The following is a 100,321-nucleotide window of genomic DNA, read 5'->3' as shown; positions in this document are numbered from 1 at the left end:
TCTTCGGGGGTGTTTCGGCGAAGGTGAGGATCAGGGCGGCGTGGTCGACGGACATGACGCCGGTGTTGACGGCGTCGGCGATGTCGGGGAAGTTCTTCATGCCGCGGGCGAGGGCGACGATCTTGGTGGCTTTGGACGGTGAGAGAAGGGTGGTGGAGGTCAGCCAGCCGGCGGGTCCGGGGAACCCGAGTTTCTCTCGGCTCACGCGGGTGTCGATGTCGGCGACGAGGGCGATCCGCCGGGCCTCGAGCAGTTGGATCCGGTGGGAGACATCAGCAGCGTCGGCGAGGAGTTCGCTCTCGCTCAGTTGCCAGATCTCCGTTGTCATGAACCAAGTGTATCGAACGGGTGTTCGATACGAAATGATGGTGCAATCGAAAACTATTGCTGTGCACAAGGATTCGGGAAGCGGAAGGTGTCGGTGGTCCGTGATATCGCTCGGAGAGTACATTTCGAATCTGTGACGACGCCGATCTTGAAGAAATTGCGTGTTCCCGTTGTCGGTGCGCCCATGGCGGGCGGTCCGAGTACTCCCGAGCTCGCCCGGGCTGTGTCCGAGGCCGGCGGACTCGGAATGATCGCCGGCGCGTTGTTGACGCCGGATGCCTTTGCCGCGCAGGTGGATTCGATGCGGGGTCTGGTGTTCGGGGTCAATCTTTTCCTACCCGAGGAGCCGTCGGGCGCGGATGTCGACTCCTACGCCCAGCATCTGGCATCGTGGTTCGAGCGATTCGACGCCGAACCCGGCGTGCTCAAACGCCGCGATGATTACTACCCGGAGAAATTCGCCTGGCTGCTTGCCCATCCGGTGCCGGTGGTGTCGAGTACTTTCGCCACCTTCGATGCCGACGAGGTTGCCCAGCTGCATTCGGTGGGAACCGAAGTGTGGGCAACGGTAGCAACCGCCTCCGACGCGTCCATCGCCACCGCGAACGGTGTGGACGCGCTGGTGGTGCAGGGTCCCGAGGCGGGCGGACACCGAGGCACGTTCGACGGATCGGCCCCGGAAGAGCCGTTGACGGAGTTACTGGTCGCCGTACGTGAAATTTCGGATTTGCCCCGAATCGCGGCCGGCGGGCTCATGGACGGCAACGACATTGCGCCGCTGCTGGATTCGGGTGCCGCGCATGCAGCCCAGCTGGGTACCGCGTTTCTGAACACTCCCGAGGCAGGAACGAAGCCCGTGCACCGCGAGCAGCTGTCCAGTGCGTCGGGTACCGCCGTGACGAAGGCGTTTTCGGGCCGTCCTGCGCGGGGCTTGGTGAACGAGTTCATGCGCGAGAACTCCGACGCCGCTCCGCTGGCGTATCCCGATCTGCACTATCTGACCGCGCCGATGCGCGCGAAGGCCGCAGCTGCGGGTGACCCGTCGGGACTGTCGATGTGGGCCGGGACCGGCTATCGCCGCGCTCAGGCGAAACCGGCGGCCGAGCTGGTCGCCGAATGGGCGAGACAACTCGGCCGCTGAACCAGACCGCTCAGGGGTTGGCGTGGGCGGGCTGGAAGTGTCCCGATGCCTGCGCTTCCTCTGCTCGGATGACGTGCACCACGGCGTTGATCAACGCCAAGTGCGTGAATGCTTGCGGAAAGTTGCCGAGGTGACGGCCGGTGCGATGGTCGATCTCTTCGGCGTAGAGCTTGAGCGGGCTCGCGTAGGCAAGCAGTCGTTCGCACAGGTGCTTGGCGCGCGGGAGTTCGCCGATCTCCACCAGAGCGGACACGAGCCAGAACGAGCAGATCGTGAACGTGCCTTCCTCGCCGGACAAACCGTCGTCGGTGGTGTCGGTTCGATAGCGCAGAACCAAGCCGTCCTCGGTCAACTCGTCGGCGATGGCGAGCACGGTTGCACGAATGCGCTCGTCGTCGGCCGGCAGAAATCGCAGGAGGGGTGCGAGTAGCAACGACGCGTCCAGAGAGGGATCTCCGTACCGCTGCGTCAGTACGCCGCGCGAGTCCACGCCGTTGTCGAGGATGTCGGCCTTGATCTCGTCGGCGATTTCGTTCCACTTGGTCGAGTAGTCCTTCTCGCCGTGGATATCGGCGAGCTTCGCACCGCGATCGAGCGCAACCCAACACATCAGCTTCGAGGACGTGAAGTGCTGGGGCTCACCGCGTACCTCCCAGATGCCACGGTCGGGTTTGCGCCAGTTCGCGATCGCTTCCTCGACCTGCCGCTTGAGCAGAGGCCACAGGAACTCCGGGACGTGTTCACGCGACTTGACGTGCAAGTACACCGAGTCGAGCATGGTGCCCCAGATGTCGTGCTGCTCTTGGTCGTAGGCACCGTTGCCGATACGTACCGGCCGGGCGCCGTCGTACCCGGACAAGTGCGGCAGCTCGGCCTCGTCGAGGGTCTTCTCACCGCCGATGCCGTACATCACCTGGAGCGGGTTGACCTCCCCGTCTGCACTGGTGGCTACATCGGACATGAAGGCGAAGAAGTCGTTGGCCTCACGGTCGAGCCCGAGCGTGTACAGACCCCACAGAGCGAATGTGGAGTCGCGGACCCAGGTGTAGCGATAGTCCCAATTGCGTTCCCCACCAGGTGTTTCGGGTAGCGACGTGGTCGACGCGGCGAGCAGTGCTCCCGTGGGTGCGTAGGTCAGTCCTTTGAGGGTCAGAGCGCTGCGCTGGAGGTAGCCGCGCCACGGATGATCGGGGAATCGGCCGATCGTGATCCACTGCCGCCAGCATTCGGAGGTCTGCCACATCTTGCTGGCCGCTTCCTCGAACGTTTGCGGTGCGGGAAGATCGGACCACGACAGCGCGACGAAGATGTTGTCGCCCTCCGTCATTCGGGTTCGCGCGCGTGCTTCGCGGCCCTCGATGCCTATCCGAAGATTGGTGGTCAATTTGAGGGTGGGCTGGTCGCCGTCGGCGCTCGCCTCGCAGGTCGCGGTGGTCTCCTCGTACACCTTGCCGGTGTACTCCCATGTCGCGGGTGCCCGATGGTAGTCGAAGGCGGGCTCGCAGCTCATCTCCAATTCGACTGTGCCGCTGACACATTTGATGGTCCGAAGCAAGATGTGCTCGGCATCCCAGTCGCTCGGTGCGCGCTTGTGAGTTCGAGAACGCTGGTCGGTGTTGTGCCAGGGGCCCATCACCAACGCGTCACGCACGATGAGCCACCCGGTCTCGGTCTGCCAGGTCGTCTCCACGATGAGGCCGCCGGGCAGGTATCGACGAGCGGCGGGTACCGACTGTCCGTACGGCCCGACGCGGAAGTGGCCCGCGCTTCGATCGAGGACGGCACCGAAAATACTGGGGGAGTCCGGCCGCGGTACACACATCCATTCGACGGAGCCGTTTCGGGCGATGAGGCACGTCGTCTCGCAGTCCGAGAGAAATGCGTAGTCGTCGATGGGCGGAAACGCGCTGCGGGAGGAGACCAACGTGGACACCGGCGCATCGGTGCTGCCCAACGCACCTTGGACTTCCGTTCCGCCCAGGCCTGGATGTCCTGAGCCCATGGCCGGCTCCTCGGCGACCGGGGGCACGGGCGAAACCTCATCGAATGCCGTCATGGCGTAATCATCGACCGATCCGTGGCAGCCGTCCACTGAGAGGCCGTACTCGGCGTGGCGCGGCTCAGGTGGAGCCCTGGTTTAAGCTGCGAGGATGGAATCGTTCGCGCGGTGGTGGGACGGCGTCGAGCTGTGGGTGACGGGCCTTCCGTTCGTTCCGCAGTCGGTGGTCGTCCTCGCAGCGCTCGTTCCGGTTGCGTTCGTCTCGGCTCGGGTGTTCGATCGCGTGCTGGCAGTGATCCTGCGCGTGTTGGGCCGTGACGCCAGCGCAGCACGCGAGGCCGAGCTCTCGGCCTCGACGTCTACGACGAAGGATGGACTGTAATGCCGCGGTCTCGGGTGACATGGGCTCTGATCGCGCTGCTGGCGTTGGTCGTCATCGCGTGGTTGATTACTCGCTGACACGCGCCCGTCGTGCACATGCACGACTCCTCTGATTAGAGTCGGTCCGGAACCTCTGCTAGATTCCTGACCGTGTCTTCTGCCGCCGAGTACCGCGTCCGCCACCAGTTGGCGTTGATTGCTGTCGGCATGCTGGCAGTCGCCGATATCGACTGTTGTTGATTCTTTCCTTCGCGAATCGGTTTCGTCGATCCACTGTCGCCGCGTAGCGCAGTGTGTCCGCACGACGGACCGGAGTCCGTGCCGCCAGTTCGCTGCTTCGCCGGCCGGGTCCTGACTGCTACGGCGCTCAGCGCGAATCTCCTTGCGTGTCTTGTGTTCTTTCCTCATCGTCACACCACCATGAAAGGCCTTTCGCAATGAGGCATCGTTCTCGTTATCTGCTCACCACGTTCGCAGCTGTGGGAACTCTTCTGCTCACCGCCTGCGGCGGCGGTTCCAGCGATGTCGTCGGGGGCGGGTCGGACACTGCCAGTGGCCCGGCACTGACACTCGTCGGCTACGCAGTGCCGAAGAACGGCTGGGACGCAATCGGTCCGGCGTTCGCAGCCACCGAGGATGGAGAGGGTACGGCGATCAACGCCGACTACGGCGCATCGGGAAACCAGTCGCGCAAGGTCGCCGACGGCGCGCCTGCGGACATCGTCAACTTCTCCGTCGAGCCGGATGTCACTCGACTTGTCAAGGCGGGCAAGGTCGACGAGGACTGGAACCAGAACGCGTACGGCGGGGTGCCGTTCGGCTCGGTGGTGACCATCGTCGTCCGCGAGGGCAATCCGAAGAACATCCAGACGTGGGACGACCTGATCAAGCCCGACGTTCAGGTCATCAGCCCGAGCCCCCTCAGCTCCGGATCGGCGAAGTGGAACCTGCTCGCGCCGTACGCCGCCAAGAGCAACGGTGGCCAGGACAAGCAGGCCGGTCTCGACTTCGTCCGTACGCTCGTCGCCGATCACTTCCCTGTGCAGCCCGAATCCGGCCGCGCCGCAACCGAAGCGTTCCTGCAGGGGCAGGGCGACGCGTTACTGAGCTACGAGAACGAGGCACTGCTCATCGAAGAGCAGGGACAGAAGGTGGAGCACGTGGATGTTCCCGTCACCTTCCGCATCGACAACCCGGTGGCAGTGATCAACAGCAGTGCGAACCTCGAGCGTGCGAATGCTCTGAACGATTTCGTCTACTCCGACGAAGGCCAGAAGATCTGGGCCGAGGCGGGTTTCCGGCCGACCAACCCGGAGATCGCCTCCGAGTACTCGGACAAGTTCTTCACGCCCGAAAAGCTCTACACCATCGATGATCTCGGCGGCTGGACTCAGGTCGACGCCGACCTGTTCGGAGACAACGGCGCAATTGCGACGATCTACCAGGAAAGTACTCGGTAGATGTCGTCGTCGACCGGTGAACCCGCGGCCCCGGGTTCGATCGTCCCGCCCAGTGCGACACCTCGGTTTCGTGCTGGGCGGGAAGGCCGCAAGTTCCGGGGCCCCGGTTCGGTGGGTCCGCTGGGCCTCGGTGTCGCCGTTCTGTGGCTCAGTGTCATCGTGCTGCTGCCGTTGGCGGCGTTGACGGTTCAGTCGTTCGACGGCGGCCTCGGTGGTTTCTGGGATGCGGTCACCGAGACACGTGCCATCGCCACGTTCAAGGTGACTCTGCTGGTGTCCGTGGCCGCCGCCGTGATCAACCTCTTTCTCGGCACTCTGATCGCGTGGGTTCTGGTACGCGACGAGTTTCCCGGCAAGCGTTTCGTCAATGCCCTGATCGACCTGCCGTTCGCACTACCGACCATCGTGGCGAGCTTGGTGTTGCTGTCGCTGTACGGGCCGTCGAGTCCGATCGGCATCGTCTTCAACGCCACCAAGCCTGCGGTCATCGTGGCGCTGCTGTTCGTCACGCTCCCGTTCGTGGTGCGTGCGGTGCAGCCGGTGCTGATAGAACTCGACAAGGACGTCGAAGAGGCGGCCGCATCGCTGGGTGCGAACAACTGGACCATCTTTCGGCGCATCGTGTTGCCGGTACTGCTTCCGGCTGTGCTCTCGGGCGGTGGGCTCGCGTTCGCCCGTGCCATCGGCGAATTCGGGTCGGTGGTGTTGATCGGCGGCAACATCCCCGACGACACGCAGGTCGCTTCGCAGTACATCCGTGAACTCATCGAGTACGACCGGCCGATCGACGCAGCCGCAATCTCCGTGGTGCTGTTGGCAATCGCCTTCGCTGTGCTGTTCGTGCTCCGCATCATCGGCAACAGGTTGGCCAGACGGGAAGAGCAGATCTCGTGAAAATCGGTCTCCCGATCAAACTGTCCCTGCGTGCCGTCGCACTGATCTATCTCGCTGTGCTCGTGCTGTTCCCCCTCGGTGCCATCCTGTTTCGCACGTTCGAGGACGGGGTGGTGGCGTTCTGGGAGCAGATCACCACTCCCGCCGCGCAATCCGCTCTCCAACTCTCCCTGTTGATCGTGGCGATCGTCGTTCCCATCAACGTCGTGTTCGGAATCGTCACAGCGTTGGCATTGGTACGCGGACGGTTCCGCGGCAAGGGGATACTCGAAGCGATCGTGGACCTGCCGTTCGCGGTGTCGCCGATCATCACCGGCGTCGCGCTCATCCTGCTGTGGGGTGCCAACGGATGGTTCGGTGGCATCGAAAGCCTCGGTTTCAAGGTCATCTTCGCGCTACCCGGCATGGTCATCGCGACGATATTCGTCACTTTGCCGTTCGTCGTTCGCGAAGTGGAACCGGTCCTGTACGAGATCGGTGAAGAGCAGGAAGAGGCTGCCTCGACCCTGGGTGCGAGTACCTGGCAGACGTTCTGGCGAATCACGTTGCCTGCCATCCGATGGGGACTGACCTACGGCGTGGTGCTCACCGTCGCACGTTCGCTCGGAGAATTCGGCGCCGTCATCATGGTCTCCACCAACCTGCCCGGCATTTCCCAGACGCTCACACTGCTGGTCAATTCACGGTACGAGGACTTCAATCAGCAGGGCGCATATGCGGCGTCCACGTTGCTCATGGCGATCGCCGTCATCGTGCTGCTGCTGATGACGGTTCTCGACAAGAAGAGGACGAAGTAATGACCGAGACATCTTCCGAGATCGAGATCTCCGTGGTCGGCGCAAACAAGCGCTACGGCGATTTCGCCGCCCTCGACGACGTCAGCATCGACATCCCGAAGGGCTCGTTGACGGCGCTGCTCGGACCCAGTGGCTCGGGCAAGTCCACGCTGCTTCGATCCATCGCAGGCCTCGAGCAGCTCGATACGGGCCGAGTGGTGCTGGCGGGCCAGGACGTCACCTGGGTGAGCCCGCAGCGTCGCGAGATCGGGTTCGTGTTTCAGCACTACGCCGCGTTCAAACACCTGACGGTGCGCGACAACGTGGCGTTCGGCTTACAGATCCGCAAGCGGCCCAAGGCCGAAATTGCCAAGAAGGTCGACGAACTGCTCGAGATCGTCGGTCTGGCGGGTTTCCAAGGCCGCTACCCGGCGCAGCTCTCCGGAGGACAGCGTCAACGCATGGCGCTGGCACGTGCACTCGCCGTCGACCCGCAGGTTCTCCTCCTCGACGAGCCCTTCGGTGCCCTCGATGCCAAGGTGCGCGCAGATCTACGGACGTGGCTGCGCCGATTGCACGACGAGGTGCACGTCACCACTGTGTTGGTGACCCACGACCAGGAAGAAGCGCTCGACGTCGCCGACCGAATCGCGGTGCTGAACAAGGGCAGAATCGAACAGGTCGGCACCCCGGAGGATCTCTACGATCGCCCTGCAAACAACTTCGTGATGTCGTTCCTCGGTCAGGTGGCCAGGCTGAACGGACTTCTGGTGCGCCCGCACGACATTCGTGTCGGACGCGACCCGTCGTTGGCACAGGCGCAGGCGAGTGGCACGGCAGAATCTGCCGGGGTGACGCGGGCCGTCGTCGAACGGGTCGTACGCCTCGGCTTCGAGGTGAAGGTCGAGCTGAAGAACGCGGCCACCGGCGAGTTGTTCGCGGCGCAGATCACGCGCGGCGACAGCGAGGCGCTGGGGCTGCACGAGGGCGAAACCGTGTACGTCCGTGCGACTCGGGTTCCGACGATTACGGATACGACGGAATCGGCTCCGGTGCACTGATCGGACGAGCGGGGCTGTTCGTGCTACGCGATCGAGCGATCGTGCGCGAGAGCTGCGTCGTACCGCCGGGAGGCGAGCTCGGCCACTGCCGGATGAGGGCCCAGAACATCGGCGTACGTCACGTTCGGGACGCCGTCCAGCACCTGTGAGATGCGATCGGTGAGCCTCCCGGGTGCCAGGAACCAGGGAGCCACCACGATCCGGGTGGCTCCCAGCGCGTGCAACTGCGCGACCGCGTCCAGTGGAGACGGATCGACGGACGTGGCGAAACAGGTGACGACTCCCGCCCAGCCGGTGCCGGACACCAGATCGTTCGCCACTCGACGGCTACGGTCGTTCGCCGAGGAATCGCTCGATCCGACGGCAGCCAAGGCGACTCCGACGGTCGAATCGCCGAGCGCCGCACCGGTGTCGAGGACACGGTCACGAACGGCGTCGACGAGAAGTCGATCGTCGCCCAGCACCTCGGACTGACCGATCGATACGTGCGGATGCCGCACCCGCGCTGCACCCAACAGCGCGGGCAGGTCCACTTTCGCGTGAAAAGCTTTGCCCAACAACAGTGGAACCGCGACGATGCGGGCATGCCCGGCATCGGCCAAATCGTCGAGTACCTGCTCGACACTGGGCTCACTCAGGTCGAGAAACGCGACGCGCACATCGAGATCCGGACGCCGTCGACGCAGGACGTCGACGGCGCGGTGGATCGTCTCGCTCGAGCGGGGATCGCGGCTGCCGTGCGCTACCGCGAGCAGAGCCGTCACGCCGGAACTGCCGACCCCAGCTCAACGGCGGCCAGTGCGTTGCCCACCAGACCGGCTGCCAGTGTGTTGCCACCGGCCGGATCGATCAGCAAGAAGCTGCCGGTGTGCCTGTTGACGGCGTAGTCGTCGGCCACGATCGGCTCGGCAACGCGAACAGAGATGCGTCCGATTTCGTTGAGCTCCAACGATTCCGGGCCCTCGTGTGCAGTGAGGTCCTGTTCGTCGAAACGCTCGACGAGAGCCCCGACGATGGCCTGGGTGGTACGAGTACCGTGCTTGAGCAGCAGACGAGCGCCCGGGCGAAGCGGCTTCTCGGCGAGCCAGCACACCGTGGCCTCGAAGTCGCCGATCGGTTCCGGTGCGTCCTGCGGGGAGGCGACGGTGTCGCCGCGCGAGACGTCGACATCGTCGGTGAGGACGAGGGTGACGCTACGGCCGGCATGCGCGGTACGCAGCTCGCCGTCTGCGGTGTCGATGCGCTCGACGGTCGTTCGGGTGCCCGACGGCAGAATGACGACCTCGTCGCCGACGTCGACGGAGCCTGCTGCGACCTGGCCGGCATATCCGCGATAGTCCGGGAATTCCGCTGTGCGCGGCCGGATCACGTACTGCACGGGGAAGCGCAGACCGACCCGGTGCGGTTCGGCGTCCACCGGGACCGACTCGAGGTGCTCGATGAGGGTGGGCCCGTCGTAGTACGGGGTCTTGTCGGACTTGACCGCGACGTTGTCGCCGTGCAGTGCGGACACCGGAATTTCGATGACGTCCTCGGTGGACCAGCCGAGCGAGGAAGTCAGCGAATTGAACTCTGCCGAGATCTCGGCGAAGACGGTCGCAGGGTCCTCGACCAGGTCGATCTTGTTGACGGCGAGCACCAGACGCGGAACGCCGAGGAGGGCCAGAACCGCTGCATGCCTTCGGGTCTGAGTGATCACGCCTTTGCGGGCGTCGACGAGCAGGATGACCAACTGCGCCGTCGACGCGCCCGAGACGGTGTTGCGGGTGTACTGCACGTGGCCGGGGGTGTCGGCCAAAACGAAGGAGCGATTGGGCGTCGCGAAGTACCGGTAGGCAACGTCGATCGTGATGCCCTGTTCGCGTTCCGCGCGTAGGCCGTCGACGAGGAGTGACAGGTCGGGAGTAGCCAGACCCTTGTCCACGGACGCGCGCGTGACGGCGTCGATCTGGTCTGCGAGAACAGATTTGGTGTCGTACAACAGGCGTCCGACAAGAGTGGACTTGCCGTCGTCGACGCTGCCGGCGGTGGCGAGGCGAAGAAGCTGGGTGCCGCGAGTGGAGCCTGCGGAATGACCATTGGATATGCCCGTGCTGCTCATCAGAAGTATCCTTCTCGTTTGCGATCTTCCATGGCAGCCTCGGACACGCGGTCGTCGCCGCGAGTGGCTCCGCGCTCGGTCAGCCTGGACGCCGCGACCTCGGCGAGGATCGCTTGATTGTCGGCAGCCTCGGACAGGACGGCACCGGTCGTGGATCCGTCACCGACGGTGCGGTAGCGCACCGACAGTGTCTGCAACTCTTCACCTTCGGCCGGTCCGCCCCAGACGCCCGGCGTCATCCACATGCCGTCGCGCTGATACACCGGGCGCTGGTGGGCGTAGTAGATGCTGGCCAACTCCACGTCGTCGCGAGCGATGTAGCGCCAGATGTCGAGTTCGGTGAAGTTGCTGAGCGGGAACACGCGCACCTGCTCGCCGGGGGAGTGCTTGCCGTTGTACAGATTCCACAGTTCCGGACGCTGCTTCTTCGGCTCCCACTGCCCGAATGCGTTGCGCAGTGAGAAGATTCGCTCCTTGGCGCGGGCGCGTTCCTCGTCGCGTCGGGCACCGCCGAACACGGCGTCGAACCGGTTCTCGGAGATCGCGTCGAGGAGAGGAACGGTCTGCAGAGGGTTGCGGATGCCGTCGGGGCGCTCGGTGAGACGTCCGTCGGCGAGGTACTCCTCGACGCTGGCCACGTGCAGGCGCAGGTTGTACTTCGCAACCACGTGGTCGCGGAAATCCAGCACCTCCTGCAGGTTGTGCCCGGTGTCTACGTGCAGCAGTGCGAACGGCAGGGGAGCGGGCCAGAAGGCCTTGATGGCCAGGTGCAGCAGAACCGTCGAGTCCTTGCCGCCCGAGAACAGGATGACGGGGCGCTCGAATTCGCCGGCCACCTCTCGGAAGATGTGGATGGCTTCGGATTCGAGTGCGTCGAGGGTGTCGAAGCGATCTGCATCGAGATGGGTGCGTCCGACGGTCGCCGTCGTGAGGTCGAGTGTCATGAGGCGTGCAACCCACATTCGGTCTTGGCCTTGCCGGCCCAACGACCGCTGCGCGGGTCGGCTCCGGGGGCAGGTTTGACGGTGCACGGTGCGCACCCGATGGACGGATATCCCTCGTCGACGAGAGGGTTGACCAGGATCGAATGTTCGTCGATGTAGGCCTGCATCTCCTCGTCCGACCACGGTGCGATCGGGTTGATCTTCACGAGGCCGAAGGCGTCGTCGAACGAGATCAACGGAGCGTTGGCGCGTGTCGGGGCCTCGACTCGCCGGATGCCGGTGACCCACGCGCTGTAGTTCGCCAGTTCCTTCTTCAGCGGCGCCACTTTGCGCATCGCGCAGCAGCGGTTCGGTTCGCGGGCGAACAGGTCCTTGCCGTCGATCGCATCCTGTTCTGCGACAGTCTTCTCGGCGCGGGCGTTGACGACGTGCACGCCGTAGACGGCCTCGACGGCATCGCGCGTTCCGATGGTCTCGGCAAAGTGGTAGCCGGTGTCGAGGAACAGGACGTCCACTCCGGGGTGAACCTGTGCGGCGAGGTGAACGAGAACCCCGTCCTGCATGTTGGAGGCGACGATGAAATCGCTACCGAAGGTGTCCTCGGTCCATTGCAACAACTCGAGCGGGCTTGCGCCGTCGAGTTCGCGGGCACCGCGCTCGGCGATGTCCTTCAGTTGGTCGACCGTCAAATTCAGTCTGGTACTCATCGCAAATCCGCCTCGTCTGCTCGCACGGCCCATTGAGCGAACCGTTCGCCGTCTTCGCGGTGCTTGTCGAAATTGCGCACCACTCTGTCGATGTAATCTCCCAGCTCGGAGCTGTTGACCTTGTGCTGACGCAACTTTCGGCCGAACGCACTGTCCAGGCCGAGGCTGCCTCCGAGGTGAACCTGGAAACCCTCGATCTGATTCCCGTCCCCGTCGTCGACCAACTGTCCCTTGAACCCGATGTCGGCGATCTGCGACCGCGCGCACGAGTTGGGGCAACCGTTGATGTTGATCGTAATCGGAACGTCGAGTCGACTGTTGATGTCGGACAAGCGCTCTTCGAGCTCGGGGACGAGAACCTGTGAGCGCTTGCGGGTTTCGGCGAACGAGAGCTTGCAGAACTCGATGCCACTGCACGCCATCAGATTCTTGCGCCAGTGCGAGGGCCGGGCAGGGAGGCCCAGCGCATCGAGGTCCGAGATCAGCTGCTCGAGCGTCTCGTCCGGAACATCGAGGACGATCAGCTTCTGATACGGCGTGAATCGGACGCGATCCGACCCGGCCTTCTCGGCGGCGTCGGCGACGGCCGCGAGGATGGTGCCGGACACGCGACCCGCGATGGGCGCGACACCGACGGCGTTGAGCCCGTTCTTGAGCTTCTGGATCCCGACATGATCACGGGGCCGAGCGGGCTTCTCGGGAGCCGGTCCGTCGATGAGCTTGCGGTGCAGGTACTCGTCCTCGAGGACCTGGCGGAACTTCTCGATGCCCCAGTCCTTGATGAGGAACTTCAGGCGCGCCTTGGTGCGAAGCCGGCGGTAGCCGTAGTCACGGAAGATCGAGACGACGCCTTCCCACACATCGGGAACGTCCGCGAGCGGAACCCAGACTCCGACGCGCTGTGCGAGCATCGGGTTGGTGGACAGGCCGCCGCCGACCCACAGGTCGAGTCCTGGTCCGTACTCGGGGTGGTTCACGCCGATGAAGGCGACGTCGTTGATCTCGTGCACTACGTCCTGCAGACCCGAGATTGCGGTCTTGAACTTGCGTGGCAGGTTCGAGTACTCGGGCTTGCCGATGTACCGCTCGACGATCTCGTCGATGGCTGACGTCGGGTCCAGAATCTCGTCGACCGCTTCGCCCGCGAGTGGGGAACCGAGCACCACACGCGGGCAGTCTCCGCATGCCTCGGTCGTCTTCAGGCCGACTGCCTCGATTCGACGCCAGATCTCGGGGACGTTCTCGACCTCGATCCAGTGGAACTGGACGTTCTCGCGATCGGAGAGGTCCGCGGTGTCGCGGCCGAACTCCTTCGAGATCTGAGCCAGAGTGCGCAGCTGCTCCAGATTCAATGCACCGGCATCGCACCGGATGCGCATCATGAAGTACTTCGCCTCGAGCAGGTCGATGTTGTCGTCACCGGTGAAGGTGCCGTCGTAGCCCTGTTCACGCTGGGTGTAGAGACCCCACCAGCGGAACCGGCCGCGCAGATCGCCCTTGTCGATGCTGTCGAAACCCTGCTTCGAGTAGATGTTCTCGATGCGGGCGCGCACGTTGAGCGGGTTGTCGTCCTTCTTGGACTGCTCGTTGGCGTTGAGCGGCTCTCGATAGCCCAGAGCCCACTGGCCTTCGGCGCGACGCTTGGTCGGCCGCGGCGCTCGCTCTCGCGGTGTGGCGGAGGCAGCGTCGGTGGTCGCGTCGCTGGTCGACGACATGCAATGCTCCTGCATCTTCGGTGCGGGCCGGCTCCGATCGTTGCGCAGAAGAGCGCTCACGAGATGGTGCGGAACCGGTGGATCGAATGGACGTGCTCCAAGGAGGGCTGGGTCAGCAGCCGGTCGTGTGTCGACACGACGCGCTGCAGACGCGGCCGAGATCGACGTGGCGGCGCGCCACGAGTCGAATTCCTGAGTCGGTCACGGGTGCCATTGTGCCACGTCATCGACCGGGTGCCGACCGCGGCGGCCTATTTACCCCGAAATTCCGGTAAATAGGCTGGCAGGGTGCGAGTCGTGCGTGCACAGCGCCCTGGGCGGCGCGTGGATCGGGCCGCCGGTGAACTCTGGGACACTGGAGTCCGTGAATACCGTCGTCGATACCTCCTCAGTCTTCGAGCTGCCGTCCGGCGCATTCGACGGAGTGGGGGAACGTGCGTTCGGGATCTACGTGCATGTGCCCTTCTGCGCCACGCGATGCGGGTACTGCGACTTCAATACGTACACGGCCGGGGAGCTGGGCACATCGGCATCGCCGCAGTCCTGGTTGGAGGGCCTGCGCAGAGAACTCGACGCTGCGGCGAACCTGATCGGAACGGGCGCGGGTCGAGTACCGACGGCCGACACAGTCTTCGTCGGAGGTGGGACGCCGTCGTTGCTCGGGGGCGACGGCCTCGCGGACGTATTGGGCGCGGTCCGGTCGAGCTTCGGGCTGTCCGACGGGGCGGAAGTGACCACGGAGTCGAACCCGGAATCGACGTCGCCTGCATTCTTCGACCGGCTGCGCGACGCCGGGTTCACGCGGGTGTCTTTGGGCATGCAGTCCGCGGCGCCGCACGTTCTGGCGGTTCTGGATCGCACCCACACTCCGGGGCGAGCGGTGGCCGCAGCGAAGGAAGCGTCCGCAGCCGGCTTCGAGCACGTGAACCTCGACCTCATCTACGGAACGCCGGGCGAGCGAGACAGCGATCTCGACCAGTCCCTCGCTGCGGTGCTCGACGCGGGTGTCGACCATGTCTCCGCGTACGCACTGATCGTCGAGGACGGCACCGCCATGGCGCGAAAGGTGCGCCGAGGTGAGTTGCCCGCACCCGACGACGACGTGTTGGCGAGCCGATACGAGCGCATCGACACGGCCATGAACGCAGCAGGCCTGTCCTGGTACGAGGTATCGAACTGGGCCGCCGATTCCGATGCGCGTTGCCGGCACAACATCGGCTACTGGGACGGCGGCGATTGGTGGGGTGCCGGGCCGGGAGCGCACAGCCACATCGGCGGCACGCGATTCTGGAACGTCAAACACCCGGCCACCTACGCCGATCGGCTCGCCGCGGGCGATCTGCCGGTGCAGGGCAGTGAGCTGCTCACCGCGCAGGACCGTCATCTCGAAGAACTGATGCTGACCGTGCGTCTGCGCTCAGGAGTGCCGATGAGTCTGCTGGGGCCGACCGAGCTCGCAGCCGCCGAGCAGACCGTGGCGGACGGGTTGATGGTGCAGCGAGGCGATCACCTCGTGCTGACCGACCGCGGCCGGTTGCTCGCCGACGCCGTGGTGCGCACCATCGCCGCGGCCTGAGCGATCTGTTTCAGGCTGCAGTGTTCTCGGGCCTTCGAACCCTCAGGCTCCCAGGGCGTCGTAGTCGAACACTCTGGCGTGCAACACCGTTCGACTGCGCAGCGCCGCCCGGACAGCGCGGTGCAGGCCGTCCTCGAGGTAGATGACGCCTCGGAACTGCACAGCATGGGGGAACAGGTCGCCGTAGAAGGTGGAGTCCTCGGACAACAACCGGTCGAGTTCGAGCACCTTGGTGGTGGTGACGATCTCGTCCAAACGCAGTTGGCGTGGAGGAATTCTCGACCAGTCCCTGATGGACAGGCCGTGCTCCGGGTAGGGCTTTCCGTCTCGTACACCCTTGAAGATCATCGCGAGCCTCGAACCGCTGGACCGAATCGAAAGACAGTTTCCACTCGGACCACAGTAAGGCCTTGCACGAGCATGCGTTCCTCGGCTACTAGACTCGAGCGACGATTGGCAACGAGAACGGAGGTGGGCACCGATGTCGAGCACCGACGACAGGCGGTTCGAGGTTCTGCGAGCGATCGTGGCGGACTACGTGTCCACTCAGGAGCCCGTCGGATCGCGTGCTCTTGTCGAGCGTCACAACTTGGGTGTGTCGAGTGCGACCGTGCGCAACGACATGGCGGTCCTCGAGGCCGAGGGCTACATCGCCCAACCGCACACCAGCTCCGGGCGGGTGCCGACCGACAAGGGCTACCGCCAGTTCGTGGACCGGATCGCCGACGTCAAACCGTTGTCAGCGGCCGAGCGCCGCGCCATTCTGGAGTTTCTCGAGAACGGCGTCGACCTGGACGATGTGCTGCGCCGCGGGGTTCGACTGCTCGCTCAGCTGACCCGGCAGGTAGCCGTGGTTCAGTACCCGACGCTGTCGGCGTCCTCGGTTCGACATCTGGAGGTCGTCGCTCTCACACCGGCTCGGCTGCTGTTGGTGCTCATCACCGACTCCGGCCGGGTCGATCAACGCATCGTCGAACTCGGCGACGTCATCGACGACGAGAACTTGGCCCAGTTGCGGCGGTTGCTCGGCGGCGCACTGGAAGGCAAGCGGCTGGCGGCGGCGTCCGCAGCCGTGGCCGAGCTGGCCGAGAATGCACCTCCCGCCCTGCGTGACGCGATGATTCGTTCGGCCACGGTGCTGGTGGAATCGCTCGTCGAACATCCCGAGGAGCGGCTGGTTCTCGGCGGAACGGCCAATCTGACGCGCAACGCGGCGGACTTCGCGGGAGACGCAGGGTTTCCGGGATCGCTCCGAGCGGTACTCGAAGCGCTGGAAGAGCAAGTGGTGGTACTCAAGCTGCTCGCCGTGACGCAGGACACCCGCACCGTCACCGTGCGTATCGGCGAGGAGACGCAGGTCGAGGAGATGCGCGGAACATCGGTGATTTCCACCGGATACGGCTCTGCTGGCATGGTCCTGGGAGGGATGGGCGTTCTCGGCCCCACCCGAATGGACTATCCAGGAACAATCGCGTCGGTCGCGGCGGTTGCCAGGTACATCGGCGAGGTCCTGGCCGAGCGCTGACGCGAGCCGACGATCCATCGTCGGCCGCGGGGGCACAGCGGCCGTGACACAGCATCAACGAACGAGATCCATCTTCTAGGACGAAAGAGACGACGTGGCACGGGATTATTACGGGACTTTGGGCGTCGGCCAGCAGGCGACGGACCAGGAGATCAAACGCGCGTACCGCAAATTGGCGCGAGAGTTGCACCCGGACGTGAACCCGGACGAGGCCGCACAGGCCAGGTTCAAGGACATTTCCACCGCATACGAGGTGCTCTCCGATCCGGAGAAGCGTCGAATCGTCGACCTCGGCGGCGATCCTCTGCAGCAGGGCGGCGGTGGTGGAGGCGGCGGATTCGGTGGTGCCGGATTCGGCGGTGGCCTCGGCGACGTCTTCGAAGCGTTCTTCGGCGGCGGCGCAGGCGGTGGACAGCGCGGACCCAAGGGACGCGTACAACCCGGAGCCGATTCGCTGCTGCGAACCAAACTCACCCTCGACGAATGCGCCACCGGCGTCACCAAGCACATCACCGTCGACACGGCGATCCTGTGCGACCTGTGCACCGGCTCGGGCACCAACGGCGATTCCAAGCCCGTTCGGTGCGAGACCTGTGGCGGTGCCGGCGAAGTGCAGTCGGTGCAGCGCTCGTTCCTCGGCCAGGTCATGACCAGCCGTCCGTGCCCCACCTGCCGCGGTGCAGGCGAGACCATCCCGGACCCCTGCCGCAAGTGCGGCGGCGACGGCCGGGTGCGTTCGCGTCGGGACATCTCGGTGAAGGTGCCGGTCGGCGTCAGCAACGGCATGCGCATCAGGTTGGCCTCGCAGGGCGAGGTCGGGCCGGGTGGCGGCCCCGCAGGCGATCTCTACGTGGAAATCGTGGAGCAGCAGCACGAGGTGTTCGTCCGTGACGGCGACGATCTGCACTGCACCGTTCGCGTCCCGATGGTCGACGCGGCACTCGGTACGTCGGTGACGGTCGACGCCATCATCGACGGCCCGACCGAGATCTCGATCGAGCAAGGGACACAACCGAACTCGACGACGGTGCTGCGCGGGCACGGGATGCCCAAGCTCCGTTCGGGTATCCGCGGTGACCTGCACGCCCACCTCGAGGTCATCGTGCCGACTAAGCTGGACAGCAAGCAGACCCACCTGCTCGAACAGCTCAAGACCATGCGCGACCGCGATTCGGCGGAGGTCGTCACCACCGGTTCGGCACACAGCGGTGGCCTGTTCTCGCGGTTGCGGGAAGCCTTCAGCGGGCGCTGATTCATGGCCCCCACGGTCTTCTATCTCACGCCGCTGCCGGCCGTGGGAGAGCTCGCCGTGCTCGACGGCAAAGAAGGTCATCACGCCGCGACCGTGCGGCGGATCCGAGTCGGCGAGCGGCTGCTGCTCAGTGACGGTGCCGGCGGTCTGGCCGACACGGTCGTCGTCGGTGCCGAGAAGAACCGACTCGAACTGACGGTGCAGTCGCGCACGGACATGCCGCGAGCCACTCCCACGGTGACGCTGGTTCAGGCACTGCCGAAGGCGGACCGCTCCGAACTGGCGATCGAGCTGGCCACCGAGGCCGGGATCGACGCAGTGGTGCCATGGCAGTCGGCGCGATGCGTCGCTCGCTGGGAAGGGCCCAAGGCGACCAAGGGGGTCGCGCGCTGGCGCAGCACCGCCGCCGAGGCGGCCAAGCAATCGCGTCGCGCATACATCCCCGAGGTCTCCGAGTTGCACGATTCACGCTCGGTGTACGCACTCGTGCACCGGATCGTGGCGGGCGGCGGCATCGTCGCCGTCCTGCACGAAGCGGCCACCTCGGCATTCCGCGACCTGCCGTTCGATTCGGTGCCCGAGGTCGCGATCGTCGTCGGACCCGAGGGTGGCCTCGACGACAGAGAGATCGCGGCTCTGACCGAGGCAGGCGCGACCCCGGTGGTGCTGGGGCCGACGGTGCTGCGAACCTCGACGGCCGGAGCTGTTGCGTTGGGAGCTCTCGGCGTTCTGACGACGCGGTGGGCGCAACTTCCGCCCGATTTCCCGAACGCATGAGCGTTCGCATCAAGATCGCGTACGGCGCGCATCCGGAACAGTTCGGTCACCTCTATCTGCCGTCCGCGCCGATCACGCCCGCGACACCGGTGGTCGTGATCGTGCACGGTGGATTCTGGAGTGGGCAGTACGCGTCGAATCTGGGCACCCAGTTCGCCCGAGCTGTCGCCGGAGCCGGTGCGGTGGCTTGGAACATCGAGTACCGACGCGTCGGTGCGGGCGGGCACTGGCCGGAGATGCAGGCCGACGTGCGCGCCGCACTCGACGCCGTGGCCGGGGTGGTACAGCACCACGCCCCGGTCGGTGTCGACGATGTCCGCGTCATCGGGCACTCGGCGGGCGGCCACCTCGCAGTGTGGCTCGGCGGCGAAACCGACACGACGGTCCGGCCGTCGCGCATCGTCTCGCAGGCGGGTGTCCTCGATCTGGAGCCGCGCGGGGCGTCGGGACGTACCAATCCGGCGGTCGAGGCCCTGGTGCAGGCCCGCTACGAAGACGAGCCCGAGCTGTACCGGTCGGCCTCACCTCTGGCCCGACTACCCATCGGAATCCCGACGATCTGTCTGCACGGATCCGATGACCTTCAGGTCCCGGCTTCGCAGAGCTCGAGGTACGTCGAGGCCGCACGAGCCGCGGGCGACGACGCGGAGCCGGCGATCGTGCCGGGCGAGGACCACTTCGCCTTCCTGAACCCGGATTCGCGGTGCTGGGCGCTCTCGCTCGAGGCCGTCCTGGGCGAGCGCCGTGGGTAATAGGAATGCGCATCGATCCTGCGGCGTTAAACTTGGTCCGAGCGCGACCTGACGGACGCGTTCGAAAACATCAGCGTCACCGGTCGAAACAAGAGAGCAGGCCATAGCCACCACGTGAGTGAACACAGCGAATTTCCCGCCGAGCGCGACGTTCGGTCCACCTTGGAGCTCGCCCCCGAAGCAGTGATGCCGCTGCTGGGACAGTCCGACGAGAACCTCCGGGCGCTCGAGCAGATGCTGACGGCCGACATCCACGTACGAGGAAACGCCGTGACGCTCACCGGGAAGGTGCCCGATGTGGCGTTGGCCGAGCGGGTGATCACCGAATTGGCGGCATTGGCCAAACGTGCTCAGCCACTGACTCCCGACGCAGTGCGCCGGTCGATCGCCATGCTCACCGAGGGGGTGTCGGATTCTCCCGCCGAGGTGCTGAGCCTGGACATTCTGTCGCGTCGAGGCAAGACCATTCGGCCCAAGACGTTGAACCAGAAGCGCTACGTCGACGCGATCGATTCCAACACGATCGTGTTCGGAATCGGTCCTGCCGGAACGGGCAAGACCTACCTGGCCATGGCCAAGGCAGTGCAGGCATTGCAGACCAAGCAGGTCAGCCGCATCATCCTGACGCGGCCTGCGGTGGAGGCGGGTGAGCGTCTGGGCTTTCTGCCCGGAACCTTGCACGAGAAGATCGACCCGTATCTGCGTCCACTGCACGACGCCTTGCACGACATGATGGACGACGAGGCTATTCCCAAGCTGATGCAGGCCGGAGTCATCGAGGTCGCGCCGCTCGCCTACATGCGTGGCCGTACGCTCAACGACGCGTTCATCATTCTCGACGAGGCGCAGAACACCACGGCCGAACAGATGAAGATGTTCCTCACGCGTCTCGGATTCGGATCGAAGATCGTCGTCACCGGAGACGTGACGCAGGTCGACCTACCCGGCGGTGCCCGCTCGGGCCTTCGTGCGGCGTCGGAGATTCTCACCGATGTGGACGACATCCACTTCGCGCAACTGACCAGTAGTGACGTGGTGCGGCACCGGCTCGTTTCGGAAATCGTCGACGCCTACGAGCGCTTCGAGTCCGCATCGGAAGGCGTCATCGCGAACCGCGCGCAACGCCGTGCCGGTGGGCCGCGTTCGGCGAGAAGATGATTCAGGCGTACGGAAACGGTAATGCAGGCAACGAGAGCGTGGGTAGTGGCTAGATGAGTATCGAAGTGTCCAACGAGTCGGGGATGGACATCTCCGAGCCCGAACTGGTCTCGGTCGCACGGTTCGCGATCGCAGGCATGGACGTGCACCCCGCTGCGGAACTGTCCATGGTGCTGGTGGATTCGGCAACCATGGCAGATCTGCACATGCGCTGGATGGATCTGCCCGGCCCCACCGACGTGATGTCGTTTCCTATGGACGAGCTCGAACCGGGCGGTCGTCCCGATGCTCCCGAGCCCGGACCGGCGATGCTGGGAGACATCGTGCTGTGCCCGTCCTTCGCGGCGGATCAGGCCGCGGCAGCAGGACATTCGCTCGAACACGAGCTCGCGCTGCTCACCGTGCACGGCGTGCTGCACCTGCTCGGCTACGACCACGCCGAGCCGGACGAAGAGAAGGAAATGTTCGAGCTGCAGAACCGTCTGCTGGCCGAATGGTACGAGGACGCCAGGCGGGCGGAGCAGGCAGCCGAACAGGCCGTTCGAGACGCTCGGCTGCTCGGCAAGGCCGGCTTCGTCGACGGTCTCGACCGATGATGTGCGTGTTCGGACCAGCGGGAGTGCGGGGTCCTAGCGCGTGAGCAGTGCTGCCGCACTCATCGTCTTCGCCGTTCTGCTGGTTCCTCTCGGCGGCTTGTTCGCCGCAGTCGATTCGGCCCTGAACACCGTCTCGCGGGCGCGAATCGAAGACATGGTCAAGGACGAGCGACCGGGTGCCACCGGCCTCGTCGTCGTGGTTGCCGACCGCCCGCGGTACGTCAATCTCATGGTGCTGCTTCGTATTCTGTGCGAAATCGGCGGCACGGTGCTGCTCGCAGGCGGCCTGACCCAATTGATCGACTCGACCACCGCGCTCGTGATCACCGCTGTGGCAATGGTTTTGGTCAGTTACGTCGTGATCGGCGTCGGTCCGAGAACGCTGGGTAGGCAGAACGCGTACTCGATCGCGCTCGCCGCAGCGTTGCCGTTGCGCGCCCTTGGCTGGCTCCTCGGGCCGATCAGCAGGCTGCTCATCCTCATCGGTAACGCGATCACCCCGGGCAAGGGATTTCGCAACGGCCCGTTCGCATCCGAGATCGAGCTACGTGAGCTGGTCGACATGGCTCGCGAGCGCGGAGTCGTGGCCGACGACGAACGCCGAATGATTCAATCGGTGTTCGAGCTGGGCGATACCTCGGCCCGCGAGGTCATGGTGCCGCGGCCTGAGATGGTGTGGATCGAATCCGACAAGTCGGCGGGGCAGGCGACGTCGCTGGCCGTGCGCAGTGGGCACTCTCGCATCCCGGTGATCGGCGAGAACGTGGACGATATCGTCGGCGTGGTGTACCTCAAAGACCTTGTGCAGCAGACGTATTACTCCACCGACGGTGGGCGAGGCGTCCAGGTCTCCGAACTGATGCGTCCGGCGGTGTTCGTACCGGACTCCAAGCCGCTCGACAGTCTTCTCGCCGAGATGCAGCGAGACCGAAACCATATGGCGTTGTTGGTCGACGAGTACGGCGGCATCGCGGGCCTGGTGACCATCGAGGACGTCATCGAGGAGATCGTCGGCGAGATCGCCGACGAATACGACTCGGACGAGGTAGCACCCATCGAGCAACTCGAAGACGGACGGTTCCGGGTGTCCTCGCGGGTACCGCTCGAGGATCTGGGTGAAATCTTCGGTATCGACATCGAATCCGAGGAGGTCGATACCGTCGGCGGACTCCTCGGCTACGAGCTCGGCCGCGTGCCGCTGCCCGGTTCCGAAGTAACCACTCACGGGCTGTTGCTGCGCGGCGAGGGCGGAGCCGACCCGAAGGGCCGCGTCCGCATCACCACCGTGCTGGTCGAAAAGCTCGAACCCGACGAAGAATCCACCGAGGACGACGACTCGTCGGACGTCACTCACCAACACTGAAATCTGGAGGTGCTCGATGTCCGAGCAACACACCGAAGAGTTCCGATCCGGATTCGTCTGTTTCGTAGGCCGGCCCAACACCGGCAAGTCCACCCTGACCAATGCACTGGTGGGGTCGAAGATCGCCATCACGTCCTCGCGACCCCAAACCACGCGCCACACGATCCGCGGCATCGTGCACCGCGACCACGCGCAACTGATCCTCGTCGACACCCCGGGGCTGCACCGACCGAGAACGCTTCTGGGCCAACGCCTCAACGACCTGGTGCAGGACACCTACTCCGAGGTCGACGTCATCGGACTGTGCATCCCCGCCGACGAGAAGATCGGACCGGGCGACCGATGGATCCTCGAACAAGTGCGGCACATCGCGCCGAAGACCACCCTGATCGGCATCGTGACCAAGATCGACAAGGTCAAGAAGGAACGCGTCGTACATCAGTTGATGTCGTTGTCGAAGCTGCTGGGCGAGAATTCGCACGTCATCCCGGTATCGGCCGAATCCGGTGAGCAGATCGAGAAGCTCGTCGACCTCCTGGCCTCCGAATTGCCGTCGGGTCCCGCCTTCTATCCCGACGGGGAACTGACGGACGAGCCGGAGGAAATCCTCATGGCCGAGCTGATCCGCGAGGCAGCGCTCGAAGGTGTCCGCGACGAGCTCCCGCACTCGCTGGCAGTGGTCATCGAGGAGGTCGTGCCGCGCGAGGGCCACGACAACATGCTCGATGTGCACGCGATCCTGTACGTCGAACGGTCCAGCCAGAAGGCCATCATCATCGGCAAGGGCGGTTCGCGACTCAAAGAGGTCGGCACCGCGTCGCGACTGCAGATCGAGAAATTGCTCGGTACCCGCATCTACCTGGATCTGCACGTCAAGATCGCCAAGGACTGGCAGACCGACCCCAAGCAGATGGGCAAGCTCGGTTTCTGACGTGCCCTGACGAGCAGGCTACGAGGTGTCGCTCACCCGGTTCCACCACGGCTCGGGGCGTCGGCGATGCCACTGCAGTACGTTCTCGAGTTGAGCGGCCACCGAGACCAGCAGAGGCTCTGTGGATTCGTGGCCCATCAGCTGCAGACCGATCGGTAGACCGGCTTTCGTCAGTCCCGCGGGGACGTTGACGCTGGGCCAACCGAGGACGTTCCACGGCCACGTGTACGGGCAGTGTTCGGTGATCACACGGTCGGTGTCGGCGTTGGAGATGCCGTCGATGGCGTCGACCCGCGGAGGCGGCGTGGCCGTCGTCGGGGCGAGCACGATGTCGTAGTCGTCGAAGAACTGGCCGATGCGGCGGGCTATCCGTGGCTCCGCCGCGCGGGCCGCCCGCAGTGGTGCGCCGGCGAGGGCTCGTCCGCTCCTCGCGTTGGCTCGGGTCCGGGGGTCGGCCAGAGACGGGTCGGGCAGGCGGTCGAGCCAGGCCGCGACTCCGGCCAACGACCGCGGTAAGAAGTTGAGCCCCAACAACATTCCGTACGCCGGATCGTCGACGACCACGCGGTGACCGAGCAACCGCAGCACGGCCGCCATCTCGTACGCCGCAGCCGTGATCTCGGGATCCAGTGCCGCGGGTGTCGGAATGAACGGCTTACGCAGACTCAACGCGATGCGCAGGGAACCGGGGTCGCGGCCGACGGCGTCCGAGACGGTCAGCGGAGTGGGCCGGTGCAGATCGCCGTCGTGCCCACCGGAGACCACATCGAGAAGCAGGGCTGCGTCGGCCACCGTTCGGGCGAGTGGTCCGATGACGGTGATGCCGTTGAACGCCTCGGCATCGGGCCAGGTGGAAATTCGGCCGCGCTGCGGCTTGATGCCGACGAGGTTGGTCCACGACGCCGGGATGCGCACTGAGCCGGCGCCGTCGGAACCCAGAGCGGCGGAGACCAATTCGGCTGCGACCGCGGCAGAACTGCCACCGGAGGAACCGCCCGGAGTTCGGTCTCGGTGCCACGGATTCCTCGTGTGGCCGAACGATCCGCCCGTGAACGGCCATTGCCCGAGTTCGGGACTGTTGGTCTTTCCCACGATGATCGCCCCTGCCGCACGCAGTCGGCGGACCACCTCGGAGTCCTCGGTGGCCAGAGGAAACCGGCCCGCGCAGCCGAATGCGGTCGGTTCGCCGACGATGTCGACGTCGTCCTTGACTGCGATCGGAACGCCGAGCAGGGGAGCGGACGAGCCCGCAGCGATCAGCCGATCGGCCTCGGCGGCTTCGGTGAGGGCGGCATCGCGTCGCACGATCCGGAACGCGTTGAGGGTGGGTTGACTGCGTTCTATGCGATCCAGTGCAGCGGTGACCACCTCGACCGAGGTGACGCTTCTCGACGCGAGTTCGGCAGCCTGAGCAACGAGTGTCGACCGATGGAAATCCACGTGTGCACAGTATCGACTCACCGTCAGCGCGGGAACGATCTTCGTCGACGCCCACGTGGGACACTGGAGTGCGTGAGGCCATACCGTGACAACGCAGTCGTCCTGCGCCAGCACAAGCTGGGTGAGGCCGATCGCATCGTCACGTTGCTGACCAGGGAAAACGGTATCGTCCGTGCGGTGGCCAAGGGGGTGCGCCGCACCAAGTCCAAGTTCGGCGCACGGCTGGAGCCGTTTGCGCACATCGACGTCCTGCTCTATCCCGGACGCAACCTCGACATCGTCACTCAGGTGCACACGGTGGACGCGTTCGGCGGGGACATCGTTGCCGATTACGGCCGGTACACCACCGGCTGCGCAGTCCTCGAAACCGCCGAGCGTCTGGCCGGCGAAGAACACGCCCCCGCGCAGCGCCTGCATCAGCTGACCGTCGGCGCGCTGCGTGCCCTTGCGCAGCACGTGCGGCCGCCCGAGTTGGTACTCGACGCGTATCTGCTGCGTGCGATGGGTTTCGCCGGATGGGCTCCCGCACTGACGGACTGCGCTCGATGCGCTGCGGTGGGGCCGCATCGTGCGTTCCACGTCGCCGCGGGTGGCGCTGTGTGCGTGCATTGCCGACCGCCGGGATCTGCGACGCCATCGACCGGTGTTCTGGATTTGATGGTGGCCCTCGAACGAGGGGAGTGGGACTACACCGTCACCACCTCCGATGCGGTCCGAAAGCAGGCCAGTGGCCTGGTGGCGGCTCATCTGCAGTGGCACCTCGAACGCCAGCTCCGCACACTTCCGCTCATCGAGCGCTCGCATCCACACCAGGTGCCGCTGGCCCAACCTGACTCCGTGTTCGCCGACACCGTCGGGCAGGATGGGGACCGTGATTCGACGACGCGAGCCGCAACACCGGCCTGACGAACGGCCGGCGGTTCGCCCGCCGGACCCGCACCCCTCGGGTGCGCGGCCGCCGATCTTGCAGCCGGAGCTGATTCCTCGTCACGTCGCTCTGGTCATGGACGGTAACGGCCGGTGGGCTCAGGATCGTGGATTGCCGCGAACCGCAGGGCACGAGCAGGGCGAAGCAGTACTGATGGATGCCGTCTGTGGCTGCATCGAAATCGGTGTGCAGTGGTTGTCTGCGTACGCTTTCTCGACGGAGAACTGGAAGCGCAGTCCCGACGAGGTCAAGTTCTTGATGGGCTTCAATCGCGACGTGATCCGGCGTCGACGAGACGAGATGAACGAGATGGGTGTGCGGGTGCGCTGGGCAGGTCGGCGACCGCGACTGTGGGGCAGCGTCATCAAAGAACTCGAAGTGGCCGAGGAGCTGACGAAGCACAACACGGTGATGACGCTGACCATGTGTGTCAACTACGGCGGGCGAGCCGAAATTGCCGACGCCACAAGGGAAATCGCGCGTCAGGTTGCCGCCGGAAAGATCAACCCGGAAAAGATCACCGAGGCGACCGTCGCGAAGTACCTCGACGAGGCGGACATGCCCGACGTCGACCTGTTCCTGCGTCCCTCGGGGGAGCAGAGAACCTCCAATTTCCTGCTGTGGCAGTCGGCCTACGCGGAGTTCGTGTTCCAGAAGAAACTGTTCCCCGATTTCGATCGTCGAGATCTGTGGGAGGCCTGCATCGAATTCGCGTCGCGGGACCGACGATTCGGTGGAGTGAAATATGAGTGACGATGTATCTGGCCTGACCTTGCAGACGCGGGCTCAGTTGGCGCTGGCGCAGTTCGCCACGGTGACGGTGGGTGAGGAAGGGTCTCTGGGGTTCGACTATGCGGGTGCGCTGTGTTCGCTTCGGGCGGTCCAGCTCTCACCGGAACTGGAGGTGCTCTCGCTGACCGCGGTGCTGGCGTGGGATCGACCGCTCAAGCCCGCGCTGCACAAGAAGGTAGCCGACCGCAACGCCGATTCGCAGTTCGGCGCGATTTCGGTCAACACCCACGACAAGCTCGCAGATGTGTTGTTGCGCTACACCTTTCCGGCCAACGGGTTGGACGACGAAGCGATGTTGACGATGTTGATTCTGGTGCTCGCCGGGGTCGAGAAGGCCCGCGAGGGTTTGTTGCCCTGAACGGTCGTCTAAGGTAAGCCTTTACTTACTCACGTGAAGGCGGTTGCAATGGCGATTCGAGTGTCCAGAATGCTGACGGCAGTGGTGGCGGTGATGGCCATCGGCGCGTCCGCAACTGCCTGCTCCACAGCAGAACCCGACGACAGCGCGGCCCAGTCTGCGGACGGTGTTTTCCCGGTGGTCATCGACCACATCTACGGCAGCACGACCGTTCCGGAGAAGCCCACCCGCATAGTCACGCTCGGGGTGTCCGACGCCGATGCCGTCATCGCGCTCGGAACCGTCCCGGTCGGAAACACCGGATACACCTTCTACGAGACCGGACTCGGTCCGTGGACCGACGAGTTGGTGGGCGACGCACCACTGACGCTGCTGGGCTCGGAGTCCGAACCGAACTTCGAGCTGATCGCTTCTCTGCAACCGGATCTGATCACCGGGCTGAACGCCGGCTTCGACGAGGCCACCTACGCGCAACTCAGCGATATCGCCCCGACCGTCGCTCGACCGGCCCGATCGGCGGCATACGCCGTCGATCGCGAGGTGGCCACCGACACCATCGCCCGGGCGATGGGCGAATCCGATCGTGGCAAGGAGCTGAACACCCAGACCACGGCTGCACTCGAACAGGTTCGAGCCGCACATCCGGAGTTCGCGGGTAAGACTGCCGCCGTGGTACTTCCGTACGACGGTCAGTTCGGCGCATATCTGCCGGGGGACGCGCGGGGGACGTTCGTCACGTCATTGGGCTTCGGGATTCCGGACCCGATCCTGGCCGAGGACAACGGCACCAATTTCTTCGTTCCGGTCTCGGCCGAGAACATTTCCACGCTCGACGCCGATGTGGTGCTCTATCTCGGCACCGGCGACGACATCGACGTCGTGGCCGAGAACCCGATCTTCGGAACACTGACAGCCGCCCGCAACGACGCGATCGTTCCGTTGTCCACCGATCAGCGTGGGGCGATCACGTACAACTCGGTGCTGTCCATTCCGTTCGCCATCGATTCGGTGGTGCCTCGCCTGGCGGGTGCGGTGGGGTGAGAGCTGTTCAGTGACCGGCCGTGCTGCACTGACTGCAGGTGCCGAATATCTCGATGGTGTGGCTCACGTCGCTGAAGCCGTTGGACTCGGCGACACTCTGCGACCACTTCTCGACGGTGGGACCCTCGACCTCGACGGTGAATCCGCATGCTCGGCACACCAGGTGGTGATGATGGCCCGAGGAGCAACGCCGGTAGACCGACTCGCCGTTGTCCGTACGCAGAACGTCGACCGTTCCTGCGTCGGCAAGGGTCTGCAGTGTGCGGTATACGGTTGTCAGGCCGATCCCCTCACCGCGCTTGCGCAGCTCGTCGTGCAGATCCTGCGCGGACTTGAACTCCTCGATGGTGTCGAGCAGATCCGAGATCGCACTGCGTTGCTTCGTGGCTCGTACTCCGACTACGACGGGTCGTCTCGGAGTGGCGGTATCGGTCGTCTTCTCGGTCACAGGTTTCGGCCTTCCTCGGCGTGAGCCACGGCGTCGACGACGATGTGGGAGAGATGGTCGTCGACCAGCCGGTACAGGACCTCGCGGCCGTTACGTTCTCCGCGGACCACGCCGGCCGCCTTGAGAACCCGCAGATGCTGGCTGATCAACGGCTGTGTCACACCGAGGGCGACGACGAGTTCGTGAACGCAGCGCTCGGATTCTCGGAGCTGCAGCACGATGGCGATCCGAACCGGTGCGGCCAGTGCACGCAGGATGTCACCGGCCGCGGCCAGGGTCTCCTTCGGCGGAAGTAACGCCGGGGGAGCGGCGGCGAACGGGTCGTCGTGCACCGGGCGTTCCGGATCCTGCAGATGCGCCGCCGTCTCCATGGACGAGTCGGTTCTGTGGGTGTGCACCGTGGACATGGCTGCGGCTCCTTCGGTCACCGGTCGGTTGTCGAATTCTCCCTGCACGGTCGACGTCATGAACTCAGGCTAGTGCAGTCATCGTTATTGCAAATCATATTCATTGTGATATGCACAGGTGCGCATGTCAATTTCGGTGCCCGACCGCTGTTCGGAATCGACGACCGAGCCAGATAGTCTGATCAGGGCGAAAACCGCCCACGTCACCTCTTACACGATGTAACCGAAGATGGAGAGCTCCGCCAGTGGCACCCAAGTCCAAGGTCGAAACCGTCGCCAACCTCGCCAAGCGCAGAGGTCTCGTCTACCCGTGCGGCGAAATCTACGGCGGTACGAAGTCGGCCTGGGACTACGGTCCGCTCGGCGTCGAGCTCAAGGAGAACATCAAGAAGCAGTGGTGGCGCAACATGGTCACCAGCCGCGACGACACCGTCGGGCTCGACTCGTCGGTGATTCTGCCGCGCCAGGTGTGGGAGGCCTCCGGCCACGTCGAGACGTTCTCCGATCCGCTCGTCGAGTCGCTGCACACCCACAAGCGCTACCGTGCCGATCACCTCATCGAGGCCTACGAGGAGAAGCACGGCCACCCGCCCGAGAACGGACTCGCCGATATCCGCGACCCGGAGACCGGTGAGCCCGGTTCGTGGACCGAGCCGCGCGCATTCTCCGGCCTGCTCAAGACCTTCCTCGGCCCGGTCGACAACGAAGAGGGGCTGCATTACCTGCGCCCCGAGACCGCCCAGGGCATCTTCGTCAACTTCGCCAACGTGCTGACGACCTCACGCAAGAAGCCGCCGTTCGGCATCGGCCAGATCGGCAAGAGCTTCCGCAACGAGATCACGCCGGGAAACTTCATCTTCCGCACACGCGAGTTCGAGCAGATGGAGATGGAGTTCTTCGTCAAGCCCGGCGAGGACGACGAGTGGCATCAGTACTGGATCGACTACCGCATGAAGTGGTACACCGATCTCGGCATCGATCCGGAGAACCTGCGGCTGTACGAGCACGCCAAGGAAAAGCTGTCGCACTACTCCAAGCGCACCGTCGACATCGAGTACCGCTTCGGCTTCCAGGGCAGCGCCTGGGGTGAGCTCGAGGGCGTCGCGAACCGCACCGATTACGACCTGACGGTGCACTCGAAGGCGTCCGGCCAGGACCTGAGCTACTACGAGCAGGCCACCGATACCCGTTACACCCCGTACGTCATCGAGCCGGCCGCCGGCTTGACTCGGTCGCTGATGGCATTCCTCGTCGATGCGTACACCGAGGACGAGGCACCCAACGCCAAGGGCGGTGTCGACAAGCGTGTCGTGCTCAAGCTCGATCGTCGTCTTGCCCCGGTGAAGGTCGCGGTGCTTCCGCTCTCGCGTAACGCCGATCTGACGCCGAAGGCGAAAGATCTTGCGCAGCAACTGCGTCAGTACTGGAACGTGGAATTCGACGATGCCGGAGCCATCGGCCGTCGCTACCGTCGCCAGGACGAGATCGGTACCCCGTTCTGCATCACCGTCGACTTCGACACCCTCGACGACCACGCCGTCACCATTCGTGAGCGCGACACGATGGCACAGGAGCGCGTGGCTCTCGATCAGGTCGAGGGCTACATCGCCGCCCGTCTGATCGGCGCGTAGGGCTGTAGGCAATACACAGGGCCCGATCTCTCGGTGAGAGATCGGGCCCTGTCGCATGTCTGGGTCGAATCAGAAGCGGCCGCCGCCGCCACCGAAGCCGCCGCCTCCGCCTCCACCGCCGCCGAAGCCCCCGCCGCCGAATCCACCACCGAATCCGCCTCCGCCTCCGCGCAGCACGCTGTTGATCAGGATTCCGCCGAGCACGGCGCCTGCTACGTTGCCGCCGCTACTGCCGCCGCGTGGGCCGTGCCGATTTTCCCAGTTCTGCACATCGGACTGGGCGATCTGCGATGCGCGCGAAGCCAATTGGCTGGCGGCATGCGCGTGCTTGAGAGCCTCGTCGGGATTGTCCGGCTCGAGCTGACGAGCTGCACCGAGATGCCGTTCGGCTTCGGACAAACGCGTTCGAGCATCGGCACCCACGCCGCCGCGGCGCGTCGAGATGTAGTCCGCAGCAGCAGTGATCTGCGCCTGAGCAGCCGCAATATCGCGTTCCAGACGCGCACGCAGCTGATCCTCGGCGGCCTTCTCCGCCGACGCTTCGTCGACGATCTTCTCGAGTTCGGAATCTGCTGCGGCAAGGGCGGTGTAACTACCGAGCGGATCGCTCGACTGTGCCGTCTCGGCGTTCTTCAATGCCGTCTGTGCCGCAGTCATCGCCGCCTGCAGTTCGGTGCCGCCGTGTTCGGCCAGTCCGCGAGCCTGCTCGATGTCCCGGCGGACGTCCGCGATGGCGTCGGGCAGGGTGGCTATTGCGTGCCGTATGTCGTCGCGGGCGTGGTCGACTCCGCCGAGCAGTGACTTCGCCTGATCGACGGCTCGTTCCGCGGTCCGAATCGCTGTGACGGCCGGGCCCTGCTTACCGGGCGGCAGTGCTGCGGCCTTGCGGCCGGCTTCGATGTTCTCCTCGGCCAGCGCAACTCGATCCTTGGCCATCGTGACGTTGTCGGCAATCGATTTCAATGCGGTCTCGGAGAATTCCGAATGCAGTTGAGCGAGTACGGCTTCGGACTGCGGAATGCGCACCGTCAAGCCGATGATGGCTTGGGTGAGCTCGTCGAGATGCGAACCGGCGTTCATGACGAGGTCGCGGAATCCGTCGAATTCCTCGACCCGAGAGTCGAGTTCGCGATCTGCCTGGCCGCACGAGGAGATGATTTCGACGAGCATCGCCCGTCGCTGATCGGGGGTTTCAGGAATGGCGTCGTCGAGCCGCTGACGGATCTCGAAGGCAGAGGCCAGAGCTTTCTTTGCGTTGTCGTACGCCGTGATGAAGGGAGCGGCTGCCGAATCGCCGAATTCGCCTCGGGCCAAGGTCAATTCCTCCTCGCTGGCTCGCACGGCGTTGTCGGTCTCGATCAGAATTTCCTTGGCGCGGGTGTCGAGAACGTCGATCGGGAATTGGGCCAATGCTGCCGGGTCGCTCGGGTCGATCTTCGCCACCGCTTCCACCTCGGCGGCCACTCGAGCCTTCTTGCGCCGTGAGGAGTAGACAACAGCTCCGCCGCCTGCGACGGCCAACACCCCGACACCGATCAGCAGCGGTGCCGACGACCCACCTCCGCCGCTCGACGCATAGGCCTCGCCGAGAGCGCCGGCCGCAGCTATGGCCGCTCCCGACCAATCCTCTTCGCCCAGCGCAGGTTCGACGTCGTTGACACGAATGTCGTCCTGCTCCGCCGTGGTGATCTGCGAGAGCCCGGTGTTGACGCCGAGGTAGTACGACCGATCGACGGTCGCCACTGCGAGCAGGACGTCACGCTGGCCGAGATCGCTCCGTTGGTATGTCTGTTCGGCCCAGTTCGCCGCCGACATGTTGTCGAAATCCGCAACGTAGGTGACCCACAGCCTGACCTGGCTGCCGCCGTACAGGTCGTCGATGGACGTCTGCACCTCGGCCAGCGAGTCGGGATCGAGTGCCTGCACGTTGTCGGTGATCTGGGTGGCGAGGCGCGACGGTGCCTCGGCGGAGGCGACGCCGGGGGCGAGGAGAACCGCAGCGAACAAGGTCAGAGCACCTGTTGCGGTGAGGCGACGGAATCGATGGACCGACCTACGGACTGTGGCGCTGGAATACCGCCGGTGCTGGACTGCCATGCGCTGAAATCTACCGGCTCCAGGGTGTCCGAAACGAGCAGGTCGATCCATGACAGTTGTCATCGTGCAATCGTGACGCTCGGTCGAGGTGGTCGGGCTCGGATCGCAGCAGAGTAACTGTCATGACCACAACGAAGGCAGTCGAACTGCGAGGCGTCACGAAGACATACGGATCGGTCCGTGCGGTGGACGGGATCGACCTGTCCATCGAGCCGGGCGAGGTAGTCGCTTTTCTCGGACCGAACGGTGCCGGGAAGACGACGACCATCGACATGATGCTCGGCCTGGCCACACCCACCACCGGGACGGTGTCGGTGTTCGGCGGAACTCCGGCCGACGCCATCGCTCAGGGGCGCATCTCGGCGGTGATGCAGACCGGCGGACTTCTTCGCGACCTGACCGTCCGCGAAACCGTCGAACTGACCGCGGCGCTGTTCGCCCGAACTCGGTCGGTGAAGGAAGTCCTGACTCGGGCCGGCATCGCCGACATCGGCGACCGGCGAGTGGCCAAGTGCTCCGGCGGCCAGCAACAGCGACTGCGATTCGCACTTGCACTGTTGCCCGACCCGGATCTGCTGGTGTTGGACGAGCCGACCACCGGCATGGACGTCGAGGGTCGACGTGACTTCTGGAACGCCATTCGCCAGGACGCGAGTACCGGCCGAACAGTGCTGTTCGCAACGCACTACCTCGACGAGGCCGATGCCTACGCCGACAGAATTGTCCTGGTGCGGCACGGCAAGATCGTCGCCGACGGCAGCGCCGCCGAGGTCAAGAACCTCGCGGCGGGACGCACGGTCACCGCCACTCTGCCCGGTGTCGACCGGTCAATGTTGCTCGCTCTTCCCGGAGTCGACCGGGTCGAGACGCGCGGCGACCGGGTGATCGTGCACGGACGCGACTCCGACTGCGTTGCCCGCTACCTGCTCAACGACGCGCACGCGACCGATCTCGAAATTGTCTCGCGGAACCTCGAGGACGCGTTCCTCGCTCTGACCACCGATGCCGACACCGAACTCGCCGGGAGTATCCGATGACCACGACCTCGCCCCGCCCCACCGCTGCCAGAGCCGTTGCGTACGGCGGATTTTCGCCCACGTTCCTCGGACTCGAAGTCCGTCGCCTGTTCCGGAACAAGCGCACGTTGGTCTTCACGTTGGTCATGCCGCCGGTGTTCTTCGTCATCTTCGGTACGCAGTCGGACTACCGGACCAACTATCCTTTCGCGCACGGCAATGTCACGGGCTACATCGCCATCAGCATGGCCGTCTACGGAGCGATGCTGGCCACCACCAGTGGGGGAGCGATGGTCTCCGTCGAACGCGCTCAGGGCTGGAGCAGGCAGCTGCGACTGACTCCGCTCAAACCTGTCGCTTACATCGTCACCAAGATGCTCGTCGCCATGACGATGGGTGCTGCAGCGATCGTCGTGGTGTTCGTCGTCGCGGCATTCTTCGGAGCCGACATGCCGATCTGGGTGTGGCTCGCGTGCGGAGTGATCGCGTGGCTCGGATCTGCGGTGTTCGCCGCATTCGGGTTGTTCATGGGGTACCTGCTGCCCTCGGAGAACGTCATGCAGATCCTCGGACCGGTACTGGCCTTCCTCGCCCTGGCCGGCGGATTGTTCGTCCCGCTCGGTGACAGCGGCTGGTTCCCGATGCTGGCGAAGTTCACCCCGCTGTACGGTCTGGCGACTGTGGCCCGGGCTCCGTTCACCTCGGCCGACGCAGGCATCCTCGCCGTCGCAGTGGTCAACCTGGTGGTGTGGGCGGTGGTGTTCATCGCAGGAGCGGCGCTGCTGTTCCGGAAAGACACCAAGCGTGCCTGACGCGGAAACCACCGATCGTGTCGCCCACGGAGATACCGTGGGCGACATGACCACGTTCACCGCCGACCTCCCCGAGGGCAGGGTTTGGCGGTACGGCTGGATGTTCGGAGCCATCTGGCTGATATACCTGATCTATCCGTTGAACGAGATTCTGTCGTTGGAATTTGTGGCGGCACGGGTCCTCGGTATTGCCGCGATCGTCGGGTTCGGAGTCGTGTTCACGGCCACCTTCTGGCGCTTTCGCAACGGTCACCGCCGCGGACACCCGCTGCCGGTACGGCAGGCCTGGATTGCGCTCGCGGCAATGCTGGCCCTGACCGCGGCGATGAGCGCGCTGATCGGAACCACCGGATTCGGCGCAACGATCTACATCGCGGTGCTGGCGATGATGACGCTGCCGGTTCGGCAGGCGTGGACGTTGGTCGCGGTGATGGTGGTGGCCATCGAAGTGGCACCGCGGGTCATCCCGTCCTGGGAGCCCGACAACTTTTTCGCGTTTCAGTTGCTGATCAGCTCGGCCGCCGCGTGGGGTATCACCCAGGTCTTCCAGCGCAACCACGAATTGGCCGTGGCGCGGCAGCAATTGGCGGATCTGGCCATCGTCGCCGAACGTGAGCGGATGAGCCGAGACGTGCACGACATTCTCGGGCATTCCCTGACCGTCATCACTGTCAAGAGTGAACTGGCCGGCAGATTGCTCGAGATCGATGCTGCCCGAGCAGCTGTCGAGATCGCCGAGGTGGAAACCCTTGCAAGGCAAGCACTCGCCGATGTGCGCAGCACTGTCGGCGGCATGCGGCAAATCGACATCGGCACCGAACTGGCAAGCGCACGAACAGCTCTGGTGGCCGCCGCCATCGACGTCGAGCTGCCCGCGGATGCCGACGTCGTTCCACTGCGACACCGCGAACTGTTCGGCTGGGTCCTGCGCGAAGCGGTGACCAACGTGGTGCGACACTCCCACGCACGCCACTGCCGAGTGATGCTGACGCCCTCGAGCATTTCCATCGTCGACGACGGATGCGGGCCGGCCGAGGAACACTGTGGAGGAAACGGGCTCCGCGGGTTGGGTGAACGCGTGAGCGCTGCCGGTGGTTCACTGACGGTCGCCCGGGTTCCGACCGGCGGATTCAAGGTGGAGGTCTCGGCACCATGAGTATCAGACTGTTGCTGGCCGACGACCAAGCGCTGGTGCGCGGTGCCCTCGCAGCATTGTTGGGGCTCGAACACGACCTCGACATCGTCGCCGAGGTGGGACGAGGCGACGAAGTGGTGGCGGCGGTTCTCGAACATCGACCCGACGTCGTGCTGCTCGACGTGGAAATGCCGGGCAAGAACGGCATCGACGTCACCGCCGAGCTGGCTCAGGCGGTACCGGAGTCGAAAGTGCTGATCGTCACGACGTTCGGCAGGCCGGGATATCTGCGCCGTGCGATCGATGCCGGAGCCTCCGGATTCGTCGTCAAGGACACTCCAGCCAAACAGTTGGCCGACGCCGTACGACGGGTCCACATGGGACTGCGCGTCGTCGATCCCGCCCTCGCCACCGAGACGCTCACCGAGGGCGTCTCCCCGCTGACCGCCCGTGAGCAGGAAGTTCTTCGCGCAGCGTCGAAGGGTGGAACGGCCGGTGCCATCGCGGCGCAGGTGCACCTGTCCGAAGGGACAGTGCGCAACCATCTCTCTTCGGCGATCGGAAAAACCGGCACCAGCACCCGGGCCGAAGCGGTCCGAGTCGCCGAGGACCGCGGGTGGCTCTGACCTCCCGAGGCGCGCCGTGAGCGCCGAAGATGCGCGGGCCTGGCAAACTCGAGGGGTGAATTCAACTCTCGACCGAGATTCGTACGGCGACCCGTACGACGACCGGTATGCCCCGGACCCCGGTCCCGAGCGGCTGGGCTTCTTCGGAACGCTCGGACGCTGGACGGGTCGGTTGGTCGCGGGAGTGATACTGATGGCCCTCGTCCTGGTGGCAGGCACCGCGGTGCGTGTGTGGCAGGTGGCTCGGATCGACGACCATACTGCGGCGGACGCCATCGTCGTACTCGGTGCGGCGCAGTACAGCGGTACGCCCTCGACGGTGTTCGAGGCACGCTTGGCGCAGGCGGCCTCGTTGTACGAGCAGGGCATCGCTCCCGAGATCGTCACCGTCGGCGGCAAGCAGGAAGGTGACCTGTTCACCGAGGCGGCGTCGGGTCGCAATTACCTGATAGATCAGGGCGTGCCTGCCGACGCGATCGTGGCCGTCGAAACGGGATCGGACACCCTCGAAAGCATCGAAGCCGTCAGCGCCACGCTACGAGATCAGGGCAAGACATCGGTGGTTCTGGTCAGCGATCCGTGGCACTCGCTGCGCACCCGAACCATGGCGCGCGACGCCGATCTCGATGCGTGGACCTCGCCCACCCGCACCGGGCCTGCCGTCTACACCCGCGAGTCGCAGGCGCACGGAATAGCCAGGGAGACAGGCGCTCTGCTGTGGTACCAGTTGACGCACTTCACCGCTGATTTCTCCTACACGGCAGGCCAGTAGATGACCGGCACATACTCCGAGCATGACGTCGAACGATTCGTTCCCGAACCGCCCAAGACCGCTGGGCTTCGATCCGGGGCGGACAACGCCTCGCATCGGAGTGCGTTCGCGCGAGATCGGGCGCGGGTCTTGCACTGTGCTGCCCTGCGTCGTCTTGCGGACAAGACTCAGGTGACCGGGCCCCGCGACGGCGACACCCCGCGCACCCGGTTGACGCATTCGCTCGAGGTCGCGCAGATCGGGCGCAGCATCGCGGAGGGGCTCGGCAGCGACCCCGATCTGGTCGATCTGGCGGGCTTGGCACACGACATCGGTCATCCTCCCTACGGACACAACGGCGAGCGGGCCCTCGACGAGGTGGCCCAGGATTGCGGTGGATTCGAGGGCAACGCGCAGAATCTGCGCATCCTGACCGGCCTCGAGCCCAAGATCCTCGACTCCGACGGCAACAGCGCGGGACTCAACCTCACCCGCGCCGCCCTCGACGCCGCGATGAAGTACCCGTGGACCAGGCCCGCGCCGGGCGCGAAATTCGGTGCTTACGACGACGACTCGGCCATTCTCGGCTGGGTACGCGACGGTGCACCGGACAAGCACAAGTGCCTCGAAGCGCAGACCATGGATTGGTCCGACGACGTCGCCTACTCGGTACACGACGTCGAGGACGGCGTCATCGACGCCAGAATCGACCTGCGCGCACTGTCCGATCCGATCGAGCAGCGGGCACTGGCCGAACTCGGTGTGTCGGAGTTCCGCGGACTCGACGTCGACGAGTTGATCGAGGCGGCGAGCCGGTTGTCCAAGATGGACGTCGTCGTCGCGGTCGGCAGATACGACGGCACTCTCACCGCGTCCGTGGCGCTCAAGCACATGACCAGCGAGCTGGTCGGGCGATTCGCCACGGCTGCCATCGACGGAACCCGCCAGAAGTACGGCACGGCAGCGTTGACGAGGTACGACGCCGACCTCGTGGTGCCGTCGATCGTCGCGTCCGAAGTGGCTCTGCTCAAGACCATGGCACTGCGGTACGTCATGTCCGACGCTGGGCACAAGATTCGGCAGGAACGTCAACGTGACCGGATCCATCGCGTCGCCGAGTGGTTGATGCGCTCGGCGCCGGGCGAACTCGATCCCATCCTGGTGCCCGCGTGGCAACGCGCGTCCAGCGACGCCGAACGGACTCGCGTCGTCGTCGATCAGATCGCGTCGTACACCGAGAGTCGACTCGAACTGGTGGATAAGCGGTCGCTCGGGGCTCAGGCCAGCTGGGGTTGATCGACGGGTGTCGGGCGTCTTGTTCGACGCTAGACTCCAGTCGTGGCCGGCCGAATTCCTGAACGTGACATTGCCGCCATTCGCGAACGCACACGGATCGAAGACATAGTCGGCGACTACGTCTCGCTCAAGCGCGCGGGCGGCGACTCCATGAAGGGGTTGTGCCCCTTCCACGACGAGAAGTCCCCGTCGTTCCATGTTCGGCCCAATCATGGCCACTATCACTGCTTCGGCTGCGGCGAAGGTGGTGATGCCTACTCCTTCCTCCAGAAGATCGAGCACATTTCGTTCGTCGAGGCCGTCGAGCAACTCGCCGATCGGCTGAACTACTCGATCTCCTACGAGGGCGGAGGGCCATCGGTCCAACGTGACCGCGGGACCCGAGCGCGCTTGATCGCCGCGAACGCGGCGGCTCAGGAGTTCTACGCCGGTCGGCTCAGCGGGCCCGATGCCCAGGCCGCCCGGGACTACCTGACCGAACGCAACTTCGACGGCCACGCCGCGCTGGCCTACGGCTGTGGATACGCACCCGACGGCTGGGACACCCTCACCAAACATCTGCTGGGCAAGGGCTTCGAAGCCAAGGAGATAGTCGACGCCGGCCTGGCAACCCCGGGCAAGCGCGGCACACCCATCGACCGATTCCGGCGCCGATTGGTGTGGCCCATTCGCAGTCAGAGCGGCGACGTTATCGGATTCGGCGCACGCAAACTGTTCGACGACGACACGATGCCCGGAAAGTACATCAACACTCCGGAAACGATGCTGTACAAGAAGTCTCAGGTGTTGTTCGGCCTGGATCTCGCGCGCAAGGAGATCGCGAAGTCGCATCAGGCCGTCATCGTCGAGGGCTACACCGACGTCATGGCGATGCACCTCGCCGGCGTCAAGACCGCGGTGGCGTCCTGTGGCACCGCGTTCGGCGAAGACCACCTCGCGATGCTGCGCCGACTGATGATGGACGACAGCTACTTTCGCGGTGAGGTGATCTACACCTTCGACGGTGACGACGCCGGCCAGGCCGCGGCCATGAAGGCGTTCGAGGGGGATCAGAAGATCGCCGGGCAGACCTTCGTCGCCGTCGCACCCGACGGAATGGACCCGTGCGACCTGCGCCTGAAATCCGGTGACAACGCCGTTCGCGATCTCGTGGCCCGGCGGACCCCGATGTTTGCCTTCGTCGTCAAATCGCTGCTCCGAGAGCATGATCTGGACACGCCCGAGGGGCGCGTCGAAGCGCTCAAGCGCACTGTTCCGGTGGTCGCGCGAATCAAGGACGCCTCACTGCGGGACGAGTACGCCAGGCAGCTCGCCGGGTGGACCGGCTGGGACGACACTGCGATGGTGCTCGCCCGCGTGCGCGACGAGGCGAAGAAGGGTGCCCGAGGCGACACGAGCGGTAAACGCGTGCCCTTCGAGAAGCGTCAGGCAGCGCCGACGGAAGCCCCCACCGGGCCGCCGCGTCCGAACCCCACCGATCCGACGCTGTGGCCGCAACGAGAGGCCCTCAAGGCGGTGCTGCAGATGCCCGCGGTCGCCGGCACCGTCTTCGATTCGTTGCCACCCGAGAGCTTTCACCATCCGGCGTACGCCGCGGTGCGTGATGCCGTGGCCGCGGCCGGCGGCACTGCCGCGGGCCTGGGCGGTGGGGAGTGGGTCGACGCGGTGGCCAAGCAGGCCAAGGACGCCGTGGTGGTGTCGTTGGTGACGGAGTTGGCCGTCGATCCGATGCGCGTGGCCGACGACGCTCTCACGCGCTACATCTCCGGTGTGCTCGCCCGGCTTCAAGAGGTGTGGGTGGGCCAACAGGTCGCCGAACTGAAGTCCAAGCTGCAGCGCATGTCGCCTGCGGAGAAGCCGGACGACTACAACGCCCTGTTCGGTGATCTCATCGCCCTCGAGCAGTACCGCCGCAGCCTGCTCGAACTCGCCGTGGGAAGCGTCGCCGAGGTCGGTTAGCGCCGCAGCTGATCGCGCGGGACGAAAACCTGGTCTTCGTCGTCGACCGGCTTCATCGGCTCGAGTCTCGGCTGCGTGTTCAGAGAGTCGGACAACTTCTGACGGCCGACCTCGATGGCCTTCTTGGTGGCCGGGCTCGACGCGACGGCGCTGGCCGTCTTGCGAATCTGCTCGTAGCGGCCCCGTCCGGCCTTGGCTCCCAGTACATATGCAGCTCCAGCCGCCAGTACCAAACGAATCATCAGTGGGTCCTTCCGTAGAGCGTGCGGCCGTTCTTCCATCTTGCCCGACGAACCTCGAGCAGGGCGATTCGGTACACAGCGGAAGCTGTTCCGGCGCTCTCGTGGGCCCGATTTGGTACTCACAAGGGGGTGTGCGCTATTGTTTCCAACGGCTCGCACGAGAGTGTGACGCCGCAAGGTAATCCCCCATAGCTCAATTGGCAGAGCATTCGACTGTTAATCGAAGGGTTCCTGGTTCGAGTCCAGGTGGGGGAGCGCAGTCCCCGTCCGGCTTGTCCGGGCGGGGATTTTTGCTGTCCGGGGTCGCTCGCCCGTGACCGGGTCGGTCGGCGAGAACGTACCGCACATGTGGTACCGAGAGTCCCGGACAGCTATCAGATCGTGACCGAATCTTCTGTATATCGATCGAATGAATCAGGTCGACGGATGCCAGTTTTGTCGGTGTCTCGCGACATACTGTTCGTGCGATCCGGGACGCTCGGAAGTGCTGGAAAAAGACGGATCGGTCGGGTTCTAAGGGGCTTTGAAGTGAGTTTGAGTTACGCATCCACCGTTCCACGCCAGCTCGTGCATCGGCGCTCTCCGGCGGACGTGCTGTTGACCGACTACGAGACGGTCGACGGTACGCATCGTGCGGCGGTACAGCTGCCGACGTCGCATCGCATGTTCGTGCCGGTACGTCGCACCCACGATTCGTTGATGATCGCCGAGGCGCTACGGCAGGCGGTGAGCCTGTTCTGTCACGTCGAACACGACGTCCCGCTCGACCACGTGGTCTACATCGAGCACTTCCGGTTCGACATTCTCGACCTGCTGTCGGTCGACAACATCGACGATTCGCTTGTCGCCGAGTCGATCACGACCGACCGGACATTCGAGGACGAGTCGCTGGACAACCTGAAGCTGTCGGCTCGACTGCTCAACCGCGGTCAGGTCGTCGCCTCCGGAACGGCGTCCGTGCGTCCTATCGGACCGGACGTCTACTCCAAGGTCCGCAAGCCGACGATGGCCGACCCACACTTCCGGTACCTTCCCGCCGGAACCGAGGTGGTGGAACCGGCCGGTGTCGGCCGTCTCGACCCCGCCGATGTAGTACTGGCTCGTCATACGTCGGACGGGACGCTCGTGGTCGCTCCGGATCCGCGAAACCTGGCGATGTTCGATCATTCGGTGGAATACCTACCGGGCGTCACCATGCTCGAAGCCGCCCGTCAGGCGTTGCGTTCGGCCACCGGTTGCGTGGGACTGGATTTCACGTCCCTGGAGGTCAGGTTCTTGGGGTTCGCCGAATGGGCCAACCCGTGCACGGTCATCGTCGACAGCGACACGACCGACGGAATTCACCGCATTCAGTTCGAGCACGACGGGGTCGTGCTCTCGGCGATGTCCGTCACGGCGACACCCGAACCGTGGCTACCGCTCAGCGATCGTTCCAGTCGATGAGCGGTGCATCGGCTACCGCTCGTATCCGGGCCAGTCGCCGGCGAGGGGCGATCGACGGTAGCAACAGGTGCCACATCTCGGTCATCCGAAGCTGGAGGTCGGCGCGTCCGGTGAGCATCTCCGAGACGGTCTGAACTCCCGTGAACGATGCAACGATCATCCTGGCGAGTGCGGCCGTGTCCACGTCGTCGACGATGTCGCCTTCGGTCCGGGCGCGCTCGGTCAACTTCGCGATCATTCCGATCCAGTCGTCGAACGATTGCGCATTCGGATTCTGAGCCGTCGTCGATTCCAACGTCAACCGCATGCCGCCACGTGCGATGGGGTCGGTCTGCAGCTGACGCGCCAACTCCTTGGTGATCAGGATCAGGGCATCGATGGCCTTCGGTGTGCTTTCGATGATGGTGACGGTGGCAGCGGTGGCAAGAGCCATCTGTGCCTCGATCACGGCCTGCGCCAGATCTTCCTTCGACGAGAAGTGGAAGTACATCGCACCCTTGCTGACGCCGGCGTTGGCGATGATGGTGCTCAGACTGGCTGTGCCGTAGCCGAACTTGTCGAAGCTCGATGCGGCTCCCACGAGTACGGCCTGCCTGGTCGATTCTGCGCGCTCTTGCATCGGTAGACAATAGCTGGTACCCGCTTTCGCGGCACTCTCCGAGTCAAAAGACGGCAATTCACCGAAAATCGGTGTCGATGCCCAAGGGGCGAACCGTGCGGGCCTGCTCGAATGGTGATGGGGAATGACGGTAAGCGTGCAAATTGATGGCACGCTCATCACATGGTCAACAAGAGCGCGGGCATTCTGCTGTTTCGGGTGAACGCCGACGTGGTGGAGGTTCTGATCGCCCATCCCGGCGGCCCGTTCTGGGCGCGGAAGGACGACGGTGCGTGGTCGATAGTGAAGGGGGAGTTCACCGAAGCCGAAGACCCGTGGGCGGCGGCTCAGCGTGAATTCCGAGAGGAAGTCGGCATCGAGGTGCCTGCGGGCAACCCCATCGAGCTCGGCACCGTCACACAGCGCGGCGGGAAGATCGTCACCGCGTTCGGGATCGAGTCCGACCTCGATGTCTCCACTGCGATGAGCAACACATTCGAGATCGAGTGGCCGCCGAAATCCGGAAAGATGCAATCGTTTCCCGAGGTAGACCGCATCGAATGGTTTTCGGTGCCGCTGGCGAGGACAAAGCTACTGGCCGCGCAGCACCCATTTCTCGACGCAGTGGAGGCCATTGTGGAGTCGCGCTAGTTTCGGCGTCGAATCCAGGGGTATCCGGCGGCCGGAAACGACGGCCGCGGATGCAGGGTGGGAAGTGGAACATGACACCGATGGAAACGACCGACGCCGACACGGCTCGCGTGGAAACGGCTCTGCTGGAAGGTCAGTGGGCAGGTCGAATCGTGGCCTCGGGGTTCGTGGCTCTGGCCACCGGCCTGTCCTGGATGTTCGCCGCGTCCGCAATGATCGGCTAGCAATACCAGACCGTTCGGTCGATACTGCTCAGCGACTACTACGAAGGGCAGTGCAGTGACCGACGGTATTGCGTCAGCGACCCCACCGGCGATCGAGGTACCCAAGCGCGCCTGGCAAGCCCTGGTGGTTCTGTTGCTCGGCATGTTCATGGCCCTGCTCGACACCACCATCGTCAACGTCGCATTGCCGACGATCAGCACGACGCTGGAGGCATCGGAATCCGTTCTGTCGTGGATCATCTCGGGTTACGCGCTCGCGTTCGGTCTCGCTTTGATTCCGGCGGGCAAGGTCGGGGATCGGATCGGGCACAAGTGGGTGTTCTTCACCGGCCTCGCTCTGTTCACAGTGGCCAGCTTTGCCTGCGGACTCGCTCAGGACGATCTGCAGTTGGTGGTTGCCCGAGTGGTTCAGGGTCTGGCAGGCGGGATGTTCGTGCCCGCTGTCACAGCGTTCATTCAACTGCTGTTTCCAGGCCCTGTGCGCGGCAAGGCATTTGCGATCATGGGTGCGGTCATCGGAGTGTCGACTGCGTTGGGGCCGATCGTCGGCGGGTTGATCATCCAGGCTTTCGGTGAGGAGAACGGCTGGCGGTTGGTCTTCTGGGTCAACCTGCCGATCGGCATCGTCGGTCTGATCGCGGCGGCGGTTCTGCTGCCGAAGAAGGATGAATCCGAGCCGACTGCAAGGCCGGGCATCGACTGGCTCGGGTTGGTGCTGATCTCCGCCGGCCTCATCGCGCTGCTCGTACCGCTGATCGAAGGCCAGGAGCTCGGGTGGCCGTTGTGGGCCTACGTGACCATTGCTGCAGGCGTGGGCCTGATTGCAGTGTTCGGCTGGTGGGAGGTGATCCACAGCGGTCGTGGACACAATCCGCTCGTGCCGCCGCGACTGTTCACCCGACCGGCATTCACCGGCGGTGTGATTCTCGCGCTGGTGTACTTCGCAGCGTTCACCAGCATCTTCTTCACCATCTCGTTGTTGTGGCAGACCGGGCTCGGCAATACGGCCCTCTCGTCCGGGTTGGTCTCGATACCGTTCGCGATCGGCAGCATCATCGCGTCCTCGCAGAGCAACAAGCTGACGATCCGACTCGGCCGCACCGTATTGATCCTCGGCGCATCGCTGGTGTCGATCGGCTTGATCTGGCTGTGGATCATCTTGGCGACCAGTTCCGCCGACACCATCTCCCATTGGACTCTGCTGGTCCCGCTGTTCATCGCAGGCTTGGGCAACGGCGCGTTCATCGCTCCCAATGCGCAGTTCATCGTCGCAACCGTCGACCGCGACGACGCAGGGGCCGCGAGCGGCGTAATCTCGACGATGCAGCGCGTCGGCTCCGCAATCGGTATCGCAGTCATCGGTAGTGTGCTGTTCGGCTCACTCACCATCACCGGCCCCGATACCGTGGGATCCGGATTCCTGCACGGTGCCGCAATGGCCATGGCCGTCAGTGCCGCGTTCAGCGTCGTTGCGTTGGCGTTGGTGTTCGCTCTACCGAAGAAGGTGCAGAGCGGTCACTGATCTCGGCTCGTTCAGCTGGACAGGCCCTTGCCGTGCCGCTGGACGACCGTCGATGCGAGATCGGCGATCTTGACGTTGAGATCCTGCGACGATTTGCGGAGCAGTGCGAACGCTTCTTCGTCGGATACTTTGTGCAACGCCATAATGAGGCCGATCGCCTTGCCGATCTCACGGTTGCTCTCGAGGCCGTCGCGCAAGGTCGATGCCTCTTGGCCGTTCAGCATCGCCCCGACCGTCACAGAAGTGAACGCAGTCAGGATGACGGCTTTGTCGGCGGTGTCGGCATCGAAGGCACCCGCGGTGTCGGTGAACAGGTTGAGAGCACCCACCTTCTGCTCGTCGACCTTGAGGCGGAACCCCATCGCTCCCCGGACCGGCGTGCGGTTCAGGACACCCCGAGCCATTGCGGGCCACTGGGTGGGGCTGCTGAAATCCGGCTCGAGTTGGACGGCCTCGGTGGTCAGCGCATCCAAGCACGGTCCCTGACCTGTGGCGCGTTCGATGTCGTCGACGACGCGTGCCACGTCATCCGAGGCCGCGACGGTGACGGCCTTTCCGTGGCGCAACAACATGAGACTTGCGTGATCGCAGTGAGGGACAACCATCGTCGCGGCGTTGCAGATAGCGGTGTAGACCTCTTCTGCGCTACTGCCGCGATACACGATGTCGGCCAGAGCGGCGAATACAGTTGCCGGGTCGGTCGACGGAGCGTCGAACTGTTCGTCGTCGGTCATTGCTTCTCCCGTCGTGTGGCGCATGCCGGGCAAACCGGTTGCGCAGCACATCAACCGTACCGCCCTGCGCCGGGGTCCCTGCACCAACGGGCTGGCAGTAGCCTCATGTCGTGAGCAATGCGCAGGAATCTACGGGATTCGAGTACGGCCACGACGGCCCGAAGTCCATCGTGGTGGGCGTCGACGGCTCGGATTCGTCCTGGCGGGCCGCCGCATACGCCGGAGGACTGGCCCGTAGGCAACAATCGCTTCTGGTGCTGGTCTACGTGCAGCCCATCGCCACCGCGTCGTGGGGCCAGGCGGGGATCTCGATGGTGGAAACGGGCCGACAGATCGCCGACGAACTCCTCGACTACATCAGAACCTCGGTGGCCCGCTTCGGGGAGCGAGAGCAGGTTCGCTGGGAATTCCGCACTGCGCAGGGTGATCCTTATAACGGACTCGTCGCGGTTGCCGATGGACTCCGCACCGACGCCGTCGTGGTGGGGGCCTCCGAACGCGCCGGGCACCGATTGGCGGGATCTGTGGCAGTGCGACTGGTCAAGGCGGGCCGCTGGCCGGTCACAGTGGTGCCATGAAGGCTCGAATTCCAACCAGTCCGCGGTTTTCCCTGTAAAAATAGGCAGTCACCTCGTCGGATGCGAGGCGCATGTGGTGCGGTTCTCGGATTCGGGGAGTTCCATGGCTGGTCTGTCGCGTCGTCAATTCGTCACTCGGGTGGGCACCCTCGCCGCGGCATGGGGAATCGCACCGCAGGTTCTGGGCCACGTCCTTGTCGCTCGGGCGCAGCCGGCGTCAGGAGAGACCGATGTCGGCGGAACGCTGGCGCAGACCATCCTGAGATCGTCGACCGGCCCCGGTCGGTACCGGGTGCTCGCTGCGGGGCCGGGGGAGCCCTACGTCCCTCGCCTCGACATCCTCGGGCGGGCACCCAGCGCGTCTCGGGTGCAGGCCAGACGCTCGTTGCTCTACTTGGGGCACCTGTCGGACATGCATGTCATCGATGCGCAATCGCCCGGTCGGATCGAGCCCATGATCGTCTCCGACCATGCAGCGTGGGGCTCGGCCTTCCATCCGCAGGATCCGCTGACCGTGCACGTCACCGCCGCGATGGTGAAGGCATTTGCGGATGCACGAATCAGCTCGGTCACCGGCGCTCCCATGGGAGCCGCGGTTGTCGCCGGTGACAGCGCCGACATGCATTCTCATCTCGAACTTCGTTGGTACATAGACGTTCTCGACGGCGTCGCGGTCCGGCCTACGAGTGGCGTATCCGACGTCTTCGAGGGCGTGCAAGCGTGGCCCGAGGCGCAGTGGGCGTATCGGCCGGGCGATCCGTCGGGAGGGTCGTTCGGGGACTACGGATTTCCGACGCTTCCCGATCTGTTGACGCAGGCGATGTCGGGGACCGTCGAATCGGTGGGGCTACCCGTCCCGTGGTATTCCGTCTACGGCAATCACGACACGTTGTTGCTCGGCACGTTCGATCTCTCCTCTCAGCTGCATGCCCTCGCGGTCGGCGGACGCAAGGCGTACACACTCGAAGCGACGGCCACCTCGGCATTGGCCGGGTACGCATCGACAGGTAGTCCGCTGCAGAGGATGGTCGATGCGCTCGGGGTCGGATCCGGTGCCCGGCCCGGGTTTCGAGCAGTGTCGGCAGATCCGGCTCGGTACCTCTTCGAGCAGCGTGAGTTCATGCAGGAGCACTTCGAGACGACTCCCACCCCAGGGCCGATCGGGCACGGTTTCACCCAGCACAACCTCGACTCGGGTGAAACCTGGTGGGCGGCGGACCCGACTCCCAACGTTCGCACGTTCGGACTCGACACCTGCAACGCCGTCGCCGGCCCCGACGGGGCGGTGCCCGAGGAGCAGTTCGATTGGCTCACTCAGCAATTGGAGAAGGCGCAGGCCGAGCGCAAGCTCGTCCTGATCTACACCCACCACAACAGCCTGACCCTGGAGAACCGTGCACAGCGGCCGGGACAGTCGGTGAAGCTGTACGTCGCAGACGAATTCATCGATCTGCTTCTGAAATATCCTGTGGTGATCGGTTGGCTCAACGGTCACACCCACCAGAATCAAATCGTGGCGCATTCGCGAGACGGACGAGGGTTCTGGGAGATCACCACCGCGTCGTGCATCGACTTTCCGCAGCAACAGCAGGTGGTGGAGATCGTCGACAACAGAGACGGGACATTGTCGCTGTTCACGACCGTGCTCGATCACGCGTCGCCGATCACGCCCGGGAACAGCGGCAGCTACCTGGACCTCGCCTCGCGTAGTCGTGAGTTGGCTGCGAACGACTGGGCCGAGAATCCGCTGATGCGACGAGGTTCGAGCCTCGACCGCAACACCGAACTCCTCCTGCCCGCGCCGTTCGACCTGAGCGCCATCACCGACGCTGCTCTGGAACAGCAACATCTCGACGAGCACGCCAGACTGATTGCGTACGAGACGAGGCAGGGGCGATGAACGGTGTTCGTAGGCAGCTCTTCACGGTGGTGATGGTGCTGGCCTGCGCGGGGTGCTCGCAGACCGCTGCGCTCGCCTCGGTCGGGGGAGCCGAACTCGGGAATCTCCGCTACGCGGTGAACGACGTTCTGTTCGAGCAAGGAATCGAGATCCTGGTTGCGCCCGTGTGCTCGGGCACCGGGGCGGACATCGAATGTGCCGGGACGACAACCGGTAACGAGACGATTAACGGTACGGCCACGTCCGACGATGCCAGTACCGTCGAAGTGAAGGTCGGCGCAACCGTTCTCTACTCGGGTTCGGTGCAGGACGTACTCGACCGCAATTCGACGGTCGGTGCGCCGTGAGAGGGGTGCTACTGCTCGCATCGGTGGTTATCGTCTCGGCTCTGATTCAGGCGCTGACCGTGGTGGGGGATCCGGCTCCGACGTCCTCCCTGAGATTCGCTGCGCTGGTCGTCGTTTCCGCCGCAACGGTGGTGTGTGCGCTGTGGTTCACCGCCTCGATAGCACTCGACGTGGTGGACGGCAACGCGTCGGGTGCATTGAGCCGGACGTGGCGACGACCGCGGGTACTGGCCTGGTGCGTGGTGCTGACCGTGGCGGCCGTTGCGTTCGCAATTCTCTTCCCCCTGCTCCCGGCTGTCGTGATTGTCTTTGCGCTGCTGATACTTCCAGCGGCGGTCGACGGTCGCCGAAACCCTCTGCGCGCTGCACTACACACCGTGAAGCAATCCCCGTGGCGCTGTACCGCAGCGGCGGTCATCACGATCCTCGCCTACCTACTCGGCTGGGTGGTGGCACTCGTGCTGGGATTCTTCGTCACCGGCGTGGTGGCGGCATTCCTGACGTGGCTGTGGTTCGGGGCCACTGCTGCTGCACTGCTGGTGTATTGGTCGGCTTTGTATCGCAAGGTGGTAGGGACTTGATCGGCGCTCGCGAAACGGCTCCAGTCAGCCGCGGGCACGTCGACCGATCGCGGCGTCGGCCACGATCTGATCTATTCGACCTGCACGAGTGTCGTCTCGAACGGCGCTGACAATCCACCACAGCATCTGTTTACGGGCGCTGGGAGGGAAGTCGTCCCAGTTGTTACGAGCGTCTGGGTCACGGTCGAGTGCCGTCTTCAACTCGAGCGGTTCTTCGAGGTTCTCGACCGGATCGGAGATTGTCCACCACCCGTTCGACTGCGCGGCAACAATGGCGTGGCGACCTGCGTCGGTCATGAGGCCGCGTTCTTCCATATCGGCTGCGCGTTCTCGGTTGAGTTTGGTCCAGGGGCTCTTGGGTCTGCGCGGTGTGAACAGCTGCAGGCCGCGGGCCTCGTCGAGAATGCTGCTGGTGGAGTCGATCCAACCGAAACAGATGGCTTCCTCGACAGCCGCGGGATATGGGCAACGGGGTCGGTCGGTGCCGGTCCGCCATGAACAGAGCCAGACGCCTCGGGTCGAGCTGTGATTGTGCGACAACCAGGATCGCCACTGTGCCCGCGTTTCGGCATGGATGATCGGGTAGTCGAACTTCCACGTCGGGGGATGGGCTGACGCGGGCGGCGACGATTCCGACGCAGTCATGCGCTCGCGCGATCGACTCGACCCGGTAATGCCTCGCTCTGGTTCCACATCGCTTCAGTGTCCCCACAATCGAGGACATCCGCTGTCCTTGATGGCTCGCACATTTCGACGGCCGGCTCGTGGTGGGGCGGGCGGGGCTCGAACCCGCGACCAATGGATTATGAGTCCACGGCTCTAACCGACTGAGCTACCGCCCCAATCCCGTACCAGGTACGAGCCAGCAGAATCGTACAGAATCACGCCGTCTCGTGGTTCCATCGGGGGCGCTACTTGGCCCTCACCTGCACCGGAACGCCGTTGAGAATCGCGTTCGCCGATACCGCGTCGACTCGGGCGGGGTCGGTGATGTCGTTGACGCTCGGTCCGGTGACAGTGGTGGCGACCGAGAGCTGCACGCCGGGGCGCTGATGACCGAATCCGTGCGGCATGCTCACCACCCCGGGCATCATCTTTTCGGAGGCCGCGACCTCGATGTCGACGGTACCGGCCGCGGAGGTGACCGACACCATCGAACCGTCCTCGATCCCGCGCTGGAGGAGATCGTTCGGGTGCGCCAGAAGCTGATGTCGCGCTTTGCCTTTGGTGAGTCGAGTGGTGTTGTGCATCCACGAGTTGTTGCTACGTAGATGTCGTCGACCGATCAGCAGGAGCTCGTCGTCCTTGGGAACTGCGCTCGAGTGCATCAGGTCCACCAGGGCAGGCAGTTCACCGACCACGACGTCCTGGATCAATTGAATGCGCTTGTCCTTGGTCTTCAGCTTCTGGGGAAAGCCCGGCCGCAGCGGTCCCAGATCGATGCCGTGCGGGTTGGCTCGAAGCTTTCTCAGCGACAATCCTTTTCGTCGGCTACGGAGCAGGATGTCGAGAGTGCGAGCAGGGGACAAGCGCAGACGGGCCTCGCCGATGACGCTCTTCGGCGTCAATCGTGCCTTCAGTCGATCGACGGTGGAGCCTGCCATGCGGTTCTTGTAGCGCAGTGACAAGTCGCGGAAGATCTCCCAATCATGCTTGGCGTCAGCCTGTTTGGGTAGGACTGCGGGCATGTACTTGGCAGTGTTGTGTACCGCGAAAGAATTGAAGATCAGATCGTAGTGATCGCGTTCGAGGGACATCGTCGGCGGCAGAATTACGTGTGCGTGCCGCGAGGTCTCGTTGATGTAGAAGTCGAACGACACCATGAAATCGAGACCGGCGAAGGCCTCGTCGAGGCGACTACCGCCGGGCATCGACAGCACCGGATTGCCGGACAGGACGGCCATGGCACGAATTTGGTCCTTGCCTTCGGTGGTGATCTCGTCGACGAGCGTCGAACAGGGATACTCGCCGGCGAACTCGGGGAGATCGCGAACGCGGCTGCGCCACTTGTCGAAATGTCCGCGGCCGACGATGCCCTGCGAGATCAGATCGATCGCCGGATCGGTCACCATCGCACCGCCCGGGCGGTCGAGATTGCCCGTGATGATGTTGAGTACCTGGATCGCCCACTGGCACACCGTGCCGAACTGCTGCGTCGACACCCCCATCCTGCCGTACGCCACTGCAGACTTCGCCGCAGCGAAGTCCCGTGCGAGAGAGGAGATGTCGTGTGCCGATATGCCGACGATCGGTGCTACCGCCGTCGGCGTGAATTCGGCGACGAGATCGGCAAGTCGATCGGCACCATCGACGTAGTCGGCGACACGGACGGAGCCGTCTGCGACGATCGTATGAATCATCGCCAGCAACAGCAGCGCGTCGCTGCCGGGACGAACGAAGAAGTGGGTGTCGGCAATATCCGCCGTTTCGGTCTTACGTGGATCGACCACTACAAGTCGGCCACCCCGCTTACGGAGTGCGCGTGCTCTTTTGGCGAAGTCGGGCACCGTCATCATGCTGCCGTTGGAGGCCATCGGATTGCCGCCGAGGACGAGGAAGAAATCGGTTCGATCGATGTCCGGAACGGGCAGCAGGAGCTGGTGGCCGTAGAGCAGATGGTCGACGAGCTGGTGCGGCAACTGATCCAAGGACGTCGCCGAGTACCGATTGCGGGTGCGCAGCAGCGACGTGAACGGAATGCCGTGGGTCATCGCACCCATCGAGTGCACGTTGGGATTGCCCTGATAGAGCCCGACAGCGTTGGATCCGTACTTCTTCCGCGTCGAGACGAGGCCGTCGACGACGAGGTCGTACGCCTCATCCCAGCGGATCTTCTCCCACTTTTCTCCCACCCGCTTGACCGGTGTGGTGAGCCGATCGGTGTCGGCATGAAGGTCGATCAACGACAGAGCCTTCGGGCAGATGTGGCCCCGGGAGAGTGGGTCCTTCTCGTCGCCGCGGATCGAGACCACCGCGTTGTTCTCCACCGTGAATTCGAGACCACAGATCGCCTCGCACAGATTGCACGATCCATACACAACCGACATCGCATTTCTCCCATTCCTGTCGTCCGAGACTAGCCCGGCGGGGGACCGATCCACGGGCATCGACGGACAATTAGGCTTTGGGGTCGTGACTACCCTCGATCTCACTGCCTCGTGGCCCGTCGACCATGTCAGTGCTGCCGTCGTCACCGACGCCGGAGTGCGGGAGGAGGTGGGGGACACCGCGCGCGTCTTCGAGCTGGCATCGGTCACCAAATTGCTCACCGCCTACGCGGTCCTGGTTGCCGTGGAGGAAGGTGCCGTCGAGCTCAATCAGCCCGCAGGGCCGGAGGGGTCGACTGTGCGGCATCTGCTGGCGCATGCCTCGGGACTGGCGTTCGGCGAGCGGAAGGTGCAGGCACCTGCCGGCACCAAAAGGATCTACTCGAGCGCGGGATTCGAGGTCTTGGCCGAGCTCATCGAAGCAGAGTCGGGAATTACCTTTCCCGACTACCTGGATGAGGCCGTCTGCGGACCGCTCGGGATGGTCGACACGTCGCTGCCCGGGTCGGCCGGTCACGGTGCCCGTTCGTCCGTTGCAGACCTGACCAAGTTCGCCGCGGAGCTGTTGGAACCGACTCTCCTCGCGTCGCAGACACTGTCTTCGGCCGTCGACGTGCAGTTTCCCGGCCTGAACGGAATCGTGCCCGGGTACGGATCGCACAAGCCTTGCGACTGGGGTCTGGGGTTCGAGCTGCGCGATGACAAGACCCCGCACTGGACTGGGAGTAACAACTCGAGGGCTACGTTCGGCCACTTCGGACAGGCCGGGACGTTCCTGTGGGTGGACCCGTCGGTGAGGATCGCGTGTGTGGTGCTGACCGATCGGAACTTCGGAGATTGGGCCAAACCGCTCTGGCCCGAGCTCTCCGACGCCGTCCTGGCCGGGTGAAACACCACCGTTCACAGATTGCACTGGCGCAACAGGGGCAATTCGGGGCACACTAATACACACACGCGTTGAATCGCTGCAACCAGTTCGAGCATGTCGAGGTCGTTGGGGAAGACGTCCCTCGTCGAAGCTGGAGGTAGTGCAATGCGTGGATCGAACCAATTCGCAGATGCGACGTCGGGTGTTGTGTACATCCACTCGTCGCCCGCTGCGCTGTGCCCGCATGTCGAATGGGCGTTGTCCGACGCCCTCGATTGCCGTGCCAATTTGAAGTGGTCCGCGCAGCCGGCCTCCGACGGACAGCTGCGCGCCACCACGGACTGGATCGGGCCCGTGGGCACCGGGGCGAAGCTCGCCGGCATCCTGCGCTCCTGGCAGATGCTGCGCTACGAGGTGACCGAAGACGCCAGCGAAGGCGTCGACGGCGAACGGTTCTCGCACGTACCCGGCCTGGGTCTCTGGCGCGGATCGACGAGTGCCAACGGGGACGTGGTGCTCGGCGAGATGCGACTGCGCGCCCTGATGGAGAACAACCAAGGCAACCTCGCCGCCGCAGTGGAGTACGCGCTCGGCTCGGATTGGGATGCCGCACTCGAGCCGTTCCGCACCGGAGGCGCAGGAGCAGAAGTGACCTGGCTCAGCCGCAACGTCGGCTAGCAGCGGTTGCCGGGGATTCGTCGCGGCGGTAGTTTCGCGTTCGTGCCTGGGGTAGGCATGTGGGAACGACCGTGGAGTGGTGAGTTCGATGTTGTCGACCGGAAAAGTGATTCGATTTGACGAGTTCAAGGGGTACGGATTCGTAGCGCCGGACGAGGGCGGCGAGGACGTGTTCATCCACGTCAACGATCTGGACTTCGACAAACGACTGTTGGCACCGGGAGTACGCGTCGAATACGTTGCCGTAGACGGTGACCGTGGTCTCAAGGCCACCGAGGTCCAGATCATCGACGGGCCGACGTCGACCGCTCTGGTTACCCGGCACAAACCCGACGTCCCGTTCCACAACACCGCACCCGTCAGTGGTCACCAGCGCCACGACGACGCAGGCGCGGACGTCCTGTCCGAGGCGGACTTCACCACAGAGCTGACCGAACAACTACTGACGTCGAACGGAACGCTGACGGCTGCGCAGATACTCGACGTGCGATCGGCCGTCGTTCGACTGGCCCACGATCACCGATGGATCCAGCGCTGACCGGCCTCGATTGGCCTCGTTTGCCCGTCCCCGGTGTGAATCAATGTGGCTTTCTTGCACATGGAGTGCCTGAAAGGCGCATTGATCCCAACCGGGGTGGGTTCCCAACCGGGGTGGGGTCTAGGGGCCAGGGCTGACGGACTGCAGGAAGTAGCGATCGACGTCGATCAGAGCGGAATGTTCTTGTGATTTCCGCGAGCCGCAGGTGCTGCGGCGAGAGCCTTCGCAACCGTGCTTCGGGTCTTGCTGGGCTCGATGACCTCGTCGACGACGCCGATGGCAACTGCGCGATCGACACCGCCTGCGATGCTCTCGTGCTCGACGGTGAGGCGGTCGTGCAGTGCCTCACGCTCTTCCTCGGGTGCGGCGGCGAGCGCCTTCTTGTGCAGGATGCCGACGGCCGCCTTCGCGCCCATCACAGCGACCTCGGAGCCGGGCCAGGCATAGACCGCGGTGGCACCAAGCGCGCGGGCGTTCATGGCGATGTACGCGCCGCCATAGATCTTGCGAGTGACCAGCGTGACGCGGGGAACGGTGGCCTCGGCGAACGCGTGCAGCAACTTCGCTCCGCGGCGAACGACGCCTTCCCATTCCATGCTGACGCCCGGCAGGTAGCCCGGAACATCGACGACCACGATGAGCGGAATGCCGAAGGCATCGCAGAGGCGAACGAAACGCGCTGCCTTCTCGGCACTTTCGGAGTTCAGGCAACCTCCGAGTCGGATGGGGTTGTTGGCGATCACGCCGACGGTGCGGCCACTGATGCGGCCGAGCCCGATGACGATGCTGCGAGCCCAGCCGCCCTGGAACTCCTCGAACGTCGATTCGCCTTCGACGTTGTCGAGCAGTTCGTGAATGATCGGGTGCACGTCGTAGGCGCGACGATTGGATTCGGGCATCAGCGCGCGAAGATCGGTGTCGCCGTGTTCTGCGGCGGCGATGTCGAACACGCCCTGCTCGCAGAACATCGACACCAGACGGCGGGCGCGGGTGAACGCGTCCATCTCGCTGTCGGCGACGATGTGGCAGACCCCGGACTTCTTGTGGTGCGTGTCGGGGCCGCCGAGCGACTCCATATCGACCTGTTCGCCGGTGACGCTGCGAACGACGTCGGGTCCGGTGACGAATACGCGTCCCTCGGGAGCCATGATGACGACGTCGGTCAAGGCGGGACCGTACGCTGCACCACCGGCTGCGAAACCGAGGACGACGGAAATCTGTGGGACGAGGCCGGATGCTCGAACCATGGCCTCGAACACGAGTCCGACGGCATGGAGAGCCTCGACGCCCTCGGCGAGGCGAGCACCACCCGAGTGCCAGACGCCGACGATCGGGGCGCGCTGTTCGATGGCGGTGTCGATTGCGGCAACGATGTGCTTGCAGCCGTCCACTCCCATGGCACCGCCCATGACGGTGGCGTCGGAGCAGTAGGCGATGGTATAGACGCCGTCGATTTCGCCCGATGCGGCCAGAATTCCCGACTTGTCCCGATCATGCAGGGGGACAGTGGTTCCGGCGTCGAAGAGCTTTTCGAGGCGGGTGAGGGGGTCGCGCGGATCGGTAGAGGTGCCGGATCGTGTGACAGGGGCCAGAATGGTCATCGCGTTGTCCTTCTTCAGGGCCCCTGGCGGGGGCGAGGCCCGAGCCGGGACCGTCCGTCGAAAGAACGGCCCCAGCTCGGATCATGCACTGCGAGAGCGGGATTCGCTGAGTCGAGAAGTCGACTCAGTGGATCACGCCTTACCGAAGGCGAGCGCTACGTTGTGCCCACCGAATCCGAACGAGTTGTTGATCGCGTAGTCGATCTGTCCGACGCGGGGCTCGCCCTTGACGACATCGAGATCGATTTCGGGATCCTGGTTCTCCAAATTCAGTGTGGGAGGGATGATTCCCTCTCGCACTGCCAGCACCGTCAGTACCGACTCGAGGGCGCCGACGGCACCGATCGAGTGGCCCAGAGCGGATTTCGGTGCGTACACCGCTGCGTGATTTCCGACTGCCTTGTTGATCGCCAGCGCTTCGGCGGTGTCTCCGATGGGAGTTGCCGTTGCGTGGGCGTTCACGTGGGTGATGTCGGACTTCTGCAGGCCTGCGGTCTCGATGGCGCGCTGCATCGCACGCGCGGCACCCTTGCCCTCGGGGTCGGGGGCCACGAGGTGGAACCCGTCCGAGGTGATTCCGGCACCGAGCAGGCGGGCGTGGATCGTTGCGCCGCGTGCCTTGGCGTGCTCCTCGGTCTCGATGACCATGAGCGCACCTGCTTCACCGAAGACGAAGCCGTCACGATCCTTGTCGAACGGACGTGACGCACCCTTCGGGTTGTCGTTGTTGGTGCTCATCGCCCGCATCATGGAGAAGCTGGCGATCGGAACCGCGTCGATGTATCCCTCGACGCCGCCGGTGACGACCATGTCCGCGTCGCCCATCACGATCATCCGCCATGCATGCGCAATGGCTTCCGATCCCGAGGAGCAGGCGGAGACGGGCGTGATGACGCCGGCTTGTGCTTTGAGCTCGAGCCCGACGACCGCTGCTGGGCCGTTCGGCATGACCATCTGAACGGCGAGCGGGGACACCTTGCGGTAGCCGCCGGCCTTCATCTTGTCGTTGGCGTCGATGAGAGAATCGCCGCCACCGAGTCCGGTACCGATCGACACGCCGAGGCGGAGGGGATCGACGTCGGGCGAGCCGGCGTTCTTCCAGACCTCACGACCGAGCACCGTGGACAACTGCTCCACGTAGCTCAGGCGACGGATCTCGACCCGCGAGAGCAGACTCTGCGGGTTCACCGCGAGGTGTCCGCCGATCCGCACGGGCAGGTCGTACTCGGTGACGAAATCGTCTTCCAGAGTGCCGATTCCGCTTTCGCCGTTCAGCAGACCCTTCCACGTGGCATCGACGTCACCCGCGAGTGACGTGGTCGCAGCAAGGCTGGTGACGACGACACTGGGGAAGCGTCCGTTGGCGGTGGATGGGTTGGTCATGGGTCGTGTCACTCGCTCGCGGAGTCGTCGAGCTTGGCCTTGATAGCTTCTGCGGCTTCGGGGTTCTCCGCTTCGAGCTTCTGGATGTAGTTGACGGCGTCGCCGACGGTGCGCAGACCTGCGAGGTCTTCGTCGGGGATCTTCACGCCGTACTTGTCCTCGGTCTGCACTGCGATCTCGACCATGGAGAGCGAGTCGATATCGAGGTCGTCCACGAAGGACTTCTCGATGGTCACCTCGGACGGTTCGATGCCCGTGACCTCCTCGATGATCTCTGCAAGTCCGGCGATGAGGTCTTCCTGGCTGGCCACTGTTGTGGCTCCCTTCTCTTCTGTGTCGAACGCCGAAGTCATGTGCTTCGAGACGCGGTTGTGCATTTCTGCCACTCGGGGAGTGGAAGTCGATCCGCAGTACCGAGACTGCGGTGTGAAGGTGACCGAGCTATCCGAGCTCGGCCAATGCGGCGATGTCCGCCGGTGTCTTCAGGCCGAGGTTGGGCACGCCGCGCAGTTCACGCTTGGCGATACCGACCAGTGCGCCTGCCGGGGGCAGCTCCGCAAGTCCGGTGACCTGCGCGGTACGCAGGTACGCGCTGCACAGGTCCCACCGCACGGGGCGGGTGACCTGGGCAGCAAGTTTGGTGAGCGCATCGGCACCCGATGCGACCGGCTGACCGTCCGAGTTGGACAGCAAGGTGTGCGTCGGCTCGGACGGAGTGATGGCGGCTGCGGCCGCGGCGACGGTGTCGCCTGCCGATGCCATGTACTTGGTGTGGAAAGCACCCGCGACCGGAAGTGCTCGGACCCGCGCCTTCTCGGGTGCGCTCTCGGCCAGTTCCGCCAACTTGGTCAGCAGACCTGCAGCAACGATCTGACCGGCAGCGTTGACGTTGGCCGGGGCGAGATCGAGTTCTTCCAGCCGGGCCAGAACTGCGGCTTCGTCGCCGCCGAGCACGGCGGACATGCCGGTCGGTTCGAGGGCGCAGGCCTTGGCCATCGCAGCACCGCGCACCGCCGCCAGAGATACCGCGTCGTCGGAGGAGATCACGCCGGCAATGGCCGCAGCCGCAAGCTCGCCGACCGAGTGGCCGGCCACGATGGCGTCGTCGGGGAACAGTCCACGCGAGGCGATTTCCTCGAAAGCGAGTAGGGCCGACGCCACGACCAGTGGCTGAGTCACCGCAGTGTCGGTGATTTCCTCGGCGGTGGCGGTGGTGCCGAGTCGCACGAGATCCAGGCCGGAGGCCTTGGACCACAAGGCCAACCGATCGGCCGCGCCCGGGATTTCGAGCCAAGGCAGCAGCATGCCGGGAGTCTGGGAGCCCTGACCGGGCGCAAGCAACGCAATCACAGGGTTAAGAGAACACTGTCGGGCCCTCGATCAGTGATGTCGCGCTCGATGAACTCTCGACAAGCAATTTGTGGGAACCCTACAAATTGCCTCGTGGAGACCCGCTATCGCCGGAAGGCGGTTCGGCGTTACGTAACCACTTCACCAAATGTGACCTGTGTGACATATGGGGCTGGATATGTCGGTTCGTGATGCGTTCGAGCCAACCTACCTACCGTTGTCGCGACCCGAAGGACGTACGCATCGCGTGGGTGAGTGGGATCACGTCCGGTCACCTCGGCGATGCGCTTGAGCCGATACCGGACGGTATTTGGATGAACAAACAGCTGCCGAGCGCAGGTTTCCACGGCACCGCCGCAGTCGAGATACGCATCGAGCGTGTCGGCCAAACCCGAACCTGCCGCGGCCAATGGCACGACGACATGATCGTTGAGAGCCGAGATGGCCGCCCCGTCGTTCAGCAGCGCTCGTTCGGGTAGCAACTCGCCGGCGTGCACCGGACGCGGCGCGCCCCGCCAGCCCGCCACGGCCTGCATGCCGGCAAAGGCCTCCACCGCGCTCGAGTGCGCTGCGCCCAGAGTGCGAGTGGTGGGACCGATGACGACCGGGCCGTCGGAGAAGTTCTGCAACATGTCGTCGATGAACGCGTGATGCGCCGCGGTGTCGTCGAGCTGGCCACTGACCACCATCACCAATCGGGTCCCCTGAACCACGGCCAACGCAGCTCGACCGTGCTTCTGAGCGACGGAGTGCACGGTGCCCACCACGGACACGCCGCGGTCTTCCGGGGGAGTCCCCACCAATACCGTCGCGGGCGCAGTGGCGTCCCAGTTCAACGTGGCAGCACGGGAGAGCATGTCCGATCCGGTATCGCCCCGGACGACGGCGTCGACGACGAGGGCTTCGAGGCGGGTGTCCCACGCCCCTCGTGACTCGGCTGCACTCGCGTACACGGACGCCGCTGCGAACCCCAGCTCGCGTCCGTACCGCAGCACGGCCTCGGTCAGCGCGACCAACTGCTGGTCGTTGCGGGCGAGCGCGGGGAGCCACTGCTCGAAGAACTCCATCGCCACCCGGACCATGTCGACGGTCTGACGCAATGTGAGGCGTCGGGCAAGGTCTTGCGGGATCACCTGGAAGGCGTCGAGGCTGAATCGAATGTCGCTGTTCGGATTCTTGAGCCATTCGAGAAAGTTGTCGACGGCCGTCTGGATCAGCAGCTGGACGCTGGCCCGCTGGGCGGCGTCGAGGTCGCCGAAGAACGGCAACTGGCCCTGCATCGTGGTCACTGCCTCGGTCGAGAGGCGGCCGGAGAACTGTTTGACGCGTCGTAACAGGGCGTCGGGCAGAGGGTCGCGCTTCTGGCGCGAAGGGGCCAACGAGTTGACCGGAAGGTGGACCTCGTTGTCGGTCGTGAGCGAATCACGGGTGGGGGAGTCACGGGCCGGGGAGTCACGAGCCAACGACTCACGCAACGCTTCACGGTAAGCGTCGCGCCGGGAGACATCACGCGCGGACGAACTGTCCGGTGAATCGGGTTTCGCATCGGACATAAGGAGAACCTACGCCCGACCCCCGCCCACCTCGCGCTGGACTCTCGTCGCGAGGTGGAACGGGGGTCGGCCGATCACGGCGAAGACCTACGCCGAGCCGGTATCGGCGTACGACGTCGGAGCTGCGGTGACGTCGTCGATCTTGTACTTCTCGGCAGCCTCGACGGCCTTGGACTTGTCGATCTCGCCCGATGCCGCGAGAGCGGACAGTGTGGCGACGACGATGGACTCGGCATCGACGTTGAACACCCGTCGTGCAGCCGGGCGGGTGTCGGAGAAGCCGAAGCCGTCGGTGCCCAGGGTGACGTAGTCGCCCGGAACCCACTGGCGGATCTGATCCGGCACGGCGCGCATCCAGTCGGAGGACGCGATGACCGGGCCGTTGGCATCGGCCAGAGCCGAGGTGACGAACGGAACGCGCTTGTCGGCACCCGGGTTACGCAGCGACTCCTTCTCGGCTTCGACGCCGTCGCGGCGCAGTTCGCCCCACGAGGTGACGGACCATACGGCCGAACGCACGCCCCACTCATCGAACAGCAATTCACGTGCCTTGCGAGCCGAGACGATGCCGACGCCGGACGCGAGCAGCTGTGCCTCGGGTCCGTCACCCTCCTGGGGTTCTGCGAACCGGTAGATGCCCTTGAGCAGCCCCTCGACGTCGAGGTTCTCGGGCTCGGCCGGCTGTACGTACGGCTCGTTGTACAGGGTGATGTAGTAGAAGATGTTCTCGCCGCCGAAGCCCTCGACGCCCTCGGTTCCGCCGTACATGCGACGCAGACCGTCCTTGACGATGTGCGCGATCTCGTAGGAGAACGCCGGGTCGTACGCCACCGCCGCGGGGTTGGTCGACGCCAGCAGCAGCGAGTGACCGTCGGCGTGCTGGAGACCCTCACCGGTCAACGTGGTGCGACCTGCCGTTGCACCGAGCACGAACCCGCGGGCCATCTGATCCGCGGCAGCCCAGAGACCGTCGCCGGTGCGCTGGAAACCGAACATCGAGTAGAAGATGTACAGCGGGATCATGACCTCGCCGTGCGTCGCGTACGAGGTACCGACCGCGGTGAACGACGACGTGGAGCCTGCCTCGTTGATGCCCTCGTGCAGGATCTGACCGACCGAGCTCTCCTTGTAGGCGAGCATCAGTTCCGAGTCGACCGAGGTGTACAGCTGGCCGTTGCGGTTGTAGATCTTCAGCGACGGGAACCACGAGTCCATACCGAACGTGCGGGCCTCGTCGGGAATGATCGGCACGATTCGGTGGCCGATCTCCTTGTCTCGCAACAGCTCCTTCATGACGCGCACGAGCGCCATCGTGGTGGCGACTTCCTGCTTGCCCGAGCCCTTGCGCAGCGTCTTGTAGGTGTCATCGCCGGGCTGCGGCAGCGGCTTGACGTCGACGCGCCGCTCGGGGACGAATCCGCCGAGCTTGCTGCGACGATCGAGCATGTACTGGATCTCGGGAGCGTCCGCACCGGGGTGGTAGTACGGCGGCATGTACGGATCCTTCTCGAGCTCCTCGTCCGAGATCGGGATGTGCTGGAGATCGCGGAACGTCTTGAGATCGTCGAGCGTCAGCTTCTTCATCTGGTGCGTGGCATTACGGCCCTCGAAGTGCTTGCCCAGGGTGTAGCCCTTGATGGTGTGCGCCAGGATGACCGTCGGCTGGCCCTTGTGCGACATCGCAGCCGCGTAGGCAGCGTGCACCTTGCGGTAGTCGTGGCCGCCGCGCTTGAGGTTCCAGATCTCGTCGTCCGAGAGATCCTTGACGAGCTCCTTCGTTCGCGGGTCGCGGCCGAAGAAGTGATCGCGGACGTAGCTGCCGTCGTTGGCCTTGTAGGTCTGGAAGTCGCCGTCGGGCGTGGTGTTCATGAGGTTCACCAGTGCGCCGTCGCGGTCCTTGTGCAGCAGCGAGTCCCACTCGCGGCCCCAGACGACCTTGATGACGTTCCAGCCGGCACCGCGGAAGAACGACTCCAGTTCCTGGATGATCTTGCCGTTACCGCGCACCGGGCCGTCGAGACGCTGCAGGTTGCAGTTGACGACGAACGTGAGGTTGTCGAGGCCTTCGGTCGCAGCCACATGTGCGAGTCCACGCGATTCCGGCTCGTCCATCTCGCCGTCGCCGAGGTACGCCCAGACGTGCTGATCGGAGGTGTCCTTGATGCCGCGGTCGTTCAGGTAGTGGTTGAAGCGCGCCTGGTAGATGGCGTTCATCGGGCCGAGGCCCATCGACACCGTCGGGAACTCCCAGAAGTCCTGCATCAAACGCGGGTGCGGGTAGGACGGCAGTCCGCCGCCCTCGTTCACATGGCTCGCTTCCTGACGGAAGCCGTCCATGCGCTCGGCCGGAATGCGGCCTTCGAGGAAGGCGCGGGCGTAGATGCCGGGGGAGGCGTGGCCCTGAATGAAGATGTGGTCGCCGCCGCCCGGGTGATCCTTGCCGCGGAAGAAGTGGTTGAAGCCGACCTCGTACAGCGCAGCCGACGACGCGTAGGTCGAGATGTGGCCACCGACGCCGACGCCCGGACGCTGTGCGCGGTGCACCATGATTGCGGCGTTCCAGCGGATCCAGGCGCGGTAGCGGCGTTCCATCGACTCGTCGCCGGGGAACCACGGCTCGTTCTCGGTGGGAATTGTGTTGACGTAGTCCGTCGACGTCAGCGACGGGAGCGCGACGCGGCGCTCACCGGCGCGCTCGAGCAACCTGAGCATCAGGTAGCGAGCGCGGTTGGGTCCGGACCTCTCCAACAAGCCGTCGAACGATTCGATCCATTCGTTGGTCTCGTCGTTGTCGATATCGGGCAGGTACGACGCGACACCCTCACGGATGACGCGGACCCGGCCGTCCGAGCCCTTCTTGCCTGCAGACGATGTGTTCTGCCGTTCGCCGCTGTTCACTTCGGACAACGTGTGCACTCCTCAATGTGGCGGACGCTCGGTGTGGCGCCCGGTCCGGTAGCTCGCCCCTGTGACGGCGATCTACATTCCTCGTTCTCGTGATTCCTCCCCAATCCTGCCGCATCTCGTCGGTTCTGGTAGTACAGAGGTCCGATACCCACCAGTAGAAATTTATGTACGCAATTTCGGCGCGGTCAGCTTGCGCGAACGGCTTCGACCCTGTTCGCTTTGTCTACTGCACCCACAATTCAAGGAGGTCACCACCGTGGTCGCCGCGGCGGACGCTCAGAACTACGCTCAGAAACTTGGCATCACTCGCGACATGGTCGTTCAAGAGCTGGGCTGGGACGAGGACACCGACGATGATCTGCGCGCCGACGTAGAAGATGCGATCGGTGGCGAGACCCTCGACGAGGATTCCGACGAGGTGATCGATGTCGTACTGCTGTGGTGGCGCGACGGAGACGGTGACCTGGTCGATGCACTCATGGATGCCATCGGTCCGCTCTCGGACGATGGAATCGTGTGGGTCCTCAGCCCCAAGACCGGCATGTCCGGTCATGTGGAGCCCAGCGAGATTGCCGAGTCCGCTCCGACAGCCGGATTGACGCAGACCTCTGCGGCCAATCTCGGCGACTGGATCGGAAGTCGATTGGTTCAGCCCAAGACCCCTACCACCAAGCGGTAGGCCCATGCTCGACACAGGAAGACGGTTCTAGATGCCGATCGAGGTTGGCGCTGTTGCGCCCGACTTCACCCTCAAAGACCAGAACAACCAATTGGTCACGTTGTCGTCGTATCGGGACGTGAAGAACGTTCTGCTCGTGTTCTATCCACTGGCCTTCACCGGAACGTGCCAGGGCGAGCTGTGCCGAGTGCGCGACGAGCTACCGACATTCGAGAACGACGACACCGCGATCCTGGCGATCTCGGTAGGTCCGCCTCCGACCCACAAGATCTGGGCAGCAGAGCAGGGTTACACCTTTCCGCTGCTGTCCGACTTCTGGCCACACGGTGAAGTGGCTCAGGCGTACGGCGTATTCAACGACAGCGCAGGATTCGCCAATCGTGGAACCTTCGTGGTCGACAAGTCCGGAATCATCAGATTCGCCGAAATGAACGGTCCCGGGGAAGCCCGAGACAGTTCATCGTGGGCTGAGGCACTCACACAGGTGAGCTGACCTGCGGAATTGTAGTTAGACAGCAGACACGATAAATTTCTCCAAGCGTTCCGGTGGCCCGGGGATGTCCCTAGGCCACCGGCACACGGGCGTATAGCTCAGCGGTAGAGCTCTGGTTTTACACACCAGCGGTCGGGGGTTCGAACCCCTCTGCGCCCACCATCACGGAAGATTCTCGGCTTCCCCGAACCTCCCGCACAATCTGCTGCGCCCGATGTTCCTCGGGCAGTCGGTCACCCTTACCGAAGAGCTTGTGACGCAATGTGCCCGGTGTGTATTGGGTGCGATAGACACCCCGCCGCTGCAATTCTGGAACGACGAACCGAACGACATCCTCGAACGTTCCCGGGGTGATGGCGTACGCAAGGTTGAATCCGTCGACGTCGGTCTCGTCCACCCACTCCTGCAATTGGTCTGCGACCTCGCCGGGGGAGCCGACGATGCGCGGACCGGCACCGCCGATTCCGCCCCACTCGGCGATATCGCGTACCGTCCATTCCTTGCCGTCGGCCCCGATCGACTGGAACGACGCAACGAACGACTGAATCGCGTTGCTCTCGAGATTGCCGAGCGGCTCGTCGAGCGCATACCGCGACAGGTCGACGCCCATCCAGCCCGACATGAACACCAAAGCACCCTCGGCACTGGCATACGACCGATACTCGTCGTGCTTGGCGTGGGCGAGCTCTGATGTCTCGTCGGTGACGATGGTAAGCAACTGGAAGATCCGTGCCGAGTACGGATCGCGGCCGGCATCGCGCAAGGCTCGACGAATATTCGAAACCGTTTGCGCCAGAATCTCCTTGGTGGGTGCGCCGACGAAGATCGCCTCGGCATTCTGCGCCGCGAACCGCACGCCGCGTGGTGACGCGCCGGCCTGGAAGATCACCGGCGTCCGCTGCGGCGACGGCTCGGCCAGATGGATACCCGGCACCGTGAAGTGCTTGCCGCGGTGGCCGATTCGATGCACCTTGGCGGGGTCGGTGAACACGCCGGTTTCGCGATCACGGACCACCGCGTCGTCGTCCCACGATGCCTCCCACAGCTTGTAGAGCACCTCGAGGTATTCGTCGGCGTGGTCGTAACGATCGTCGTGTTTCAGCTGATCGTCGTGTCCCATGTTCTGCGCCGCCGACGGCAGATACCCGGTGACGACGTTCCACCCGATGCGGCCGTTGGTCAGATGATCGAGCGTGGAGAGTCTGCGTGCGAACGGATACGGATGCTCGAAACCGGTTCCCGCGGTGATGCCGAAGCCCAGATGCTCGGTAACGGCGGCCTGCGCGCTGACGAGCAGGAGTGGATCCGACACCGGAATCTGCGCTCCATGCCGGATGGCTGCGTCGTGATTGCCGCCGTACACGTCGTAGGTGCCGAGGACGTCGGCCACGAACAGGCCATCGAACAGCCCGCGCTCCAACAGCTTCGCAAGATCGGTCCAATAACCAAGTTCCTTGTACCGCCACGACTGATCGAGCGGATGACGCCACAGACCGGGGGACTGATGCGCGACGCAATTCATGTCGAAGGCATTGAAACGAATCTCGCGTGACACGGGGGAACTCCTTCGGCAGGACGACCTGTCTTGGATATCGACAGCGATGCGACGCTACCGACGACCCAGGCCGGTGGGAACAGTTCGGATCGTGATGAGTCGATAGCTGGTCATCGAGCCACCGACACCTCAGTGTTGCGCCGTCACATCACTGAAAAGAGCGTCGGAGCATGATCGAAATAGCGCAGTTGACCAAGACCTACGGGACAGGGGAGAGCACAACCGTCGTACTCGACCGGCTGGATTTCTCGGTTCGGTCCGGCGAAATTCTCGCCGTGGTCGGCCCCAGCGGTGCCGGCAAGAGCACGCTGGCCCAGTGCATCAACCTGCTCACCCGGCCCACCTCGGGCTCGGTGATCGTCAACGGGGACGACCTGACGGCGTTGAATGCCAAACAACTTCGGGTTGCGCGGCGGCGCATCGGCACGGTGTTTCAGTCTTCGAGTCTTCTCTCGCGTCGAACCGTGGCGGAGAACGTCGCCTTGCCATTGGACTTCCTCGGGGCCACGAAAGCCGAGACGGCCAGGAGAGTGGGCGAGCTTCTCGACCGAGTGGGATTGTCCGACAAAGCTGTTCGATATCCGTTTCAACTCTCGGGCGGACAGCGGCAACGAGTGGGAATTGCGCGTGCGTTGGCGCTTCGACCGTCGGTGCTGCTCTCCGACGAGGCCACCTCCGGCTTGGATCCGCAGACCACCGAATCGGTGGTCGAGTTGCTGCGAGAACTGCGCCAGGACCTCGACCTAGCCATCGTGTTCATAACCCACGAAATGGATACCGTTCTGCGAGCCGCTGATTCGGTGGCCAGACTCGATCACGGACGCATCGTCGAATCGGGTCGGCTGGTCGACCTACTGACCGACCACACGTCGGCGCTCGGCAACGAGCTGCGCCCCAGGCGTGACGACGCACAGGCTGCAGCCGGCGACGTGCGCTGGTACGTCACCTACGACTCGCCCGACGTTCCGCAGGACTGGATCTCGCGGCTGGGCCAGGACCTGGGCGCACCGGTTGCGCTGTTGGGAGCCTCCGTTCAGGTAGTGGCCGGAGTGGCTGTCGGCAGCGCCTCGCTCGGCATCGGTGCCCACCTGAGTGGACGCGTCCCCGGTGCACTGAGAGCCCTGGGGTTGTCCGGATCTGCACAGACCACGCAGCCGATCTTCGAGGCTGCGTCGTGATCGCAATCGTGGCCGCAGGCAACAAGGTTCCGGTCGACGAGCTGCCTGCTCTGCTCCTGCCTGCGCTCGGCGACACACTGACCATGGTCGGCATCGTGATGTTCATCGTGGTGCTCGTCGGTGTGCCGCTCGGAGCGGTGCTGTTCAACCTCGGCCCCGGCGGACTGTTCGAAAACCCGGTGTTCCATGCGCCGATCAGCTGGATCGTCAGCATCGGGCGGTCGTTGCCGTTCCTGATCTTGATGGCTGCGTTGGTTCCGGTCACTCGTTGGATCACCGGAACCAACATCGGTATTGCAGCCGCGGTGGTACCGATGTCGTTGGCGGGCATCGCATTCTTCACCCGCATCGTCGAGAACTCTCTCCGCTCGGTCCCGACGTCGGTGGTCGACGTCGCCCGGGCGTCCGGCGGTTCCACGCTGCAGGTGACCACCACACAATTGTCCGAGGCCGTGCCGTCGATCATCGGAGGCCTGACCATCAACGTCATCGCCATGATCGAATACTCGGCCATCGCCGGCACCATCGGAGCGGGCGGAATCGGTTATGTCGCAGTCACATACGGATACCAAAGATTCGATCACACCGTCATGATCGCCACGATCGTCATCCTGATTCTCACTGTCGCCGTCGTGCAGCTCGTCGGCGATGCGCTCGTTCGCTTCACCACACCTCATCAGCGCGCATTGCGCACTGCTTGAACCACATTCGAAAGGTCTCATCCATCATGACAACGTCCACCGAAGCGCACGGCTTCGAGCTGAAGAACCGTCGGAAAGCGCCCTGGATCATCGGGGCCGTCGTGCTGCTGATCGCACTCGCCGTGGTTGTCCGCATCGCGTTCTTCGGCGACACGGCCTCGGCCAACGAAACCGAGGGCGCAACACTCGTCGTCGCCACTGCCGAAGGCAACGCATCCGAGCAGGCACTCGTCGAATTCGTCGCCGATCAGGTAGCTCCCAAGTACGGCATCACGGTTGCATTCCGCGGACTCGCCGACAGCAACACCATCAACCGCGCGGTGAGTGAGGGCGAGGTGGCCGCCACGGTGTACCAGCACAAGCTGTGGCTCGGACAGGTACTCGAATCCAACCCCGACTTCCAGGAAGAGGCCGCAACCCCGGTGTTCCGTTGGGGCTTCGGATTGTGGTCCGACAAGTACTCCGACCCAGCGCAACTGCCGGACGGCGCAACGGTCTCGCTCTACTCGGATCCCGCCAACGAAGCGCAGGGTCTGTGGGTACTCGAGCGAGCCGGTCTGATCACCCTCGACCCCGCGGTCGACAAGTCGACGGCCACGCAGAAGGACATCGTCGGAAACCCGAAGAACCTGAAGTTCACGTTGCTGGACTTCGCCGCGCAATCGCGGGCATTGCCGGATCTCGATGCAGCAGTGGGCTATACGGAGTACTACCTCGCGGCCGGAATTCCCGTCGAGAAGCAGATCTTCGCACCACCGGCACCGGACGAGTTCGCCGGCCAGCTCACGATCGGTAGCCGGTGGGCGGGCAGCGACAACATCAAGAACCTCGTCGCCGCGTTCAAGGATCCTGCGGTCCAGGAGTTCCTCGCCACCGACCCGCGGGTGAAAGACATCCTCCTGCCACTTCAGTAACGGCCTCGCGCCCGACGGTCCGACAGCGGACCGTCGGGCGCAGCGGTGGTGCTACGTTCGATCCGCACCCGACAGCGATGACACGAGGCGGACGACGTGACCCGGTACGAAGCATTGACCGAACTCCTCGACGAGCGGTACTCATGCCGGCAGTTCCTGCCGAAGCAGGTATCACGGGACGTGCTCGAACAGTTGTTGGCGGCCGCCCAGCGCACTCCATCGTGGTCGAACACCCAGTCGTGGCAGATCATCGTCACCGAAGGTGATGCCACCCGGAAGTTCTCCGACGCCTTGGTGAAACATGTGGTATCCGGTGTGCCGCAACCGGACTTTCCGTTTCCGGCCAATTACAACGCCCTGCACCGCGCTCGGCGACGCGAATGTGGTGGAGCACTGTACGAGAGCATCGGTGTGGTCAAGTCCGACACCGAGGCGACGACGCGCCAGTTCATTCGCAATTTCGAGCTGTTCGACGCCCCACACGCGGCAATCATCACCACCGATGCGGACCTGGGTGTCTACGGTGCCGTCGACTGCGGGCTGTATCTGCAGACGTTCCTGCTGGGCGCGCAGAGTCTCGGGCTCGGCGCGATAGCTCAGGCCGCGCTCGCCGCGTACTCGCCGTTCGTCCACGAATGGTTCGATATCCCGGATACCCGCAGGGTGGTAGCCGGCATCTCGTTCGGCTACCCCGACGAGAGCCACCCGATCAACGGATTCCGCACCAGCCGTGCACCGTTGAGTGAGACGGTGACCTTCATCAGCTGAGGTGTGACGGCGTCAGCTCTGGAGCCGACCAACCAGTTCCGTACCCAGATCCGTGCCCGATCGCCATGCGCTTTCCACCCTGGGCGCGCCGGATTCACACCATTGATCGCCTGCGAATCCGACGAACCGTCCGCTGCGCTCGTCGAGCGCGAAGGTCGAATCATGTTGCGCCGCAGGCTTTGCGAACGTCCAGCGATGGGCATGCGTCCAGTTGGGTGCCGTGGAGATTACCGACAGTTCGCGTAGCGCGTCGAGGACCGGGGTGATCACTGCGTCGGGATCGGCGAGGTGTTGCTGTGCCCGCTCGGGGGTCGTGTGAACCACCAGCACGGGCGCACCGTCACCCCGCCGGGCACCGTCGTCGACGACGAACGCGATATCGGGATGGTCGTTGACGAAGGCCGCGTCGCGGAACGGCACATCCAACCCGTCGAATCCACATGCCACCGCGATGACCGGTTCGTACTCGACCGCATCGGGAACTGTCGTGATGCGCGCGGCTTGCGGATCGGGCATCGCAACCACGACGTGGCCCTCGGGTAGGTCGGTCAACTCGGAGGAGCCCTCGATATCGAAGTCTCCCAGCAAGTCTCGCACCAGAGAACGAAGCCCGTGTGGTGTCGCCCAACGGACCGGCCCGGTGGTGGTGCACGGTTCGGTGTCGGGCTTGAGGATGCCGAAGGTGTTTGCCCACTGGCGCGCCAAGCCCCTCGACTCCCAGTCGGCTACCACCGTCGAGAAATCCTGATCCCGGACGGTGAAGTAGCCGGCACCCAGATCGACGCGTCGACCGTGCAACTCGGGGGAGGACATCCGCCCGCCGGGAGCACGTCCTCTGTCGACGATACGAAACGGCACGGCTGCGTCGTGGAGAACCCGGGCGCATGCCGCGCCGGCAATTCCGGCACCGACGATGGTGATCGAGTCCGTGGTGCGCCCAGCATCGACAGTCATGTCGTCAGTATGCCCGGCAGGGGCCGTGCGTAAGCCCGCCATTTGTACTACTGATTGTCTGGACAATTCGGTCACCTGCTGCGGAGGGCCCGACCTTGTGCTGAACTGTTGAAATGGCAATTACGGATAAGCCAGATACCGGAGAGCACGGACTGGGAACCAGTCTCAAACCGCGACACGTGACGATGATCTCGATAGCCGGAGTGATCGGTGCCGGATTGTTCGTCGGCTCCGCCAACGCCATCGCCACCGCAGGACCTGCGGTGTTGTTGGCCTACTTCTTCGCCGGACTCCTCGTCATCCTGGTAATGCGCATGCTCGGGGAAATGGCCACCGCCAACCCCGACACCGGTTCGTTCTCGACGTATGCGACCCGGGCACTGGGACATTGGGCCGGCTTCTCCGTCGGTTGGCTGTACTGGTGGTTCTGGGTATTGGTGATCCCCGTCGAGGCGACCGCCGCTGCCGCCATCCTCACCAACTGGCTGGGCGGTGCCCAATGGATGTGGGCCCTGATCATCGTCGTTGCGCTCACCGCGACCAACCTGATCAGCGTCGGCAATTACGGCGAGTTCGAGTTCTGGTTCGCGTTGGTGAAGGTCGTGGCCATCGTCGCGTTCATCGGTCTCGGCATCGCGGCCATCCTGGGCTGGCTGCCGAACTCCGAAGTCAGTGGCGTGGACCAACTGTGGGCCTCCGGCGGCTTCATGCCGCTCGGCTTCGGCGCGGTGATCGCAGCCATGCTGACTACGATGTTCTCGTTCATGGGATCCGAGATCGTCACCATCGCTGCAGCCGAATCCAAGGACCCCGCAAAGGGGATCACCCGCGCCACCAACTCGGTGATCTGGCGTATCTCGATCTTCTACTTCGGATCGATCTTCGTCATCGTCGCACTCGTTCCCTGGAACGAATTGGACCCGGCAACCGGCTCCTACCAGTATGTGCTGTCCAAGATGGGAATTCCCCACGCGGAGACCATCATGGACATCGTCATTCTGACCGCCGTCGCGTCGTGCTTGAATTCGGCGCTCTACACCGCCTCCCGCATGCTCTACTCGCTCGGTGATCGTGGCGATGCGCCGCGCGCAGTCAAGAAGATCACCGCCAACGGGGTGCCGTGGGTTGCCGTCATTGCCTCGATGGTTCTCGGCTTCCTTGCCGTGGTCGGAAACTACATTCTTCCCGAGAAGCTCTTCACCTACCTGCTCGCGACGACCGGTGCCGTGGCTCTGTTCGTCTACCTGGCCATCGCCAGCAGTCAACTGGTGCTGCGTCGCCAACTCGATCGCGACGGCGAACGCCCGGCCGTTCTGATGTGGCTCTACCCGTGGCTCACCTATTTGGCCATCGGATTCATCGTCTTCGTCCTCGTCATGATGGTCGTGCGACCCGAGCAGCGATCGTCCATCCTGCTCTCGGCCGTGCTGGCGGCAGTGACGGTGATCGGCGGAATCATCGTTCAACGCCGAAACACGCGGCGCGACAAGGTTGCCGCCCGCGTGTCCGGTGACTCGGCCTAGATCCCGGCATACACCTGGCGGTACAGATCGACGATCTGCTCCGCCGTCGGAACGACCGGATTGTTACCGGGGCTGCCGGACGCGAGAGCCTGCTCGGCCATCAGCGGCAACATGTCGTCCCACGTCGACTTGTCGATGCCGAACGTCTGCGGAGTGGGAACTTCGACCTCACGGCACAGCGTGACGATGGCGTCCTGCAACTTGCCTCCGGCAACCGCGTCCGAATCGGCTTCCGATGCCGCACCGAGGGCGCGGGCGCAGTCGGCGTAGCGGGACTGGGCTCCGCCGATGGAGAAGGCTGTGACGGCAGGCAAGAGCATCGCATTGGACAGTCCGTGTGCGACATGGAAATGCGCGCCGATCGGTCGACTCATCCCGTGGACCAGACAGACGCTGGCGTTGGAGAACGCCATTCCCGCCTGGGTGGACGCATGCATCATGGCCTCGCGTGCCTGCCGGTCTTCTCCGTCTCGATACGCCCGAAGCAGCGACGTTCCGATGGTGCGAATAGCGCTGAGCGCCAAACCGTCGGAGATGGGGTTGGCCTTCTTACTGACGTATGCCTCGATGGCGTGTGTCAGAGCGTCGACGCCGGTATCGGCAGTCAGACGTGCCGGCATCGACATCGTCAGCTCGAAGTCGATGATCGATGCGATCGGCAGAAAGGACAAGCCGGGGCACAGCATCTTCTCATCCGAGGCCACGTCGGTGATGATAGTGAACTGCGTTGCCTCCGAACCACTTCCCGCCGTTGTTGGAATTGCGATGATCGGAAGCGCCGGACCGGTGGAGAGCACCGGAGCCTTGAAGTCCCGCATCGTCCCGCCCTGCACCGCGAGGATGGCCAGCGCTTTGGCTGTGTCCATCGGACTGCCGCCGCCGAACCCGATGATGGAATCGGCCGAATGCTGCTGCACCGCTTCGAGACCGGCGATCAGCGAATCCGTCGTCGGATCGGGCACGGTGCCCGAGAACAGAGCAGGCGACTTACCGGCCTCGGTCATGATCGTCATCAGTCGATCGGCCGAGCCGTTGCCCGCCATGAACGCATCGGTGACGAGTAGGGGACGAGATACGGCCAGGTCGGTCAGTACCGTACCCAGCTCCTCGACGGCACCGCCGCCGAGTTTGAGAAAACGTGGAAAAGAGATATTGGCAACCATGGAGTGCTCCTTCGCGGTATCTCCATGTGCGTGGAACTTCGTAGTGGTCTACGAGTTTCCACGCACATGGGCTTTGTAGAACTCAGTTGTTTGCAGGAAAGCCGAGATCGATACCGCCGTGGCTGGGATCGAGCCAGCGACTGGTGACGGCTTTACCCCGCGTGAAGAAGTGCACTCCTTCGGTGCCGTGAGCGTGGCTGTCGCCGAACAAACTGCTCTTCCAGCCGCCGAAACTGTAGTACGCCATGGGAACGGGAATCGGCACATTGACACCGACCATGCCGACCTCCACCTCGTTCTGGAACCGCCGTGCCGCCCCGCCGTCGTTGGTGAAGATCGCCGTGCCGTTGCCGTACGGATTGTCGTTGATCAGTGTGAGGGCTTCGTCGTAGGTGTCGACACGGACGACCGAGAGCACAGGACCGAAGATCTCGTCGGTGTAGATGCTCATGTCCGGTGTCACATGGTCGATGAGCGTGGGGCCGAGCCAGAATCCGTCCGCAGCCCCGTCGGGTTGGACGGTGCGGCCGTCGACGACGATCGTGGCGCCGGACGCCTCGCCTGCGTCGACATAGGACGCAACCTTGTCGCGGTGTACCCGGGTGACGAGCGGGCCCATGTCGGCGCCGCGGGTGCCGTCGCCGGTGACCAGTGGTGTGGTGCGTTCGGCGATCTTGGCGACGAGCTCGTCGGCGATCTTCCCGACGGCCACGAGAGCGGAGATGGCCATGCATCGCTCACCCGCCGAGCCGAAGCCGGCGTTGACCATGGCGTCCGCGGCCAGGTCGAGATCTGCATCGGGGAGGACGACGGCATGGTTCTTGGCACCGCCGAGGGCCTGAACACGCTTGCCGTTGGCGGTGCCTGTCGAGTAGACGTACTGGGCGATGGGCGTCGATCCGACGAAGGAGATCGACTTGATCTTCTTGTTCTCGAGCAGTTCGTCGACGGCCTCCTTGTCTCCCTGCAGCACGTTGAACACGCCGTCGGGCAGGCCTGCCTCGGCCCAGAGCCGCGCGAGCCAGATGCTGGCACTCGGGTCCTTCTCCGACGGCTTGAGCACGACGGTGTTACCGGCGGCGATGGCGATGGGGAAGAACCACATCGGCACCATGGCAGGGAAATTGAAGGGGGAGATGATGGCCACCGGCCCGAGCGGCTGACGAATGGAATAGACGTCCACTCCGGTGGACGCATTCTCGGTGTAGCTGCCCTTCAGTAGATGGGCTATGCCACAGGCGAATTCGACCACTTCCTGGCCGCGAGAAATCTCGCCGAGGGCGTCCGAGAGCACCTTGCCGTGCTCGGCCGTGATGATCTCGGCCAGCTCGTTCTTCTTCGCGTTGAGCAGTTCTCGGAAGGAGAAGAGGATCGAGGTGCGCTTGGCCAGGGAGGTGTCGCGCCACGCGGGAAAGGCAGCTGCGGCGGCGTCGATGACGGCGCGGGCATCGCTCCGATCGGCGAGCGTGAGCGTGCCGGTGACCTCCCCGGTGGCGGGGTTGGTGACCGGTGACGTCCGATCGGAAGATCCGGAAAAAGTCTTACCATCGAGCCAGTGTGAGATGACGTCGGTCAACGTTCGTTCCTTCCATCGGTGTGTCTCGAGTCTCATTCGAATAGATGCACATGTCAAAGGCCAAAATCGCAGATTGCCGTGCATAAATGCACAGGGGGGATAGGCTGGGCGAGTGTTCAACCCAGACCACCTCCGCTATTTCCTCGAAGTGTCGAGAACGGGACGTCTGACCGATGCGTCGCGAACGCTCGGCGTGGACCACACCACGGTCGGTCGACGCATCACGGCCCTCGAGAAGTCCGCAGGGCAACGACTTTTCGACCGAACCCCGACGGGGTGGCGATTGACCGAGGCGGGGCGCAGGTTGGTCGGGTACGCCGAAACCGTGGAGTCCACGCTGATCGCTGCCTTCGAGGATCAGACATCCGATACCGGATCGCTGCGAGGGACAGTGCGCATCGCGGCCCCGGACGGGTTCGGTGCCTTCGTTCTCACGCCGAAGCTGGGTGCGCTTCGTGACAAGCACCCCGATCTGGATATCGAACTCGTCACCGCCACCGAGCACAACTCGTTGGCCACCAGGGAATTCGACATTGCCATCACGTTGGAACGGCCGTCGCCCAGGTTGGTGGTGGCCCGGCAATTGGCGACCTACACCCTGGCGCTCTATGCCGCCGAGCGATACCTGGCTGCGCAGCCGACGATCGACTCGGTCGACGGTTTGCGTGGGCACACCCTGATCTCCTACGTGGATGCGCTGCTCGACGTTGCGCCGCTGCGCATCCTGGATTCGATTCTGCCCGACGGTCGGGCGCAGATTCAGACCAACAACATCACCGGCCAGTGGATCGCGGCGCGGTCCGGGGTGGGAATTGCGCCGTTGCCCAGCTACATCGGCGAACCGGACGACACGTTGATTCCGGTGTTGCCGGGCCTCGTCTCGGTCGAACGCACCTACTGGACGGTAATTCCGCGGGAGCTGACGGGGTTGGCGCGGGTGAAGGTGGTGGACGACTTCATCGGATCGGTCGTGGCCGAGGAGCCGCACATGCATGCGGTGCCCGGCGGTCGATAGTCGCGGTCACTAAATGCACGAGATCGTCGGTGGCCGTTGAATTTTGGACGTTCGATGTGTCCGGCGTCTCGTGACGACAGACACACGTGACGCCGACCTCAAAGCAGTGGGAATCGCCCTACCGGCGGGTAACAATCTGTTACGGAACACGTCGGCCACGGCACCGCCGCGGCAGGCCCACAACGATTCTTGGGGGAATCATGACCATGTTCGTAGTAGCAGCAATCGGTTTCGTCGGTATGGCCATCGCCTTGCTCAACGACGGAAGCGACATCGACTTCAGGAGCCGTCAGCTCTCCGGCGCGTACAACCGGCGCTGGGCCTGACCCGTACCGATTCCGCACACCGGATGGCCGGTGGATAGATTCGTGCGATGTGGACACACCCCCGAGCGATCGGATTGCTGGTCGGTTACGGCCTGGATCGAGTGTTCACAGACCCACAGCGCTGGCATCCGGTAGCAGGATTCGGAACGGCTGCCCTTCGCGTCGAGGCTCGGCTCTACCGCGACAACAGGATTGCGGGTGTCATCCATACCGCCGTACTGGTCGGAGGCGTCACCGCACTCGGAATCGCGTCCACGCGAGCAGTGTCGCGTCTCGGCCCAGCGGCCGAGGCCGCTCTGGTGGCTACCGCGACGTGGGCCGCGCTGGGCGGAACATCGCTGTCGGTAGTAGGTCGCTCGATGGCCGATCACCTCGACCGAGACGACCTGCCCGGCGCACGCGCATTGCTCCCGTCTCTGTGCGGACGTGACCCGGCATTCCTCGACTCCGACGGGCTGGCACGCGCGGCACTCGAATCCATCGCCGAGAACACATCCGACGCAACAGTCGGTGTCGTGGTGTGGGGAGCCCTGGCCGGCGTACCGGGGATCCTGGCATACCGAGCCAGCAACACACTCGATGCAATGGTGGGATACCGGTCTCCGAAATACCTACGGTTCGGATGGGCCGCCGCACGCCTCGACGACGCACTGAACCTGTTGCCGGCACGAGTCACGGGTGCGGCGACCGTTCTCGCGGCACCGCTGGTGCAGGGTTCTGCGACGCACGCGCTACGGGTGTGGCGACGCGACGCGTCCCGTCATCCCAGCCCCAATGCGGGGGTGCCGGAAGCCGCGTCGGCGGGTGCGCTCGGACTCCAGCTCGGTGGGCGCACTCAATACCGGCACGGCGTGGAGATCAGGCCGACACTCGGCGACGGGCGAGCGCCCACGGCCCGGGACCTTCGGCGAGCAGTCGTGCTGTCGACACGGGTGCAAGAGTTCGCGACGGCCGCGTCAGCGGTTCTTGCCGTATCGATCGGCCAAGCGAGGGTCCGTCGGCGTTCTCGCCTGTGATGCAGCGCGGGCTCTGGCCCGCTTCTCGCGTCGGGTGGGAAGAGTGAATTCTTCTTCGTCGTCCGGCGCGGAATCGTCGTCGGACGTGGGGTCGGACTGATCGGACATCGCGTCGGCCATCTCGGTTCGAGACATGCGTCGCTCCCGCAGCTCGGCGCGGACGAAATACGCAAGACCCAACGGTGCCATGATGCCGAACGCCAGCCACTGCAGCCCGTAGGACAGATAGGGGCCCGCGTCGGTCTGCGGGAGCTCGATGAGGCCGAGGCCACCGGGTTGACCGTCGTCGAGCTGCAGGTACCCGTCGATCGCGTCGACGCCGACCGCTGCGCCGATCTGCTCCGGGTTGATGTTGTACACCTGCAGGCGGCCGTCCTCCTGGATCGGCTCACGTGATGTTCCTTCGGCCTGACGAACGCGGGCATCGAGAGTGACCGGGCCGGTCGGGGCTGCTGCGAACTCGGGCGGTCGCGTTCCCTCCACCGGGAGCACGTATCCGCGGTTGACGAGAACAGTAGGGCCACCGTCGATGACGAACGGAGTGATGACCTCGTACGCGGGCTGCTCACGAATGCTGCGCAGCCGCACCAGGGCGTCGGAATTCTCCACGTAGCTGCCCTGCGCGATCACCCGCCGCCATTCGTCGTCGGCCGCGAATCCGTTCCCGGTGAGAACGTCGGTGATCGGCACCGGATCTGCCCCGACCGATCGGGTGATCAAGTCGTTGCGCGCAGAAGTCGAGGTGTTCTTGCCCAGCTGCCACGGAGCGAGCACGCTGAAGCACAAGAAGGCGAACGCCAGCGCGACGGCGGCCAGCACCAACCACTTCGGACGTAGCAAGAACCGTAACTTCTCCACCCCACCACGGTAGCCGGGTCAGGCGGCCAGCCGAGACCGCGCCCAATCGATCAAGCCGGGCACGGCATCCTCGATCTGTTCTCGCACCTCGGTGAACGCAGAATCCGACGAGTAGTAGGGATCTGCGACCGACGCATCGTCGGCGTCGGGATCGAACGAACGCAGCAGCTGCACCCGATCGGCCGGTGCACCCAACTGCAGTAGAGATCGAGCGTGGCCGGTGTCGAGAGCAACGATCAGATCGGCAGCGAGGTGGTCCGGTCCGACCTGGTTCGCTTCGTGCTCGCTCTCGTAGCCGTGCGCATCGAGTTCTGCGACCGTTCGGGGGTCTGCGCCGTCGCCGACATGCCACCCGTCGATTCCCGCGCTCGATACGCGGACTGCATCACTCAGGCCCGCCTCGCTCAGGTGCGCGGCGAACACCTTCTCGGCCATCGGTGATCGACAGATGTTTCCGGTGCACACGAACGTCACGTGCAGTGGCTCGCTCATCGTGACGCCTGCGTGTTCTGCTCGAGCACGGCAACCAGTTCGTCCATGTCCGACGCGGTGAACGCGGCGTCGTCGCTCTCGCCGTCGATGCCGTAGCCCCATTCCACGTAGACCGCCGGAATTCCGAACCGAGCCGCGCCGTGCACATCGTGATCGCGGTCGCCGATCATGATCACCCCTGCGGTGCCGCCGTCCGAGGATTCCACGGGATCGATGCCGAGATTGGTCAGCGAGTGCGCGATGACGTCGGACTTCGCTCGCCGCGACCCGTCGTTGCTGGCACCGCCGATGAAGTCGAAGTACCGGGACAAGCCGAAGTGGTCGAGAATCCGGACGGCGAAGCGCTCCGACTTGGACGTCGCCACGCCCAGCCGAACACCGCGATCCTGCAATCGCGTCAGCACTGTCTCGATGCCGTCGAAGGCGGTGTTCTCGGCCCAACCCCGCTCGTCGTAGCGGTCGAAATAGGCGGCGAGCGCGCGCTGAGCTGCCTCCTCGTCCAGGCCCATCGAGCGCAGCGTGTCGATCAGCGGTGGACCGACGACGAGAGAGAGTTGCTGTTCGGTCGGTTCGGGAGCGCCGACCGAGGCCAGCGCGTGGCGAAATCCTGCGTGAATTCCCGGTGCGGAATCGGTCAACGTTCCGTCGAGATCGAACAGGACAACGGATGCGGGCAGAGCGGCAGACATGGCTTGAGCCTATCGGTGCACGTGACGGCTAGGCTCGTCGCGATGTCCGATACAGCGCCCGGCCCCGATGCACTTCTCCGTCATCATGGGGATCTCGAGGTCGGCTCAGGCCTCGTCGACTTCGCCGTCAACGTGCGCGGTAACGGTCCGCCGCCGTGGCTTCGTGATCGGCTCGCTGCAGAACTGGACTCGCTCGGTTCGTATCCATCGGGGGCAGCCGAGCGGGCGGCTCGGGAGCAGGTCGCCGCACACCACGGACGCTCGCCGGACGAGGTACTGCTGCTCGGTGGCGGAGCCGAAGGATTCGCGATGCTGCCACGGCTCGAGCCGGCCCTCGTGGCAACCGTGCACCCGTCGTTCACCGAGCCCGATTGGGTGCTCGAGCAGGCCGGCATCCCTGTCCATCGGGTAGTACTCCCGCCGCCTTTTCTGCTCGATCCGGGTCTGGTGCCCGAGGCCGCCGACATGGTGATCGTCGGCAATCCCACCAATCCGACGTCGGTGCTGCATCCCCGCGAGGAAGTGCTCGGTCTGCGTAGGCCCGGCCGCATCGTCGTGGTCGACGAAGCATTCGCCGACGCAGTGACGGGGGCAGGAGAATCGGTCTCCTCGGACAGCGTCGCGGACGTGCTGGTACTCCGAAGCCTGACCAAGACGTGGGCATTGGCGGGGTTGCGGTGCGGCTACGCTCTGGCCCATCCCGACGTACTCGAACGAATGCAGCGGGGCCGTGCGCACTGGCCCCTGGGCACTCTGCAACTCGAAGCAATCCGTGCCTGTACCGAGCCGTTCGCGGTCGAGCAGGCCCGAGCCGAAGCGCTGCGTATCGACGCCGAACGTGACGCCATGATCGCGAGACTGACCGCACTCGGTCTCGACATTGCCGGGCCGGCGCGAGCGCCGTTTCTTCTGGCGCGGGTCGACGGCGCCGACGGGATCCGAGAACGTTTGCGCACGAAGGGAATTGCGGTTCGGCGCGGCGACACGTTTCCCGGACTCGATCGCAACTACCTACGCGTCGCCATACGGGACTCGGCACACGTCGACATACTGGTGCATGCGTTGAACACCGTTCTGTGAGGAGAGCAATCGACATGGCAGTGACTCTGGCGAACGTCATCGAGGTTCTCGACAAGGCATACCCGCCTCGATTGGCTGAGAGCTGGGACTCGGTGGGATTGGTATGCGGAGATCCGGAATCCGAAGTGCGACAGGTGCTCCACGCCGTCGACGTCACCCCGGCCGTCGTGGACGAGGCCATTTCCTGGGGCGCCGACCTCATCGTCGCCCATCACCCTCTGCTGCTCAAAGGAGTCGATTCGGTTGCGGCCGACACCGCCAAAGGCTCGGTGATCCACCGCCTTATCAAGGCCGACTGCGCGCTGTTCACCGCCCATACCAACGCCGACTCGGCCGATCCCGGTGTCTCCGACGCACTCGCGTCGGCCCTCGGTGTGATCGACACCAGGCCACTCGATCCCATTCCTGCTCCGGCGCACGACAAATGGGTCGTATTCGTGCCGTCCGCCGACACTGCGGCGGTGCGCCAAGCGCTGTTCGACGCCGGAGCCGGTGAGATCGGCGACTACAGCGAAGCGAGCTGGCACACCGAGGGGCTGGGCCAATTTCGGCCGCAGCCCGGTGCTCATCCGACGCTCGGCGTCGTCGGCGAAGTCCACACCGTGACCGAGGACCGAATCGAGGTGGTTGCATCCCGGGCAGACCGCGCGCGGATGCAGTCCGCGCTCAGGCGTGCGCATCCGTACGAGGAGCCCGCGTTCGATGTCTTCGAGTCCGCGGCCCTACCGTCGTGCACCGGTCTGGGGCGGATCGGACGGTTGCCTGATCCGATGACCCTCGCCGAGTTCACCGATGTCGTCCGAGCCGCTCTGCCGGCCACCAGCTGGGGAGTGCGAGCTGCAGGCGATCCGGACGCCACGGTGTCGATCGTCGCCCTGTGCGGGGGAGCAGGGGACTCGTTCCTCGCAACCGTCGCGCGGACCGACGCCGACGTCTATGTCACGTCCGATCTGAGGCATCATCCCGTCGACGAGCACCTGAGGGCGGGTGGACCCGCGGTGATCGACACGGCCCACTGGGCCTCGGAGTTCCCGTGGTGTGCTCAGGCGAGGGGCATCGTGGACGCCGAATTCGGCGATACGGACGGCTGGAGCAGCAGGGTCAGCGATGTCCGTACCGACCCGTGGACGTTGTGACCGACGAACCCCGCGACCGGGGGAGTGGACGGATCCGGCTCGGTACGTTCTGCGCAGCCGGTAGGGTAATCGGAATCAACTTCCATAGTCGCAGGAGTCATCAAGCGTGAACGTCGATCCCAAAGTCCAGGCCTCGCTACTCGAATTGGCCGGTGTGGATACCGAACTCTCGCAGATCGCCCATCGCCGAAAGACCCTCCCCGAGCAGCAGGAGGTCGACAAACTCGAGGCCGAGCGCATCACCCGCAAGGATGCTGCCGTCACGGTGCAGATCTCGATGGACGACCTCGATCGCGACATCCGCAAGCTCGAGGGCGAAGTCGATGCCGTTCGCCAGCGCGAGGCGCGCGACAAGAAGATGCTCGAGAGCGGCACGGTTGCGCCCAAGCAGATGACCGAGCTGCAGCACGAGCTCGGCAGTCTCGAACGGCGGCAGAGCATCCTCGAGGAAGAACTGCTCGAAGTCATGGAACAGCGCGAGGCCAGCGAGCGCGACTACGAACACGCCGGGGCGCAGCTGACACAGATCGAGGACGAAATGGTCGACGCCGGTCGTCGCCGCGACGACGCTGTCGCAGACCTGGACGTCGCCGAGAAGCGGAGCGCCGAGCGTCGCGGGGCATTGATCTCGGGTATGCCGGCCGATCTGCTGGCTCTGTACGAGAAGCAGCGCGCACTGACCGGTCGAGGCGCAGCGTTGCTGCAGGCCCGCCGATGCGGCGCATGCCGAATCGAGCTCGATCGCAACGAAATTGCGAGCATTGCCAACAAGCCTGCCGATGCTCTGGTTCGTTGCTCGGAATGCAACGCAATCCTGGTGCGCACCAAGGAGTCCGGAATTTGAGTGCCGCGCAACGGGTCGTCGTCGAAGCCGACGGCGGCTCCCGCGGCAACCCGGGTCCCGCCGGATACGGAGCCGTGGTGTTCTCGGCAGATCGCAGCGAGGTGTTGGCCGAACGCCGGGAGGCGCTGGGAATCGCAACGAACAACGTGGCCGAGTACAGGGGCCTCATCGCTGCGTTGACGGCGGCCGCGGACGTGGGTGCCCGTGAGGTCGACGTTCGGATGGACTCCAAACTCGTCGTCGAACAGATGTCGGGACGCTGGAAGGTCAAGCATCCCGACATGATTCCGCTCAATCGCCGAGCGGCGGAGCTTGCTCGCACGTTCGATCGCGTCACCTTCCAGTGGATTCCGCGGGAGCAGAACTCACACGCCGACGGTCTGGCGAACGAGGCGATGGACGCCGCGGCCAAGGGGATCGACCTCCCTGATCTGCCCGATTCCGAACCGGCCGCGAAGCAACCCGCGGCGGCCCCCGGGTGGACCGGTGCAGTGGGCGACCCCACCCGAATGTTGTTGTTGCGCCACGGCCAGACCGCGCTGTCGGTCGACCGGCGATACTCGGGTCGCGGAAATCCGGAACTGACCGAGCTGGGGGTTCGACAGGCCACCGCTGCAGCGGCACGGCTCGGCGGACACGACGACATCGCAGCGATCGTCTCGTCCCCCCTCGGCCGCGCCCGACAGACCGCCGACGCCGCGGCAGGTGCACTCGGACTCGACGTGACCACCGTCGACGATCTGACCGAAACGGACTTCGGCGACTGGGAAGGTCTGACCTTCGCAGAGGCGAAAGACCGCTATCCCGAACAACATCGGGCCTGGCTGGGCGATACCTCGGTGGGCCCGCCCAACGGTGAGAGTTTCGACGCAGTGCGCACTCGAATCGAATCGGCCCGTGATCGATTGATCGACGAGTACGCGGGCAAGACGATCGTCGTCGTGACACACGTGACGCCGATCAAGACACTGCTGCAACTGGCACTGGACGTCGGACCGTCACTGCTCTACCGAATGCACCTGGACCTCGCGTCGCTGAGCATCGCGGAGTTCTACCCCGACGGCGGGGCATCGGTGAAATTGGTCAACGACACGTCTCACCTGACCTGATCCTGCGGAGGTGCGGGTCTCAGATCTGCAGCGCCAGCCACAGGCCCGCCACTGCTCCGACGATGGTCAACGGGGTCGTGATGACACCGAGCACGGTGAATGTGCGCAGGTCTGCCGGCTCGTCGTTGGCCGACGCGACGCGTCGCCACAGCATGATCGCCAGTGAACCGACGTAGGTGAGGTTGGGGCCGAGGTTGACCCCGATCACCATGGCCAGCAACAACGCCGGGGGAGCGTCCGCGCCGAAGGCCGCCAGGAGCAGCAACGTTGCGGGCAGGTTGTTGACGATGTTCGACGCCACCGCCGCAATGGCAGCTGCGGCCAACAGGGACGCGAAGGTGGTGTCGGACGGCAGGATTCGCGCCAGCCAGTCGCCGATCGGGCCCGTCGTCACGCCGAGCACGACGATGCCGAGAAGGAAGACGAAGCCACAGAAGGGCAGATCGGCACCGCGCAGGATCGCGCGAGGTGTGGTGTGGCGAGCTCGAAGCGCCGGGATTGCCAGTGCCACGGAGCCCACGGCAGCCACCCAGAACGGTTCGGTATCGAACAGTCCTGCCACGGCGAAGCCGATCAATGTCGCGCCGAGGATGACGAGGGTGCTTCGCGGTGCTGGGACGTCGTCAGTGCTGTGTTCGGTCGCGGAGTCCGTCGGTGTCGCTGTGCGGGTCAGATCCTTGCGGAAGAAGATCAGGAACACCGCCAGTTCGATGGCGACCGCGAAAATCCACGGCAGTGCCATCAGCGCGGTGAAGTGCAGGAAGGTCAGGCCCGTCGCGGCGAAGGCCAGCAGGTTGGTCAGATTCGACACCGGCAGCAAGGTCGACGCCGAATTGGACAGGTGCGCAGTGGCGTAACTGTGTGGACGCGGCGACATCCCCAGGATCCGAGCGGCACCGATGATGGACGGTGTCAGCAGAACAACGGTCGCGTCGAGGCTCAGTACGGCTGTGGTGGCCGCGGCAGCGGCAAACACGAGGGTCAGCAGTCTGCGGGGGCTGCCCTTGGATCCGCGGCGTAGCTTCGCCGCGATCCAGGTGAACACACCGAGGGCATCCGACAGATGCGCCAGGATCAGGATGAACGCCAGAAAGACGACGGTGGGTGCGAGTTCGAGTACCTGCTCACGGGCGGCGTCGAGGCTGACGAGGCCGACGAGAAGAACAACTGCGGCCGCTGGAAGTGCAGCAACGATCTCGGGAAGACCGCGCGGGCGAACGATGGCGAAGACGAGAACGGCGGCGACCAATGCCGCAGCGAGAACGGTCACTCGAGAATCTTCACGAGAGTGCGGACGTTCCGCGTGGTGGTCGTGGCCTTGTACTTCGCCTTCGCCGTGGCTTTTCCGAACCTACTGTCGGTGGTGTTGCCCTTGCGCACCTCCCAGTAGAGCACGCTGTTCCCCTCGGCAATCCTCTCGAGATCGGGTTCGAGTTCCACTGCAAGAGCGGACAATTCGGTCAAATGGCTATCGTCGTTACCGAACACCACATAAGGATGCCAGCCCTCCCGTTCGGCGTCGAACGGGTAGGACTCCACTATCGCCCTCAGTGTCGGGACGTCGAGTACGACAACCCAGGCTCGGTAGCCGAACGCCTCGGCGAGCGTGCTCTCCACCTGTGCTTTCAGGGCGGCGGCCGCCAGCGGCGACTGCAGCAGTACGTTGCCGGTCGCCAGAATCGTGCGGACATTCGTGAAGCCGGCCGAGGCCAGAGCTGCGCGGAGGTCGACCATCTTGATGTTGATGCCGCCGACGTTGATGCCGCGCAGCAGCACAACCCATTCACTCATGGAAGGAACTGTAGTGAAGCGCACGAGAACAACCATTGAAGTCAGTAGTTAGTAACCAGTAACTTAGCAGCATGGCGCAGAGAGGACGGATGACAGGCCCGGAACGACGGCAGCAAATACTGCGGATAGCGGCAGACGAATTTGCATCGTCCGGACTGCACGGCGGTTCGACCGACAGGATCGCCCGCGAAGCAGGGATCACCCAGGCCTACATCTTTCGAATATTCGGAACCAAGAAGGCACTCTTCTCCGAGCTGGTGGTCGCGTCGTTCGACCGTGTGGCGGATGGGATGCGCGAGGCGGCAGGTACTGCCACCGGTCAGCAAGCCTTGGCCTCGATGGGGGAGTGCTATTACGCCATGCTCGAGGATCGAACCTCACTCCTGCTGCAGCTGCAGGGGATCGCCGCGTGTGGCGACGAAGAGGTGCGCGACGCCGTTCGAGAGGCGTTCGGCCGGATGTGGAACACCGTCGTAGAGGTCACCGGTCTCGACGCCGTGACCGTCAAAGCGTTTCTGGCGTTCGGCATGCTGCTCAACAGTGGCGCGGCCTTGCAGATTCATGACGTCGACCAACCCTGGGCGAACGGAGTGGGTACTCGTATCCACGCCGGATTGTTCGACCACATCACGAGCGAGACGAACCGTTGATCTCCGGCTCCGAGCACGACGAATCACGAATGTTCGTGCCTTCTCTGTTGTTCGTCGGAGTCGTCGTCGCCGCTGTCGGTAGCCTCGGTGCCCCGCTGATCACCAGCGTCGCAACAACTTTCGCCGTCTCCCTCTCCAGTGCACAATGGACGTTGACGTTGGCTTTGTTGACCGGTGCCGTCATGACACCGGTTCTGGGCCGCCTCGGATCGGGTCCGCATCGACGGGCAGCAATCCTCGGGACACTGGGCGTCGTCTCGGCCGGAGGCATTCTGACCGCACTGCCGCTGTCCTTCTCCTGGCTGCTCCTCGGCCGCGGAGCCCAGGGAGTGGGACTGGCCCTGACTTCGATGCTGATGGGTGTGGTGCGAGATCATCTGTCCGACAAACGGTCCGGATCGACCATCGCTTTGTTGTCGGTCGCGTCTACTGCGGGTGTCGGTGTGGGGTATCCCTTGTCGGGGTTTCTGGCCGAGCACGGCGGTCTCCGGCTCGCATACGGATTCGGTGCTGCGATGACGGTCATGGCGTTTGCCGTTGCTCTGCGAGTTGTTCCTGCCTCGACGCGCACGCGCGCGACCCGGATCGACGTTCCGGGTGCGGTGCTGCTGGCGCTCCCTCTCACCCTGGTGTTCGTTCTCATCAGTGAGACCCCGCTGTGGACGAGCCGCCCTTGGACGGCGGGGGTGCTGGCTGCAATCGCGGTCGTCGCTGCGGGCATATGGGTACGCGTCGAACTGAAAAGCTCGGCACCACTCGTCGATCTTCGGTTGTTTCGTCACAGGGCTGTGGTCGGAGCGAACGGCGCAATGTTGCTCGGCGGCATCGGAATGTATCTGCTGCTCACCCTCGCTACGCGCTACGCGCAGACGCCTTCCGGTGCCGGATACGGTTTCGGCCTCGACGTGTTCGCGGCGGGCCTCGTCCTGGTTCCGTTCTCGGTGTTCGGATTTCTCGCCGGCAAGCTGGTCCCCAGAGCGCTGCGTCGGGTGGGGGCAGCCAGCGCGCTGACGGTCAGCGCACTGATCGTTCTGGTGGCTCTCGCCTTGTTCGCCGGTACCCGCGCCGGCATCGTTGAACTCTGTGCGGTGATGGCGATTCTGGGTTTCGGAGTCGGAAGCTTTTCGGCCGCGCTGCCGGCCGTCGTGCTGCCGGTGGTGCCCTCCGCGGAGACCTCGAGCGTCATGAGTATCAACCAGGTGGTGCGCAGTGTCGGATTCTCTTTCGGAAGCGCGATCGGTGGTCTGGTACTCGCCGCCGGAACGAGTCCGGGCTCCACCTTCCCCGGACAGGATGCCTACACGTCCGCCGCCTGGGTGGGGGTGGTCGTCACCGCTGCCGCGGCCATCGTGAGTGCCTCTGTTCTTCATGGCCGGGCAATCGCCGGGCATCCGACGTGAGGCGGGTAGAGTACGCAATCGCGAACGAGTTGGCTGGACGGCTGCGGCTCGAAGTACCGACGGACAGGTTCCGTTCCGCTTCGGGCCGAGGAAAGTCCGGACTCCACAGAGCAGGGCGGTTGTTAACGGCAACCCGAGGTGACTCGCGGGACAGTGCCACAGAAAACAGACCGCCTGCGGTTCGGTTCTTCGGAATCGAAACGCAGGTCAGGGTGAAACGGTGCGGTAAGAGCGCACCAGCATCCCAGGTGACTGGGGTGGCTAGGTAAACCCCGCCCGGAGCAAGGTCGAAGGCTGCACCGCGCAAGGGGTGCAGCTGCGCAGGTGCTCGAGGGCTGCTCGCCCGAGCCTGCGGGTGGACTGCTCGAGGTACCCGGCAACGGTGTGCCCAGATGGATGGTCGTCTATTCGATCTCGCGAGAGCGGGTCGATGCACAGGATCCGGCTTACAGGCCGACTCGTTCGCACTCCAATTTCTCGCGCGGTACACCTGCGGCGTGGCTGTATGGGGCACACTGGAAGTCATGACCGACGACGACAGCTCCTGGTACTACGACATCAGCACCAAGCAGGTTGTGCAGGGCAAGGAGACCAATGCCCTCGACCGCATGGGTCCGTATCCGGACAAGGCCACCGCAGAGCAGGCGCTGAAGATCGCAGCCGCCCGCAACAAGGCCGCCGACTCCGACGACGACTGGAACAACTGACGGTGCTGCTCACCCGGCTGAGGGCTCCGAACTTCGATTTCGAGTCCATCAGATCCGAGTTCGGTCTGTCCGATGTCTTCGACGCAGACGTGATGCGCGACGCGATCGAAGCCCGAGACCTGCACGCCGACAGCAGAATCGACCGCACCGACATTCCTTTCGTCACAATCGACCCACCCGGCTCGAAGGACCTCGATCAAGCCGTACACATCGAGAAGACGGCCAACGGCTTGGTGGTGCACTACGCGATCGCCGACGTGGGTGCGCTGGTGATGCCGGGGGGAGCGCTCGACGTGGAAACCCGCCGACGCGGCCAGACGTACTATCTCCCCGACGGATCTGTTCCCTTGCACCCGCGTGAGTTGTCGGAGGGCTCGGGAAGCCTGTTGGAGGGCCAGACTCGCTGCGCTGCGCTGTGGACCATCGAACTCGACGACGTCGGTGAAGCCGCGGCGTGGACCGTCACCCGGGCGCTCGTGCGTTCGACAGCGCGTCTCGATTACGCGGGAGTGCAAGCCGACTTCGACGCCGGCACACCGCACCCGTCGATCGCTGCCCTTGCCGAGTTCGGACACCTACGGGCGGAGGCAGCGAGGCGTCGAGGAGCCATCGACATCACGCTCCCCGAGCAGGAAGTGGTTCCGGACGGGCACGGTTGGCGAATCGTTCTGCAACCGCGAACAGCAGTGGACGGCTGGAACGCCGAGGTGTCCTTGCTGACGGGCATGTGCGCAGCCAGAATCATGCTCGACGCCGGAATCGGCATCGTACGCACGCTTCCGCCCGCACCGCCCGAGGCCGTCGAGACCCTGAAGAAGACCGCGAACGCACTCGGAATCGAGTGGCCCGCCGGCGCGTCCGCCGGCGCGGTACTCGCCGGCCTGCCCACCGACGAACCGTCGACTCTGGCGATGATGACTCAGGCCACGGGATTACTTCGGGGAGCGGACTATTCGGCGTTCGACAGTCGGACCCCGAACTCGACCATCGATGCACCCGGCACCGACGATTCCGTCGAACACTCGGGTATCGGAGCGCCGTACGCCCATGTGACGGCCCCGTTGCGACGGCTGTCGGATCGGTTCGCCACCGAGGTGTGTCTGGCCGTGGTCGCCGGTGTGCCCGTCCCCGAGTGGGCGGCGCAGGCGCTGCCGGAGCTACCGGCGACCATGCGTGGATCGGATTCTGCAGCATCGAAAGTGGACCGAGCCTGCATCGATCTGACCGAAGCGCACGTGCTCGAAGACCGCGTAGGTCATACGTTCGACGCAGTGGTGCTGCGCGGTGCCGAGGGCAAGCGCGACGCCGAGGTGCTCGTGTCCGAACCGATCGTCATGGGCAAGTGCGACGGCGAGCCGCCTGCGGGGGAGTCGGTGAAGGTCCGATTGACTCGGGCCGACACCGACTCGCGCACAGTCCGATTCGACTATCCGTCTGTCACGGCCTGAATCGGTCGGTCGCCTCGACCAGGTGGTGGACGATGCCCGGCTCGGCCGCAGAATGGCCGGCATCGTCGACGATCACCAGATCTGCACTCGGCCAGGCCTTGTGCAGTGCCCACGCGCTCGTGGCCGGGCACACCACGTCGTAACGGCCCTGCACGATCACGCCAGGAATACCGTCGAGCAGGTGCGCGTCGCGTAGCAACTGGTTCTCTTCGAGGAAGCACCCGTTGCGGAAGTAGTGGTTCTCGATTCCGGCGAAGGCGCGAGCGAAACGCGCATCCGAATTATGCTGTACAGCATCGGGTTTCGGGAGCAGGTAACTTGTCGCTGCCTCCCACGACGACCACGCCACCGCGGCCCGGGTCGCGGCAGCGTCGTCCTCGGACATCAACTGTCGGTGATATGCCTCGACCAGATCCCCGTCTCGTTCGCCTTCCGGAATGGGGGCGAGAAACTCCTCCCACAGGTCCGGGAAGATGTGTCCGGCACCGCCGCGGTAGTACCAGTCGATCTCCGACGGCCGGACGAGGAAAATGCCTCGGAGCACGAGTCCTCGCACCCTGTCGCGATGCGTCTGTGCGTAGGCCAGCGACAACGTGGAGCCCCAGGATCCGCCGAACACCAACCAGGTGTCGATGTGCAGGTGCTCGCGGAGTTTCTCCATGTCGGAGATCAAGCGATCGGTGGTATTGATCGACAGATCTGCCCCGTCGGCAATATGTGGGGTCGACAGCCCGCAGCCTCGCTGATCGAACAACACGATGCGGTAGACCTGCGGATCGAAGTAGCGACGCTGCAGTGGATTGGTGGCACCGCCGGGACCGCCGTGCACGAACACCACCGGTTCGCCGTCGGGGTTGCCGGAGATCTCCCAGTAGATCCGCTGCCCTTCGCCGACGTCGAGGTGATCGGTCTCCACGGGCTCGATCTCCGGGTACAAGGTGCGCATCCTAGAAGCCGACCAGACCGGAGGCCAGATCCGGGATGTCGAGGGAGCGGATGGCCTCGTCCCGCACGTCCGAGCACGTTTCCTTCGTGATGTCGTCGACGAGCGCGCGATTCTGCACCACCTGGAGGTTGATGACGCCGCTCTGCGCAGCCCAGGTCTGCACCAGAATGTTCAGACCGCCGCGACCGAGAGTGGGGCCCTGCACGCGCCAATTCGACAGCTGCGCCTCGAGATCGGTGCACAGCTGCTGCTTCTGGGCATCGGTGACAGCCGCTCCCGCAGGAGTCGTCGTCGCCACCGTCGTGCTCGGAGCGGTCGTCGTGGTCGACGACGAACCGGTATTGGTCGTGTCGGTGCCGCATGCCCCCACTACGGCGAGAAGCGCAGCCGCACCGACCAGTGCGACTGCGCTTCGTCCTGCAATGGACGTCGTACCCCGTCTGATTGTCATGGCCCGAGTGTGCCATCCGAACCGGGATCAGACGACGACGGTCAGTAGCTGTGTTCGGGTCCGGGGAAGACTCCCGAGCGCACCTCGGACATGTACGTGGTGGCTGCGGTGCGCAGCGAATCGCCCACGTCGGCGAACTTCTTGACGAACTTGGCGGTCTTGCCGTTGGTGTATCCGGCCATGTCCTGCCACACGAGAACCTGAGCGTCGCATTCGTTGCCCGCTCCGATTCCGACCGTCGGGATCGTGAGCTTGCGGGTGACCTGGCCGGCGATGTCGGCGGGGACCATCTCCATGACGACGGCGAAGGCACCTGCCTCCTGTACGGCGATGGCGTCGGCGACGAGTTGTTCGGACGCGTCACCGCGACCCTGAACGCGGAATCCGCCGAGGGTGTTGACGCTCTGCGGGGTGAATCCCACATGGGCCATGACGGGGATGCCGGCAGCGGTGATGGCGGCGATCTGCGGTGCGACCCGCTCGCCGCCCTCGAGCTTCACGGCACCCGCGAGGCCTTCCTTCATGAAACGAACAGCGGTTTCGAGGGCCTGCTGCGGTGAGGCTTCGTAGGTACCGAAGGGCAGATCTGCGACGACGAGCGCGTGCGGTGCGCCGCGTACCACTCCACGTACGAGAGGAAGCAACTCGTCCACGGTGATCGGCACGGTGGTGTCGTAGCCGTACACGACGTTGGCCGCGGAGTCACCGACGAGAAGCACAGGCACGCCGGCTTCCTCGAAGATGCGGGCACTGGAGTAGTCGTACGCCGTCAGCATTCCCCAACGCTCACCCTCTGCCTTCATCTGCAGCAGATGGTGGGTACGGGTCTTGCGGGTCAGCGCGGTCGCCGGGGATTCGGTGGACGAACCGCCGTACACAGCATTTTCGGACATCTTTGTCCCTTTCTGGTCCTCGAGGCCCGCGCGGCGGGTCCCCGGGATGGGGTGTGATGACGTCCCCAGTCTGCCACCGCCCTTCCGTCGCAGGAATGCTGGTAGGGAGTGCAATTTGTCACAGTCACGGCAACAGCTGATCGTCACATCGGGGGCTCGTACGCGCCCCTCCCGACCGTGATCGGCATCCGGCGATCGCGTCCGAACGCCCGCGAGGTGACCTTGGTGCCGATCGGATACTGCCGCCGCTTGTATTCCGCCGTGTCCACCTTGCGCACGACGTCCGCCACGACGAACGCGTCGAAACCCGCCGCGACGATGTCTGCGACGCCCTGATCGTGGTCGACGTACCGAAACAGGATGGCGTCGAGGGTGTCGTAGTCGGGCAGTGAATCGGTATCGAGCTGACCCGGCCGAAGCTCGGCCGAGGGCGGCTTGTCGATGCTCGATTCGGGGATCGGCGGGACGTCTCCGCGGTCGATCGCGGACTCGTTGCGCCATCGCGCCAATCCCCAGACCAGCGTCTTGGGCACGTCCTTGATCGGTGCGAAGCCGCCGACCGCGTCGCCGTAGATCGTCGAATATCCCACCGCCAGTTCGGACTTGTTCCCGGTGGCAAGAACCAGATGACCGAAGGTGTTGGACAGCGCCATCAACACGATTCCCCGGCATCTCGCCTGGACGTTCTCCTCGGCCACGCCGGTCAGGTGCAGCTGGTCGACGAAGCCGGCGACCATCTGGGAAATTGGTTCGGTTCGAAAGTGAATGCCGGTGCGCGCGGCGAGATCCTCGGCATCGATGCGTGAATGCTCCGAGGAGAACTCCGAGGGCATCGACACTGCGTACACCGCGTCAGCGCCGAGGGCATCGACGGCGATGGCGGCGACGACCGCCGAATCGATTCCACCGGACAGACCGAGGGTGACCGAACGAAAGCCGTTCTTGTGCAAGTAATCTCGTAGCCCGGTCACCAACGCGCCCCACACCTGTTCCTCGGTGCCGAGGGGCTGAGCCAGGGACGGCTCGGTACGCTGCCAGCCGCTGATCGCCACGTCGGGCAGAGCGACGCGATCGATCGTCCAGCCCGCCACCGCGGGGGAGTCCGCGACCGGATCCGCGGGGGCATCCACGTCGACGATCAACAGGTGCTCGACGAATTGCGGAGACCGGCCCCACGTCGAGCCGTCGGGACCGAGCACGAGACTTCCCCCGTCGAACACCAGCTCGTCTTGACCGCCGACCGCGTTCACGTACGCGATGGGGGTCCCGATCTCGGTGGCTCGGCGCTGGACGACAGAGTGACGAATCGTGTCCTTCCCCTGCTCGAAGGGGCTCGCGTTGAGGCACAGCAGTAGATCGACTCCGGCCGAGGCGTAGGCGGCAACGGATCCACCGGGTTGCCAGATGTCCTCGCACACAACGAGTCCGAGTCGCACGCCGTTGACCGTCACGATGCTCAAACGGGAGCCGGGCGCGAAATAACGTGCCTCGTCGAACACCCGGTAGGTGGGCAATGAATGCTTGTCGTACCGAGCTGCGACCCGGCCGTCGACGATCACCGCCGCGCTGTTTCTCGAGCCCTCGACATCGCGGTCGAGATATCCCGCCACAACGATGCGATCGCCGCACCCGGCTCGGTCCAGGGACTCCGCCAGCCCCGTCAGTGCCAGCGCCGATGCCGCGGCGAACGACGGATTCAACGCCAGATCCTCGACCGGATACCCGGTCAGGGCCATCTCCGGAAACACGACCACGTTGGCACCGTCATGGGCGGCACGGACGGTCCATTCGACGATCGCCGCCGCATTCGCTTCGAGATCGCCGACGACGGGATTGATCTGGGCGAGGGCGAGTCTGAGGGCCTGCACCGTGTAGACGCTAGTGCTCGACGGCCGTCCCTGCCGGGCAGCGAGAATGGAGTGTGGCCGGAAAGACCTGGCACGATCGACTCATGAGAACGCGCACCACGACGTCGGTCGTGGCACTGTCCGCAGTCGCCTTCGTCCTCGCCGGCTGCTCCGCGCCCGGGCCCGGTGCCGACCCCGATGCGTCCACCGCGTCCGACTCCACGTTCTCGGCTCCGGCCGGTCCTGTTCCTGCCGGGCTCGAGGCGTTCTACACCCAGAATCTGCAGTGGGAATCGTGTGAGTCCTACAACACGGATGGGTCCGAACTCGGCGACGCAGTCCAGTGCGCCCGAGTGACCGTGCCACTCGACTACGCCGATCCGGGCGGCAAGACCATCGACATCGCGATCTCTCGCACTCAGGCGACGGGGGAGAAGATCGGGTCGATCCTGATGAACCCGGGCGGTCCGGGGTCTTCGGGGCTCTACCTCGCCGAGCAAGCCGACGGCACCCCGATCGCCGACCGGTTCGACCGAATCGGATTCGACCCACGTGGGATCGGGGCCTCCGAACCCGAAGTGCGCTGCCTGACGTCCGAGGGAGTCGACGAAGAGCGTCGGGAACCGGACGTCGACGTCAGCCCGGAAGGGATCGCCGCCACCGAAGCGGATCATCGCGATTACGCGGCGCAATGTGTCGAACGCACCGGGGCCGACGTGCTCGAACACGTCGGCACCCGTGAAGTCGTCCGCGACATGGATGTCATCCGCGCAGTGCTCGGCGACGAGAAGCTCACGTACGTCGGGTACTCGTACGGGACACGCATCGGAACCGCCTACGCCGAGGCGTTCCCGTCGAACGTCCGGGCCATGGTGCTCGACGGAGCACTCGATCCCGACCAGTCGCCCGTCGACGAGGCCGTCGCCCAGGGTGCGGCGTTCCAGACCGCGTTCGACCAGTTCGCTGCGGACTGCACGCAGACGGATACCTGTCCGCTCGGCACCGATCCGTCCCAGGCCGTGGCGCAGTTCCGGACATTGGTCGACCCGCTGGTCGGCACGCCCGCCGACACCACCGATCCGCGCGGACTGAGCTACGACGACGCGATCACCGGAGCGCAACAGGCGCTGTATTCACCGCAGCTCTGGCGCTTGCTGCGAGCCGGACTGAGCGAACTGCGAGAGGGCAGGGGAGACACACTGCTGCGCCTCGCCGACACCTACTCCGGACGGCTCGAGGACGGTAGCTACACCAACATCGACGACGCGTTCAACGCCGTCCGATGCGTCGACGGCCCGCCGACCACCGACCGGGGGGAGGCCGACGAGGCCGACGCCAGGTTCCGAGCGGCAGCGCCGTACCTCGACGACGGCCGCTCCACCGGGAACGCGCCGCTGGATCTGTGTGCCTTCTGGCCGGTGCCGAACACCAGTGAGCCCCACATCGTGGAGGTGGAGGGGCTGCCCACGCTGGTGGTGGTCTCGACGACGAACGATCCGGCGACGCCCTACCAAGCGGGCGTGGAACTGGCCGACCAGCTGCGCGGCGACTTGGTCACCTACAACGGCACGCAACACACGGTGGCGTTCTCGGGAGTGGAGTGCATCGACGATCCGCTGACGAACTACCTGGTGGACCTCGTCCCACCACGCGAAGGGCTGGTCTGCTGACACGTACCTCACCGGGCGCGCGGTGAGCGGAGAGTTCCACGAAGTGAGACTGAATTCACGATGTAACACAGATTTAACTCCGTTTGCTTACTCTCGCGTTCATGGATCGTCAAAAGGAATTCGTGCTCCGGACTCTCGAAGAGCGCGACATTCGTTTCGTCCGCCTCTGGTTCACCGACGTCCTCGGGTACCTCAAATCGGTGGCCATCGCGCCCGCTGAACTCGAAGGTGCATTCGACGAGGGAATCGGCTTCGACGGCAGCGCCATCGAAGGATTCGCCCGCGTCTCCGAGGCCGACACCGTCGCCAAGCCGGATCCGTCGACGTTCCAGATTCTGCCGTGGTCGACCAGCAAGGGTCACCAGCACTCTGCCCGCATGTTCTGCGACATCGCCATGCCCGACGGCTCGCCGTCCTGGGCCGATTCGCGCCACGTGCTGCGTCGCCAGCTGAGCAAGGCTGCCGACCTCGGATTCAGCTGCTACGTGCACCCCGAGATCGAATTCTTCTTGCTCAAAGACGCTCCCCAGGACGGCTCACCGCCGACCCCGGCAGACAACGGCGGCTACTTCGACCAGGCCGTGCACGACTCGGCTCCGAACTTCCGCAGGCATGCCATCGACGCGCTCGAGTCGATGGGCATCTCGGTCGAGTTCAGCCACCACGAGGCAGCGCCGGGCCAGCAGGAGATCGATCTGCGGTACGCGGACGCACTGTCCATGGCCGACAACATCATGACCTTCCGCTACGTGGTCAAGGAAGTCGCCATCGAAGAGGGCGTGCGCGCGACGTTCATGCCCAAACCGTTCAGCGACCAGGCCGGCTCGGCGATGCACACGCACATGAGTTTGTTCGAGGGCGACGCCAACGCCTTCCACAACCCGGACGATCCGATGCAGCTGTCCGAAACCGGCAAGTCCTTCATCGCCGGCATCCTCGAGCACGCCAACGAGATCAGTGCCGTGACCAACCAGTGGGTCAACTCGTACAAGCGTCTCGTGCGTGGTGGCGAAGCCCCGACCGCTGCATCCTGGGGACCGGCCAACCGGTCGGCATTGATTCGTGTGCCCATGTACACCCCGAACAAGGCGTCGTCGCGACGCGTCGAGATTCGTAGCCCCGATTCGGCCTGCAACCCGTATCTCGCGTTCGCGGTGCTGCTCGCGGCAGGCCTGCGCGGAATCGAGAAGGGGTACACCCTTCCTCCCGAGGCCGAGGAAGACGTGTGGGCATTGACCTCCGCGGAGCGTCGCGCCATGGGCTACAAGGAACTGCCGGGCAACCTCGACCAAGCGCTCAACGCGATGGAGGGTTCCGAGCTGGTCGCAGAAGCACTGGGCGAGCACGTGTTCGACTTCTTCTTGCGCAACAAGCGTCGCGAGTGGGAGGAATACCGCAGCCACGTCACGCCGTACGAGCTGAGGGCGTACCTCGGTTTGTAGAGCAGCGGGGTCTGTAACAACCCACCGCTGCCATGGGCTACGTTCTAGTCGATCCCGAATGTAGGTTCGATGCCGGCGTGGGCACCCTCGCGTCGCATTACTGACGACGAGGTATATCTGTGGCACCCCGAGGTGGATTCTGATGGTGCGTCCTCCCACTTCCAGGTCGGTCGTACCCGGACCTGGCCGCCTCGGTCTCGTCGAGGAGACTGCGCCGTCCGATCTGCGCACCCTGGGCTGGACGGGCGAAGAGAGTCTGGAGCTGCTGTGGTCGCTCTCGCGTGCCCCCAATGCCGATCTCGCACTGCGCACGCTGGTGCGCATGTACGAGATGCTCGGCAGTGGCTGGGCCGAATTCGACGCCGCACTGCGTAACGACAAGGGATTCCGCGGCCGCCTCCTGGGACTCGTCGGCGCGTCCAGTGCGCTCGCCGACCACCTCGTTGCCGACGACACCACCTGGCGGTTGTTACTGACCGCGGAAGGTCAGAGCAGCGGAGTGTCGGCGAAGATCCAGTTGCCCAGCAAGGCAACGCTGGTCGCAGAACTGCTCGAGGCCGTCGGGGCCGAGCCGGAGACCGGGCCCAATGCCGCACCCGATCTGTACCGGGCGTCCGTCACCGGCCCGCCCGCCGTGATCGCCCTGCGCAAGAAGTACCGCGACCAGATCATGGTGTTGGCCGCCTACGACCTCGCCGCGACCGTCGAGAACGAACCGGTTCTGCCGTACACGGTGGTGGGAGCTCAACTGTCCGACATGGCAGACGCGGCGCTCACTGCGGCTCTGTCGGTGGCGGTGGCGACCGTGTGTCCCGATGCCCCGTGTCCGACGCGGCTGGCCGTCATCGCCATGGGCAAATGCGGTGCGCGCGAACTCAATTACGTATCGGACGTCGATGTCGTGTTCGTCGCCGAGCCGGCGGACTCACAGGCGAGTCGGATCGCCGGCGAGATGATGCGCATCGGGTCCTCGGCGTTCTTCGAGGTCGACGCTGCGCTTCGCCCCGAAGGTAAGCGCGGCGAGCTGGTTCGCACGCTCGACTCGCACGTGGCCTACTACAAGCGCTGGGCCAAGACGTGGGAGTTCCAGGCCTTGCTCAAGGCTCGGCCGATGACCGGCGATATCGCCCTCGGCAACGATTACGTCGATGCCGTCAATCCGATGGTGTGGCTGGCCAGTCAGCGTGAGGACTTCGTGCCCGAGGTCCGCGCGATGCGGCGACGGGTCGAGGAGATGGTGCCGACCGAGCTGCGCGAACGGGAGATCAAACTCGGACGCGGCAGTCTGCGCGACGTCGAATTTGCCGTCCAGCTCCTGCAATTGGTGCACGGCAGAACAGACGAGTCGTTGCGCGTACTGGGCACGACCGATGCACTGACGGCTCTGACCGAGGGCGGGTACGTCGGCCGTGACGACGCCGCGAACCTGACCGCGTCCTACGAATTCTTGAGATTGATCGAGCACCGACTGCAGTTGCAGCGGATGCGTCGCACACACACCCTGCCTCCACCGGACGACGAGGAAGGTCTGCGGTGGCTCGCGCGTTCCGCGCACATGCGCCCCGACGGTAACCGCGATGCGCTCGGTGTGCTGAACGCCGAGATCAAGCGCAACGCGCAGCGCATCCGTCGGCTGCACGCCAAGCTCTTCTACCGACCGTTGCTCGACTCGGTGGTCAAATTCGACTCGGAGACAGTGCGTTTGACCCCCGACGCGGCGACGCGTCAGCTTGCCGCGCTCGGGTACGCGACGCCGCAGAATGCGTTGGGCCACCTGCGAGCGCTGGTCGGTTCCGGTACCCGCCGCGGTCAGATTCAGGCCGTGCTGCTGCCGACGTTGCTCGAATGGCTCGCCGACACACCGGATCCCGACGCCGGACTGCTGAACTACCGACGGCTCTCGGAATCGGCCGGCGAGCAGACGTGGTTCCTGCGAGTGCTGCGCGACGAGGGTGCGGTGGCCCAGCGGCTGATGATCGTCCTCGGATCCTCGGCGTACGTGCCGGATCTGCTGATCAAGGCCCCCGAGGTCATCAGGTTGTTCGCCGACGGGCCGACCGGCCCGCGCCTGCTGGACGCCGAACCCGAAGAGACCTACCGCGCCATCCTGTCGTCCTCGGCTCGCTACGAGGACCCGGTTCGGGCGATCAATGCCGCCAGGGCGCTGCGCCGCCACGAACTGGCCCGGGTGGCGTCGGCAGACATCCTCGGCATGCTCGACGTCCCTCAGGTCTGCCGGGCGTTGTCCTCGGTGTGGGCCGCAGTGATCAACGCGGCATTGGCGGCCGCTGTGCGGGCGAGTGAGAAGGAGCGTGGCGAACCGGCACCGGCGACGCTGGCCGTCATCGGCATGGGACGCCTCGGCGGCGGCGAACTCGGCTACGGAAGCGACGCCGACGTGCTGTTCGTCTGCGAACCGGTGGACGGCGTCGACGAGACCGTTGCGGTCAAGTGGGCCAACACCATTGCCGATCGCATCCGGAAACTGCTCGGAGCGCCGAGCACCGACCCGCCTCTCGAAGTCGACACCGGCCTCCGCCCGGAAGGTCGCAACGGCCCGGTGGTGCGCACGCTGTCGTCCTACGCCGCGTACTACGCCCAGTGGGCTCAGGCCTGGGAGGTACAGGCTCTGCTGCGTGCGCATCAGGTGGCGGGAGATCAGGACCTGGGCATCCGCTTCCTGCTGATGGCCGACAAGGTTCGCTACCCCGAGGGGGGAGTGTCCGCCGACGCCGTCCGTGAGATTCGGCGTATCAAGGCGCGGATCGACTCCGAACGTCTCCCCAAGGGAGCCGACCCGGCCACCCACACCAAGCTCGGACGCGGGGGACTGGCGGACATCGAGTGGACCGTACAGCTCATCCAGCTCCGCTACGCACACAAGGTCGAGTCACTGCACAACACCTCGACGCTGCAAACTCTCGACGCGATCGGCGCAGCCGAGCTGATGAGTGAGACAGACATCGAGCTGCTGCGCGAAGCGTGGATCCTGGCGACGAAAGCGCGCAATGCGCTCGTCCTGGTTCGCGGTAAGCCGACCGACCAACTGCCGAGACCGGGTGCCGTCCTGTCCGCCGTCGCACAGGTGGCGGGGTGGGAGAACGGCGACGCCGGGGCATTCCTCGACAACTATCTGCGCGTCACGCGTCGGGCCAAGGCAGTCGTGGAGAGGACGTTCGGCGGGCTCTAGTCGCTGCCCGCGGTGACGAAGCCCTGCTCGACCATCCAGTCACGTGCGACGTCCGCGGGTTCGCGGCCGTCGATGTCGACCTGCTTGTTCAACTCCGAGATCGCTTCGTTGGTGAGCGCAGCGGAGATGGGAGCGGTGACCTCGGCTATCTCCGGATAGCGATCGGCGATCTCCTGCCGCACGACGACAGTCGCGTTGTACCGCGGGAAGAACGCCTTGTCGTCTTCGACCACGGTCAGGTTCAAGCCCTTGATTCGACCGTCGGTGGTGAACACCTCACCGAAGCGGCACTGCGAACCGTCCGCAGTTGCCTGATAGATGACGCCGGTCTGCAGGATTTGCACCGAGATGGCGTTGGCGTCGAAACCGTACGTGGCGGCGAGACCGGGGAGCCCGTCCTGGCGACTGTTGAACTCGGTCTCGACGCACAGCGACGCGGCGGCGGGATCTCGGTTCACCAGAGCGGCGTAGTCCGACAGCGTGCGCACACCGGTTTCCTGTGCGACCTGCTGATTCATGGCCAGCGCATAGGTGTTGTCCATCGGCGCGGGATTGACCCAGTCGATGCCGTTGGCCTTGTCGGCGTCGCGCACTGCCTCGAACTGTTCCGTGGCATCGGGAATGGGCTTCTCGTTGCCCAGGTAGTTGATCCACCCGGTTCCGGTGTACTCGTAGGCGAGGTCAACCTGGCCGTTCTGCATCGCGAGTCGAACGCTCTGCGAGCCCACGATGTTGGTGAGGTCTCGAACGTCGGCACCGGCTGCGCTCAGCGCGAATTCGAGGATGTAGCCGAGGATGATCTGCTCGGTGAAGTCCTTCGATCCGACGGTGAACTCGGCACCTTCGAGCCCCTCGAGCGGAGTGATGCTGCCGGCCTCGACCGACAACGGCATCGCGCC

The 100,321-nt window shown here is 64.6% G+C and carries 97 protein-coding genes, 3 tRNA genes and 1 other RNA gene (1 of these 101 only partly in view); 63 read left to right on the top strand and 38 right to left on the bottom strand.

Features of this window, described 5'->3' with window-relative positions:
- The coding region (locus tag CH285_RS16770; protein WP_143545006.1) for a DUF222 domain-containing protein at nucleotides 1-328 on the bottom strand (328 nt) is incomplete at its 3' end.
- Nucleotides 329-460: 132 nt separating this feature from the next.
- Between CH285_RS16770 and CH285_RS16765 the strand changes: the two genes are divergently transcribed.
- The gene (locus tag CH285_RS16765) at nucleotides 461-1,468 is read left to right on the top strand and encodes an NAD(P)H-dependent flavin oxidoreductase (protein WP_032382755.1); all 1,008 of its coding nucleotides are present in this window, start codon (nucleotides 461-463) and stop codon (nucleotides 1,466-1,468) included.
- A 10-nt stretch (nucleotides 1,469-1,478) separates the two neighbouring features.
- Here CH285_RS16765 and CH285_RS16760 read toward each other — a convergent pair whose 3' ends face one another.
- Nucleotides 1,479-3,524 carry a glycoside hydrolase family 15 protein gene (locus tag CH285_RS16760; RefSeq protein ID WP_032382904.1) on the bottom strand — a complete coding sequence of 682 codons (2,046 nt, stop codon included), beginning with the start codon at nucleotides 3,522-3,524 and terminating at the stop codon, nucleotides 1,479-1,481.
- Nucleotides 3,525-3,618: 94 nt separating this feature from the next.
- Between CH285_RS16760 and CH285_RS16755 the strand changes: the two genes are divergently transcribed.
- The 6 genes from CH285_RS16755 (at nucleotide 3,619) to CH285_RS16735 (ending at nucleotide 8,039) form a co-directional block, all read left to right on the top strand.
- Entirely contained in the window at nucleotides 3,619-3,849 is a 231-nt protein-coding gene (locus tag CH285_RS16755; protein WP_094644307.1) for a hypothetical protein, read from the top strand.
- Nucleotides 3,850-3,998: 149 nt separating this feature from the next.
- A complete protein-coding gene (locus CH285_RS28725; protein WP_310180897.1) occupies nucleotides 3,999-4,088 on the top strand; it encodes an Ms4533A family Cys-rich leader peptide in 90 nt (29 codons plus the stop codon).
- Between the two features lie 197 nt (nucleotides 4,089-4,285).
- Nucleotides 4,286-5,308 carry a sulfate ABC transporter substrate-binding protein gene (locus CH285_RS16750; RefSeq protein ID WP_027497513.1) on the top strand — a complete coding sequence of 341 codons (1,023 nt, stop codon included), beginning with the start codon at nucleotides 4,286-4,288 and terminating at the stop codon, nucleotides 5,306-5,308.
- Nucleotides 5,309-6,202: a sulfate ABC transporter permease subunit CysT gene (cysT, locus tag CH285_RS16745; protein ID WP_032382757.1), complete on the top strand. Its 894-nt coding sequence runs from the start codon at nucleotides 5,309-5,311 to the stop codon at nucleotides 6,200-6,202. It abuts the gene before it with no gap.
- The gene (gene cysW / locus CH285_RS16740) at nucleotides 6,199-6,999 is read left to right on the top strand and encodes a sulfate ABC transporter permease subunit CysW (RefSeq protein ID WP_027497511.1); all 801 of its coding nucleotides are present in this window, start codon (nucleotides 6,199-6,201) and stop codon (nucleotides 6,997-6,999) included. Before cysT ends, cysW begins: the two co-directional genes overlap by 4 nt.
- Nucleotides 6,999-8,039 carry a sulfate/molybdate ABC transporter ATP-binding protein gene (locus CH285_RS16735; protein ID WP_032368179.1) on the top strand — a complete coding sequence of 347 codons (1,041 nt, stop codon included), beginning with the start codon at nucleotides 6,999-7,001 and terminating at the stop codon, nucleotides 8,037-8,039. The genes cysW and CH285_RS16735 overlap by 1 nt, the downstream gene beginning before the upstream one ends.
- Before the next feature lie 23 nt (nucleotides 8,040-8,062).
- Here CH285_RS16735 and CH285_RS16730 read toward each other — a convergent pair whose 3' ends face one another.
- From CH285_RS16730 to CH285_RS16710, 5 genes are read right to left on the bottom strand one after another with little or no spacing between them, the layout of a single operon-like run.
- Nucleotides 8,063-8,803 (bottom strand): sirohydrochlorin chelatase, encoded by a 741-nt coding sequence (locus tag CH285_RS16730; RefSeq protein WP_032382758.1) that lies wholly within the window; start codon nucleotides 8,801-8,803, stop codon nucleotides 8,063-8,065.
- Complete coding sequence (locus tag CH285_RS16725; RefSeq protein WP_094644306.1) at nucleotides 8,800-10,140, bottom strand: sulfate adenylyltransferase subunit 1; 1,341 nt, start codon at nucleotides 10,138-10,140, stop codon at nucleotides 8,800-8,802. Before CH285_RS16725 ends, CH285_RS16730 begins: the two co-directional genes overlap by 4 nt.
- Nucleotides 10,140-11,084 (bottom strand): sulfate adenylyltransferase subunit CysD, encoded by a 945-nt coding sequence (cysD, locus tag CH285_RS16720; RefSeq protein WP_027497507.1) that lies wholly within the window; start codon nucleotides 11,082-11,084, stop codon nucleotides 10,140-10,142. The genes CH285_RS16725 and cysD overlap by 1 nt, the downstream gene beginning before the upstream one ends.
- Complete coding sequence (locus tag CH285_RS16715; RefSeq protein ID WP_032368442.1) at nucleotides 11,081-11,791, bottom strand: phosphoadenylyl-sulfate reductase; 711 nt, start codon at nucleotides 11,789-11,791, stop codon at nucleotides 11,081-11,083. Before CH285_RS16715 ends, cysD begins: the two co-directional genes overlap by 4 nt.
- Nucleotides 11,788-13,506 carry a nitrite/sulfite reductase gene (locus CH285_RS16710; protein WP_027497505.1) on the bottom strand — a complete coding sequence of 573 codons (1,719 nt, stop codon included), beginning with the start codon at nucleotides 13,504-13,506 and terminating at the stop codon, nucleotides 11,788-11,790. The genes CH285_RS16715 and CH285_RS16710 overlap by 4 nt, the downstream gene beginning before the upstream one ends.
- A gap of 364 nt (nucleotides 13,507-13,870) precedes the next feature.
- On the opposite strand from CH285_RS16710, the gene hemW reads away from it, so the two are divergent.
- Entirely contained in the window at nucleotides 13,871-15,082 is a 1,212-nt protein-coding gene (hemW, locus tag CH285_RS16705) for a radical SAM family heme chaperone HemW (RefSeq protein ID WP_032382759.1), read from the top strand.
- A 42-nt stretch (nucleotides 15,083-15,124) separates the two neighbouring features.
- On the opposite strand, the gene CH285_RS16700 is transcribed toward hemW, so the two are convergent.
- On the bottom strand, nucleotides 15,125-15,430 hold the full coding sequence (locus tag CH285_RS16700; RefSeq protein WP_027497503.1) for a type II toxin-antitoxin system VapB family antitoxin: 306 nt from the start codon (nucleotides 15,428-15,430) through the stop codon (nucleotides 15,125-15,127).
- A gap of 133 nt (nucleotides 15,431-15,563) precedes the next feature.
- Here CH285_RS16700 and hrcA point away from each other — a divergent pair, with 133 nt between their 5' ends.
- The 8 genes from hrcA to era all read left to right on the top strand — a co-directional run bounded on the left by hrcA (nucleotide 15,564) and on the right by era (nucleotide 23,436).
- Nucleotides 15,564-16,607: a heat-inducible transcriptional repressor HrcA gene (gene hrcA / locus CH285_RS16695; RefSeq protein WP_027497502.1), complete on the top strand. Its 1,044-nt coding sequence runs from the start codon at nucleotides 15,564-15,566 to the stop codon at nucleotides 16,605-16,607.
- A 94-nt stretch (nucleotides 16,608-16,701) separates the two neighbouring features.
- Nucleotides 16,702-17,859, top strand: coding sequence for a molecular chaperone DnaJ (gene dnaJ / locus CH285_RS16690; RefSeq protein WP_027497501.1), 1,158 nt, complete (start codon nucleotides 16,702-16,704; stop codon nucleotides 17,857-17,859).
- A gap of 3 nt (nucleotides 17,860-17,862) precedes the next feature.
- Complete coding sequence (locus tag CH285_RS16685; RefSeq protein WP_032370240.1) at nucleotides 17,863-18,636, top strand: 16S rRNA (uracil(1498)-N(3))-methyltransferase; 774 nt, start codon at nucleotides 17,863-17,865, stop codon at nucleotides 18,634-18,636.
- Complete coding sequence (locus CH285_RS16680) at nucleotides 18,633-19,388, top strand: alpha/beta hydrolase family protein (RefSeq protein WP_094644305.1); 756 nt, start codon at nucleotides 18,633-18,635, stop codon at nucleotides 19,386-19,388. Before CH285_RS16685 ends, CH285_RS16680 begins: the two co-directional genes overlap by 4 nt.
- 114 nt (nucleotides 19,389-19,502) lie before the next feature.
- Nucleotides 19,503-20,546 (top strand): PhoH family protein, encoded by a 1,044-nt coding sequence (locus tag CH285_RS16675; RefSeq protein WP_032370242.1) that lies wholly within the window; start codon nucleotides 19,503-19,505, stop codon nucleotides 20,544-20,546.
- A 53-nt stretch (nucleotides 20,547-20,599) separates the two neighbouring features.
- Nucleotides 20,600-21,142, top strand: a complete 543-nt coding sequence (gene ybeY / locus CH285_RS16670; protein WP_032368173.1) for an rRNA maturation RNase YbeY — start codon at nucleotides 20,600-20,602, stop codon at nucleotides 21,140-21,142.
- Between the two features lie 40 nt (nucleotides 21,143-21,182).
- Nucleotides 21,183-22,505, top strand: coding sequence for a hemolysin family protein (locus CH285_RS16665; protein ID WP_027497496.1), 1,323 nt, complete (start codon nucleotides 21,183-21,185; stop codon nucleotides 22,503-22,505).
- Nucleotides 22,506-22,521: 16 nt separating this feature from the next.
- Nucleotides 22,522-23,436, top strand: coding sequence for a GTPase Era (era, locus tag CH285_RS16660; protein WP_094644304.1), 915 nt, complete (start codon nucleotides 22,522-22,524; stop codon nucleotides 23,434-23,436).
- Nucleotides 23,437-23,454: 18 nt separating this feature from the next.
- On the opposite strand, the gene CH285_RS16655 is transcribed toward era, so the two are convergent.
- Nucleotides 23,455-24,876: an amidase gene (locus CH285_RS16655; protein ID WP_094644303.1), complete on the bottom strand. Its 1,422-nt coding sequence runs from the start codon at nucleotides 24,874-24,876 to the stop codon at nucleotides 23,455-23,457.
- A 72-nt stretch (nucleotides 24,877-24,948) separates the two neighbouring features.
- On the opposite strand from CH285_RS16655, the gene recO reads away from it, so the two are divergent.
- Genes recO through CH285_RS16635 form a run of 4 tightly spaced genes read left to right on the top strand, consistent with a single transcriptional unit; the run spans nucleotide 24,949 to nucleotide 27,995 of the window.
- On the top strand, nucleotides 24,949-25,782 hold the full coding sequence (gene recO, locus CH285_RS16650) for a DNA repair protein RecO (RefSeq protein WP_008715506.1): 834 nt from the start codon (nucleotides 24,949-24,951) through the stop codon (nucleotides 25,780-25,782).
- The gene (locus tag CH285_RS16645) at nucleotides 25,748-26,557 is read left to right on the top strand and encodes an isoprenyl transferase (protein WP_027497493.1); all 810 of its coding nucleotides are present in this window, start codon (nucleotides 25,748-25,750) and stop codon (nucleotides 26,555-26,557) included. The genes recO and CH285_RS16645 overlap by 35 nt, the downstream gene beginning before the upstream one ends.
- Nucleotides 26,550-26,954: a hypothetical protein gene (locus CH285_RS16640; RefSeq protein ID WP_027497492.1), complete on the top strand. Its 405-nt coding sequence runs from the start codon at nucleotides 26,550-26,552 to the stop codon at nucleotides 26,952-26,954. Before CH285_RS16645 ends, CH285_RS16640 begins: the two co-directional genes overlap by 8 nt.
- Nucleotides 26,955-27,002: 48 nt before the next feature.
- Nucleotides 27,003-27,995, top strand: coding sequence for an iron-siderophore ABC transporter substrate-binding protein (locus CH285_RS16635; protein WP_032382907.1), 993 nt, complete (start codon nucleotides 27,003-27,005; stop codon nucleotides 27,993-27,995).
- Nucleotides 27,996-28,002: 7 nt separating this feature from the next.
- On the opposite strand, the gene CH285_RS16630 is transcribed toward CH285_RS16635, so the two are convergent.
- Nucleotides 28,003-28,443, bottom strand: coding sequence for a Fur family transcriptional regulator (locus tag CH285_RS16630; RefSeq protein ID WP_027497490.1), 441 nt, complete (start codon nucleotides 28,441-28,443; stop codon nucleotides 28,003-28,005).
- Nucleotides 28,440-28,850, bottom strand: coding sequence for an ArsR/SmtB family transcription factor (locus CH285_RS16625; protein ID WP_032368439.1), 411 nt, complete (start codon nucleotides 28,848-28,850; stop codon nucleotides 28,440-28,442). Before CH285_RS16625 ends, CH285_RS16630 begins: the two co-directional genes overlap by 4 nt.
- A 245-nt stretch (nucleotides 28,851-29,095) precedes the next feature.
- Between CH285_RS16625 and CH285_RS16620 the strand changes: the two genes are divergently transcribed.
- Nucleotides 29,096-30,481 (top strand): glycine--tRNA ligase, encoded by a 1,386-nt coding sequence (locus CH285_RS16620; protein WP_032368169.1) that lies wholly within the window; start codon nucleotides 29,096-29,098, stop codon nucleotides 30,479-30,481.
- 69 nt (nucleotides 30,482-30,550) lie between these two features.
- On the opposite strand, the gene CH285_RS16615 is transcribed toward CH285_RS16620, so the two are convergent.
- Nucleotides 30,551-32,578: a TPM domain-containing protein gene (locus CH285_RS16615; RefSeq protein ID WP_255032533.1), complete on the bottom strand. Its 2,028-nt coding sequence runs from the start codon at nucleotides 32,576-32,578 to the stop codon at nucleotides 30,551-30,553.
- Between the two features lie 122 nt (nucleotides 32,579-32,700).
- Here CH285_RS16615 and CH285_RS16610 point away from each other — a divergent pair, with 122 nt between their 5' ends.
- The 7 genes from CH285_RS16610 to dnaG are packed head-to-tail and all read left to right on the top strand — an operon-like array spanning nucleotide 32,701 to nucleotide 40,173.
- Nucleotides 32,701-33,615, top strand: coding sequence for an ABC transporter ATP-binding protein (locus CH285_RS16610; RefSeq protein ID WP_032374420.1), 915 nt, complete (start codon nucleotides 32,701-32,703; stop codon nucleotides 33,613-33,615).
- Complete coding sequence (locus CH285_RS16605; protein ID WP_032389212.1) at nucleotides 33,612-34,406, top strand: ABC transporter permease; 795 nt, start codon at nucleotides 33,612-33,614, stop codon at nucleotides 34,404-34,406. Before CH285_RS16610 ends, CH285_RS16605 begins: the two co-directional genes overlap by 4 nt.
- Before the next feature lie 46 nt (nucleotides 34,407-34,452).
- Complete coding sequence (locus CH285_RS16600; RefSeq protein WP_032382908.1) at nucleotides 34,453-35,562, top strand: sensor histidine kinase; 1,110 nt, start codon at nucleotides 34,453-34,455, stop codon at nucleotides 35,560-35,562.
- Nucleotides 35,559-36,167, top strand: a complete 609-nt coding sequence (locus tag CH285_RS16595; protein ID WP_032374419.1) for a response regulator transcription factor — start codon at nucleotides 35,559-35,561, stop codon at nucleotides 36,165-36,167. The genes CH285_RS16600 and CH285_RS16595 overlap by 4 nt, the downstream gene beginning before the upstream one ends.
- 55 nt (nucleotides 36,168-36,222) lie before the next feature.
- The gene (locus CH285_RS16590; RefSeq protein WP_032382766.1) at nucleotides 36,223-36,939 is read left to right on the top strand and encodes a YdcF family protein; all 717 of its coding nucleotides are present in this window, start codon (nucleotides 36,223-36,225) and stop codon (nucleotides 36,937-36,939) included.
- A complete protein-coding gene (locus CH285_RS16585) occupies nucleotides 36,940-38,214 on the top strand; it encodes a deoxyguanosinetriphosphate triphosphohydrolase (protein ID WP_032370250.1) in 1,275 nt (424 codons plus the stop codon). It begins immediately after the preceding gene.
- Nucleotides 38,215-38,256: 42 nt separating this feature from the next.
- A complete protein-coding gene (gene dnaG, locus CH285_RS16580; protein ID WP_032384555.1) occupies nucleotides 38,257-40,173 on the top strand; it encodes a DNA primase in 1,917 nt (638 codons plus the stop codon).
- Here dnaG and CH285_RS16575 read toward each other — a convergent pair.
- On the bottom strand, nucleotides 40,170-40,415 hold the full coding sequence (locus tag CH285_RS16575) for a hypothetical protein (RefSeq protein WP_027497479.1): 246 nt from the start codon (nucleotides 40,413-40,415) through the stop codon (nucleotides 40,170-40,172). The genes dnaG and CH285_RS16575 overlap by 4 nt on opposite strands.
- Nucleotides 40,416-40,597: 182 nt before the next feature.
- Between CH285_RS16575 and CH285_RS16570 the strand changes: the two genes are divergently transcribed.
- A tRNA-Asn gene (locus CH285_RS16570) sits at nucleotides 40,598-40,670 on the top strand.
- A gap of 273 nt (nucleotides 40,671-40,943) precedes the next feature.
- Nucleotides 40,944-41,858, top strand: coding sequence for an AfsA-related hotdog domain-containing protein (locus CH285_RS16565; protein ID WP_032370252.1), 915 nt, complete (start codon nucleotides 40,944-40,946; stop codon nucleotides 41,856-41,858).
- Here the strand turns inward: CH285_RS16565 and CH285_RS16560 are convergent.
- Entirely contained in the window at nucleotides 41,836-42,477 is a 642-nt protein-coding gene (locus CH285_RS16560; protein WP_027497477.1) for a ScbR family autoregulator-binding transcription factor, read from the bottom strand. The genes CH285_RS16565 and CH285_RS16560 overlap by 23 nt on opposite strands.
- Before the next feature lie 162 nt (nucleotides 42,478-42,639).
- On the opposite strand from CH285_RS16560, the gene CH285_RS16555 reads away from it, so the two are divergent.
- The 3 genes from CH285_RS16555 to CH285_RS16550 all read left to right on the top strand — a co-directional run bounded on the left by CH285_RS16555 (nucleotide 42,640) and on the right by CH285_RS16550 (nucleotide 44,853).
- Nucleotides 42,640-43,107, top strand: a complete 468-nt coding sequence (locus CH285_RS16555; protein WP_094644300.1) for an NUDIX domain-containing protein — start codon at nucleotides 42,640-42,642, stop codon at nucleotides 43,105-43,107.
- Nucleotides 43,108-43,187: 80 nt separating this feature from the next.
- The gene (locus CH285_RS27990) at nucleotides 43,188-43,331 is read left to right on the top strand and encodes a hypothetical protein (protein WP_161631816.1); all 144 of its coding nucleotides are present in this window, start codon (nucleotides 43,188-43,190) and stop codon (nucleotides 43,329-43,331) included.
- Between the two features lie 55 nt (nucleotides 43,332-43,386).
- Nucleotides 43,387-44,853 carry a DHA2 family efflux MFS transporter permease subunit gene (locus CH285_RS16550; RefSeq protein ID WP_094644299.1) on the top strand — a complete coding sequence of 489 codons (1,467 nt, stop codon included), beginning with the start codon at nucleotides 43,387-43,389 and terminating at the stop codon, nucleotides 44,851-44,853.
- Nucleotides 44,854-44,864: 11 nt separating this feature from the next.
- On the opposite strand, the gene CH285_RS16545 is transcribed toward CH285_RS16550, so the two are convergent.
- On the bottom strand, nucleotides 44,865-45,587 hold the full coding sequence (locus tag CH285_RS16545; protein ID WP_027497474.1) for a GAF and ANTAR domain-containing protein: 723 nt from the start codon (nucleotides 45,585-45,587) through the stop codon (nucleotides 44,865-44,867).
- Between the two features lie 110 nt (nucleotides 45,588-45,697).
- Here CH285_RS16545 and CH285_RS16540 point away from each other — a divergent pair, with 110 nt between their 5' ends.
- From CH285_RS16540 to CH285_RS16525, 4 genes are all read left to right on the top strand, one after another.
- Complete coding sequence (locus CH285_RS16540; protein WP_027497473.1) at nucleotides 45,698-46,165, top strand: universal stress protein; 468 nt, start codon at nucleotides 45,698-45,700, stop codon at nucleotides 46,163-46,165.
- Nucleotides 46,166-46,268: 103 nt separating this feature from the next.
- Entirely contained in the window at nucleotides 46,269-48,065 is a 1,797-nt protein-coding gene (locus CH285_RS16535; RefSeq protein WP_094644298.1) for a TIGR03767 family metallophosphoesterase, read from the top strand.
- On the top strand, nucleotides 48,062-48,412 hold the full coding sequence (locus CH285_RS16530; protein WP_094644297.1) for a hypothetical protein: 351 nt from the start codon (nucleotides 48,062-48,064) through the stop codon (nucleotides 48,410-48,412). Before CH285_RS16535 ends, CH285_RS16530 begins: the two co-directional genes overlap by 4 nt.
- Nucleotides 48,409-48,993: an EI24 domain-containing protein gene (locus tag CH285_RS16525; RefSeq protein ID WP_141214943.1), complete on the top strand. Its 585-nt coding sequence runs from the start codon at nucleotides 48,409-48,411 to the stop codon at nucleotides 48,991-48,993. The genes CH285_RS16530 and CH285_RS16525 overlap by 4 nt, the downstream gene beginning before the upstream one ends.
- Before the next feature lie 24 nt (nucleotides 48,994-49,017).
- On the opposite strand, the gene CH285_RS16520 is transcribed toward CH285_RS16525, so the two are convergent.
- From CH285_RS16520 to CH285_RS16510, 3 genes are all read right to left on the bottom strand, one after another.
- A complete protein-coding gene (locus CH285_RS16520) occupies nucleotides 49,018-49,638 on the bottom strand; it encodes a YdeI/OmpD-associated family protein (protein ID WP_094644295.1) in 621 nt (206 codons plus the stop codon).
- 120 nt (nucleotides 49,639-49,758) lie between these two features.
- Nucleotides 49,759-49,835: transfer RNA gene (locus CH285_RS16515), tRNA-Ile, on the bottom strand.
- Nucleotides 49,836-49,904: 69 nt separating this feature from the next.
- Nucleotides 49,905-52,040 (bottom strand): molybdopterin-dependent oxidoreductase, encoded by a 2,136-nt coding sequence (locus CH285_RS16510; RefSeq protein WP_094644294.1) that lies wholly within the window; start codon nucleotides 52,038-52,040, stop codon nucleotides 49,905-49,907.
- 85 nt (nucleotides 52,041-52,125) lie between these two features.
- Between CH285_RS16510 and CH285_RS16505 the strand changes: the two genes are divergently transcribed.
- The 3 genes from CH285_RS16505 to CH285_RS16495 all read left to right on the top strand — a co-directional run bounded on the left by CH285_RS16505 (nucleotide 52,126) and on the right by CH285_RS16495 (nucleotide 54,124).
- The gene (locus tag CH285_RS16505) at nucleotides 52,126-52,929 is read left to right on the top strand and encodes a serine hydrolase domain-containing protein (RefSeq protein ID WP_094644293.1); all 804 of its coding nucleotides are present in this window, start codon (nucleotides 52,126-52,128) and stop codon (nucleotides 52,927-52,929) included.
- Between the two features lie 144 nt (nucleotides 52,930-53,073).
- Complete coding sequence (locus CH285_RS16500) at nucleotides 53,074-53,586, top strand: DUF3145 domain-containing protein (protein ID WP_032370258.1); 513 nt, start codon at nucleotides 53,074-53,076, stop codon at nucleotides 53,584-53,586.
- A gap of 88 nt (nucleotides 53,587-53,674) precedes the next feature.
- Nucleotides 53,675-54,124: a cold-shock protein gene (locus CH285_RS16495; RefSeq protein ID WP_032370393.1), complete on the top strand. Its 450-nt coding sequence runs from the start codon at nucleotides 53,675-53,677 to the stop codon at nucleotides 54,122-54,124.
- Nucleotides 54,125-54,291: 167 nt separating this feature from the next.
- Here the strand turns inward: CH285_RS16495 and CH285_RS16490 are convergent, their stop codons facing one another.
- From CH285_RS16490 to aceE, 6 genes are all read right to left on the bottom strand, one after another.
- Nucleotides 54,292-55,725 (bottom strand): acyl-CoA carboxylase subunit beta, encoded by a 1,434-nt coding sequence (locus CH285_RS16490; protein ID WP_032389204.1) that lies wholly within the window; start codon nucleotides 55,723-55,725, stop codon nucleotides 54,292-54,294.
- A 132-nt stretch (nucleotides 55,726-55,857) separates the two neighbouring features.
- Entirely contained in the window at nucleotides 55,858-57,108 is a 1,251-nt protein-coding gene (locus tag CH285_RS16485) for a KasA/KasB family beta-ketoacyl-ACP synthase (protein WP_027497449.1), read from the bottom strand.
- Nucleotides 57,109-57,116: 8 nt separating this feature from the next.
- Entirely contained in the window at nucleotides 57,117-57,461 is a 345-nt protein-coding gene (acpM, locus tag CH285_RS16480; protein WP_045841363.1) for a meromycolate extension acyl carrier protein AcpM, read from the bottom strand.
- Nucleotides 57,462-57,549: 88 nt separating this feature from the next.
- Nucleotides 57,550-58,458: an ACP S-malonyltransferase gene (locus CH285_RS16475; RefSeq protein WP_032370259.1), complete on the bottom strand. Its 909-nt coding sequence runs from the start codon at nucleotides 58,456-58,458 to the stop codon at nucleotides 57,550-57,552.
- A gap of 128 nt (nucleotides 58,459-58,586) precedes the next feature.
- A complete protein-coding gene (locus tag CH285_RS16470) occupies nucleotides 58,587-60,011 on the bottom strand; it encodes a PucR family transcriptional regulator (protein WP_255032531.1) in 1,425 nt (474 codons plus the stop codon).
- Between the two features lie 87 nt (nucleotides 60,012-60,098).
- Nucleotides 60,099-62,918: a pyruvate dehydrogenase (acetyl-transferring), homodimeric type gene (gene aceE, locus CH285_RS16465; RefSeq protein ID WP_094644392.1), complete on the bottom strand. Its 2,820-nt coding sequence runs from the start codon at nucleotides 62,916-62,918 to the stop codon at nucleotides 60,099-60,101.
- A 256-nt stretch (nucleotides 62,919-63,174) separates the two neighbouring features.
- Between aceE and CH285_RS16460 the strand changes: the two genes are divergently transcribed.
- From CH285_RS16460 to CH285_RS16450, 3 genes are all read left to right on the top strand, one after another.
- Nucleotides 63,175-63,597: a DUF3052 domain-containing protein gene (locus CH285_RS16460; protein WP_032390975.1), complete on the top strand. Its 423-nt coding sequence runs from the start codon at nucleotides 63,175-63,177 to the stop codon at nucleotides 63,595-63,597.
- Nucleotides 63,598-63,628: 31 nt separating this feature from the next.
- Complete coding sequence (locus CH285_RS16455) at nucleotides 63,629-64,090, top strand: peroxiredoxin (protein ID WP_094644292.1); 462 nt, start codon at nucleotides 63,629-63,631, stop codon at nucleotides 64,088-64,090.
- Between the two features lie 87 nt (nucleotides 64,091-64,177).
- Nucleotides 64,178-64,252 (top strand) — tRNA-Val (locus tag CH285_RS16450).
- On the opposite strand, the gene CH285_RS16445 is transcribed toward CH285_RS16450, so the two are convergent.
- Nucleotides 64,209-65,645 carry an LLM class flavin-dependent oxidoreductase gene (locus tag CH285_RS16445; protein WP_094644391.1) on the bottom strand — a complete coding sequence of 479 codons (1,437 nt, stop codon included), beginning with the start codon at nucleotides 65,643-65,645 and terminating at the stop codon, nucleotides 64,209-64,211. The genes CH285_RS16450 and CH285_RS16445 overlap by 44 nt on opposite strands.
- Before the next feature lie 170 nt (nucleotides 65,646-65,815).
- Between CH285_RS16445 and CH285_RS16440 the strand changes: the two genes are divergently transcribed.
- The 4 genes from CH285_RS16440 (at nucleotide 65,816) to CH285_RS16425 (ending at nucleotide 69,206) form a co-directional block, all read left to right on the top strand.
- Nucleotides 65,816-66,823 (top strand): methionine ABC transporter ATP-binding protein, encoded by a 1,008-nt coding sequence (locus tag CH285_RS16440; RefSeq protein WP_094644291.1) that lies wholly within the window; start codon nucleotides 65,816-65,818, stop codon nucleotides 66,821-66,823.
- 83 nt (nucleotides 66,824-66,906) lie between these two features.
- Nucleotides 66,907-67,524, top strand: coding sequence for a methionine ABC transporter permease (locus CH285_RS16435; protein WP_080733341.1), 618 nt, complete (start codon nucleotides 66,907-66,909; stop codon nucleotides 67,522-67,524).
- A gap of 26 nt (nucleotides 67,525-67,550) precedes the next feature.
- Nucleotides 67,551-68,438, top strand: coding sequence for a MetQ/NlpA family ABC transporter substrate-binding protein (locus CH285_RS16430; RefSeq protein ID WP_032390981.1), 888 nt, complete (start codon nucleotides 67,551-67,553; stop codon nucleotides 68,436-68,438).
- A gap of 96 nt (nucleotides 68,439-68,534) precedes the next feature.
- Nucleotides 68,535-69,206, top strand: a complete 672-nt coding sequence (locus CH285_RS16425) for a nitroreductase (RefSeq protein ID WP_032406733.1) — start codon at nucleotides 68,535-68,537, stop codon at nucleotides 69,204-69,206.
- Between the two features lie 12 nt (nucleotides 69,207-69,218).
- Here CH285_RS16425 and CH285_RS16420 read toward each other — a convergent pair whose 3' ends face one another.
- Entirely contained in the window at nucleotides 69,219-70,160 is a 942-nt protein-coding gene (locus CH285_RS16420; protein ID WP_094644290.1) for an NAD(P)/FAD-dependent oxidoreductase, read from the bottom strand.
- 113 nt (nucleotides 70,161-70,273) lie between these two features.
- Here CH285_RS16420 and CH285_RS16415 point away from each other — a divergent pair, with 113 nt between their 5' ends.
- Nucleotides 70,274-71,683 (top strand): amino acid permease, encoded by a 1,410-nt coding sequence (locus tag CH285_RS16415; protein WP_032382782.1) that lies wholly within the window; start codon nucleotides 70,274-70,276, stop codon nucleotides 71,681-71,683.
- Here the strand turns inward: CH285_RS16415 and CH285_RS16410 are convergent.
- Together CH285_RS16410 and CH285_RS16405 are read right to left on the bottom strand one after the other, a co-directional pair.
- Nucleotides 71,680-72,846, bottom strand: coding sequence for an iron-containing alcohol dehydrogenase (locus tag CH285_RS16410; RefSeq protein WP_094644289.1), 1,167 nt, complete (start codon nucleotides 72,844-72,846; stop codon nucleotides 71,680-71,682). The genes CH285_RS16415 and CH285_RS16410 overlap by 4 nt on opposite strands.
- 82 nt (nucleotides 72,847-72,928) lie before the next feature.
- Nucleotides 72,929-74,458 (bottom strand): CoA-acylating methylmalonate-semialdehyde dehydrogenase, encoded by a 1,530-nt coding sequence (locus CH285_RS16405; RefSeq protein ID WP_032384612.1) that lies wholly within the window; start codon nucleotides 74,456-74,458, stop codon nucleotides 72,929-72,931.
- 76 nt (nucleotides 74,459-74,534) lie between these two features.
- On the opposite strand from CH285_RS16405, the gene CH285_RS16400 reads away from it, so the two are divergent.
- The 3 genes from CH285_RS16400 to CH285_RS16395 all read left to right on the top strand — a co-directional run bounded on the left by CH285_RS16400 (nucleotide 74,535) and on the right by CH285_RS16395 (nucleotide 76,779).
- Nucleotides 74,535-75,437, top strand: coding sequence for a LysR family transcriptional regulator (locus CH285_RS16400; protein ID WP_032387860.1), 903 nt, complete (start codon nucleotides 74,535-74,537; stop codon nucleotides 75,435-75,437).
- A 200-nt stretch (nucleotides 75,438-75,637) separates the two neighbouring features.
- Nucleotides 75,638-75,763 (top strand): hypothetical protein, encoded by a 126-nt coding sequence (locus CH285_RS28435; protein ID WP_255032530.1) that lies wholly within the window; start codon nucleotides 75,638-75,640, stop codon nucleotides 75,761-75,763.
- Between the two features lie 47 nt (nucleotides 75,764-75,810).
- Entirely contained in the window at nucleotides 75,811-76,779 is a 969-nt protein-coding gene (locus CH285_RS16395; RefSeq protein ID WP_032387859.1) for a cobalamin biosynthesis protein, read from the top strand.
- On the opposite strand, the gene CH285_RS16390 is transcribed toward CH285_RS16395, so the two are convergent.
- Genes CH285_RS16390 through CH285_RS16380 form a run of 3 tightly spaced genes read right to left on the bottom strand, consistent with a single transcriptional unit; the run spans nucleotide 76,720 to nucleotide 78,818 of the window.
- Nucleotides 76,720-77,637 carry an SURF1 family cytochrome oxidase biogenesis protein gene (locus CH285_RS16390; RefSeq protein WP_027497430.1) on the bottom strand — a complete coding sequence of 306 codons (918 nt, stop codon included), beginning with the start codon at nucleotides 77,635-77,637 and terminating at the stop codon, nucleotides 76,720-76,722. The genes CH285_RS16395 and CH285_RS16390 overlap by 60 nt on opposite strands.
- Before the next feature lie 18 nt (nucleotides 77,638-77,655).
- On the bottom strand, nucleotides 77,656-78,129 hold the full coding sequence (locus tag CH285_RS16385; protein WP_032387858.1) for a low molecular weight protein-tyrosine-phosphatase: 474 nt from the start codon (nucleotides 78,127-78,129) through the stop codon (nucleotides 77,656-77,658).
- On the bottom strand, nucleotides 78,126-78,818 hold the full coding sequence (locus CH285_RS16380; RefSeq protein WP_094644288.1) for an HAD-IA family hydrolase: 693 nt from the start codon (nucleotides 78,816-78,818) through the stop codon (nucleotides 78,126-78,128). The genes CH285_RS16385 and CH285_RS16380 overlap by 4 nt, the downstream gene beginning before the upstream one ends.
- A gap of 42 nt (nucleotides 78,819-78,860) precedes the next feature.
- Between CH285_RS16380 and cobC the strand changes: the two genes are divergently transcribed.
- The 4 genes from cobC (at nucleotide 78,861) to CH285_RS16360 (ending at nucleotide 82,987) form a co-directional block, all read left to right on the top strand.
- Nucleotides 78,861-79,898 carry an Rv2231c family pyridoxal phosphate-dependent protein CobC gene (cobC, locus tag CH285_RS16375; RefSeq protein WP_094644287.1) on the top strand — a complete coding sequence of 346 codons (1,038 nt, stop codon included), beginning with the start codon at nucleotides 78,861-78,863 and terminating at the stop codon, nucleotides 79,896-79,898.
- Between the two features lie 14 nt (nucleotides 79,899-79,912).
- On the top strand, nucleotides 79,913-81,034 hold the full coding sequence (locus CH285_RS16370; protein ID WP_094644286.1) for a Nif3-like dinuclear metal center hexameric protein: 1,122 nt from the start codon (nucleotides 79,913-79,915) through the stop codon (nucleotides 81,032-81,034).
- 106 nt (nucleotides 81,035-81,140) lie between these two features.
- Nucleotides 81,141-81,878, top strand: a complete 738-nt coding sequence (locus tag CH285_RS16365) for a zinc ribbon domain-containing protein (RefSeq protein ID WP_094644285.1) — start codon at nucleotides 81,141-81,143, stop codon at nucleotides 81,876-81,878.
- On the top strand, nucleotides 81,875-82,987 hold the full coding sequence (locus CH285_RS16360) for a bifunctional RNase H/acid phosphatase (protein ID WP_255032529.1): 1,113 nt from the start codon (nucleotides 81,875-81,877) through the stop codon (nucleotides 82,985-82,987). Before CH285_RS16365 ends, CH285_RS16360 begins: the two co-directional genes overlap by 4 nt.
- Nucleotides 82,988-83,006: 19 nt before the next feature.
- Here the strand turns inward: CH285_RS16360 and CH285_RS16355 are convergent, their stop codons facing one another.
- Nucleotides 83,007-84,257: an SLC13 family permease gene (locus CH285_RS16355; protein ID WP_094644283.1), complete on the bottom strand. Its 1,251-nt coding sequence runs from the start codon at nucleotides 84,255-84,257 to the stop codon at nucleotides 83,007-83,009.
- On the bottom strand, nucleotides 84,254-84,778 hold the full coding sequence (locus CH285_RS16350) for a DUF1697 domain-containing protein (RefSeq protein ID WP_094644282.1): 525 nt from the start codon (nucleotides 84,776-84,778) through the stop codon (nucleotides 84,254-84,256). Before CH285_RS16350 ends, CH285_RS16355 begins: the two co-directional genes overlap by 4 nt.
- 71 nt (nucleotides 84,779-84,849) lie before the next feature.
- On the opposite strand from CH285_RS16350, the gene CH285_RS16345 reads away from it, so the two are divergent.
- The 5 genes from CH285_RS16345 (at nucleotide 84,850) to CH285_RS16325 (ending at nucleotide 88,983) form a co-directional block, all read left to right on the top strand.
- Nucleotides 84,850-85,428 carry a TetR/AcrR family transcriptional regulator gene (locus tag CH285_RS16345; RefSeq protein ID WP_230591473.1) on the top strand — a complete coding sequence of 193 codons (579 nt, stop codon included), beginning with the start codon at nucleotides 84,850-84,852 and terminating at the stop codon, nucleotides 85,426-85,428.
- Nucleotides 85,429-85,463: 35 nt separating this feature from the next.
- Nucleotides 85,464-86,828, top strand: coding sequence for an MFS transporter (locus CH285_RS16340; RefSeq protein WP_217900719.1), 1,365 nt, complete (start codon nucleotides 85,464-85,466; stop codon nucleotides 86,826-86,828).
- A gap of 25 nt (nucleotides 86,829-86,853) precedes the next feature.
- Nucleotides 86,854-87,293: RNase P RNA component class A (rnpB, locus tag CH285_RS16335), an RNA gene on the top strand.
- Between the two features lie 59 nt (nucleotides 87,294-87,352).
- Entirely contained in the window at nucleotides 87,353-87,535 is a 183-nt protein-coding gene (locus CH285_RS16330) for a hypothetical protein (protein ID WP_027497419.1), read from the top strand.
- A 2-nt stretch (nucleotides 87,536-87,537) separates the two neighbouring features.
- Nucleotides 87,538-88,983 (top strand): RNB domain-containing ribonuclease, encoded by a 1,446-nt coding sequence (locus CH285_RS16325; RefSeq protein WP_094644281.1) that lies wholly within the window; start codon nucleotides 87,538-87,540, stop codon nucleotides 88,981-88,983.
- On the opposite strand, the gene pip is transcribed toward CH285_RS16325, so the two are convergent.
- From pip to CH285_RS16305, 4 genes are all read right to left on the bottom strand, one after another.
- Entirely contained in the window at nucleotides 88,973-89,929 is a 957-nt protein-coding gene (gene pip / locus CH285_RS16320) for a prolyl aminopeptidase (RefSeq protein ID WP_032390993.1), read from the bottom strand. The genes CH285_RS16325 and pip overlap by 11 nt on opposite strands.
- A gap of 1 nt (nucleotide 89,930) precedes the next feature.
- The gene (locus CH285_RS16315; RefSeq protein ID WP_176458482.1) at nucleotides 89,931-90,380 is read right to left on the bottom strand and encodes a hypothetical protein; all 450 of its coding nucleotides are present in this window, start codon (nucleotides 90,378-90,380) and stop codon (nucleotides 89,931-89,933) included.
- 41 nt (nucleotides 90,381-90,421) lie between these two features.
- The gene (gene panB / locus CH285_RS16310; RefSeq protein WP_032368131.1) at nucleotides 90,422-91,273 is read right to left on the bottom strand and encodes a 3-methyl-2-oxobutanoate hydroxymethyltransferase; all 852 of its coding nucleotides are present in this window, start codon (nucleotides 91,271-91,273) and stop codon (nucleotides 90,422-90,424) included.
- Nucleotides 91,274-91,416: 143 nt separating this feature from the next.
- A complete protein-coding gene (locus tag CH285_RS16305) occupies nucleotides 91,417-93,141 on the bottom strand; it encodes an NAD+ synthase (protein ID WP_032390994.1) in 1,725 nt (574 codons plus the stop codon).
- Nucleotides 93,142-93,224: 83 nt separating this feature from the next.
- Here CH285_RS16305 and CH285_RS16300 point away from each other — a divergent pair, with 83 nt between their 5' ends.
- From CH285_RS16300 to CH285_RS16290, 3 genes are all read left to right on the top strand, one after another.
- Complete coding sequence (locus CH285_RS16300) at nucleotides 93,225-94,790, top strand: alpha/beta hydrolase (RefSeq protein ID WP_032391097.1); 1,566 nt, start codon at nucleotides 93,225-93,227, stop codon at nucleotides 94,788-94,790.
- Between the two features lie 101 nt (nucleotides 94,791-94,891).
- Nucleotides 94,892-96,232 carry a type I glutamate--ammonia ligase gene (gene glnA, locus CH285_RS16295; protein ID WP_027497412.1) on the top strand — a complete coding sequence of 447 codons (1,341 nt, stop codon included), beginning with the start codon at nucleotides 94,892-94,894 and terminating at the stop codon, nucleotides 96,230-96,232.
- Nucleotides 96,233-96,374: 142 nt separating this feature from the next.
- The gene (locus CH285_RS16290) at nucleotides 96,375-99,422 is read left to right on the top strand and encodes a bifunctional [glutamine synthetase] adenylyltransferase/[glutamine synthetase]-adenylyl-L-tyrosine phosphorylase (protein WP_094644280.1); all 3,048 of its coding nucleotides are present in this window, start codon (nucleotides 96,375-96,377) and stop codon (nucleotides 99,420-99,422) included.
- Here CH285_RS16290 and CH285_RS16285 read toward each other — a convergent pair.
- A protein-coding gene (locus CH285_RS16285) for a glycine betaine ABC transporter substrate-binding protein (protein ID WP_027497410.1) crosses the window boundary here: on the bottom strand, nucleotides 99,419-100,321 show its 3' portion. 81 nt of this gene lie beyond the right edge of the window; 903 of the gene's 984 nt are visible here — the last part of the coding sequence; its start codon lies off the right edge, out of view; its stop codon occupies nucleotides 99,419-99,421. The two genes, CH285_RS16290 and CH285_RS16285, sit on opposite strands and share 4 nt — an antisense overlap.

This window comes from Rhodococcus sp. 05-2256-B1 (assembly GCF_002258465.1).
Taxonomy (GTDB): Bacteria; Actinomycetota; Actinomycetes; order Mycobacteriales; family Mycobacteriaceae; genus Rhodococcoides; species Rhodococcoides fascians.
This window is presented reverse-complemented; position numbering and strand designations above follow the sequence as displayed.

Coding starts and splice junctions, on each gene's coding strand:
- CH285_RS16760 (WP_032382904.1), bottom strand. CDS start 3,524: ATGACGGCATTCGATGAGGTTTCGCCCGTGCCCCCGGTCGCCGAGGAG.
- CH285_RS16755 (WP_094644307.1), top strand. CDS start 3,619: ATGGAATCGTTCGCGCGGTGGTGGGACGGCGTCGAGCTGTGGGTGACG.
- CH285_RS16750 (WP_027497513.1), top strand. CDS start 4,286: ATGAGGCATCGTTCTCGTTATCTGCTCACCACGTTCGCAGCTGTGGGA.
- cysT (WP_032382757.1), top strand. CDS start 5,309: ATGTCGTCGTCGACCGGTGAACCCGCGGCCCCGGGTTCGATCGTCCCG.
- CH285_RS16735 (WP_032368179.1), top strand. CDS start 6,999: ATGACCGAGACATCTTCCGAGATCGAGATCTCCGTGGTCGGCGCAAAC.
- CH285_RS16725 (WP_094644306.1), bottom strand. CDS start 10,140: ATGAGCAGCACGGGCATATCCAATGGTCATTCCGCAGGCTCCACTCGC.
- cysD (WP_027497507.1), bottom strand. CDS start 11,084: ATGACACTCGACCTCACGACGGCGACCGTCGGACGCACCCATCTCGAT.
- CH285_RS16715 (WP_032368442.1), bottom strand. CDS start 11,791: ATGAGTACCAGACTGAATTTGACGGTCGACCAACTGAAGGACATCGCC.
- CH285_RS16710 (WP_027497505.1), bottom strand. CDS start 13,506: ATGTCGTCGACCAGCGACGCGACCACCGACGCTGCCTCCGCCACACCG.
- CH285_RS16700 (WP_027497503.1), bottom strand. CDS start 15,430: ATGATCTTCAAGGGTGTACGAGACGGAAAGCCCTACCCGGAGCACGGC.
- hrcA (WP_027497502.1), top strand. CDS start 15,564: ATGTCGAGCACCGACGACAGGCGGTTCGAGGTTCTGCGAGCGATCGTG.
- CH285_RS16685 (WP_032370240.1), top strand. CDS start 17,863: ATGGCCCCCACGGTCTTCTATCTCACGCCGCTGCCGGCCGTGGGAGAG.
- CH285_RS16680 (WP_094644305.1), top strand. CDS start 18,633: ATGAGCGTTCGCATCAAGATCGCGTACGGCGCGCATCCGGAACAGTTC.
- ybeY (WP_032368173.1), top strand. CDS start 20,600: ATGAGTATCGAAGTGTCCAACGAGTCGGGGATGGACATCTCCGAGCCC.
- era (WP_094644304.1), top strand. CDS start 22,522: ATGTCCGAGCAACACACCGAAGAGTTCCGATCCGGATTCGTCTGTTTC.
- CH285_RS16640 (WP_027497492.1), top strand. CDS start 26,550: ATGAGTGACGATGTATCTGGCCTGACCTTGCAGACGCGGGCTCAGTTG.
- CH285_RS16635 (WP_032382907.1), top strand. CDS start 27,003: ATGGCGATTCGAGTGTCCAGAATGCTGACGGCAGTGGTGGCGGTGATG.
- CH285_RS16625 (WP_032368439.1), bottom strand. CDS start 28,850: ATGTCCACGGTGCACACCCACAGAACCGACTCGTCCATGGAGACGGCG.
- CH285_RS16615 (WP_255032533.1), bottom strand. CDS start 32,578: ATGGCAGTCCAGCACCGGCGGTATTCCAGCGCCACAGTCCGTAGGTCG.
- CH285_RS16610 (WP_032374420.1), top strand. CDS start 32,701: ATGACCACAACGAAGGCAGTCGAACTGCGAGGCGTCACGAAGACATAC.
- CH285_RS16605 (WP_032389212.1), top strand. CDS start 33,612: ATGACCACGACCTCGCCCCGCCCCACCGCTGCCAGAGCCGTTGCGTAC.
- CH285_RS16600 (WP_032382908.1), top strand. CDS start 34,453: ATGACCACGTTCACCGCCGACCTCCCCGAGGGCAGGGTTTGGCGGTAC.
- CH285_RS16595 (WP_032374419.1), top strand. CDS start 35,559: ATGAGTATCAGACTGTTGCTGGCCGACGACCAAGCGCTGGTGCGCGGT.
- CH285_RS16585 (WP_032370250.1), top strand. CDS start 36,940: ATGACCGGCACATACTCCGAGCATGACGTCGAACGATTCGTTCCCGAA.
- CH285_RS16575 (WP_027497479.1), bottom strand. CDS start 40,415: ATGATTCGTTTGGTACTGGCGGCTGGAGCTGCATATGTACTGGGAGCC.
- CH285_RS16560 (WP_027497477.1), bottom strand. CDS start 42,477: ATGCAAGAGCGCGCAGAATCGACCAGGCAGGCCGTACTCGTGGGAGCC.
- CH285_RS16555 (WP_094644300.1), top strand. CDS start 42,640: ATGGTCAACAAGAGCGCGGGCATTCTGCTGTTTCGGGTGAACGCCGAC.
- CH285_RS27990 (WP_161631816.1), top strand. CDS start 43,188: ATGGAAACGACCGACGCCGACACGGCTCGCGTGGAAACGGCTCTGCTG.
- CH285_RS16545 (WP_027497474.1), bottom strand. CDS start 45,587: ATGACCGACGACGAACAGTTCGACGCTCCGTCGACCGACCCGGCAACT.
- CH285_RS16535 (WP_094644298.1), top strand. CDS start 46,269: ATGGCTGGTCTGTCGCGTCGTCAATTCGTCACTCGGGTGGGCACCCTC.
- CH285_RS16530 (WP_094644297.1), top strand. CDS start 48,062: ATGAACGGTGTTCGTAGGCAGCTCTTCACGGTGGTGATGGTGCTGGCC.
- CH285_RS16520 (WP_094644295.1), bottom strand. CDS start 49,638: ATGACTGCGTCGGAATCGTCGCCGCCCGCGTCAGCCCATCCCCCGACG.
- CH285_RS16510 (WP_094644294.1), bottom strand. CDS start 52,040: ATGTCGGTTGTGTATGGATCGTGCAATCTGTGCGAGGCGATCTGTGGT.
- CH285_RS16500 (WP_032370258.1), top strand. CDS start 53,074: ATGCGTGGATCGAACCAATTCGCAGATGCGACGTCGGGTGTTGTGTAC.
- CH285_RS16495 (WP_032370393.1), top strand. CDS start 53,675: ATGTTGTCGACCGGAAAAGTGATTCGATTTGACGAGTTCAAGGGGTAC.
- CH285_RS16490 (WP_032389204.1), bottom strand. CDS start 55,725: ATGACCATTCTGGCCCCTGTCACACGATCCGGCACCTCTACCGATCCG.
- CH285_RS16485 (WP_027497449.1), bottom strand. CDS start 57,108: ATGACCAACCCATCCACCGCCAACGGACGCTTCCCCAGTGTCGTCGTC.
- acpM (WP_045841363.1), bottom strand. CDS start 57,461: ATGACTTCGGCGTTCGACACAGAAGAGAAGGGAGCCACAACAGTGGCC.
- CH285_RS16470 (WP_255032531.1), bottom strand. CDS start 60,011: ATGTCCGATGCGAAACCCGATTCACCGGACAGTTCGTCCGCGCGTGAT.
- CH285_RS16455 (WP_094644292.1), top strand. CDS start 63,629: ATGCCGATCGAGGTTGGCGCTGTTGCGCCCGACTTCACCCTCAAAGAC.
- CH285_RS16440 (WP_094644291.1), top strand. CDS start 65,816: ATGATCGAAATAGCGCAGTTGACCAAGACCTACGGGACAGGGGAGAGC.
- CH285_RS16435 (WP_080733341.1), top strand. CDS start 66,907: ATGGTCGGCATCGTGATGTTCATCGTGGTGCTCGTCGGTGTGCCGCTC.
- CH285_RS16430 (WP_032390981.1), top strand. CDS start 67,551: ATGACAACGTCCACCGAAGCGCACGGCTTCGAGCTGAAGAACCGTCGG.
- CH285_RS16420 (WP_094644290.1), bottom strand. CDS start 70,160: ATGACTGTCGATGCTGGGCGCACCACGGACTCGATCACCATCGTCGGT.
- CH285_RS16415 (WP_032382782.1), top strand. CDS start 70,274: ATGGCAATTACGGATAAGCCAGATACCGGAGAGCACGGACTGGGAACC.
- CH285_RS16410 (WP_094644289.1), bottom strand. CDS start 72,846: ATGGTTGCCAATATCTCTTTTCCACGTTTTCTCAAACTCGGCGGCGGT.
- CH285_RS16405 (WP_032384612.1), bottom strand. CDS start 74,458: ATGAGACTCGAGACACACCGATGGAAGGAACGAACGTTGACCGACGTC.
- CH285_RS28435 (WP_255032530.1), top strand. CDS start 75,638: ATGACCATGTTCGTAGTAGCAGCAATCGGTTTCGTCGGTATGGCCATC.
- CH285_RS16395 (WP_032387859.1), top strand. CDS start 75,811: ATGTGGACACACCCCCGAGCGATCGGATTGCTGGTCGGTTACGGCCTG.
- CH285_RS16385 (WP_032387858.1), bottom strand. CDS start 78,129: ATGAGCGAGCCACTGCACGTGACGTTCGTGTGCACCGGAAACATCTGT.
- CH285_RS16380 (WP_094644288.1), bottom strand. CDS start 78,818: ATGTCTGCCGCTCTGCCCGCATCCGTTGTCCTGTTCGATCTCGACGGA.
- cobC (WP_094644287.1), top strand. CDS start 78,861: ATGTCCGATACAGCGCCCGGCCCCGATGCACTTCTCCGTCATCATGGG.
- CH285_RS16370 (WP_094644286.1), top strand. CDS start 79,913: ATGGCAGTGACTCTGGCGAACGTCATCGAGGTTCTCGACAAGGCATAC.
- CH285_RS16350 (WP_094644282.1), bottom strand. CDS start 84,778: ATGAGTGAATGGGTTGTGCTGCTGCGCGGCATCAACGTCGGCGGCATC.
- CH285_RS16345 (WP_230591473.1), top strand. CDS start 84,850: ATGGCGCAGAGAGGACGGATGACAGGCCCGGAACGACGGCAGCAAATA.
- CH285_RS16330 (WP_027497419.1), top strand. CDS start 87,353: ATGACCGACGACGACAGCTCCTGGTACTACGACATCAGCACCAAGCAG.
- pip (WP_032390993.1), bottom strand. CDS start 89,929: ATGCGCACCTTGTACCCGGAGATCGAGCCCGTGGAGACCGATCACCTC.
- CH285_RS16315 (WP_176458482.1), bottom strand. CDS start 90,380: ATGACAATCAGACGGGGTACGACGTCCATTGCAGGACGAAGCGCAGTC.
- panB (WP_032368131.1), bottom strand. CDS start 91,273: ATGTCCGAAAATGCTGTGTACGGCGGTTCGTCCACCGAATCCCCGGCG.
- CH285_RS16300 (WP_032391097.1), top strand. CDS start 93,225: ATGAGAACGCGCACCACGACGTCGGTCGTGGCACTGTCCGCAGTCGCC.
- glnA (WP_027497412.1), top strand. CDS start 94,892: ATGGATCGTCAAAAGGAATTCGTGCTCCGGACTCTCGAAGAGCGCGAC.
- CH285_RS16290 (WP_094644280.1), top strand. CDS start 96,375: ATGGTGCGTCCTCCCACTTCCAGGTCGGTCGTACCCGGACCTGGCCGC.